Raw genomic sequence first — 108794 nt, 5'->3', positions numbered from 1 at the left:
AGCGCCGGCGGAGCAGCTGTTTGAAGAGTTTGGCTTCACCGTGGACAACGTGGTCGCGAAAGCGAAAGCGCTGCTGTAGTTCTTTTACCGCCTCCGGGTTACGGGCCAGCACGGTCGGGTAGCCCGGACAGGTGCGCAGCACCGCCTCCGGGTAAAAACTCTGGCTGCCACCGTAAAAAACGGGTCGCTCTGGCGGCCCGTTTCTTTTTCAGACCATCCTCAGCACCCTGCCTTTTTCCAGAAGCACCCGGCGGGAAAAGTGCCGCTGTGTAAAAGCCGCGTCATGGCTGATAGCCACTACGCTGGTTCCTCTTTTGCGGCAAACCGTCAGCCACGCTTCAAATATTGCCAGCCAGTGCCGATCAAAATCGCGGCTGGGTTCGTCGAGCAGCAGGATCTCTGGCGCCATGGCTTCCAGACAGGCGACGGCGACCATACGGCGCTGGGCGGTATGCAAATCCAGCGGATGCGCATCAGCTACGCTCTCCAGCCTGCATAAACGCAGCGCCGCCGCGGTGCGTTGCGCAACTTCCGCTGCCGGTAATTTCTGTAACCGCAGCCCATAGGCGACCTCTTCAGAGACTTTGCTGTGGAAGAGCTGGTTTTCGGCCTCCTGAAACAGGACGCCGATAATTTTGGCGCGCTGACGATTTTTATACTGCGCCATCGGCTTATTCAACAGATTGACGCTACCGGACTTTGCCGACAGCAGCCCGGCCATTACCCGCAGCAGGGTGGATTTTCCCGCGCCGTTATCGCCGGTAAGCGCCAGCCATTCGCCCTGGCCGAGCGTCAGGGAGATATTTTGCAAACAATCATCCGCCGCGCCGGGCCAGCGCCAGGTTACCTGATTCAACGTCAACATAGCGGGGAAAGCGCTCCATCATGTAGTCGCCATCCCTGCTGACACCAGGCAAGAAAAGGCGAAGGGGTGCGTTCAAAAAGGATGATCAGTGAATGCTGCGCCAGCGCCCAGTCCCGCAGACGTGTCAGAAGCATGGCGGTAGCTTGCGCCGTCAGGCGGCTAAAGGCTTCATCAAGGATCAGTAGCGTTGGCTGCATAGCCAGCGCGCAGGCGATCGCCACGCGCTGGGTTTCTCCACCGGAGAGCGTGGACGGATGGCGGTGACGTAACTCCTGGCACTCCATCAGCGAGAGCGCCGCGTCAACACGACGCATAATCTCGTCTTCGTGAAGGCAAAGATTTTCAGGGCCAAAAGCGACCTCTTCTTCGACGCTGAAGGTACAACCGGAAAGCTGGAGATAGGGGGATTGCTGGACCAGCTGGATGGTCTGCGCCCGTTCGACCAGCGATTGCTGTCCAATAGGGATGCCAAGCAGAGTACCATGACCTTCGATATCGCCGGGCAGAAAATCCGGATACCAGCCCGCCATGATCTGCGCCAGAGTGCTTTTCCCGCTGCCGTTATCGCCAAAAATCGCCACCATGCCGGGCTGCGAATAATGGAAATCAAAGCATGATGAAGGACCCGTTGCCCGGGTCGGGTGATAACGGAACTGTTCTAACGTAACCATAGCCAGGCTCCCGCTTCAGCGCCCATCGCCAGCAGCATGCCGTAACGCGCCAGACGTTGTAAGGTGCTGTCTTTCGGCGCCCAAAGCGTAGTGCGCCGACGATGTAAACGAAATGCCCGCATATCCAGCGCCGCCCCGCGTATCGCCAGATCGTTAAGCGCGTTATGGGTCAGAGGGATAATGAGCGCAGGCATTGCGCGCAGCCGCTGATATCCATTCTCGTCCAGCGGTACGCCGCGGGCGCGTTGGGCTTCGTGGATAATCGTCAACTGGCGCTTTAGCTGTTCGACAACCAGCAGCGGGCCAGCGAACAGATAAGCGACGCCCGGCGGCAGGCGTGAGGCAAACAGGGCGCGAATAAAGCGCTGTACCGGTACGTACTCCATCCAGAGCTGTGACGTGGAAACAATCGCCAGAATTCTCAGCCACAGCGTGATGGCGTTCGCCCAGCGCTGCGGGTCGCGGGGCTGGCCGCTCAGCCACTGGGTAAACCAGCCGCCGTGGACCAGCCACAGGCCAACGCCCAGCGAGAGTAGTAGCCAGGCGACATATTTTGCCCGCCGTCGCGTTGCTTTTAGCAGCACTAAACTGAGAAAAGCCGCGGCGCTATACACCGGCAGCACCGTATCCGTCGGTAGCAGCAGCGTGGTCACTGCCGCCAGCGCCCAGAGCGTTAAGGAGGTAAAAGGGTGCATTTAGCGTACGGCGGACATAGCAGGAAAATGGCGCAACGTACGCAGCGGCAGCTGGCGCAACAGGGTCCAGACGATAATCGCGGTAAGAATTTTATCCACCAGATTGGCGCCTAAGACGGTAATTGCCACCGACTCCAGCAGATTCTGACCTACCGAATGCATCCAGGCGACGAACAGATCCGCACCGCTTCCCGTCACGCCGCCAAACAGCGCCGTCCGCAGCGGCACGGCAACCGCGGTCACGGCGAGGGTAATGACAACCCCGCTAATGATCACCTTAGGTAAAGTGCGGAACCATCCCGCTCTCGCCAGCCATCCGGCAACCAGGCCAATCACCATAGCCACTGGCGCAAAGGCGGCGGCAATCGGATCGGTCAGCAGACCCCACAGAAGATTGGTCAGTAAACCGGTCAACATGCCAATGACCGGTCCGAGTAGAACCGCGCTGATCAAGGTGCCGATTGAATCGAGAAAAATGGGAAGTTTTAACATACTGATGAGCTGTCCGCCGATCATGTTGATGGCGACGGCGATCGCAATCAGCACCAGGGACTGGCTGGTAAATTGGCGACGAGCCATAGAAACCTCTTTAAGGGAAAAGTTATCGGGATGAGATGACCAGTTCGTCATAGCCGGAAAGCGCGCACGGCTGACGGCTAAATGCCAGGGAGGTCAGTTCGCCTATCACCAGCTCAAGGGTGGTGCGGACGGTACAGCCGGGCATCATATGGCCGCCGAGCATCGCGCCTTGCGGATCGGATATCGCTAAATGAAGATGTTCTCCTTTCAATTCCAGCGTGCCATTCAGCGAGATAACCTCGTAGGTTCCGTTCAGTAAGGTGGTCTCATCCTGGCCGGCAAAACGTAGTGCCGCATTGCTTAAGCTACCGGTACAGCCGGCGATCCAGGCTGCCTGAATATGGTGCAGTTGCAGGAAGGCGCGCAGGCGTGAAAAAACCTCCTCGCCCGGAAGTAAGCGAAGCGCATAGTAACGTGCCGCAGAGGGCTGCAAGTGGGGAATGGTCATCTTTTTCGAGGGACTCCGAGACTCGGACGTAGCGGCAATAATATCGCCGCTGTTCAGTATGGTTTCTGATATAAATCAGTAATTGCGGCACGACAACGAAAAGATCTTGCTACGCTTATTCGTAATTCTGGAATATGGAATAAATGCCGCCCCAGAAGGGGTAAAAGTGTGATGTAAGTCAGATAAATGGTTTCTCCAGCTGGACAATCATTCCTTTTATTCCTCGTTTGGCTTATTCTAGCTGAAGCGTTTCAGTCGTCTAAATGTTCGACAATTAATCAATCAGTCGCAGTTTGCGACAGGTAAGGTTTCCCTTAGAGCGTTGCTGCATTACTCTGTCAGCCACCTCATATCATGGATAGCCTTGCAGGAGACCTATGACCATACGCATTGCGATTAATGGCTTCGGTCGCATCGGGCGTAACGTGGTTCGTGCTTTGTATGAATCCGGACGTCGTGCGGAAATCACCGTGGTGGCAATCAATGAACTGGCGGATGCTGCCGGCATCGCGCATTTATTGAAATATGACACCAGCCATGGACGCTTTGCCTGGGATGTGCGCCAGGAGAGAGAGCAGCTGTTTGTCGGCGATGACGCCATCCGTCTGCTGCATGAATCTTCCCTTGAGGCGTTGCCCTGGCGGGAACTGGCGGTTGATGTGGTGCTTGACTGCACCGGCGCTTATGGCAGCCGCGAGCATGGCGAAGCCCATCTGCGGGCCGGCGCGAAGAAAGTGCTCTTTTCACATCCTGGCGGCAACGATCTCGACGCGACGATCGTGTTTGGCGTCAACCATGATGAGCTGCGCGCTGAGCACCGTATCGTCTCCAACGCCTCCTGCACCACCAACTGCATTATTCCGGTCATTAAGCTGTTAGATGATGCTTACGGCATCGAGTCTGGTACGGTAACCACGATTCACTCCGCGATGCACGATCAGCAGGTTATCGATGCTTACCATCCGGATTTGCGCCGGACGCGAGCGGCCAGTCAGTCGATCATCCCGGTTGATACTAAGCTTGCTGCGGGGATCACGCGTATTTTCCCTCAGTTTAACGATCGCTTTGAAGCTATCGCGGTCCGTGTTCCGACGATTAATGTGACGGCGATCGACCTTAGCGTCACGGTGAAAAAACCGGTAAAAGCGAGTGAAGTCAACCAGTTGCTGCAAAAAGCAGCACAGGGTGCATTTCATGGTATAGTTGACTATACGGAATTGCCGTTAGTCTCGATAGATTTCAACCACGATCCGCATAGCGCCATCGTCGATGGCACGCAAACGCGGGTAAGTGGCGCGCATTTGATCAAAACGCTGGTCTGGTGCGATAACGAATGGGGCTTTGCTAACCGGATGCTCGACACCACGTTAGCGATGGCCGCACAAGGTTTCAGGTAAGGCGCTCAGGCGCCTGCAAAACTTTATCAAGAATCAACGAGAGGATTCACCATGTCTGTAATTAAGATGACCGATCTGGATCTGGCTGGTAAACGCGTTTTTATCCGTGCGGATCTGAACGTACCGGTTAAAGAAGGGAAAGTAACCAGCGATGCGCGTATCCGTGCTTCTCTGCCGACCATCGAACTGGCCCTGAAACAGGGTGCGAAAGTGATGGTCACTTCCCACCTGGGTCGTCCTACCGAAGGCGAGTACAACGAAGAATTCTCTCTGCTGCCGGTTGTTAACTATCTGAAAGACAAACTGTCTAACCCGGTACGTCTGGTTAAAGATTACCTGGACGGCGTTGAAGTCGCTGCCGGCGAGCTGGTGGTTCTGGAAAACGTTCGCTTTAACAAAGGCGAGAAAAAAGATGACGAAGCGCTGTCGAAAAAATACGCTGCGCTGTGCGATGTCTTCGTTATGGATGCGTTCGGTACTGCTCACCGCGCGCAGGCTTCTACTCACGGTATCGGCAAATTCGCTGACGTCGCTTGTGCAGGTCCGCTGCTGGCCGCTGAGCTGGACGCCCTGGGTAAAGCACTGAAAGAACCGGCTCGTCCGATGGTAGCTATCGTCGGTGGTTCTAAAGTTTCCACTAAACTGACCGTTCTGGACTCCCTGTCTAAAATCGCTGACCAGCTGATCGTCGGCGGCGGCATCGCCAACACCTTCGTTGCCGCTCAGGGCCACAACGTGGGTAAATCCCTGTACGAAGCCGATCTGGTTGACGAAGCTAAACGCCTCCTGACGACCTGCGATATCCCGGTTCCGACTGACGTTCGCGTAGCGACCGAGTTCTCTGAAACCGCAACCGCTACCCTGAAATCTGTCAACGACATTAAAGATGACGAGCAGATTCTGGACCTGGGCGATGCTTCCGCAGAGAAACTGGCTGAAATCCTGAAAAACGCCAAAACCATCCTGTGGAACGGCCCGGTCGGCGTGTTCGAATTCCCGAACTTCCGCAAAGGGACTGAAATCGTAGCTAACGCCATCGCAGATAGCGAAGCGTTCTCCATCGCAGGCGGCGGCGACACCCTGGCAGCAATCGACCTGTTCGGCATTGCTGACAAAATCTCCTACATCTCCACCGGCGGCGGCGCATTTCTCGAATTCGTGGAAGGTAAAGTTCTGCCGGCAGTAGCCATGCTCGAAGAGCGCGCTAAGCAGTAATTCAGTTCAGGCGGGGAGACCCGCCTGTTTTTCAGCGCGCGTAAAAGCTCGCGAACCTTCTTCAACGGTCGAAGATACAGATACAGGACTACGTAACATGTCTAAAATTTTTGATTTCGTAAAACCGGGCGTCATCACTGGCGACGACGTTCAGAAAGTGTTCCAGGTAGCTAAAGAAAACAACTTTGCTCTGCCAGCGGTAAACTGCGTGGGTACTGATTCCATCAACGCCGTTCTGGAAGCAGCTGCAAAAGTTCGTTCTCCGGTTATCGTTCAGTTCTCTAACGGCGGCGCAGCGTTCATCGCGGGCAAAGGCGTGAAAACTGACGTTCCTCAGGGCGCAGCCATCCTGGGCGCTATCTCTGGCGCGCATCACGTTCATCAGATGGCTGAACATTACGGTGTTCCGGTTATCCTGCACACTGACCACTGCGCTAAGAAACTGCTGCCGTGGATCGACGGTCTGCTGGACGCGGGTGAAAAACACTTCGCCGCGACCGGTAAACCGCTGTTCTCTTCTCACATGATTGACTTGTCTGAAGAGTCCCTGCACGAAAACATCGAGATCTGTTCTAAGTATCTGGCGCGTATGGCCAAAATGGACATGACTCTGGAAATCGAACTGGGCTGCACCGGCGGCGAAGAAGACGGCGTGGACAACAGCCACATGGACGCTTCCGCTCTGTATACCCAGCCGGAAGACGTTGATTACGCCTACACTGAGCTGAGCAAAATCAGCCCGCGTTTCACCATCGCCGCTTCCTTCGGTAACGTACACGGCGTTTACAAGCCGGGCAACGTGGTGCTGACCCCGACTATCCTGCGCGACTCTCAGGAATACGTTTCTAAGAAACATAACCTGCCGCACAACAGCCTGAACTTCGTCTTCCACGGCGGTTCCGGTTCTTCCGCTCAGGAAATCAAAGACTCCGTAAGCTACGGCGTGATCAAAATGAACATCGATACCGATACCCAATGGGCAACCTGGGACGGTATCCTGCAGTACTACAAAGCTAACGAAGCTTACCTGCAGGGTCAGCTGGGCAACCCGAAAGGCGAAGACCAGCCGAACAAGAAATACTACGATCCGCGCGTATGGCTGCGTGCTGCACAGACGTCCATGGTGACTCGTCTGGAGCAGGCATTTAAAGAGCTGAACGCGATCGACGTTCTGTAAGAAAGTTTCGTTTCTTACCCGGAAGCCCGCAGAAATGCGGGCTTTTTTATTATCTCAACGACATGAAATGTTGCTAAATAAATGTGATCAATTTGGCAAAATGGACTCTTTTTGTTTACCCTTAACCTGTTTGCAATTATCAGGTTTGGTTATTTTATTTCCCGTCCGGGTATCCATAAGGAAAGTTGAATGGAAGATTTGAACGTTGTCGATAGCATAAATAACGCCGGTTCATGGCTGGTGCGCAATCAGGCATTACTGCTGAGCTATGCCGTCAACATTGTCGCGGCCATCGCGATTATTATTGTTGGTTTGATCGTGGCGCGGATTGTTTCCAACACCGTCAATCGCCTGATGCGGGCTCGACATATTGATGCCACCGTTGCCGATTTTCTTTCTGCGCTGGTACGCTACGCCGTCATTGCTTTCACGCTGATCGCCGCCCTCGGCCGCGTGGGTGTGCAAACCGCTTCGGTTATCGCGGTACTTGGCGCCGCGGGCTTAGCCGTCGGTCTGGCGCTGCAGGGGTCGCTGTCTAACCTTGCCGCTGGGGTCCTGCTGGTCGTTTTCCGCCCATTCCGCGCTGGTGAATACGTTGACCTTGGCGGTATCGCGGGTACCGTGCTGAACGTGCAGATTTTCTCCACGACCCTGCGCAGCGCAGATGGCAAAATTGTGGTGGTACCGAACGGTAAAATCATTGCCGGGAATATCATCAACTTCTCTCGCGAGCCGGTACGTCGCAACGAGTTTATTATCGGCGTGGCCTACGATGCGGACATCGACCAAGTGAAGCAGCTGCTCACCAACATCATCGAATCGGATGAACGTATTCTCAAAGATCGTGAAATGACCGTTCGCCTGAATGAACTGGGCGCTTCATCTGTGAACTACGTGGTGCGCGTATGGAGTAAGAGCAGCGATCTGCAAAGCGTGTACTGGGACGTCCTGGAGCGTATTAAGCGCGATTTTGACGCCAACGGCATCAGCTTCCCGTATCCGCAGATGGACGTTCATGTCATTCGTCCGCAGGAAAAAGCAGAATAATTTCCCTTTTAATACAGGCCGGTATATCCGGCCTTTTTTGTACCCAGTATTAGTCGTCCTTATTAGCGATTAAAATTTTCAATTTCCTCTAATGATTTCTGCACGCTATATTCCCCGGCATTGACTCTTTCAGTGGAAATTCCTCTCGATGTTATCGTATTACTTTCAGGGCCTTGCCCTGGGAGCGGCTATGATTTTGCCGCTCGGTCCGCAAAACGCTTTTGTGATGAATCAGGGTATTCGTCGTCAGTACCATCTGATGATTGCTTTGCTATGCGCCATCAGCGATCTGCTGCTTATCTGCGCTGGAATTTTTGGCGGCAGCGCGCTGCTGATGCAGTCCCCGTGGCTGCTGGCGCTGGTGACCTGGGGCGGCGTCGCTTTTTTATTGTGGTACGGTTTTGGCGCGCTGAAAACGGCCTTTAGCAGCAATCTGGAGCTGGCCAGCGCGGAGGTGATGAAGCAGGGGCGCTGGAAAATCATCGTCACCATGCTGGCGGTGACCTGGCTGAATCCTCACGTTTATCTGGATACGTTTGTGGTGCTTGGAAGCCTCGGCGGACAGCTGGAGATGGAGCCAAAGCGCTGGTTTGCCCTGGGCACCATCAGCGCCTCATTCTTATGGTTCTTTGGTCTGGCCCTGCTGGCCGCCTGGCTGGCCCCGCGCCTGCGCACGGCAAAAGCGCAGCGAATTATCAACGTGCTGGTCGGTCTGGTCATGTGGATCATCGCGCTGGAGCTGGCGAAAGACGGCTTCGCTCATGTGCAGGCACTGCTTAACTAAGCCTTGTCCGATGGACTTTCTCCGCGTACGCGCTAAGCTTGCAGGCATGCGTCTGCGTATAGACGACCAATGTAAGATGGAGAAACGACAGTGAAGTTAAAAGTCATGGCCCTGGCGGCGGCACTCGGATTTAGCGCAATGGCAGTTCAGGCCAATGAATTGCCAAACGGCCCACATATTGTTACTTCAGGTACCGCCAGCGTCGCTGCGGTTCCTGATATCGCCACGCTGGCGATTGAAGTTAACGTCTCCGCGAAAGATGCGGCATCCGCTAAAAAACAGGCAGATGAACGCGTGGCCCAGTATCTCTCCTTCCTGGAGAAGAGCGGCATTGCGAAGAAGGATATTAACTCTGCCAACCTGCGTACCCAGCCTGATTATGATTATCAGAACGGCAAAAGCATTCTTAAGGGCTATCGCGCGGTGCGTAGCGTTGAAGTCACGCTGCGCCAGCTGGATAAGCTCAACGGGTTGTTAGATGGGGCATTAAAAGCCGGTCTGAACGAGATCCGTTCGGTTTCTCTGGGCGTGGCGCAGCCGGACGCTTACAAAGATAAGGCGCGAAAAGCGGCGATTGACGATGCGATTCATCAGGCTCAGGAGCTGGCTAGCGGATTCCACGGCAAACTGGGGCCGGTTTATAGCGTTCGCTATCATGTCTCCAACTACCAGCCGAGCCCGATGGTGCGGATGATGAAAGCCGATGCGGCGCCGGTATCTGCTCAGGAAAGCTACGAGCAGGCGACCATTCAGTTTGATGACCAGGTGGACGTGGTGTTTGAGCTGCAGCCGACCCAGCCTGCGTCGCCAGCGAAACCGGCTGAAGAGCCAAAAGCAGCGCAGTAATCCTCCCGCCCGGCCTTCGCGCCGGGCTTTTTCTGTGACTATCTGTAAAAATGAGAGCGCAGCACAAGTCTTTTCCCTGAATGAGGTAAGGATAGATCCCTGTTTTCCTGTGAGGTGAGCATGGATATCTTTATTTCTAAAAAGATGCGCAATTTCATTCTGTTGGCGCAGACCAATAACATCGCCAGAGCGGCGGAGAAAATCCATATGACCGCATCGCCCTTTGGCAAAAGCATTGCTGCGCTTGAGGATCAGATCGGCTATACGTTATTTACCCGCAAAGATAACAGCATCAGTCTCAATAAAGCGGGGCAGGAGCTCTATCAGAAGCTGTTTCCTATTTACCAGCGCCTGTCGGCCATCGATAACGAAATACACTATTCCGCGCGCCGCTCGCGCAACGTTGTTATCGGCATCGACAACACCTATCCGACGATAATTTTCGACCAGCTCATCAGCCTGGGCGACAAATACGATGGCGTGACCACCCAGGCCGTGGAGTTCAGCGAGAATGGCGTGATTGATAATCTTTTCGACCGTCAGCTGGATTTTATTATTTCGCCGCAGCATGTTTCGCCCCGCGTGCAGGAGCTGGAAAATCTGACCATCAGCGAACTGGCGCCGCTGCGTCTGGGGTTTCTTGTTTCCCGCCGTTATGAAGATAAGCCGCCGCAGGATCTGTTACGTGAACTGCCCTGGCTGCAGATGCGTTTCCAGAATCGGGCCAATTTTGAGGCGATGCTGGACGCCTATATGCGCCCCTGCGGAATCAACCCGACGGTTATCTATCGCCCCTATAGCTTTATGGCGAAAATTAGCGCCGTAGAGCGGGGGCAGTTTTTAACGGTTATTCCTTACTTCGCCTGGCGTCTGGTAAATCCGGCGAAGCTGAAGTACTTCGACGCGCCCGGTAGCGCCATGTATATGCAGGAGTATCTCTATTCGCTGAAAAACCATCGCTATACCGCCACGATGCTTCAGCACATAACTGAAGATCGCGACGGTACGGAGGGCTAACCGAGCATTGAACCGTGCTCAAGCAGATTACGATGCAGGTCGAAGGCGTGGGTGAGGTCGTGGTGAATATGCCCGCCGGGAGCGCTCTGCAGATAGCGATGTAAATAGTCCCGGTAGAGCGGATGCGCGCAGTTATCAATGATAGCGCGGGCGCGCTGCAGCGGCGACAGCCCGCGCAGATCGGCGATACCCTGCTCGGTAACGATCGCCTTCACGCTGTGCTCGCTGTGATCGACATGGCTGCACATCGGCACGATAGTGGAGATCTTCCCGTCTTTGGCGATGGACGGCGCCATAAAGATAGAGAGCCAGGCGTTGCGTTCAAAATCGCCGCTACCGCCGATGCCGTTCATCAGATTCACCCCGGCTACGTGCGTGGAATTGGCGTGTCCGTAGATATCAAACTCCAGCCCCACGTTGAGGGCGATAACCCCCAGACGGCGGATAATTTCCGGATGATTGGAGATCTCCTGCGGGCGCAGGACAATGCGGCTGGCGAAGAAATCCATATTGGCGTAAATCTTGCGCAACGAATCGGCGGATATTGTCAGGCTGGAGGCGCTGACGCCGGTGACTTTCCCTGTTTCCAGTAGATGGACTACCGACTCCTGTAAGACCTCGGAGTACATCATAAAAGAGGGAATATCCGGATTCTCACCCAGCCGCGCCATGACCGCGTTATTGATATTACCCACGCCGCTTTGCAGCGGCAAAAATTCAGGCGGGATGCGCCCGCGAGCCATCTCTTCCAGCAGAAAGGTGACCACGTTATCGGCAATTTTCTGACAAACCGGATTATTTTTATCGAGCAGGTTTCCGGCGTCGGGCAGTTCGGTCTCCACGACCGCGACAATTTTTTTCGGATCGATTTGCACGTACCGGCTACCCACGCGATCCATCGCATGAAAGATGGCGATGCTGTTGCGCCGCGGCGGGGCGCCGGGGAGCACGATATCGGCCAGCTCGGCAACCCGAGGGCTGTGATAATGATTGAGTTCGATGATCACTTTCTTCGCCCGTAGCAGCCAGGTGGGCGCGTTGCCGATACCGCTGGTGAGCCAGACCCGCCCGTCCGGCGCGATAGCCGAGGCTTCGATCACCGCGACATCAATCTCACCAAAGAAGCCGTAGTTAACCATTTGCGCCACTTCGCTCAGGTGCAGATCGACAAACTTCACCTTCCCCTGATTGATTTTTTGCCGCAGGCCCGACGCGGTCTGATACGGCGCGCGCCACGAGACGGCATCGGCTGCCGATAATGCATCATCGGCGGCGGCGCTAATTGACGCGCCGGTCAGCAGGCGGATCTGGAAAGGCTTCTGCGCCCGATGTAACTCACCGGCGCGGCGAGCGATAGCCGCGGGCAGCGCTTTGGGCGAACCGGCGGGAGTGAAGCCGCTGAACGCCACCATCTGGTCGTGCTGGATAATCTCCGCCGCTTCATCGGCGCTCATCCGTTTCATTTTGCACTCCTTAACCGGGATGATTAATGGCCGACGAATTCAGGTTTACGCTTTTCCATAAACGCGCTCATGCCTTCCCGATAATCCTCACTGTCGTAGACGGCGCGGCGCATTCCCTGAATACGTTCGAACTCATCGGAATTCATGGTGTGCGCCTCGCCAAGCACGCGCAGTTCTTCCTTAATGACCGCTATCGCCAGCGGCGCTTTCTCGGCAATGTGGTGCGCCATCTGTAAGGTAAAATCTTCCAGTTCGCCAGCGTCCACCACGTGATTGAGAATACCGACCGCCAGCGCGCGCTGGGCGGTAATCGGCAGGGCGGTGAAAATCAGCTCTTTCACGATATGAAAGCCAGCGTCACGGGTCAGATTGTGAATGCCGACCAGGTTGTAGGGCACGCCGAGATTCACCGGCGTCATGGAGAACGTTGACGTACTGGCGGCGATGATCAGATCGGAGCTCATGATCATCTCAAACGCGCCGCCCCAGACGCTCCCTTCGACCATGGAGATCACCGGTTTCGGATATTTTTGGATCATGCGGGTAATCTGGCGCAGCGGATCGTCATACGAAAGCGGATCGCGGCGTCCGCCGGGTAATTCGTGGATGTCATGGCCGGCGGAGAAAACTTTTGATCCGCCAGGCGCGCGTAAAATGACGCAGCGAATTTCCGGCCTGTTGAGGTCGCTCAACGCCTGCATCAGGTCGTCGATAAACACCTTGCTTAAGGCGTTAAGCTTGCGGCTATAGTTGAACTCAATCACCGCAACCTTTTGGATGATTTCGACGTTAACATATTGATAAGACATAACTATCCCTTTATGCAAAGTAATGATTCTGGAGGAATTCGCTAATCTGCCGCAGGCCGGTGCGCGGCGAGAGGCCATTGTTTTTCACCGCCTGTAGCGTTTGCTGGAAGTAGCGATCAAAGTCCGCTCGGGCAAACAGCAGATACAGCGCCTCGGTTTCGGTCTGCTTTTGCAGCCACTCCAGCGCCTGACGCTGGCGCAGCTTTTCAAGATCGCCGCTGTCGGTGAGGGTGGTTTTGAAGTCAAGGATAGCGAGCCAGACGGCTTCGATACCGCGCTGCTCCAGCGCGCTACAGCTCAAAACGCGCGGCTGCCACGCGGCGTGCTTGCGGCGCAGAATATGCAGGGCGGATTCATACATATGGCGGGTGATAGCCACGCTGGCGCGGTTCTCGCCATCATCTTTATTGATAACCACGATATCCGCCATCTCCATGATCCCTTTTTTAATGCCCTGCAGATCGTCACCGCCGCCGGCGATCTGCAGCGAGATGAAGCAGTCCACCAGGCGGGAGACCTCCGTTTCCGACTGGCCGACGCCGACGGTTTCGACAATGACCACGTCATAGCCCGCTGCTTCGCACAGCAGTATCAGCTCCCGCGTGCGCAGGCTGGTGCCGCCCAGATGGCCGCTCGAGGGCACCGGGCGGATAAATGCCGAGTCCGAGCGCGCCAGTTCGATCATGCGCGTCTTGTCGCCAAGAATGCTGCCGCCGCCGATTGGGCTGCTTGGATCGACCGCTATCACCGCGACCCGCAGGCCATGGCGAATCAGCAGCATGCCGAAGGCTTCCAGAAAGGTACTCTTTCCGGCTCCCGGCGTGCCGGTGACGCCGAGGCGCAGGGCGTTGCCGGTGAAGGGCATAATCGCATCGACCAGCTGGGCGCTCAGCGCCTGGTGGCGGGGATGCTGACTCTCTACCAGCGTCATGGCCTGGGCGAGCGTGGCCCGCTCGCCCAAACGTAATCGCCGTATGGCGTCGCTCAGGGTGGATGAGTTAATCATGATGCTGGCTAATCCTCATCAGGACGTCGCGTACGCTCTCCAGCATCGGCGTGCCGGGGCCATAAATAGCGGCCACGCCGCGCGCCTGCAGAAACGCGTAATCCTGCGGCGGAATGACGCCGCCGGCGATGACGCAGATATCTTCCCGTCCCCATTTTTTCAACGCATCGACCAGCTCGGGGATCAGCGTTTTGTGGCCTGCCGCCAGCGATGAGGCGCCAACCACGTGTACGTCGTTCTCCACGGCGAGGCGGGCGATCTCCTCCGGGGTAGAAAACATCGGGCTCAGGTCAACATCGAAGCCAAGATCGGAATAGGCGCTGGCGATCACTTTGGCGCCGCGATCGTGACCGTCCTGACCCATTTTGGCGATCAGAATGCGCGGGCGACGGCCGCGATCCGCGAGGAATTTTTCGGTTTGCGCAACAATGGCGTCAAACTCGCAGGCGGCTTTATCTGACTGATGGTAGCTTTGCGCAATCACGCCGGTGACGCACTGGCTGGGCACCAGATAGCGGTCAAAAGCCACCTCCAGTGCGTCGGAGATTTCGCCCAGCGTGGCGCGCACGCGGGCGGCGTTGATGGCGGCGGCCAGCAGATTTTCATTATGCTGCGCGGCGTGGGTGAGGGCGTTCAGCGCGGCTTTTACCGTCACATCGTCCCGACTGGCCCGTATTTTTTTCAGCGAGGCGATCTGCTCGTTGCGTACCTTGACGTTGTCGATCTCCAGCACTGCCGTTTCATCTTCTTTTTCCAGCTTGTACTTATTGACGCCGACGATGACGCGCTTGCCCTGGTCGATCAGCGATTGCTCGCGGGCGGAGGCCTCTTCGATCATCCGTTTCGGCAGTCCGGCTTCGATCGCCTTCGCCATCCCTCCCGCTTCGTCGATCTGCTGCATAATGGCTCGCGCCTGCTTAACGATTTGATCGGTCAGCGACTCGACGTAATACGATCCCCCCAGCGGATCCACGGTGCGGCAGATCTCCGACTCCTCCTGAATGATGATCTGCGTATTACGCGCGATACGTGCGGAAAAGTCGGTGGGCAGGCCGAGCGCCTCATCAAAGGCGTTAGTATGCAGCGACTGGGTGCCGCCGAGCGTGGCGCCGAGCGCTTCGATGGTGGTGCGGATCACGTTGTTATACGGATCCTGCTCGGTGAGGCTCCAGCCGGAAGTCTGGCAGTGGGTGCGCAGGGCTAACGATTTTGGATTGGTGGCGCCGAAGCCGCTGACCGCTTCGCTCCACAGATAGCGTGCGGCGCGCAGCATCGCGACGTTCATAAACAGATCCATGCCGATGCCGAAGAAGAACGACAGGCGCGGGGCGAAGTCATCGATTTTCAGGCCGGCGGAGAGCGCGGCCTTAATGTATTCGATGCCGTCGGCCAGGGTAAAGGCCACCTGCTGCACGCAGTTGGCTCCGGCTTCGCCCATGTGATAGCCGCTGATGCTGATGGTATTAAAGCGCGGCATATTGCCCGAACACCAGGCGATAATGTCGGCAATAATGCGCATTGAGGGCTTCGGCGGGTAAATATAGGTATTCCGGCACAGATACTCTTTCAGAATATCGTTCTGGATCGTGCCGGTGAGCCGTTCCGGCGCAACGCCTTGCTCTTCCGCCGCGACGATATAAAACGCCATTACCGGCAGCACCGCGCCGTTCATGGTCATCGACACGGACATTTCATCCAGCGGGATGCGATCGAACAGAATCTTCATATCTTCGACGGTATCGATCGCTACCCCCGCTTTCCCCACGTCGCCCGCCACGCGAGGATTGTCGGAGTCATAGCCCCGATGGGTCGCGAGATCGAAGGCGACGGAAAGCCCTTTCTGCCCGGCAGCGAGGTTGCGGCGATAGAAGGCGTTGGACTCTTTCGCGGTTGAGAAACCAGCGTACTGGCGGATGGTCCACGGCTGGGCGGTATACATGGTGGCGCGGGGGCCGCGGACGTAAGGCGGCAGGCCGGGCAGGGTGCCGGTCACTTCCAGATTATCAATATCGGCTTCGGTATACAGCGGTTTAACGGCAATCCCTTCTGCCGTCTGTTTTACCAGAGCATCGACGGTTTTTCCCCGCCGGCTAAGCTCCTTGTTGGCGAGCGTTTGCCACTCTCGTAACTCTGACATTTTGTGCTCCGTATGCGCAATAAAATAGGGTATTGCAAATACGGTGAGCCTTTTAAGACGCTCTGTCGCCAGCAAAAAATAGCCATCAGCGCGTCGTTTTTTGCCGCATGAAATGTTCTATTTTGTGATGAATTTCAAAGATATGAATAGAAGAAGGTGGGTCATGCAGGCCGGACGGCGACGACCTGCCTGGGAGGCTTAATCTTGTCTCAACACTTTATGGCCATAATCGATCAGCGCATCGGTCACCCGGCGCATCATACGGCTTTCCGGCGCAAAACGGTGCCAGTAGAGCATCCGGCGCTGGAACAGGCCCGGCGTGAGATTAATAAGTTCGCCGCTGTTCAGCTCTCGCTCAATTTGCAGATGCGGAATCATACAGCAGGTTGTCCCCTGGCGGGCCAGCTGCACAAAGGCTTCCGAAGAGTTCACGATATGGCAGGGAACGCTGCCCGGCGGCAAATCGAAGTTCTGCTGTAAAAAGGCCTGGTGCATATCATCGAGATGATCGAATGCCACCACCGGCGCTTTGAGCAGCGCCGAGCGGGTCACCCCATTGGGGAAATAGCGCTGGGCAAACTCTTTCGAGGCGACGAACAGATAGTCGAGGGCGCCGAGCTGATCGACCAGGCAGCTTGGCAGCGCCTGCGGCTGGATACTGACCGCGCCGACGACTTCACCGCGGCGCAGGCGTTCCTGGGTTCGGGTCTCGTCCTCCACCTGTAGGTTCAGGCGAATAGGGGAGTCGGAAAGCACGCTGGAGAGCGCGGGCAACAGCCAGGTGGCGAGACTGTCGGCGTTGACCGCCAGCGACAGCAGCAGCGGCGTTGAGCCGGTTTGTTCATCGCCCAGCCACTCCTCTTCCAGCAGTTCAACCTGGCGCAGCAGGGCCAGCAGCTTTTGCCCCTGTTCGGTGGGACGCGGCGGTACGGTGCGTACCAGCAGCGGTTGTCCAAACATGTTTTCCAGCTGTTTGATGCGCTGAGAGACGGCGGACTGCGTAATACAAAGCTTCTGCGCGGCGCGCTCAAACCCTCGTTCCCTGATTACCGCGTCCAGCGCCTGTAGTGTTCTGTAGTCCGGTCGTTTCATTGCTCTGGCGTGCCCCCTAATACTTTTCGTTAACTCGCACTATGACATAAATTTGTTTTTGATGAAGATGAAAAAATGGCGACTGCGTTGTGTGATCGCCGTCGCAGGGACAATGACCCCCCTGATGTTCTATAATGCGCCACAGGAATTCACATCTCGGACCATAATCATGACGCAAGATGAACTGAAAAAAGCAGTAGGCTGGGCGGCATTGCAGTATGTACAACCGGGCACCATCGTTGGGGTCGGCACGGGCTCCACGGCGGCGCATTTTATTGATGCGCTGGGCACCATGAAAGGACAGATTGAAGGCGCGGTTTCCAGCTCTGATGCCTCTACTGAAAAACTGAAAAGCCTCGGTATTACGGTTTTTGATCTTAACAGCGTTGACCGTCTTGGCATCTATGTCGACGGCGCTGATGAAATCAACGGCCATATGCAAATGATTAAAGGCGGCGGCGCGGCGCTGACGCGCGAGAAGATTATCGCTTCGGTCGCTGACAAATTTATCTGTATCGCTGATGCTTCCAAGCAGGTGGACATCCTGGGTAAATTCCCGCTGCCGGTGGAAGTGATCCCGATGGCGCGCAGCGCCGTGGCGCGTCAGCTGGTTAAGCTGGGCGGCCGTCCGGAGTACCGCCAGGGCGTCGTGACCGATAACGGCAACGTGATCCTCGATGTGTATGGTCTGGAAATCCTGGACGCTATTGCGCTGGAAAATACCATTAACGGTATTCCGGGCGTCGTGACCGTCGGCCTGTTTGCGAATCGCGGTGCGGACGTCGCGCTGATTGGCACCGCTGATGGTGTAAAAACTATCACTAAATAGTCTGAACCGAGGGAGCGAATGGCTCCCTCGCAAATATTTTTTCTCCAGGCCTATTTTGGTGACTTCTGTCACATTTATGCGCCTTGTCTTAGTAACAACCTACCTTTCTTTTACTTTCTGGTGTTTTGTCCTGCAATTTCCCGCTGATTGATATTTCTTCAGGTTGTCGACGCAAACGTTCATATTGCCGCAATAGTTTTTTTTGATATGTTGCTGAGAAGAACTTTCGTTCCGCACGACATCAGTTAAGACAAAAACAGGACGGGGAAATGGCTAAGGTATCACTGGAAAAAGACAAAATTAAATTTCTGCTGGTTGAAGGTGTGCATCAAAAAGCGGTGGACAGCCTCCGCGCAGCAGGCTACACCAATATCGAATTTCACAAAGGCGCGCTGGACAGCGAAGAGCTGAAAGCGTCCATTCGTGATGCCCATTTCATCGGCCTGCGTTCCCGTACTCATCTGACTGAAGAGATCTTCGCGGCGGCGGAAAAACTGGTTGCGGTTGGCTGCTTCTGTATCGGTACTAATCAGGTTGACTTAAATGCGGCGGCAAAACGCGGTATTCCGGTATTTAACGCCCCGTTCTCTAATACCCGTTCCGTTGCGGAGCTGGTGATCGGCGAGCTGCTGCTCATGCTACGCGGCGTGCCGGCGGCAAACGCCAAAGCGCACCGCGGCGTATGGAACAAGCTGGCGGTAGGCAGCTTTGAAGCACGCGGCAAAAAGCTGGGTATTATCGGCTATGGCCACATCGGTACGCAGCTGGGCATTCTTGCCGAATCGTTGGGGATGCACGTCTATTTCTACGATATTGAAAGCAAACTGCCGTTGGGTAACGCGACTCAGGTACAGCATCTCTCCGATCTGTTGAACATGAGCGATGTGGTAAGCCTGCACGTGCCGGAAAATGCCTCAACGAAGAATATGATTGGCGCGGAAGAGCTGGCGCTGATGAAACCGGGTGCGCTGCTGATCAACGCCTCCCGCGGTACCGTGGTAGATATTCCGGCACTGTGCGATGCGCTGGCGAGCAAGCACCTGGCGGGCGCGGCGATCGACGTGTTCCCGACCGAACCGGCGACCAACAGCGATCCGTTCAACTCTCCGCTGTGTGAGTTCGACAACGTTATCCTGACCCCGCATATTGGCGGCTCAACTCAGGAAGCGCAGGAAAACATCGGTCTGGAAGTGGCGGGCAAGCTGGCGAAATACTCCGATAACGGTTCTACGCTCTCTGCGGTGAACTTCCCGGAAGTGTCGCTGCCGCTGCACGGCGGGCGCCGTCTGCTGCATATCCATGAAAACCGTCCGGGCGTTCTGACCGCGATTAACCAGATTTTCGCCGCGCAGGGCATTAACATTGCGGCGCAGTATCTGCAGACCACTCCGCAAATGGGCTACGTGGTCATTGATATTGAAGCCGAAGAAGATGTGGCGCAGGCTGCGCTGCAGGCGATGAAGGCTATTCCTGGTACCATCCGCGCCCGTCTGCTGTTCTAACTCCTTTTATGCCAGCGGGCAGGTCATCGACCTGCCCCTTTTCTCCTGCTAGACCCTTCTGCAATTTCCCGTCGCCACCCAAAGCTTGCGAGTCTTGCCGCAAACGGCGATTAAAACCGTCGGATGTCGTTGTGCCTGAAAGAAAGGGATTTACGATAAAGACTCAGCGTGGGGCTGAAACGGGAAAGCCCCTACCGAGGCAGGGGCTCTAAAAGGAAAGGGACGATGATGAGACTCTTCATCATGCTGCTTATCCTGTTAATCATCGCCTGGCCAGCATATTAACAGAGAGAATGCAGGAGGGAGGTTCGCCTCCCTCACCCTTTACCCAGGAATTTAGGTGAAAAAAACAGCAATGTCAATTGTTCGGGCGTTTTACCAGAGCCAGGTTTTTGACGGCGTGATGACCGCTGGCAGCGGGATATCCCACTGCTCCGTCGGCAGCGCGTCGACCTGCTGGCAATCATGCGCGTAGCCGACCGGCTGCAGGCGATGCTGCCGCCAGTTTTGCAGCGTCCGGTCGTAAAATCCGCCGCCCATACCCAGGCGCTGTCCGGCGGCATCAAATGCTACCAGCGGCGTTACCAGCACATCCAGCTGGCTAAGCGGGAGGACATCGCGCACGTCGAGTTTCGGTTCGCGGATTTTCAGACGATTCATCATCAGCTCGCTGCTTGGGTGGTAGTGCAGAAACAGAAGATTGCCCGGACTGAACGGATGAAGCACGGGGAGATAAACCCGTTTGCCTGCCCGCCAGAGCTGGTCAATAAGCGGCAGTGTATCCAGCTCGCCATCAAACGAAAGAAATACCGCGACCGTCTGCGCGAGCAGAACCGGCGGATAAGCCATCATTCTGTCCGCCGCCTGGAGGGCGAACTGCGTTTGCTGCTCCGGCGTTAACGCGCGTCGGCGCTGGCGGATCTGCTGGCGAATTTGCTGTCTGGTATAGGGGGCATCTGGCAATAGGGTCATACCTGAGTCTCATCGGTGAGCAAACGATACAAACAGGCGTAGTCTAATACACGACGGTAAAAGCCGAAAATTAACTTATGGGGGATAAAACGAAAGGAAGGGAATCTCCGAGATGCCGCCGCAGGCTGTAACCCTTGAACCCTTGGTTCAAGGTGAATGTGTCGTCACAGTTTTAAGGCTTCTCGGACGGACCGAGCATGCTCACCAACCGTGGAGCGCCACATTCTTGTGGTATGAAATATCGGCTCAGGGGACTGGCCCGCTTGCAAACATCTCAGAGAAATTTTGTTCTTGCGATTACTCTAACACAGTTAAATGCAAAGTGTTATTCAAACTTCTGCCCGGGTCTTTCGCTTATGCGACCTTGCTCAAGCAATGCTTGCTCGATGGTCTGCTGAAGCATCCGAATACGCTGTTCCATGCTGGCGGCGTAGTCGCGGGTTTTCGCTTTTTCCTGAGTCAACTCATAGCTGATGTTCAACGCGGCGATGAAGACCAGCTGCTCAGTATTTGTGACTCTAGTGCGTTCTTTTAAATCTTGCAACCGCTGATTCAGGTCGTCAGCTGCCTGGTTCAGGGCATCCCTTTGTTCAGGCGGGCAATTCACTCGCAGTGAACGGCCAAAAATTTGGAGATCTACGGGTTGTGCAGACATGCCACCTTCCTGCTGATTGACTGCGCGGCCTTCACGCCCTGGGAGGGTCTGCGAAGGGGCGACACTATAGCTACCCTGGTTCTAAGATACAAGCCCTATTCTGGTTCACCAGGGTCCAAAGTGGTAGCATATCATGAATATTCCTCCCAACGATGACGAATGCGCATGTCTATACAGAACGAAATGCCTGGTTACAACGCTGTAGACCAGTTACTGAACCAACAAGGGGTAGGATTAACCCCTGCCGAAATGCACGGTCTGATCAGCGGGATCCTGTGCGGCGGCAATAAAGACAGCAGCTGGCAGCCGTTGGTGCACGACCTGACCAACGAAGGCCTGGCTTTTGGGCATGAGCTGGCGCAGTCGCTGCGTAACATGCATTCCGCCACCAGTGATTCGCTGGAGGACGACGGCTTCCTATTCCAGCTATACCTCCCGGATGGCGATGAGGTGAGCGTGTTCGATCGCGCCGATGCGCTGGCGGGTTGGGTGAACCATTTTCTGCTTGGGCTGGGCGTAACGCAGCCCAAGTTGGATAAAGTCAAAGACGAAACGGGTGAAGCCATCGACGATCTGCGCAATATTGCTCAGCTCGGGTATGACGAAGACGAGGATCAGGAAGAGCTCGAAATGTCTCTGGAAGAGATTATCGAATACGTACGCGTTGCCGCGTTGCTGTGTCACGACACTTTCTCTCTCCAGAAACCCACTGCGCCGGAAGTGCAAAAACCGACGCTACACTAATTAATCATTAAATCGTTCAGGGGGCGTCATGACTCAGCAGGAATTTCTCTCTCGTCGCCAGGCTCTACTGGCGCAGATGCAGCCAGGCAGCGCCGCGTTAATTTTTGCCGCGCCGGAAGCGGTACGCAGCGCAGATTCGGAATATCCCTACCGCCAGAGCAGCGATTTTTGGTACTTCACCGGCTTTAATGAGCCTGAAGCGCTGCTGGTATTGATTAAAAGCGATGAGACGCATAACCACAGCGTGTTGTTTAACCGCGTGCGCGATCTGACTGCTGAAATCTGGTTTGGCCGACGCCTTGGGCAGGATGCCGCGCCTGAGAAGCTGGGCGTCGATCGCGCGCTGGCATTTAGTGAAATCAATCAGCAGCTGTTCCAGCTCCTTAACGGCCTCGATGCTATCTATTTTGCGCAGGGCGAATATGCCTACGCCGACGAAATCGTATTCAACGCGCTGGAAAAACTGCGCAAAGGCGTGCGGCAGAATCTGCAGGCGCCAAACTCGGTCATTGACTGGCGGCCGATGGTGCATGAGATGCGCCTGTTTAAGTCGGCGGAAGAGCTGGAGGTGATGCGCCGCGCAGGCGAGATCTCCGCCCTTGCGCATACCCGCGCCATGGAAAAATGCCGTCCGGGGATGTTTGAATATCATCTTGAAGGCGAGATCCTCCACGAGTTCAACCGTCACGGCGCGCGCTATCCCTCTTACAACACCATCGTGGGCAGCGGCGAAAATGGCTGCATCCTGCACTACACCGAAAACGAAAGCGAACTGCGCGATGGCGATCTGGTGCTGATTGACGCTGGTTGCGAATATCGCGGCTATGCGGGCGATATCACCCGAACCTTCCCGGTAAACGGCAAGTTTAGCCCGGCGCAGCGCGAGATTTACGATATCGTTCTTGAGTCTCTGGAAACCTCGCTGAAGCTTTATCGCCCCGGCACCTCCATTAACGAGGTTAATCAGCAGGTAGTGCGGATCATGATTACCGGCCTGGTGCGTTTGGGGATCCTGAAAGGTGAAATTGATGAGCTAATTGCTAATAACGCTTATCGTCCTTTCTTTATGCATGGCCTGAGCCACTGGCTGGGGCTCGACGTACATGATGTCGGCAACTATGACGTCGACCGCTCGCGTATTCTCGAACCGGGAATGGTGCTGACCGTGGAACCGGGGCTGTATATCGCGATGGATGCCGACGTCCCGGCCCAGTACCGCGGCATCGGCATTCGTATTGAAGACGACATCGTCATTACTGAAGACGGTAATGAAAACCTCACCGCTGGCGTAGTGAAAAAAGCGGATGATATCGAGGCGCTGATGGCGGCGGCGCGCCAGCTATGAGCGTACTGATCGTTGGCGGCGGAATGACCGGCGCGACGCTGGCGCTGGCAATATCTCGTCTGACCGGCGGTAAGCTGCCGGTGCACCTGATTGAAGCAACAGCGCCGGAATCTGCCCGGCATCCGGGCTTTGACGCCCGGGCAATCGCACTTGCTGCCGGCACCTGTCAGCAGCTGGCTCGCGTTGATATCTGGCAGGAAATTGCCGACCGCGCCACGGCTATTCAGCGCGTTCACGTCAGCGATCGCGGCCACGCGGGGTTTGTGACGCTCGAGGCTAAGGACTATGGGCTGGCGGCGCTGGGTCAGGTGGTTGAGCTGCACGACGTCGGCCAACGCTTGTTTGCCCAGCTGCGTAAAGCGCCGGGCGTGACGCTACACTGTCCGGCAAAAGTGGAAAATGTTAGCCGCAGCGAAGAGAGCGTAAGCCTGGTTCTGGACAACGGCGAAACGCTCAGCGGTAAACTGCTGGTCGCGGCCGATGGCTCGCGCTCAACGCTGGGGACCCGCTGCGGTATCAGCTGGCAGCAAGAGCCCTATGAACAGCTGGCGATTATTGCCAACGTCAGTACGGCTGTGCCGCACAACGGGCGCGCCTTCGAGCGTTTTACCCAACACGGCCCGCTGGCGATGCTGCCCATGTCGCAGGGCCGCTGCTCCCTGGTGTGGTGTCATCCGCAGTCGCGGCAAGAAGAGGTTCTGAGCTGGTCGGACGAACGCTTCTGTCATGAACTTCAGCAGGCATTCGGCTGGCGTCTTGGCCGGATCGTCCAGGCAGGCAAGCGCAGCGCGTATCCGCTCTCGCTCACCCGAGCTACCCGCACCATTGCCCATCGTCTGGCGCTGGTCGGCAATGCGGCGCAAACGCTGCATCCTATTGCCGGACAGGGTTTTAACCTTGGCCTGCGCGACGTGATGAGCCTGGCGGAAATGCTGGCGCAGACGCATGCCGAAGGAGAGGATCCGGGTGGCTATTCGCTACTGAGCCGCTATCAGGCCCGCCGCGCCGCAGATAAAGCCGCCACCGTCGGTGTGACCGATGGGCTGGTGCATCTGTTCGCTAATCGCTGGGCGCCGCTGGTGGCGGGGCGCAACGCAGGCCTGATGGCGATGGAATTATTTACCCCGGCGCGCGATGCGCTGGCGCAGCGTACCCTCGGTTGGGTCCCCCGTTAAGGAGTGAAACGTGCAAAGTGTTGATGTCGCTATTGTTGGCGGTGGAATGGTGGGGCTGGCGGTTGCCTGTGGTTTGCAGGGCAGTGGACTGCGCGTCGCCGTGCTGGAGCAGGCCGCGCCGCAGCCGTTAAGCGCGGATGCGCCGCCGGCGCTGCGGGTGTCGGCAATTAATGCCGCCAGCGAGAAGCTGCTGAACAAACTGGGCGTCTGGGAGGACATAGTCGCCCGGCGCGCCAGCTGCTACCACGGTATGGAAGTGTGGGACAAAGACAGTTTTGGCCGTATCAGCTTTGATGACCAGAGCATGGGCTTTAGCCACCTTGGGCATATTATTGAAAACGCCGTGGTGCATCATGCTCTGTGGCAAAAAGCGCAGCGCTGTGCTGACGTCACGCTACTGGCCCCGGCGCAGCTGCAGCAGGTCGCGTGGGGCGAGAATGAGGCCTTTCTTAGCCTGCAGGACGGCAGCATGTTAACCGCCCGGCTGGTGGTTGGCGCCGATGGCGCCAATTCGTGGTTGCGTAATAAAGCCGATATCCCGCTGACCTTTTGGGATTATCAACATCATGCGCTGGTTGCCACTATTCGCACCGAAGAGCCGCACGAAGCGGTGGCGCGTCAGGTATTTCACGGCGATGGTATTCTGGCGTTCCTGCCGTTAAGCGATCCTCATCTCTGTTCTATTGTCTGGTCGTTGTCTCCTGAAGAGGCGGAACGAATGCGGCAGGCAGACGAGGCCGCTTTTAATCAGGCGCTGAATATTGCCTTCGATAACCGTCTGGGTTTGTGTTCCGTAGAGAGCGAACGTCAGGTTTTTCCGCTCACCGGCCGCTACGCGCGGCAGTTTGCCGCCCACCGTCTGGCGCTGGTTGGCGATGCCGCCCATACCATTCATCCGCTGGCGGGGCAGGGCGTTAATCTTGGCTTTATGGATGCCGCCGAACTGATTGATGAGCTGAAGCGCCTGCATGCGCAGGGCAAGGACATCGGCCAGCATCTCTATCTGCGTCGCTATGAGCGCAGCCGCAAGCACAGCGCTGCGGTGATGCTCGCAGGGATGCAGGGCTTCCGCGACATGTTCTCCGGCAGCCATCCGGCGAAAAAGCTGCTGCGCGATATTGGACTCAAGCTGGCGGATACTCTCCCTGGCGTGAAGCCGCAGCTTATTCGACAAGCAATGGGGCTAAACGATCTCCCGGCCTGGTTACGTTAAGTACGTCACACTTCTCTCTCCCGGCCTGCGCGCCGGGTTTTCCCTCTCATTTGAAATAATCTAATTTCACCTCTTTTTTCGCATTAGTTTTATTAATGTCACCTTTTTTTTGTTATAGAAATTAGGCTCATATTTTCGCAGAAAATATCATCATGTTCTGCTTTTTTAACGCTGTTGTTTGTTTTTGTGCGGGCTTAATCGCTTTTTTATAGGTAAAAATTCTGTAGCCTCTTCGGGTGATTTTGGTCATAAGCTAATGTGATGTCCTGACCGGGCTTATGGTTTAGTGCGGATATCGGTGGTAAGTTCAGGCCAAAGAGAACGTTTGCGTCGGCATCCGTTTGCGATGCTGGCGGCGCGTTTCGTGGCGCAATATTGGCAAAAATAGTGGCTGGTTCCGTTTTATTCGATGAGGAAAAGATGGCTCAACAGACTCCGTTGTTTGAACAACACACGCTATGCGGCGCGCGCATGGTGGATTTCCATGGCTGGATGATGCCGCTGCATTACGGATCCCAGATCGATGAGCACCATGCGGTGCGCGGTGATGCCGGAATGTTCGATGTGTCGCACATGACCATCGTTGATTTTCACGGCAGCCGAATTCGCGAGTTCCTGCGCTATTTGCTGGCTAACGACGTGGCGAAGCTCACCGTCCCGGGCAAAGCGCTCTATAGCGGCATGCTGACCGCCTCTGGCGGCGTCATTGACGACCTGATTGTTTATTTCCTTTCTGAAGATTATTTCCGCCTCGTTGTTAACTCCGCCACCCGTGAAAAAGACCTCGCCTGGATCACTCAGCAGTCTGAATCCTATGGTCTTGAAATGACCGTGCGTGACGATCTTTCCCTGATCGCTGTACAAGGTCCAAAGGCAAAAGAGAAAGCGGCGACGCTGTTTACCGACGCGCAGCGCCAGGCTGTAGAAGGCATGAAGCCTTTCTTTGGCGTGCAGGCGGGCGATCTGTTTATTGCCACCACCGGCTATACCGGCGAAGCGGGTTATGAAATCGCGCTGCCGAACGAGCAGGCGGTGGATTTCTGGCGCGGCCTGCTGGACGCGGGCGTTAAGCCGTGCGGCCTTGGCGCGCGCGATACGCTGCGTCTGGAAGCGGGAATGAATCTTTATGGCCAGGAGATGGACGAAGGCGTCTCTCCGCTGGCGGCTAACATGGGCTGGACCATTGCCTGGGAGCCTGCTGACCGTGACTTTATCGGGCGTGAGGCGCTGGAACTCCAGCGTGAAAAAGGCACCGAACAGCTGGTCGGTCTGGTGATGACCGAGAAAGGCGTTCTGCGCGGCGGCCTGCCGGTACGCTTCAGCGATGCCGAGGGCAATCAGAAAGAAGGCATTATCACCAGCGGGACCTTCTCCCCGACGCTGGGCTACAGTATTGCCCTGGCGCGCGTACCGGAAGGCATCGGTGAAACCGCCGTGGTGCAGATTCGCAACCGCGAAATGCCGGTCAAAGTGACGAAACCCGTTTTTGTACGCAACGGCAAAGCCGTGGTGTGATTTCCCATTTGGAGATGAATTAATGAGCAACGTACCAGCAGAACTGAAATACAGCAAAGAACACGAATGGCTGCGTAAAGAAGCGGACGGTACCTATACCGTCGGAATCACCGAGCACGCGCAGGAGCTGCTTGGCGATATGGTTTTCGTTGACCTGCCTGAAGTGGGCGCCGCCGTTGAAGCGGGCGCCGACTGCGCGGTGGCCGAATCCGTCAAGGCGGCTTCCGATATCTACGCGCCAATTAGCGGCGAAATCGTTGCCGTCAATGAAGAGCTGAACGACTCGCCTGAGCTGGTCAACAGCGAGCCGTACACCGGCGGCTGGATTTTTAAAATTAAAGCCAGCGATGAAGCTCAGGTTGCCGCGCTGCTGGATGCGACCGCATACGAAGCTCTGTTAGAAGACGAATAAATACGCATCTTCCTTCACGTAGCAGTGGCGTTGGCTTCCTGCAACGCGAATGATTTTGCATATTCTGGCCCGGTAAGCATCAGTGCTCGCCGGGCAAACCAGTCAGACAATCACGATTCACCGCACGTTCAGGAACCATCGCTCATGACCCAGACTTTAGGCCAGCTTGAAAACCGTGACGCCTTTATTGAACGTCACATCGGCCCGGACGCCCGACAGCAGCAGGAGATGCTGAATACCGTTGGCGCCGATTCGCTTAACGACCTGATTGGCCAGATTGTGCCGCAGGATATTCAGCTGGCGACGCCGCCGCAGGTGGGCGAAGCAACCACGGAATTCGCCGCGCTGGCGGAGCTGAAGGCGATTGCCGGTCGTAACAAGCGCTTCAAGTCATACATTGGCATGGGTTACACCGCCGTGCAGCTGCCTCCGGTTATTCAGCGCAATATGCTGGAGAACCCGGGCTGGTATACCGCCTACACGCCTTATCAGCCGGAGGTTTCCCAGGGTCGCCTGGAATCACTGCTGAACTTTCAGCAGGTGACGCTCGACCTGACCGGTCTGGATATTGCTTCGGCCTCGCTGCTGGACGAAGCCACTGCCGCCGCGGAAGCGATGGCAATGGCCAAACGCGTGAGCAAACTGAAAAACGCTAACCGTTTCTTTGTTGCCGCCGATGTTCATCCGCAGACGCTGGACGTGGTACGTACCCGCGCAGAAACTTTCGGTTTCGATGTGATTGTCGATGATGCCGAGAAAGCCCTCGACCATCAGGACGTCTTCGGCGTGCTGCTGCAGCAGGTAGGGACGACCGGCGAGGTTCATGATTACAGCAAACTGATTGCTGATCTGAAAGCGCGCAAAGTGATTGTCAGCGTCGCAGCCGATTTTATGGCGCTGGTTCTGCTGACGGCTCCGGGCAAGCAGGGCGCGGACATTGTGTTTGGCTCCGCCCAGCGCTTCGGCGTACCTATGGGCTACGGCGGCCCGCACGCGGCGTTTTTTGCCGCAAAAGATGAATTCAAACGTTCCATGCCGGGCCGTATTATCGGCGTATCGAAAGATGCGGCGGGCAATACCGCGCTCCGCATGGCGATGCAGACCCGCGAGCAGCATATCCGCCGCGAGAAAGCGAACTCCAATATCTGTACCTCCCAGGTACTGCTGGCCAATATTGCCAGCCTGTACGCCGTGTTCCACGGCCCGGCCGGCCTGAAGCGTATCGCCAGCCGCATTCATCGCCTGACCGATATTCTGGCCGCAGGTCTGCAGAAAAAAGGCCTCAAGCTCCGCCATGCGCACTACTTTGACACCCTGTGCGTGGAAGTGGCTGATAAAGCGGCTGTGCTGGCGCGGGCGGAAGCGCTGCAGATCAACCTGCGTAGCGATATTCATCACGCCGTCGGGATCACGCTCGACGAAGCCACCACTCGTGAAGACGTTCTGAACCTGTTCCACGCTATCGTTGGCGACGATCGTGGCCTGGATATCGACGCTCTGGATAAAGACGTGGCACTGGACAGCCGTTCAATCCCGGCCAGCATGCTGCGCGACGATGCGATCCTCACTCATCCGGTGTTCAACCGCTATCACAGCGAAACCGAGATGATGCGCTATATGCACGCGCTGGAGCGTAAGGATCTGGCGCTGAACCAGGCGATGATCCCGCTGGGCTCCTGCACGATGAAGCTGAATGCCGCCGCCGAGATGATCCCTATCACCTGGCCGGAATTTGCCGAACTGCATCCGTTCTGCCCGGTCGATCAGGCCGAAGGCTATCACCAGATGATCGCTCAGCTCTCCGACTGGTTAGTTAAGCTGACCGGCTATGATGCGGTATGCATGCAGCCGAACTCCGGCGCGCAGGGTGAATACGCGGGCCTGCTGGCGATTCGTCATTATCACGAAAGCCGCAACGAAGGACATCGCGATATCTGCCTGATCCCAAGCTCCGCACACGGTACCAACCCGGCTTCCGCGCAGATGGCGGGGATGCAGGTGGTGGTGGTCGCCTGCGATAAAAACGGCAATATCGACCTGGCGGATCTGCGGGCCAAAGCCGAGCAGTATGCGGCGAACCTCTCCTGCATCATGGTCACCTATCCTTCCACCCACGGCGTCTACGAAGAGACCATCCGCGAAGTGTGTGAAGTGGTGCATCAGTTTGGCGGCCAGGTTTACCTTGACGGCGCGAACATGAACGCCCAGGTCGGCATTACCTCTCCAGGCTTTATCGGCGCGGACGTCTCGCACCTTAACCTGCATAAAACCTTCTGCATTCCGCACGGCGGCGGCGGTCCCGGGATGGGACCTATCGGCGTCAAATCGCACCTGGCGCCGTTTGTACCGGGCCACAGCGTGGTGCAAATTGAAGGCATGCTGACCCGTCAGGGCGCAGTTTCCGCCGCGCCGTTCGGCAGCGCCTCCATTCTGCCGATCAGCTGGATGTATATCCGGATGATGGGAGCAGAAGGGCTAAAACAGGCAAGCCAGATGGCGATTCTGAACGCCAACTACATTGCTACCCGTCTGAAAAACGCGTTCCCGGTGCTGTATACCGGCCGTGACGGTCGCGTGGCGCACGAATGTATTCTGGATATTCGTCCGCTGAAAGAAGAGACCGGCATCAGCGAGCTGGATATCGCTAAGCGACTGATCGATTATGGTTTCCACGCCCCTACCATGTCCTTCCCGGTCGCCGGCACGCTGATGGTGGAACCGACCGAATCGGAAAGCAAAGTGGAGCTGGACCGCTTTATCGATGCGATGCTGGCGATTCGCGGCGAGATCGACCGCGTGAAAGCCGGCGAGTGGCCGCTGGAGGATAACCCGCTGGTGAATGCGCCGCATACTCAGGGTGAACTGGTGAGCGAGTGGAACCATCCGTACGCTCGTGAACTGGCGGTGTTTCCGGCCGGGCTGAACAATAAATACTGGCCGACCGTTAAGCGTCTGGACGATGTTTACGGCGACCGCAATCTGTTCTGCTCCTGCGTACCGATGAGTGAATATCAGTAATCTGCTGATTAGGCTATTTTTTAAAGGCGCTGCGGCGCCTTTATTTTTTGGGAGAATGGTATGACGATAGCATTGGTGACGGGCGGTAGCCGCGGAATAGGTAAAGCGACGGCGCTGCTGCTGGCGCAGGAAGGCTATACCGTGGTAGTGAATTACCATCAGAATAGCGCTGCCGCGACCGACGTGGTGAATGAGATTCGCGCCTGCGGCGGCAACGCCGTTGCGCTCCGGGCGGACGTCAGCGATGAAGCACAGGTGATGGAGATGTTCGCCGCTATCGACCGCCTCGGTGAACCGCTTTCCGCGCTGGTCAATAACGCCGGGATTTTATTTACCCAGGGGACGATTGAAAGCCTTTGCGCCGAGCGAATTAACCGGGTGCTGGCCACCAATGTTACCGGCTACTTCCTTTGCTGCCGGGAGGCGGTAAAGCGGATGTCGCACAAGCATGGCGGTAAAGGTGGGGCGATTGTGAATGTTTCATCCGCAGCATCGCGCCTCGGGGCGCCGGGAGAGTACGTGGATTATGCCGCTTCAAAAGGCGCGGTTGATTCCCTGACCACCGGATTGTCGCTGGAGGTCGCGGCGCAGGGCATTCGGGTTAACGGCGTGCGCCCCGGATTAATCTATACCGATATGCACGCCAGCGGCGGCGAGCCGGGACGCGTGGATCGCGTCAAGTCGATGCTGCCCATGCAGCGCGGCGGGCAGCCGGAAGAGGTGGCGCAGGCGATCGTCTGGCTACTGAGTGATAAGGCCTCCTACGTTACCGGCAGCTTCCTCGAGCTGGCGGGCGGGAGATAGCAGGCAATCCATTTCCCGGGGCGCGGCTAACGCCTTGCCCAGGGAACAAAATCGGTATATCGCAGCGAACGGGTAGCCCTGCTAAGCGCAGCGCGAGCAGGGAAATACGCTATGACGCCAGCCATAGCCGCAGGCGCATTCCCCAGTTGCTGGTCCAGCCGGTGGTGACTGACTTCACCTCACCGCGCGAGATAACGATAAGGGTCGGCGTGACCTGTACCTCCCACCCTTGGGATAGCTGACCGCTGGCGTCATTGATCGTCGGCAGCGCTATTTTTTTATGCGCCAGCCAGCGCGCCAGGGTGGCGTTATCGCCCGAACGTAACGCTACCGTCATAACATTACCGCCATCGTCGGCTAAAGCAGCCACCGACGGGGTGGTATAGCGGCATACGCTGCACCAGGTTGCCCAGACGTATAGCAATAAGGGACGCTCCTGGCTCATTGCCGCCAGATCGACCGTTCGGCCATCAAGCGTTTGCAGCGGCATGCTGGAGAAATTCTGCGGCAGTGCGGGCCTGCGTAGATAATCCACCGTCAGACTGACGGCGGCAACAATCAGGATCCATGTCAGGAGCTGTCTGAAGACTTTAAGCATCATTTTTCTACATTGTAATGCGCCGTAACGGCCGGCAGCGTGCGGCGTTGATTCACTGAGTAAACGTCAGCAGCTCAACGATTGTTGCGGTTTATCTTATCGGTTGAGGGCGCGTAAGCAACGCTAATGCTGTAAAGAAGTGTCTGTTTTGTGGGAAGTTTTGCCCCTCCCGAGGGGAGGGGCAAGATGATTAAAGTTTCTCGCCGTTGCTGGCGATAACCTCTTTGTACCAGTTAAAGCTCTTTTTGCGCGAGCGGGACATATCCCCGGTGCCGTCGTCATGCTTGTTGACGTAGATGAAGCCGTAGCGCTTGCTGTACTGACCGGTTGTGAAGGAGACGCAGTCGATGCAGCCCCACGGGGTGTAGCCCATGAGTTCAACGCCATCGTAGGTCACCGCTTTGATCATCTCTTCAACGTGAGCGCGAAGATAGTCGATGCGGTAGTCGTCGTTGATGCTGCCGTCTTCTTCTACTTTATCGTACGCGCCAAAGCCGTTTTCGACGATGAACAGCGGTTTCTGATAGCGTTCATACAGTTCGCACAGCGCATAGCGCAGGCCAACCGGGTCAATTTGCCATCCCCAGTCGGAGGCTTTGACATGCGGATTGGGCACGCTGCCTTCAAAGCCGGAAATTGCGTCGCCGGTGCCGCCTTCCGCTCTCACCGCGTTGGTCATGTAGTAGCTGAAACCGAGATACGCACAGGTGCCTTCACGCAGGATTTGCGCATCGCCTTCATCCATTTTGATATTGAAACCGCGGCGTTCCCACTCGTTCAGGACGTAGCTCGGGTAGTAGCCGCGCAGCTGTACGTCGGTAAAGACGTAGCGTTCACGCATCGATTCCTGCGCAAACATCACATCTTCCGGCTTACAGGAGTACGGATAGAGAGGAACCATCGCCAGCATGCAGCCAACCTGCATTTCCGGGTTGATTTGACGCGCCGCTTTCACCGCCAGCGCGCTGGCGACGAATTGATGATGCAGCACCTGGTACATGGTCTCTTCCGGGTTTTCATGTTCGGTATAGACTACGCCGGAGCAGCAGTAGCCAAACAGCGGCGCGCGCCAGTTACGCTGGTTGTTGATCTCGTTGAAGGTCATCCAGTATTTCACTTTGTGCTTATAGCGCTCGAAGACCGTTTCGGCAAAACGCACAAAGAAATCGACCACTTTGCGGTTGGTCCAGCCGCCGTACTGCTGAACAAGATGCAGCGGCATCTCAAAGTGGGAGAGGGTGATAACCGGCTCGATGTTGTACTTCAGCAGTTCATCGAACATGTCATCGTAAAATTTTAACCCTTCTTCATTTGGCTGGGTTTCGTCGCCTTGCGGAAAGATGCGCGTCCAGGCGATGGAAGTACGGAAGCACTTGAAGCCCATCTCGGCGAACAGCTTGATGTCTTCTTTATAGCGGCCGTGGAAGTCGATGGCTTCGTGGTTGGGGTAGTATTTACCCGGCTCGACCTGCTGGGTTATCTCACGCGGTACGCCGTGCGCGCCGCCGGTTAGCACGTCGCAGATGCTCGGGCCTTTGCCGTCTTTATTCCAGCCGCCTTCAACCTGATGTGCGGCGACCGCACCGCCCCATAAAAAGTCTTTTGGTAAAGGGATTTTTTTCATCTTTGCTCATCTCGTCATAATGGCTGTTGGCTGCGAGTCTAACAAAGGGAATATAAATGTCACGATATAACAATTTGCCTGAAATGGAATTTGTTACATCGGAAAAACACCCTGTTATTTTCAGACGAGTTTGCGCGCTAATTTACGGCCCAGCGTTTCCAGAATATAAATAACCGGGATCTGCGTGGTAATATCGTAGACGCCGCCGATGCGCGTTTGCGGAACGTGCCAGGAGAGATTGAAGTCGGCGAGCTTTGCCAGCCGCGAGTGCTCGTGGCTGGTGATGGACATCACTTTACAGCGATGCAGGCTGAACTGGCTGGCAAAGCGCAGGATTTCTTCGGTTTCACCGGAGACCGACAGCACAATAGCCAGAGCATTACGCGCCATATCATTGGTCACCGGAAAATAAGGATCGTCGATATGATTGCTGAATTTTCCGACGTTAGAAAAGAAACGTGCGCCATATTTTGCCAGCGCGCCGGAGGTGCCGGCGCCGACGAAAATAATTCTTTCCGAAGCGAGTATAATATCAACCGCCTGCTCGAGCAGTTGGTCAAATTCATCGTTATTGATGCTTTTAAAAAAGCTCATTATTTCGCTGGCGCCGATATTTGCCTGTTGAGGCTCATTCTGCTCCAGATATAATTTAAAGCGTACGCGAAACTCCGAGTAGCCTTCGCACTGCAGCTTGCGGCAGAAGCGCAGAACGGTAGTCGTGGAGACTCCGGCCGCTTCCGCCAGCTCGCGGATGGTCATGTACATCACTTTGTCGCGATTTTTAATGACGTAGTGATAGACCATCATCTCAAGATTATTGAGACTGGCGATAGCGGCGTGGGAGAAGATACTCACAGTGGCAAACTCACAATTCATAATGACCAGGACGGAATGATATCATGCAGCCAAATGACATAACCTTTTTTCAGCGTTTTCAGGACGACATTCTCGCCGGACGCAAAACGATTACCATCCGCGATGCTGCTGAATCGCACTTTAAAATGGGCGATGTGCTGCGCGTTGGCCGCTATGAAGATGACGGCTATTTTTGCACTATTCGCGTGGTGGCCACCTCAACGGTAACGCTGGATACGCTGACCGAACTGCATGCGCAGCAGGAAAACATGACGCTGGCGCAGCTGCGTGAGGTGATTGCGGAGATCTATCCTGAAGAAAAGCAGTTTTATGTTATTGAATTCGAAAAGCTTTAATAAAATAGTGAACGTCTGTTAGTTGAAATTATTATGTAAGCTTTTGATTTTATACTGTTCATAAACATTCACCTTTTTATTTTAGCGAACAGGTGTTCACTGGAATCATTCTCAGTTAACCTAAGTGTGCATTGAAAGCGTACGGGTTTTCGGAGTCAAATATGGTTCGCAAATCGTTAATCACACAGGGATATTCTCTGGCAGAGGAAGTTGCCAACAGCATCAGTCACGGGATCGGGCTGGTGTTCGGTATCGTTGGTCTGGTGCTGTTGTTGGTGCAGGCGGTAGATAGCAACGCCGGCGCAACGGCTATCACCAGCTACAGTCTGTACGGCGGCAGCATGATTTTGCTGTTCCTCGCCTCGACCCTCTATCACGCGATTCCGCATCAGCGGGCTAAGCTGTGGCTGAAAAAATTCGACCACTGCGCCATCTACCTGCTGATTGCCGGAACCTACACGCCGTTTCTGCTGGTGGGGCTAAATTCGCCGCTCTCGCGCGGGCTGATGATCGTCATCTGGAGCCTGGCGCTGCTGGGGATCCTGTTTAAGCTGACGATTGCGCATCGTTTTAAGATCCTCTCTTTAGTGACCTATCTGACTATGGGCTGGCTGTCGCTGATCGTCGTTTATCAGCTGGCGATTAAGCTGGCGATTGGAGGCGTGACGCTGCTTGCGGCGGGCGGGGTCGTCTATTCGCTGGGGGTTATTTTCTACGTCTGTAAGCGTATTCCGTACAACCACGCTATCTGGCACGGCTTTGTGCTGGGCGGCAGCGTGTGCCACTTCCTGGCGATTTATTTGTACGTCGGGCAGGCTTAAATTTTGAGAAATCTTCCCGGCTCGCGCTACGCTTAGCGGGGCTACAGATTCACCGTCATCAGAGGGCTGGTAGCCGGGACAGGCGCGTTAGCGCCGCCTCCAGGAAGAAGGCGGCGGGGAATATCGCTTTAACTCTCTTCCAGCGAATACGGCAGCGGCTCAATGCTCAGGCTGCCGGCATCGTCGCGCACGCGGAATACGCTGCCCGGCTCCATATCGTTATTCATCACTACCTGCACCAGCAGGCGACCATCATCCAGCTGCACGGCCGCTAAAACGGTACCGGTACGACGCCAGTTGTCACCCATCTTCATTTCCAGGTCTTCCCCGGCTTCAGGCACGCGGCTGGCGGTCCCGGCCAGATACCATAGGGCGCGCTTGTTGGCACCGCGGAATTTAGCGCGGGCAACCATCTCCTGACCGGTATAGCAGCCTTTTTTGAAGCTGATGCCGCCCAGCGCCTGCAGGTTGGTGGCTTGCGGAATAAACTGCGCGCTGTTGGCGCTGTCGATGACCGGCAGGCCAGCTTCAATATTCAGCGCCAGCCACTGCTGGCTATTGTTTAGCTGTGCTTCGCCGCGCAGCGCGTCGGTGATGCGGGTGGCGGTTGTCACATCGGTCACCAGCAGGAAGCGCTCGGCGGGATGCTCAAACCACAGCACGCTGGTGGCACCTTCGCTGACAACCTGTTTATCGGCATTTGGCAGCTCGTTAAACAGCGGCGTCAGCGCAGCGCGTGCCTGGAACCCGGCAACGCCCAGCAGCACGGATTCATCGTCGGCGGCGATGGTCACTTTAGAGAACACCGCATACTTTTTCAGTTCAGTCAGCTGCGCATCGCGCAGGCTGCGGCGCTCAATCCACGCAAAACCCTCGTTGCGACGGAAAACGCGCAGATTGCTCCACATCTTGCCCTTGGCGTCACAATGCGCGGCAAGCAGATGCTGCTCGTCGGTCAGGTGGCTGACGTCAGCGGTGATCTGCCCCTGCAGATATTTCTCGCCATCCGGCCCGGTAATCGTCGCCAGCGCCCAGTCATCCAGCGTCATCAGCGTTAACGGCAGACGAGCGGAAGAGGAGGGCTGACGCGGAGGAAAAGGTGTAAAAGCCATAGTCATATCCTGAATAGCTTAACGCAGAGTGTGTGACTAATGGTAAAAGAGCTATGGTGCAATGCAAGCGCTTTTGCCAGGCCATTCGTGCCCTCAAAACTGGGCGCTAACGCGAACGAAATTATCAATAACCTGATTATTTTAGAGATTTCATGGAATAGCGCTCGTGAATCTTGATATTCCAGTGAAGTCAGCGGCAAAAACGAGTTAAACTAAGCAATATTTATAAGCAGGAAGTAAAACATGGATATTAACAATAAAGCTCGCATCCACTGGGCATGCCGCCGGGGAATGCGTGAACTCGATATCTCCATCATGCCGTTTTTTGAGCATGAGTACGATACGCTCAGTGATGACGATAAGCGGTTGTTCATCCGCCTGCTGGAAAATGACGATCCGGACCTGTTCAACTGGTTGATGAACCATGGCGAACCGGCTGATGCAGAACTGCAGCGGATGGTAAAATTAATTCAGACACGGAATCGGGAACGTGGTCCTGTGGCAATCTGATTTACGCATCTCGTGGCGAGCGCAATGGTTCTCACTGTTGATGCACGGCGTGGTGGCGGCGCTGGTGCTGGTGTTGCCCTGGCCGCTGAGCTATACCCCGCTGTGGCTGATACTGCTGTCGCTGGTGGTGTTCGACTGCGTGCGCAGCCAGCGGCGGATCCATGCCAGACAGGGGGAAATAAAGCTGCTGATTGACTCTCGCCTGCGCTGGCAAAAAGCGGAGTGGGATATCGTCGGCACCCCGTGGGTAATCAATAGCGGAATGCTGCTGCGCCTGCGAAATACGGAAAACCAACGCACTCAGCATCTATGGGTGGCGGCGGATAGCATGGACGCGGGCGAGTGGCGCGATCTGCGTCGGCTGGTGTTACAGAAACCGACGCAAGATTAAGCCTGGACTCAGGCGAACTGCTCAGCCATTTCGCCGAGGATTTGCTCGCACCAGTTCTGAATACGCTCATCGCTCAGGTCATACTGGTTGGTTTCATCGAGCGCCAGACCAACGAACAGCTGGCCGTCGGCGATGACCGGTTTCGGGCTGGTAAATTCATAGCCTTCGGTTGGCCAGTAGCCGATGAACTTAACCCCTTTTGTTGCCAGCTTATCGTGCAGCATGCCGAGCGCGTCAAGGAACCATTCGCCGTAGCCTAGCTGGTCGCCCATGCCATAGAGCGCGACGATTTTACCCTGCAGATCCAGCGTATCAAGCTGCTGCCAGACCGCCTCCCAGTCCTCCTGGATCTCGCCAAAATCCCAGGTTGGAATGCCGAGGATCAGCACATCATATTGCGTCATCAGGGCAGGGGAATCATCTTTCAGGTTATGCAGCGTCACCAGTTCAGGGCCGATGATATCGCGGATTTTTTCCGCCGCCATTTCTGTGTAGCAGGTGCTGGAGCCGTAAAAAAGACCTATGTTCATCGCGGAAACGTCTCAATTCTTGCTGTGACTTTGCGCTTAGTGTACCAGAAAGGCCGCGCCCGCCTGCAACTCGAATTATTTAGGGTATAATGGCGCCGTTTTAATATACAAAGAGGCCGGAGTGGAACAGGATCTCGCACAAATCGAGCAGTTTCTTGATGCCTTGTGGCTGGAGCGGAATCTGGCGGAAAACACGCTGAGCGCCTACCGCCGGGATCTGACGATGGTCGTGGAATGGCTGCATCATCGTGGCCTGTCGCTTGCCAGCGTCAGCGGCGAAGATCTGCAGTCGCTGCTGGCGGAGCGGCAAACCGGCGGTTATAAAGCCACCAGCACCGCGCGCCTGCTAAGCGCCGTGCGTCGCTTCTTCCAGCATCTGTACCGGGAAAAAATTCGCCCCGATGACCCCAGCGCGCTGCTCGCATCGCCAAAGTTGCCGCAGCGGCTGCCGAAGGATCTGAGCGAGGCGCAGGTTGAGCGCCTGCTTCAGGCCCCTTTGGTTGAACAACCGCTGGAACTGCGTGATAAAGCGATGCTGGAAGTGCTGTACGCCACCGGTCTGCGCGTTTCTGAACTGGTGGGCCTGACCATGAGCGATATCAGCCTGCGTCAGGGCGTGCTGCGCGTGATCGGTAAAGGAAATAAAGAACGTCTGGTGCCGTTAGGCGAAGAGGCGGTACTGTGGGTTGAGAATTACCTGGAGTACGGGCGTCCCTGGCTGCTGAACGGCGTGGCTTCCGATGTGCTTTTTCCCAGCCAGCGCGCGCAGCAGATGACGCGCCAGACGTTCTGGCATCGAATTAAGCACTATGCCGTACTGGCGGGAATTGATAGCGAAAAGCTCTCTCCGCACGTGCTGCGCCATGCGTTCGCTACCCATTTACTTAATCACGGCGCCGACTTACGCGTGGTGCAGATGCTGTTAGGACACAGCGATCTCTCCACGACGCAGATCTATACCCACGTGGCGACCGAGCGTCTGCGACAACTCCATCAACAGCATCACCCGCGTGCGTGAGTGCTGAAAAAAAGGACTGAGTATGAAAAAAGGTTTACTGATGTTCACTCTGCTGGCGACCACCTTATCCGGTGCGGCGCATGCCGATAGCGCGGCGATCAAGCAACTGCTGGCGAAGCTGGGCGTGCAGAGCTCGGACGTGCAGCCTTCGCCGGTCAAAGGCATCAGCACCGTGTTGACGGACAGCGGCGTGCTGTACGTCACCGATGATGGTAAACACATTATCCAGGGGCCGATGTACGATGTCAGCGGCGCGCAGCCGGTAAACGTTACCAATGCGCTGCTGGGGGGGAAGCTAAACGCCCTGGAAAAAGAGATGATCGTCTACAAAGCGCCGCAGGAAAAACATGTCATCACCGTCTTCACCGATATTACCTGCGGTTATTGCCACAAGCTGCATGAGCAGATGAGTGACTATAACGCGCTGGGGATTACCGTGCGCTATCTGGCCTTCCCGCGCCAGGGGCTGCAAAGCGAAGCCGAGCAGAATATGAAGGCTATCTGGTGCGCCAAAGATCGCAACAAAGCGCTGGATAACGCGATGAGCGGCAAAGGCGTGCAGCCAGCGAGCTGCGATGTTGATATCGCTAAACACTACACGCTCGGCGTGCAGCTTGGCGTTAACGGCACGCCGGCGATGGTGCTGAGCGACGGTACGCTGATGCCTGGCTATCGCGATCCTAAAGACCTGAAAGCGCTCCTTGATGAGCATCAAAAACAGATAAGCGGTAACTGATTCGCGTGAAACAACAGATACAACTACGCCGCCGCGAGGCGGCTGACGGCGTCGATTTACCTGCCGATCTCCCTCCGCTGCTGCAGCGGCTGTACGCCAGCCGCGGCGTGCGTAGCGCGCAGGAGCTGGAACGCGGTGTAAAAGGTATGCTGCCATGGTCGCAGCTGACCGGCGTCGAAAAAGCGGTAGAGATGCTCTACGGCGCATTTAAGCAGGAGCTGCACATTGTGGTGGTCGGCGATTTTGACGCCGACGGCGCTACCAGCACTGCGCTTAGCGTTCTGGCCCTGCGGGGGCTGGGCTACGGCAACGTCTCGTACCTGGTGCCAAACCGTTTTGAGGATGGCTATGGCCTGAGTCCGGAAGTGGTCGATCAGGCTCACGCCCGCGGCGCGCAGATGATAATGACCGTGGATAACGGCATTTCCTCCCACGCCGGCGTCGAGCGCGCCCATGCGCTGGGTATTCCGGTGCTGGTGACCGATCACCATCTGCCGGGGGATACGCTGCCTGCCGCCGAAGCGATTATTAACCCGAACCTGCGGGACTGCGAGTTCCCGTCAAAATCGCTGGCCGGGGTTGGCGTGGCCTTTTATCTGATGCTGGCGCTGCGCACTTTTCTGCGTGATAAAGGTTGGTTTGATGAGCGCGGCATTGCGCCGCCGAATCTGGCGGATTTACTCGATCTGGTGGCGCTTGGCACCGTGGCGGACGTTGTTCCGCTGGATGCCAACAACCGTATTCTGACCTGGCAGGGGCTGAGCCGCATCCGGGCAGGTAAATGCCGTCCGGGCATCAAGGCGCTGCTGGAAATCGCCAACCGCGATCCGCAAAAGCTGGCGGCAAGCGATCTCGGCTTCGCGCTTGGCCCGCGCCTTAATGCGGCAGGGCGGCTGGACGACATGTCCGTCGGCGTGGCGCTGCTGCTGTGCGACAACACCGGCGAAGCGCGGGTGCTGGCCAATGAGCTGGACGCGTTAAACCAGACGCGTAAAGAGATAGAACAGGGGATGCAGGCGGAAGCGCTGACCCTGTGTGAAAAGCTGGAACGCAGCAGCGAGACGCTGCCCGGCGGCCTGGCGATGTACCACCCGCAGTGGCATCAGGGCGTCGTCGGCATTCTGGCCTCGCGTATTAAAGAGCGCTTCCATCGCCCGGTTATCGCCTTTGCGCCCACCGGCGACGGTACGCTCAAAGGCTCAGGTCGGTCGATTCAGGGGCTGCATATGCGCGATGCGCTGGAGCGTCTGGATACCCTCTATCCCGGGCTGATTCTGAAGTTCGGTGGTCATGCCATGGCGGCGGGTTTGTCGTTAGAAGAGGCGCGTTTTGAGGAGTTTCAGCAGCGTTTCGGCGAACTGGTGACCGAGTGGCTCGATCCTGCGCTACTGCAGGGCGAAGTGGTCTCCGACGGCCCGCTGGCGGCGGCAGAGATGAGCATGGAGGTCGCACAAATGCTGCGCGACGCCGGGCCATGGGGGCAGATGTTCCCTGAGCCGCTGTTCGATGGCCGTTTTCGTCTGCTACAACAGCGTCTGGTCGGCGAGCGTCACCTGAAGGTGATGGTTGAGCCGGTCGGCGGTGGCCCGCTGCTGGACGGTATTGCGTTCAATGTGGATACTTCCATTTGGCCGGATAACGGCGTTCGCGAAGTTCAGCTTGCCTATAAGCTGGATATCAATGAGTTCCGCGGCAACCGCAGCCTGCAGCTGATCATTGACCACCTCTGGCCAAATTGAGAACAGTATATTAATGAGAGCGCGAATCCGGTAGAATTCCGCTCTTATCACCGCATTTTGACGAATCCATTAAAAGAAACCGACCATGTTTGAAATAAATCCGGTAAAAAACCGTATTCAGGACCTCACGGAGCGCTCGGACGTTCTTAGGGGGTATCTTTGACTACGATGCTAAGAAAGAGCGTCTTGAAGAAGTAAACGCCGAGCTCGAGCAGCCTGACGTCTGGAACGAACCAGAACGTGCGCAGGCGCTGGGCAAAGAGCGTTCCTCGCTGGAAGCCATCGTTGATACGCTGGATCAGATGTCTCAGGGACTGGAGGATGTTTCCGGTCTGCTGGAGCTGGCCGTTGAAGCCGACGACGAAGAGACCTTTAACGAAGCCGTTGCTGAGCTTGATGTGCTGGAAGAGAAGCTGGCGCAGCTTGAGTTCCGCCGCATGTTCTCCGGCGAATACGACAGCGCCGATTGCTACCTCGACATCCAGGCCGGTTCCGGCGGTACGGAAGCGCAGGACTGGGCGAGCATGCTGATGCGCATGTATCTGCGCTGGGCCGAAGCGCGCGGCTTCAAGACCGAGATCATCGAAGAGTCTGAAGGCGAAGTGGCGGGCATTAAGTCCGTGACCATCAAGATTATTGGCGACTACGCTTACGGCTGGCTGCGTACCGAAACCGGCGTTCATCGTCTGGTACGTAAGAGCCCGTTCGATTCCGGCGGCCGCCGCCATACCTCTTTCAGCTCCGCATTCGTTTATCCGGAAGTGGATGACGATATTGATATCGAAATCAACCCAGCGGATCTGCGCATTGACGTTTATCGCGCATCCGGCGCGGGCGGTCAGCACGTTAACCGTACGGAATCCGCGGTGCGTATCACCCATATTCCGACCGGCTTAGTGACCCAGTGCCAGAACGACCGTTCGCAGCACAAGAACAAAGACCAGGCCATGAAGCAGATGAAAGCGAAGCTTTATGAGCTGGAAATGCAGAAGAAAAATGCCGAGAAGCAGGCGATGGAAGATACCAAATCCGACATCGGCTGGGGCAGCCAGATCCGTTCTTACGTGCTGGATGACTCCCGCATTAAAGATCTGCGTACCGGGGTGGAAACCCGCAACACTCAGGCGGTGCTGGACGGCAGCCTGGATCAATTTATCGAAGCAAGTTTGAAAGCAGGGTTATGAGGAACCAACATGTCTGAACAACAAGCACAGGGCGCTGACGCGGCAATTGACCTTAATAATGAACTGAAAGCCCGTCGTGAGAAGCTGGCTGCGCTGCGTGAGCAGGGTATCCCGTTCCCGAATGATTTCCGTCGTGACCACACCTCTGACCAACTGCACGCTGAATTCGATGCCAAAGAAAACGAAGAGCTGGAAGCGCTGAACGTTGAAGTCGCCGTTGCTGGCCGCATGATGACCCGCCGTATCATGGGTAAAGCCTCCTTCGTTACGCTGCAGGACGTTGGCGGCCGCATTCAGCTGTACGTCGCCCGCGACGATCTGGCGGAAGGCGTCTACAACGAGCAGTTCAAAAAATGGGACCTCGGGGACATCATCGCGGCGCGCGGTAAGCTGTTCAAAACCAAGACCGGTGAACTCTCCATCCATTGCACCGAGCTGCGCCTGCTGACCAAAGCCCTGCGCCCGCTGCCGGACAAATTCCACGGCCTGCAGGATCAGGAAGCGCGCTATCGTCAGCGCTACCTGGATCTGATCTCCAACGATGAATCGCGCAACACCTTTAAAGTGCGTTCGCAGATCCTGGCCGGCATCCGCCAGTTCATGGTCGGCCGCGGCTTTATGGAAGTGGAAACCCCGATGATGCAGGTGATCCCCGGTGGCGCTTCCGCCCGTCCGTTCATCACCCATCACAACGCGCTGGATCTGGATATGTACCTGCGCATCGCGCCGGAACTGTACCTGAAGCGTCTGGTGGTTGGCGGCTTCGAGCGCGTGTTCGAAATTAACCGTAACTTCCGTAACGAAGGTATCTCCGTTCGTCATAACCCAGAGTTCACCATGATGGAACTCTATATGGCCTATGCGGACTATAAAGACCTGATCGAGCTGACCGAATCCCTGTTCCGCACCCTGGCGCAGGACGTTCTCGGCCATACCGAAGTGCCTTACGGCGATCAGACCTTTGATTTCGGCAAGCCGTTTGAAAAACTGACGATGCGCGAAGCGATCAAGAAGTACCGTCCGGAAACCGAGATGGCCGATCTGGATAACTTCGATTCTGCAAAAGCCATTGCGGAAAGCATCGGCATTCACGTTGAGAAGAGCTGGGGTCTGGGCCGCATCGTGACCGAGATCTTCGAAGAAGTAGCGGAAGCGCATCTGATTCAGCCAACCTTCATCACCGAATATCCGGCAGAAGTCTCTCCGCTGGCGCGTCGTAACGACGAGAACCCGGAAATCACCGATCGTTTTGAATTCTTCATCGGCGGGCGTGAAATCGGTAACGGCTTTAGCGAGCTGAACGATGCGGAAGACCAGGCGCAGCGTTTCCTCGATCAGGTTAACGCGAAAGCTGCCGGTGACGACGAAGCCATGTTCTATGACGAAGACTACGTCACCGCGCTGGAGCACGGCCTGCCGCCGACCGCGGGCCTCGGTATCGGTATCGACCGTATGGTGATGCTGTTTACCAACAGCCATACTATCCGCGACGTGATCCTGTTCCCGGCGATGCGTCCGGTAAAATAAGTTCTGAACCCTGAATCATTCGAGTTGCATGAAAGCCAACGCACATGCAACCTGAAGTATGGCGGGTCGACTGTAATAAACGAAACCCCAGCGCTGCTGGGGTTTTTTATGCCTGGCGGCTAAAGCTTATTAAGGCATTACGCGCATTATCATCCGCAGCCTGCATGACCATCCACGGGCTAAAAGCCCAGGGCGTCGCGCGAATTGCGCTTAAAACATCCTCAAGATGGCTCCACTGAAAATCCATCACTTCGTCAGGATTTATCCGTAACGCGCTGGCTACTCGTGCCGCATAGACCGGACAGACCTCGTTTTCGACAATGCCATTCGGCGCGACGGCCCGGTAACGGAACCCCGGAAAGACCGGGACGATGCGGGTTATCTCGACGCCGAGCTCAAAGCGGCAGCGGCGCTCAACGGCCTGTTCAAAGGTTTCGCCGGTTTGCGGATGCCCGCAGACTGAGTTCGTCCATACGCCTGGCCAGGCTTTTTTGCCCAGCGAGCGGCGCGTGACCAGCAGTTGGCCTTGTTCATTGAACAGCCAGCTGGAAAACGCGAGATGCAGAGGGGTATTGAAGGTGTGGGCGGCATACTTCTCCAGCATACCTGTAGGCTTATCTTGCTCGTCCAGCAAAATGACATGTTCCCCGGCCATGACAACTCCTGAAATAGAAAATGACCCGGCACAAACCCGCCGGGTCATGTACTCAGGCCACTAGGGTAGCCCATAAATGGGACAAAGGCATTACCAAAACAAGCCCTGGCAACATGTTGGCTACCGGAAAGAGCTTAATGTTACAGATACGCAACCCGGTAGCCACCATCAGCAGCCCGCCGGCGCAGGAGAAATCCGCCATCATATCAGGCGAGATCGACGGCAGAATAACCACCGCCAGCATCGCCAGCGCCACCTGAATAATGACCTGCGGGATAGCAATGGTCATCACCGCGTAGCCCAGCAGCGTCGCGAAAATCCCGGCGGTAAATAGATCGAGAATCGTTTTGATATACAGAATTGACGGATCGCCGCTCATGCCTTCGGTCATCGCGCCGAAAATACCGGTGCCGCTGGCGCAAAACAGAACCAGGATGGCGACAAATTTCTCAGTAAACTCTTCATGGCCGAGGCCATTGACCGGCGGCAGCACTTTGTTGATCAAACCGCGGGTGGAACCTGCGGCTTTACCGATGCCCTTTTCCAGATGCAGCAATTCGCCGAGGATGGCGCCAATCACCATTGCCAGCACGACGGCGGGCATATATTTCACTTTGAGCACCAGCGTAATACCAAGACCAACGGAGCACAGGCCGAAGGTCATCGGCAGCGCCGTTTTGACGCGCTCGGGGAGCTTGCCGCCCGCCGCAGCGCCGATGAGTCCGCCGATAATCACGGCGGCTCCGTTTACATATGGGCCGATTAACATTGAATAATTTCCGGTTAATTAAAACATAGCTCGCCTTCACCCCAGCGGGGGATGTTGTTGACCTGCAGGTCAAACAGATCGAGCGCGCGATTGACGCTATGGGTAACGATGTCGTCCGCCGTTTGCGGACGCTGGTAAAGCGCCGGGACCGGCGGAAAGATAATTCCGCCCATTTCGGTTACGGCGGCCATATTGCGGATGTGGCCGAGGTTCAGCGGCGTTTCCCGGGCCAGCAGCACCAGGCGGCGACGTTCTTTCAGCACCACGTCTGCCGCGCGGGTGAGCAGGTTGTCGGTCAGGCAGTGGGCGATGGCGCCTAAAGAACGCATTGAACACGGCGCGACCAGCATCCCCAGCGTTTTAAATGAACCGCTGGAGATAGCTGCGCCAAGATTGGCGATGGGATGCACCACGTCGGCCAGCGCCATCACCTCGTCCAGGCGGTAATCCGTCTCCAGCTCGCAGGTTTTTTCCGCGCCTTTAGAGACGACCAGGTGGACTTCAACGGGATGCGGGCGCAGTAGCTCCAGCGCCTTAACGCCGTACTGAAACCCGGATGCGCCGCTGATACCAATGATGATGCGTGCCGTCATGAGGTTCTCCTTTTATTCGAAATCCGGCAGGAAGCGCTTCACGTCCACTTCTTTAAATCTGGAGCGCTGGAAGTTGTGCTTCAGATGGAACGGCACCGTGCAGTCGAATATCGTTTTGCAGGACATTCCCTGCTGCAGGATGCTCGGGCTGTATTCCGGTACCTGCGACGGATCGAGCGGATGGCAGCGAACGCCGGGAATAGTGATTGTATCGACATCGCCCTGGTAGCGGGTTTGCATGGCCCAAAGCACGTCGTCGCTGTCGAAAATATCGACGTCTTCATCGACCAGAATGACGTGCTTCAGTTCCGGGAAGGCTGAGAACGCCAGCAGAGCAGCCTGACGCTGGCGCCCTTCGTCCGCCGGGGAGGATTTTTTGAACTGCAGCACCGCCAGCAGCTTGCCGCCGCCAGCCGAATGGGCAAAGACGTTCAGCAGCTTGCCAGGCATCGCGCGTTCGACCATATCCAGAATGCTGGCTTCGGTCGGGATACCGGCCATATTGACGTGTTCTTCGCCTGGTCCTACGGTGGTGCGCCAGATAGGATTGATACGGTGAGTGACGGCTTTCACTTTGATGACCGGGATCGCCTCTTTAGCTTCGCCGGTATAGCCCGGAAACTCAGGCATCGCGCGGCCGGTATGGGTGTTCTGATCTTCTCGTACGCGCGCGTTGGGCAGCAGTTCGCCTTCAATCACGATCTCAGCGTGGGCGATCGCTTTCTCGTTAATGGTTTTACACTGCGTCATCTCCACCGCTTTGCCGCGCAGCGCGCCGGCGATGCTTAACTCGTTGAAGCCCAGCGGGGTGGTCGGCGGCTCGAAACAGGCGGCAATTTCAATGGCCGGATCGACGCCGATGCTGATTGAAATCGGCAGCGGCTGGCCTGCCGCTTCCGCTTTCATGCGAAAAGCATCGATATGGCGGCCGGGCGTTAGCCACATGGAGAGTTCGTCGCGGCTCTGGACGCACAGGCGATGAATGGTGATATCGGACTCATGCGTTTCTGGATCGGAGGCGTAGCACAGGCCCATCGTAATATAGGGGCCGGCGTCTTCTTCGGTATTCGTCGGCGCCGGCAGCAGCTTGCGCAGATCGAAATCGGCATCGCTTGCCAGATGGACCACTTGCTGGCATACCGCTGCGCCCTGGGTCATCACCGGGGCTATTGCGTTTTCTACTGAATCCTTCAGCAGATGCCCCAGTTTAGCCGGTTCACACTGGAGAAAATGGCTGACGCGCTGGCGGGAGCCATTCAGGCCAATCGCCACGCTGATATTTTCAAAACCTTTGATTTTATTGAAGACCATGACCGGGCCATTCTTGCGGGTCGGACGCTGGCAGGTCCCGCCGGCGCCTACGTAACGATAGACGCCGGAGAGTTCGGCGTGCGGGTCGACTTCGGTATTGGTTTCAACATACTCGCCGGGAAGCGTTTTCAGCAGATCCAGCGCGGAGCGTAAATCATGTACCGATAAGGGTGTTTTGTTATCACTATTTGCCATGGGATGTTCCTTCGGAAAAAAAGCTTTGCTCCCGGCACAATATTTTCCCTGGCGCGGATAAACAAATACCGTTTACCGGATGGTCAGTAGATCAAAAAAGTTTATTTTAACAAGGTGTTAAATAATGATTAATTAATATGAGGAGCAACGCTGCGGCTTTTTATTTCTCCGGCTAAGTGTGATACTGGTGATAAATTACACTGCGGATAATGATGATGGATTTAAAGCGCTTACGCTATTTTTGTCGGGTGGTGGAACAAGGTTCGGTGAGCCAGGCGGCGAAGTCGCTGAACATGGCGCAGCCGCCGCTCAGCAAGCGAATTCAGGAGCTGGAAGAGGAGCTTCAGGTATCGCTTTTTGTTCGCCGGGGAAACCGCATTGAGCCTACGGAAGCCGGTTTTTTTCTCTATCGAAAAGCGTGTGAAATATTACGCCAGGTAGAGGATACGGCACGGGAAACGACGGATATTGCGCACAAAAACAGAACTGAATTGAGAATCGGCTTAACTCATCTCTATCAGAATTATTTTAAAGCATTGCTGATGGAGGTATATCGACGTCATCCCGACACTTCCATAAATATTTCCGTTACTGACTCCAGCCATCTCGAAACGTTATTAACCGAGGGCGCAATTGATTTAGCCTTAATCCAGCGCCCCTACCGTAGCGAAGGCTTTGATTATGTCTCTTTTGACCCGATTAAGCTGGTCGCGGTGATCAATAAAAGCTGCCTGCCGGAGCCGCCGTCTAATCCGTATAGCTACACATCGCTGGCGGCGCTGCCGCTGGTATTACTTCATAGAGCAAAAGATTCAGGAACTTACGAGATGCTAATGGAGCTGTTTCGTAAGTCCGGGGTCAATGCGAAGGTGATTATGCACATTACGCAGCCGGGCGTAATCCTCGACTGGCTGGAGTCCGGACTGCAGGCAGCGACGCTGCTACCTTCTTCTGAAGTGGATGCTGATAAGCTTAACCAGTGCTACGTGGTCGATGTTTTCCCCTCGCCGCAAATATTCTACCCGGCGCTGGTAAAATTGCCGTCTATGCCTTATCTGCCCGCGTTGATGGATATTATTACGCATGGCTATCCGTTTAATACTTCTGTATGAAGGGTAGCGATTGGGGATTGCCTTAGGGACTGGTATGATAATCGCCCCTGGTTGAGAGGTGAATGTACGTGTTAAGCGCAGGACGCCTGATGAGAAAACGCTTTGTTATTGCAATAATGTTGCTGAGCAGCCTGATCGTCGCGGGGTGTTCCAGCTCATCCGATTCCGGTTCCACCTACACCGTGAAGCGCGGCGACACGCTGTACGCTATTTCACGTTCCACTGGCACCAGCGTCAGGGATCTCGCCCGTCTCAATAATATTTCACCTCCCTATACCATCGAGGTTGGGCAAAAGCTGAAGCTGAACAGTGGTTCAGGGGCCACGGCGAAGGCGGGGGCATCCGGCAAGAAATCCTCCGCGAAGCGCACCGCTGCCGTGACGCCATCTTCGGCGGTGCCGCAATCCTCCTGGCCGCCGGTCGGGCAACGCTGCTGGCGCTGGCCGACCAGCGGCAAAGTTATACTGCCGTACTCCACCAGCGATGGCGGCAATAAAGGTATCGATATTGCCGGTAAGCGCGGCCAGCCGGTGTATGCGGCAGGGGCGGGCAAAGTGGTGTACGTGGGTAACCAGCTGCGCGGCTACGGCAACCTGATTATGATTAAACATAATGAGGACTATATCAGCGCCTATGCACACAACGACAAGCTGATGGTGAATAACGGCCAGAGCGTGAAGATCGGCCAGCAGATTGCCACCATGGGCAGCTCGGATGCGGATTCCGTGCGCCTGCACTTCCAGATTCGCTACCGGGCGACGGCGATCGACCCGCTGCGCTATTTGCCGCCGCAGGGCAGTAAGCCTAAGTGCTAAAAGGTTATTTTATCGACAGTTAGCCTGTTATGGGCTTGTCAGCGGGTGCGTAAGGTCTATAATGACCCTCGCACCTCCTCGCGGGCGTAGTTCAATGGTAGAACGAGAGCTTCCCAAGCTCTATACGAGGGTTCGATTCCCTTCGCCCGCTCCAGACTCAAGTCTCCTGAAGTCCACTCCACTCAACTCAATTTTCCCTTGATAAATCAGCAGTTATAGCATTCTATTAGTCTATTGAACTCAATTGTACTCCCCCAGGGTCAAGCTCAATGTGGGGGTATGGATGGGGTATAATTGTACCCCCTGCTGAGAGGTACCCCAATGATGCTGACTGCTCGTCAGGTTGAAACTGCTAAACCCAAAGAGAATCCCTGGAAACTGGCCGATAGCGTTGGTTTTTAAGGAAATTGCCGATGCTCAAAGAAAATTTCAACGAACTGCAAATCTTTCTTGTGGTGGCGAGGGAACGAAGTTTTACCAAAGCGGCGGGCAAACTGGGCGTTTCTCAGTCTGCTCTCAGCCACGCGATGAAGGCCCTGGAGGAAAGGCTGAATATCCGCCTTCTGACCCGCACGACCCGAAGCGTTGCCCCCACGGAAGCCGGTGAGAGAATTATTGCCTGCCTTGAACCGCGTATTGCCGATCTTGAGCAGGAGCTGGAATCGCTGGTTCAACTGAACGGCACCGCCTCCGGCAATATTCGTTTATCTGCCGGGGAGCATGCCGCGCGAAGTCTGGTATGGCCGAAGTTAAAACCCTTCCTCAGGGAATATCCGGAAATCAATCTCGAACTGGTGGTGGATAACGGCTTTGTCGATATTGTTGAGGGGCGTTTTGATGCCGGGATCCGCCTGGGCGAAAGCGTGGATAAGGATATGATTGCGGTAAGAATTGGCCCGGACATGAGAATGGCAGTGGTGGGAGCGCCGTCTTATTTCGCTGCAAATCCTGCACCTGAAACGCCGCACGAGCTACAAAATCACCGGTGTATCAATATGCGCCTGCCGACAGCCGGTGGTCTTTACCACTGGGAGTTTGAGAAGGATGGAAAACCGTTACGGGTCAGAGTAGAAGGGCAGGTCACGTTTAATCTGCAAGCGGAACGAATTGATGCGGCGTTATCCGGTTTTGGCATTGCCTGTATACCCGAAGACAGGGTGCAGGATTATATCAAGTCAGGAGAACTTATTCAGGTTCTGCAGGACTGGTGCCCGTCTTTCCCCGGATATTATCTTTACTACCCGAGCCGTAAGCAGCATCCGCCCGCTTTTGCGCTGATGATCGATGCACTTCGTTACCAGGAATAACGGGTCCGTAGACCCGTCCGGGTATTAACGGCCCACGCGAGCCTGATGTTCAGGGGAGTAACGTTCGCCGACGATTTTAATCGTTTCAAGCGCCTGGGTTATCTGCCGTGAGTCATCCTGAGAAAGGATGATGTCGGCGGCCCCCAGGTTTTCCTCCAGCCGGTGCAGTTTCGTGGTGCCAGGGATAGGCACAATCCACGGCTTTTGTGCCAGCAGCCACGCCAGCGCGATTTGTGCAGACGTCACACCTTTCTCTGCCGCCAGTTCACCCAGCAATGAGACCAGCTTTTCATTGGCTTCTATCGCCTGCCCGGCGAAACGCGGTACGGTACTGCGGTAATCATCCTTGCCAAAAGTGGTTCCTGGCTTAATCGATCCCGTCAGGAAGCCTTTGCCTAATGGGCTGAAGGGCACAAAACCAATACCCAGTTCCTCCAGCAACGGCAGGATCTCCTGCTCAGGCTCGCGCCACCACATTGAGTATTCGCTTTGCAGCGCGGTGACCGGTTGTACGGCATGTGCACGACGAATGGTTTGCGCACCCGCCTCGGACAGGCCGAAATGTTTAACTTTGCCTTCAGCGATCAGGTCTTTCACGGTTCCCGCAACATCTTCAATCGGGACATCCGGATCGACACGGTGTTGATACAGCAGATCAATGACATCAGTCTTTAGACGGCGTAATGATCCTTCCACAGCTTCTCGGATATGCTCCGGACGGCTGTTTAAAATCTGCTGCTTGTTGTCCGTACCGAAGGTAAAACCAAATTTGGTGGCGATGACCACGCGGTCACGAAACGGTTTTAGGGCTTCGCCGACCACCTCTTCATTAAGAAAGGGGCCATACACTTCAGCGGTATCGAAGAAGGTGACGCCACGTTCAACCGCTGCGCGAATGAGCTCGATAGCCTGATGAGTATCGGTCGCCGGGCCGTAGCCGTGGCTTAATCCCATGCAACCGAGCCCAAGCGCGGAGACTTCGAGTCGGGATTGACCCAGATAACGTTTTTGCATTGAATGAATACCTCTTTTATCGCGACTTAAACGTCCAGTTTGCGGCTGGCCAACCATTCAACTCTGGCAGGATCGCGGTGGGAGAAGAAAGCGCTGGTGGCGGTATCGATAGCGGTAATCTGCAGCATATCTTCAGCGCTGAGTTCAAAATCGAGAATGTTGATGTTCTCTGCCATACGTTCTTTTCGCACCGACTTCGCCAGTGAAACGATGCCTCGCTGGAAAATCCAACGCAGCACAACCTGGCCCACGCTTTTACCGTATTTCTGGCCAATCGCCGTTAACATGGGATGCTCAAACAGACCATTTTTTCCTTCTGCAAACGGAGCCCAGGCTTCTGGCTGAATGCCACGGCTTTGCATCCATGGCACGGCATGCAGCTGCTGGTTGAAGGGGTTAACTTCAACCTGGTTTACCGCCGGGGAAACGTTGTTGAAGGCGATAAGATCGGCCAGTCGGTCAGGATGGAAGTTGCTGACGCCAATGGCGCGAATTTTGCCTGCCTGCTGCAATTCTTCCATAGCACGCCATGCCCCATGGACATCGCCATAAGGCTGGTGAATCAGATACAGGTCGACGTAATCAAGTTGCAGCCGATTCAGGGAGCGTTCGAACTGGGCTTTAGCGCCTTCGTAATTCGTATCCTGCAGCCACAGTTTGGTCGTCACAAAGAGCTCGTTACGGGCGATACCGCTCTGTTTCAGCGCGTTCCCGACCTGGGTTTCATTCTGGTAAGACGCGGCGGTATCGATCAGGCGGTATCCCGTATCGATGGCATCAATAACGGCTCTTTCGCATTCAGCAGCATCCGTCATCTGGAAGACACCAAAGCCCAGCAGGGGCATTTCAATACCATTGTTCAGTTTTACAGTTGGCATGACGTTATCCTTCAGCTGTTGTGTTGGAAAAGCATAACGCAAAGTGATTTATTCGATTAGATGGGGTAATTAGCTAGGGCTTATTAGATGTGTTCATTAATTTTGTGAAGGGCAGGCGCTCAGCTGCGTGCCATGCGCGGACGCTGCAGAATATTGCGCTTTCGGCTCGAAGCTGACTGAGGTAACGTAGCAGAAATATTTATCCGGACTCAACCAAAATGCCTGCCATCGAAACGTTTATTACTTTCCTTTTCGCGCTGACGCTTCTGGAGATTTCTCCGGGGCCAGACATGATGCTGACTATCGCCAGAGGAGTCGGGCAGGGAAGACGTATCGCGCTGCTTACGGTTGTGGGCAATGTATTTGTAGCAGGATTTGTGCAAGTTTCTTTTCTTGTTCTGGGGCTGGTAACCGTTGTACATGCCTGGCCGGTTGCGCTGGATCTGCTAAGGTGGGTTGGTGCGGCTTATCTGATGTGGCTGGGCATAAAAATGATTGCGACTTCAGGTACTGATACGCGGCTGCGAAAAACGGCAAAAATTTCTGACTGGAATGCCGTAAAGGAAGGCGCTCTGAACAGCCTGACTAATCCAAAATCCCTGCTGTTCATGTTTGCTTTTCTTCCTCAGTTTGTCGATCCCACCGCGGGTCCTGTCTGGCTGCAATTGCTTGTTCTGGGCAGTATCCAAAAGCTGGCAGGAATTGTTTCCCTGGGCTCAGTCGCGATGGCATCGGGAACATTTGGAAACTGGCTGGGTAAACACCCAGGCTTTATCAAATGGCAGGAACGATTTACAGGAGTTGTCATGATAGGCCTCGGTATCCGCATGTTGTTTAGTGGGTCTGGCGTAGTATCGAAATCTGCCAGTTAAGTTTTACCGCAACGGTTAACCCAGTGAACTCACAGCACAACGCAGACATTCACGCTCATTAGCTTTGCGCCAACATGAGACAATTTTAATTTTGATGAAGCTGACGTTTATATTGAGCCTCCGTCCGATCCTGATTACCCGTCCTGTCGTTGTGATAATCCCCAAGGAACCAACCTATACCCTCCTTCTACAGCTGTTATAGAGTTCCTTCCTGACGCTCAGAAAGGGGGCTTACGCTCAGAAAGACGGAGAGAAAGTTATTGATGATGCAGGCCAAAGAGTGAATTAAGCATCACGAGGCGAATATCCCCCAGTTTAATTGACGACCAAAAACAATGGCTGATTTATACGAAATGAACTCTCCCAACACGAACTGGCATGAGCAAAAACTTGCAATAAAAACGCTTTGGGCAGCCATGTTACATTGTTTGCGCTGAGTCTTTTTCGTGATCCTATTCGTACTTTGGCGGGGCGCTTTACATCACAAAATTCAAAATCCACTCCTGTACAGGTATCTGATGAGCGAGTAAAAGTGTACTCTTTTGAGTATTGCATCTGAGCGTGTCGCTCGAATGACTTATGATGCCTCTTGTTATATATGGATAACCGCTATGCCAAAAGAGAACAAAAATCCGAAGCTACGTAACTACGATCCTCGTTTTATCTACTCTCTTGTTGTTAAGCGTTACTTCTCTGAAATGAAGACAAAAATAGAAATTGCTGAGGAGCTCGGTCTGTCTCGCTTCAAAGTTGCACGCCTGATTGATGAAGCCATTGCGCAAGAGTATGTAAAATTTACTTTTCCTAAACAGCAGGCTCTGGACGAGGAAATAGCGCAAAATTTGTGTAAAAAATACGGATTGCAGGATGCCGTTGTGCTCTCTGTTTCTGAATCCTGGTCTTCGCAGGAACAATTAAACGTCAAACTGGGAGGGATAACGGCGACCTACTTGAGTGAAATTCTCAAAGAGGGAATGAAGTTTGGTCTCGCCTGGGGGCGCGTACTCTCAAGTACGGTGAGTCAACTGACGACATTACCTGTTCTGGATGTGGTTCAGCTTTCTGGCGTTCATCCAGGCATTGAATTTAGTCAGGGGCCCATTGATTTGATTCACAAAGTTGCTGCTATTTCCCACGGAAGAGCGCACCCAATGTATGTCCCTATGTGGGTGGATGACGAAAGTTTAGCCCAGAAACTCGCAGACGATCAGGCTGTTCAGGATACGCAAAAGTTTTACTCAAGTATGGATGTCGTTATTACGGGCATTGGGGCCTGGAAAACCGGTTCTTCCAGTCTGTGCGATATATTCCCTGAAGCATGGCGTGAGACTTTAATGAGCCAGGACATTACCGCTGATGTATGCGTAACCCTGGTAAATAGTAAAGGGGAAATACTCGATAGCCCGCTAAACCGCCTGGGGTTCGGCATTACGACAGAACAATTGCGGGCCACAAAGAAACTGATTGGGGTTGCTGGAGGGGACGAAAAATATGAAGGCATTGTTGCCTCTCTCAAATCAGGCCTTCTGAATGTGCTGATCACTGATTTTGATACGGCTATCAAACTGCTGGATTAATAGCCGCTAGCGCTTTACGCCACGCCAGTATTATTCAATATCGGCGTGGCGTTCCTTCATCGTCTGGCTTGTTTCATTAAGATTGGCCATTAATGACTGCACAATAGTGTCATAGGTCAGTAGGGAAGCCTGTTCGAACAGAGAACCCATCGGTTGGGCGCTGTGACCTGCCGGGATAGTGAGTATGTAATCTGCCAGAGTTGCCAAAGTTGAATCTGGTGCGGTAGTGATGAGAGCGATATACACGCCATTATTCTTTGCTATTTTCACCTGGTTGATCAGGCGTTGGGTCTCTCCGGAGCCTGAACCAACGATCATCAAGTCGTTTTTGCGAGAATGTGGAGAGCTAATTTCTCCTACCACGCTGACGGACAGACCAAGGTGCATCAGTCGGTTAGCAAAAGCATTTATCATTTGCCCTGAGCGACCAGCACCGGCAAGAAATACATGTCCGGCAGTGATAATAGAATCAACCAGTGTGTTAAATTTTTGCTCATCGATTTTATCCACAAGCGAAGATAACTCGTTTAAAACGAGGGCGTACTTTTTCATGATGGTCATTCTTTTATTGAAAAAAGGCAGATAGGGGATATCTGCCTTTTGTTTATCAGGATGCTACAAGCATCTCTTCAACATATTTCCCGACTTCGTGCGTTTTAAGGTTACGGCACGACTCGATGAACGAAATATCCTGGAAGAGCGTAAAGAGGCGGCGCAGCACAGACATATGCTGATCGCTGGTGGCGAATGCGAGATTAAACATAATGCCGCATTCCACGGTGAGGTCAGCATCTTCCATCTGACCAAACACGACTCCTTTATCAAAACGCACGATGCTTATGCTGTTGGTTTTTACCAGCGTATAGTCTGCATGCGGGATGGCAATGCCCTGACCGTTCGCCATCAATAAACCAGTTGGATAAGTCTTCTCACGCTCCAGGCAGGCCTGAATATATTCGGGAGTGATATAGCCTTTTTCCAACAGCTTCTGGCCGGCAAACTCAATTGCTGCATGCCAGTCAGCGATCGTACCCTCGACGTCATTTACCAGAATCTCAAGTTTCATTATTCACCTACTTAAGCATTTCTTCTTTAACAGCATCAAAAATTTCATCTTCGCCCAGGCCCGTTAACAGGCCTGCACCCACAATCACACGAGTGGTGATCCCTGGGTTATCCAGCTTGGTTGAAGAAACAATCAGGTCATAGCTGTTAAACGTGTCCGTGGTGCAGGCCATTAAAGAGGATTTATCGACCTGCGCTTCGATATTCTGTTCTTTCAGGTAGTCCTGTAGGACAGAAACCATAATGGAAGAGGAGGCAATACCGTTCCCACATACAACTAAAATCTTTTTCATTTTCAATTACCTTATGAAGTTTTAAGCCGTTTTTTCTGCCTCAGTTTTTAACTGACGGCGCGCTTTCTGTTTGAGTAAATAGCCTACGGACAGTAGCAACACAGCGGCGAGAGCATAACCTGCGATGCCAACATGGCTGAGTCCAGCAAAGAGACCGGTGAACGGGTTAGCTGAAGGGTTTAGCGATGAGTACATTACGCTGGCATCAGGATTAGTACCGAATTTCTGGAACACTTCATTTGTTGCTGGAGCCATCCAGGATGCGATGTATAAGCCGCCGCCAAACAGGATGATGGAAGTCACCCAGGTACGAATAATGTTGCCATTAAAAACCGGCACCATGCACGCAATAAAGAATACGAACTGCGAGAGGTCCCCCAGCGGCATCACTCGGTTGCCGGGAAGGACAACGGCGAGGATAACAATGACCGGGATCAGCAGCAGTGCAGGCGCGATAACTGAAGGATGACCAACAATCAGCGCGGTATCCATCCCGACAGTGATCTCACGGTCCGGGAAACGTTTAACCAGCTTCTTACGTGCTACGTTGGACAGCGGAACCAGACCTTCCATCATGATGGAGGTCATGCGCGGCAGCAGGAGCATCACGGCGGCAAGGTACATACCCAGTTGCAGGCTGGCAATAATGGTGTGATACGGCGATTCCCAACCATAACCACAGAAGCCAAGAAGAATACCAATAATGAAACCAACCATGGTCGGATCGCCAAGGATACCAAATCGTTTCTGAATACTTTCCGCCGTAACGTTCAGATTACGGAACCCAGGGATGCGATCGTAAATCCAGTTAAACGGATAAGCGAACAGCAAATAGGTGTTTGCAACCGGGTGGGAGATGGCAACGCCTTTTGGCAGGTTGAAGAATTTTTCGTTGTTTTTGGCACCCAGGTCAGCCGCAATAAGTGCCCAGACATGGAACAATGCAGCAGTAAGAACACCGTAGAGGAAGCTGCCGGAGTAAGCGCCAACAATTGCCCCCATAGAGGCATTCTGATGAAGGTTAAACACGTCAACGTTTACGCAGTCCGTGAGACGCGCCACCAGCATGGCAATATTCACCGCGACGCACAGAGGGATAATAATTGCCCCCATACTTGAGCCAAAACCCATTACGGCTGTGGCTGCGCCGCCAACATCAATGGCGCTCAGCGAGGAGCCGGTGGCCTCAGCAAGCCCCGTCACCGCTGGCTGCATTTTTTCAAGCATCAGCTTGATGGTCATGGTTAATGCGATAAAACCAATGCCGACTTTAATGGCTGATGAAATACACTCCGACAGGGGACGCCCCAAAAGTTTCATCAGTATAAGGAAGATGACCGGTATAAAAATAAAGTTACCCAGGTCATTGATAAACTGTGTGATCAGTTCCATTTATTAGCCCTCAGATTTCTCATCATCTGGTCTGAAACCCATATTCCATCGAACATCTTCAGGTTTCGTCAGCAATGCGTTGTCACTGCGTTCTGCTTCCAGTAGATTCTTTTTGGAATTTTCCCTTGCAGTGGCAAAGTCGAACGCGTTGTCATACCAGGCATCAACGATCATTTTTGTGTATTCAAGATCATTAACTCTGCAGCCAAGTCCAATCACCTGCGCATTGTTACTGAGTCTTGCTCGCTTGGCCGAGTAAGGATTAGTGACGGCGACAGCACGAATCCCCCAGTGCTTATTTATCTGGCAAGTAAAGCCAATACCGGTTCCGCAAATGTAGATACCGAGGCGGCATTCGTCCCGCTGAATAACACCTGCCATTTCATCCGCAAGACGAGCGAAGTTGTTGAAACCATCTTCTTTTCGTTTAACGGGATCGTACACGACCTCGGCATTTTTCTCTTCTTCAAGGTACTTTTTAATCTCCTCCTTACGATCAAATCCCACATCATCACATGCGATTGCAATTTTCGTTTTCATCTTATCCAACCTGTCATAAAGAACTTAAGCCAAGTATGGGGTTGGTAAATGTTGGTTTTCAACTGAGATCAATGTCACAAAATTAGTATGTCGTTGATTTTAAAGATATTAAAAACCAACAAAAACAAATAAAAGCTAATTCATGCCAATTTTTTAATGATGGAAAGAGGAGAGAGTATTAGTAAACTGAAGTGGATAATCTGTATTATATGTATTTAATATATTGATTATTAATGAATTATTACTATTTGGCCTTTGTTCTTATAGTTGAGCGTTACCAGGGACGTACTCTTCTGACTTCTCTTTGGGTTTGTTTTAGTTTGCATCTTCTGTGCTATGATTCGCTTCATTGCAATATGAAGAATGTTGATAGGGGGAAGGATGTACCTGGTTGAAGAGAGGAGAAAATTGATCCTGGAAGAGATTATCTCGGCTGGTACCGTTTACGTTAGTGACCTTGCGAAAAAGTACGAGGTCACTTATGAAACTATCCGCAAAGATCTCACTCATCTGGAAAAAAAAGGACTGTTGGTTAAAAGCCATGGAGGGGCAACCTTAAAGCAGGGGGCTGTCGAACATCCTTTCCAGGTCAGGGAAAAAGAAAATAGTACCTTCAAACAAGCTATCGCCAGAAAAGCGCTGGACTTTATCCCCCCCAACAGCTCAATGATCATTGGCACTGGGAGTTCTAACTATGAACTGGCTAATCTGTTGTGCATGAAATCTGGCTTTAAAATTTTTACCGATTCTTTGCCGGTGGCCAGTGTGCTGATCGAATCTGATAACCAGGTCTTTTTGTTCGGCGGAGAACTGAGGAAGAAAAGCTCTTCTGTCTTTGGCGGGTGGGCTGTGTCAATGATTAATGATATTAACGTTGATCTCTGCTTTATCGGTACCGATGGCTTCAACAATATGACAGGTCCCTCCACGCCGTCCTCCTCGGATGCCTTTCTGGATCGAACGATCATTGCCCATTCCGAGAAGAAATATATCCTGGGCGATTACACTAAGTTCCAGCGAAGCAGCTTATTTAAGATCTGCGACTGGTCTGAGATTACCGCGCTGATCACTAATGATATTGCGGATAAAGACGGTATTGCCGAAGTTTCGAAATATACAACAGTGGTAACTTGTTGATTTTAAAATCAATAATTTCAATAACGGTACTTCTCATGTGCCGTTGTCCTGTAGAAACAATTGCAATCAAAACACTCCGCTCATAAGAGCGTTTGAAGTATTGCCATTGTAAAAGTCCCCAGAATAAGCCAATTTAATTCAATTTATTAAAAATCAATAAGTTAATCATTCGTGGCGCATTACTTAATCGTCAGTTTTGCTCATATGAGTATTTTTCGTAATGCGCTTATGTGATTTTGTGTGATCAAGATATAACTTTTGCAAGCTTCCCATTTCAGCAAATCACTGATGTGCTATAACTGCTCATGTGATTACATAGATGCTCACATGAGCATCTAACGGAATGAGGAGAAGCCAGTGGGCACAATTTCTATCAATGTCGCGGATGGTGCGGCATACAAAAATTATGATGAAGTGCTGGAGCATATTCACCAGAAACATCTGGCTGATGGGATAGTAAGAGACACTTACCTCCAGGCGCTGCGTGAACGTGAAGCCGACTACCCAACCGGAATTTTACTTGATGGCTATGCTGTCGCTATCCCACATTGCGATAGCCAGCATGCCGTCAGCCCGGCGATTTACATCATCCGTTTGCCACAGGAAATTGAAGTTAATCAGGCAGATGGTGACGAGAAATTGTGGGTTCGCCTGGTTGTTAACCTGGTTGTTACTCAACCAGCAGATCAATTGCAGTTGTTGAAGGCGTTGTTTAACCATCTTCAGCTAGCTGATTTTTACCACCAGATGCTGGAACTTCCTGCTGAAGAAGCAAGAGCATTGTTTATTAACACGATAATTAAATAACAATTACCCGGAGATTTTACCATGATTACTATCCTCGTAGCCTGCGGAAGCGGTGTAGCAACCTCCACACTTGCCGCTGATGAAGTTAAATCGGTTTGTGCTGAATACGGCATTGCCAACGTAAAAATTAATAAATGTAGTATGTCCGAACTGGCCTCCGAAATGCAAAGTGCTGATGTGGTTCTGACAACGAATAATTATAAAGGTGATATTGGTAAGCCGCACATGAGCGTCGCAGGTTTTATTACCGGTATTAACGAAGCCGCGCTGCGTAAAAAATTAGGTGAACTGTTAAGCGAAATTTCCAAAGGCTAAAGTCTAAAAAAGACGGGGGATGGTTAAATGGAAATGTTAAAAAACATCATGTTTACTATTACAAGCATGGGCGCTACAGCAATATTGCCGCTTGTTATTTTCCTTTTAGGTCTGGTTTTTCGAATGAAAGTTGGTGCTGCCATTAAATCTGGCATCACCGTAGGTATCGGTTTCATCGGCCTGGGACTGGTTGTTGGGCTGCTAAACACAGCCCTGCAGCCAGCAATTGCGTATTACTCAAAAATTGGCAGCGGGTTCACCGTGGCTGATATTGGATGGCCTGCCGTTGGCGCAGCTGCGTGGGTTGCACCGTTTGCGGCAATGGTTATCCCAATTGGTATCATTCTGAACCTGATCCTGGTTCGCCTGAAACTGACCAAAACGCTGAACGTTGACATCTGGAACTATATGCATTTCCTGGTTCCTGGTGCTCTTGCGTACTTCGTCTTTGACAGCTTTTTCCTCGGGTTGGGTGTTGCCGTGGCTCTGAGCGTAGCCGCACTGTTTATTGGCGATCTTATTGCGCCAAGATGGCAGAAATACTACGGCCTGGAGGGAACGACCTGTACCACAATGATCCACATCGGATGGACACTTCCATTTGCATGGGTGGTTAACAAAATTATCGATTTCATTCCGGGTTTAAACAAGCTGGATGTGGATTTAGAGAGCGTTCAGAAGCGACTGGGTGTATTCGGTGAACCCGCCATCATCGGCGTGATCGTCGGTTGTCTCCTGGGATTGTTAACCAAACAACCCATTACAACCATCGTGCCAATGGCGATGGGCGTGGCAGGCGTCATGGTGCTGTTGCCAAAAGTGGTTGGGGTCCTTATGGAAGGGCTTAACCCGATAGGTAAGAGTGCTAAAGAAATCATGCAAAAGCAGATGGGTAAAGATGCTGAACTGAATATCGGGATGGACTGCGCCCTGGCGCTTGGCGATCCAGCAACGGTGACTGTCACCGTTATTACTATCCCTCTGACGATGCTTTGCGCGCTGGTTTTACCGGGTATTCAGATATTCCCAATCGGCGTGCTGATGTCAATCATCTACATGACGACCATGACGGTTATGGTCAGTAACGGCAACGTTATTCGATCGATTATCTCAACCTTACTGTTCTGTGTGGTGGTTATGTACCTGGGGGGATATGTCGCGCCCGGTGCAACTCAGTTCCTCAACGGTGCTGGCGTCGGCCTGAATGGCCAGGGCACGGACTTCGTATTAACCGGCCCATGGGAACTTCTGACCTACTGGTTGAGCACAGTTACTCATTAATTTACGGAGTTGACTAAAATGGCACAAATTTTACCATCAGTATTTGGTGCAAACATATTACGTTTGCAGGAAGAGATTCAGTTTCTGGAAACAGAAAAAACAGAAATTCTGCATGTTGATTTAATGGATGGTACTTATGTAAGTAATATCGCATTCGGTCCGAACCAAATCGCGGCAATGAAAAAAGCCAGCTCAATGACATTTGACGTGCATATGATGCTGGCAAACCCGGAAAGACATATTGATGATGTTATTAAAACCGGTGCGGAAATGATCTCGGTTCATTATGAATCAACGCCGCACGTGCATTATATTATCCAGAAGATCAAGAAAGCCGGGCGCAAAGCTGGCGTAGTGCTTAATCCGGGGACGCCAGAAAACGTAATTGAGTATCTTCTGGATGATATTGATTACATTTTAATTATGACCATCAATCCAGGTCAGCCAGGCCAGACTTTTATTGAAAAAAGTCTGGAGAAAATCAGGAATACTAAAAAAATGGTTGCCGGTCGTAATATTCAGATCGAGGTCGATGGCGGCGTCAACGTTGAAATAGCGAAAAAGGTAAAGGATGCGGGTGCTGATTTAATTGTCGTTGGTGGTGCGCTATTTAACGGTTCTCCGAAAGAAAGCTATCAGGCATTAAGGGCAGCGATCCAATAACAGTTTGCTACCAAATAAACCCAGTAACCCTACAAGCTATTATTAGCATTAATTAAATTACCAATTACCTGAAAGGGGAGTTGTCCTCCCCTTTGTCATGAGATTTTGAGGAGTATAGTGAAATGAGTAATTTTGAAGGTAAAGTCGCGCTAGTAACCGGTGGGGCACATGGCATCGGTAAAGGTATTGCTAAGCAATTCGCTGACCGTGGGGCTCATACTGTTATTGTCGATTACAACGAAGAAAATGGTAAAAAGACGGCCGAAGAGTTAACTTTCGCTAATGTTAAATCCTTATTCGTTAAAACCGATGTATCCGATCCGAAAGCTCTGGAAAACGTTCGCGAGCAGGTTTTTCAAACCTTTGGACGCATTGATATTCTGGTATTAAACGCAGGCGTGGCGTTTGCTAATAAGGTCAATAACATCACTTTTGAAGAGTGGAATAAAACAATCGCCATTAACCTTACCGGACTGTTCAATACCGTCAAGGCGTTCTACGACGACTTCACCACTAATCATGGATCTATCGTTTATATTTCATCCGGCTCTGCGCTTTCCGGCACCGGCGGCGGTGTGAGTTACCCGGCCAGTAAAGCTGGCGGTGAGGGATTGATTCGCGGCCTGGCAAAAGAATTAGGGCCGAAGGGGGTCAACGTTAATGCTATCGCTCCACGTCTGATTGATACCGGTGAAATGATGCGTGTCAATTACCCAACTCAGGCCGATCTTGATGCTGTTCTGGAAAAAATTCCGGTGCGCCGTCTTGGTACTATTGACGATGTGGCAAACCTGGCAATCTTTTTGGCTGATAAAGACAACTCGTACATCCAGGGGCAAACCATTCTGATGGATGGTGGTCGTACCATCGCTTAAAAGGGAGAGAATCACATGAGCGTTCAACAAAACACTTTAAATATCCTGAGCGAATTGCAGCAAAATGCGATGAAGATTGATGATGCCCAGGCTGCGCAATTCGTCGCACAGATTAAGAATGCTAAACATATCTTTCTGCAGGGCGCGGGCCGTAGCGGCATCGCCATCCGCGGCTTTGCAAACCGTCTGCTCCACCTCGGTTTTTCAGTAAGCGTTGTCGGCGAAATTTCTTCTCCTCATACGAAGCCGGGCGATCTGGTCATTATTGGTTCCGGCAGCGGTGAGACCGGCAGTCTGGTGAGCCTGGCGCAGAAGGCCGTAGCCTGTGGCGTGGATGTGGCGCTTGTCACAATGAAAGCGGAGTCCACAATCGGCAAACTGGCCAAAAGCACTCTTGTGTTGCCTGGAACCGTGAAAGAAGACAACCTGCGTGAAGACGGTGCTTTTTCACAGCCTATGGGATCGGCTTTTGAGCAGCTCTGCTTTATCGCCTATGACGCAATCGTGCTTGAGCTGATGGCCCAGCTCGGCGAAACCAGCGAAACGATGTTTAAGAGACACGCTGACCTTGAGTAATCGGCAGAAAACGTCCCTTGAAGGGACGTTTCCTTTTAAGCATTAATGTCGTTGGTTCTTTTGCGCATGAACAAAGATTCTTCTTTCGTCAATATTGGACATTTAGCCTGGTGCGCTTTGGTGGCTCTCGGCCTTCAGCGGCACGATCGGCTTGTTGTTACCGAGGCGCAGGAAAACCTATTTCTGATCCGCTGGTTGGCCGATGCCAGAAAACAGAAGAGATTCCCCAGAAATTTAACTGGGCATATAGACTGGCTACTTGCTCAGGGGCGTCGACTTGGCGTTCGGGCGCGTCTGAATCAGAAACTGCATTATTTATGGCTTATGAGCAGCGGCGATCTTCACAATATGCCGGATCTACTTCGATTGACCTATGCTATCGAAATGGCAAAAGCCGGCGGTTGGCAGTATGACCTTGTTGATGAGAAGAAGATGGCGGCTGGTATCAGCAAATTCCAGAATATGGATTCGTTTTGCCTGGAAAGAACAGCTGTCGAGGAAGGATTTGATGCTAACGGGAAGCAAATAGCCCCACTTTATGTCCGCGTTTTTGGTCAAGTTGAGAAACTGCTGTCACTTCTGGACTGCTTTGGACTTAAACTTGACGTAATCGAATCGTATTCAAATGAATTCTCTGTAACCAAATCTTCGATTTTTTTGCTACAGCCAGTGATGGCCTGACGGAGATACGCAACACGGTATATTTAGTCAGGCTTTGTTGAAAAACAGATTGTGGGTAAGCATCCCCGTAAACGAGGATGTTGTCAGGCAATACGCCCACTTTCTGGCATTCCTGCCTTCGTCATTTTGTTCAGCGCACGTACTATGGCCAGAGCCTCTGCAACCTGACTTCAGCGCACCACCGAACAGTTGTTTTACTCTCTACATCACCGATTCCGCTATCGAATGGCGGTTAAAATCTGTTGCGTATTTTCAACGGGCATTGCTCCCGCTTAGCCGCTGATTTGCAACCGTATGGTTCCGGTCTGCATACTCCCCCGGCCAGTAACCCGCTCCCTTTCGGGAAGGTATAGGGTGCTGATTTTCTTTCGGCGCAGTTCATCACGATATAACCGCGTATAATCAGCGCCGTCCGCTGCGGCTGATCTGATTTTTCGGTGTGTCTGCCAGATTAAGCCCAGAGAAGGCTGCTGCGTCCGTGATGTTGTTCAGTGACGTTCGGTGCAGATAATTTCATGTGTTTTTGCATCTACAGCAATGTGCAACTTTCGTCAGATGCGACGGTATTCTTTGCCGTGTTTTTTGACTTTACACTCACCTTCACCGGAGACCTTCCATCCTGTGGAATCAATCACGAGATGGGCTATTTCTGCCATCTGCCTTATTGTCCCGTCAGGCCCGAGGGATGGGTAACCCGTACATAAAACAATATGAAGCGCAGAATCTGTAGTTTGGCAGGAGTGCAATTATAAGAGAAAATCCCTTTTCTGCTATGGGGTTAGGCGTATTCTTCAGCCAGGCTGGATTAAGATGCGTTCTTCAATGCGAGAATCGCAGTTGAGATGCTCACGGGTCGATGAGCATCTCAACTGCGTTAGGGATATCTTTGGCAGGGCCGCCGGATGATGAGCCAGAATGGCGTATTTTATCGTGGGCAGCGGTAAACGGTTCCGCTCAATGTCACATTGGTTTGCTGGCTTGAGCCTGTGCCATGATAGGCGCTTCCGGTTTGGCCAGCCCTTTGGGTTAACAGTACCACTACGTTCCCCCCCATTTTCCACGCTTTATTTTTTAGATCGTTACGGGCACCCGTCTCCAGATTGCTGTTTGACGTCCAGCCTCCCGTGAAAAAATTCCCCTGGCTACCGGTGACATCGCCTAAATAGGTGCACGAAGTGTCCGGTTCATTATGCGTTACACGCACGCCTTCAGCACCGTGCTGGAGGGAATTAGCGCTGCAAGCTGTGAGCATAAGAGCGGAGAGAAAGACTAATTTTTTGTTCATGTAAAATCCTTAATCAAAATCGCTAAAATAATCAAATAGGGTGCGAAGCCAGTCGGATGTTGAGGCGCATCGTGCTGGCAATAAAATGTTCTACCCGGAGGATTTAAGGGGTGTATAGCTTATAAGAATAATTTTATATAAATACTTAAAAGGGCTATAACGTCTCTTACCGTATTGATGATATTCTTTTTTTTGTCAGAGATGATGAATTCCTTGCCATAAACAGAGGCGTCTTTATTTATTAAAAACGATAACCTACGCTCACGCCAAATGTGTTTGTATCAACGTAAAGTAATTTAGCTGTTTCCCATGACACATCCAGGGAAAGGTTAGTGAATGGATTAAAAATAAGACCTGCACCATAGGCAAAAGCATCTTCTGAGGAAGATTGATTGTCACGGTTTTTGACCTTCATACCAGCCATACCTACATTACCATATAAACTAACATAGTCATTAATCCGGTAGGTCGGTCCTACCATTAACGAACTATAGCTAGTGGTATTATCGCCATCTTTATGTAGTTTTCCTGCGTCCCAACGGTAATGTTGTACTTCATGACGAGTTGCCGTGAGAGAGGTCAATACACCCCAGTCAGAATTGAACTCATAGCGATATTTTAGATTGAGCCCGCGAAGATCCTTACTTGCAGATTTCTTTAACGCGCTAAGATGCGTTTGTGCATAGCCAAGGGAGAGGGTATGGTTTTCCATCGCCAACGCTAATGAGGGCGAAAATAATAGTGCTGCCATAATCCATGGTGAAAAAGCACGCTGCATGTAAAGCTCCTTGTTGGTGAAAAGAACAATGCTTATGTATAAGCAATAACCGTAGAAGGATGATTGCGGCAGCCATATAACCAGAAAAAGCGAGTAAAAGTTATGAAATTAGTCTTACATGAATTTTACCGACGTTTTCAGAAAAAGTAAGATTTTATAACTCATTGATATTACTGATTTTATGTCAATTATTTCACGGCGGCGTTGGTTTATTGCGCGGTACATACGTTATATATCTGCCGATTGATTGAGTACAAATAAGTGCTGTTACCGACCCTGGTGATGCGAATTTCATTGGCGGCATCGGGGTGCAATACGCGAAAATGTGCTAAAAAATCACCGGCGGTGTCGGTAGAAAAAACTTTTACCGAATCGACATCAAATGTATAAATGCCGGGGCCAGGCATTTGCAGATTCTTCATATACACATCGCGATACAACACTTTTTTGATTTGCTCTTTAGTGGTGATGTCATACTGCAATGTAATGCGTTTGTTTTTGAAATCGAGGACGATATTGCCATTAGCGAGAAAATTGCCAGGCAGGACTGAAGTTACCGTTTTAGTGGTGCATAGAAATGAATCTGCATCTGACAGAGGATAGCGCTGCTGGCGTGCCTGTAAAATCAGCAGCACAAAAGATGCTGCCAGAATAAGTAGCGTAATGCCTCTTAATACCGTTCTTTGATAGTGATGCATTTGGGCTCCGAAACATTCAGTTGATTCAGACACTGAACAAAAATATTGGTGTCAGGAACGCGAATATAATAAATGAAATTGCCGTTTTGCTTATAGACTTGCTGACTCAGTTCGGAAAAAGCCCCCACCGCATCCTCGAGAGACCGATTATCTTCAGTGACACCATAAAAGGTATATCCGTTATAGGTTCCCAGCTCAGAAAAGTAGTCTGGATGGCGTTTGCTGTAGAGATAAATGACCATCAGCAGGAACAGCGTTGCGCAGATTAAAAATAGCCACTCTTTTCGGTTTGAAACTGCCTGCGAAGACTGCGTTGGTTCAGGCAACGATTCTGCAACTGGCGCAACGGTGTCGCTGGCTCTATTTTGCGTTGCGGGTGTTGATTCATCTGGCAGTGGTTCGATAGTTACCGAGAGCGTCACACCAACCTTAGGGCGCGTTAATACCGCAGAACTGGAAAGGCCGATTTTTTCAAACGAACCGCGTAATTGATTGATTAATTTGTAATAGCTGGCACTGGAAACCACCACACCTTTTCGTCCCCACACCCAGGCGATTAAATCATCTTTTTTAAAGAGTCCCTGATGAAAAGCAAGGAGCAAATTGCATTCAGATTCAGAAATTTTTAAGCTTTCGCGATCGCGTGATAAGGTCATCCGCTCGCAATCAAGAATGACTTTCTTATCAATTAGGTACTTATTCTTACTCATAGGGCCTTCTGCTAAGAATGAGTCGTTCTGGTTTAACCATTATGTTACCTCAGTGCCTACCGATCTATTGAAAGGTTTTTACTTTTAATCCTTTCATTTTGCTCATTGCCCCGTGTATCAAGCCAGACCGTAAAATCATCTGAATTCATCGGCTTTGCGTAAAGATAGCCCTGTATAAAACCTACGTTATGATCGAGGATATAGCGTAGCTGATGCTCTGAACTGACGCCTTCCGCAACGATATTAAGTCCCAGCCTTTGACTAAGCATAATAATGGTATCCAGAATGGGCACGTCGCTGCCGCTGGTATCAATCGTATCGACAAAAGTACGATCGATTTTCAGATAATCAGCCGGAAGCTGCTGAAGGTAAGAAAGCGAGCAGTAGCCGGTACCAAAATCGTCAATCGCTATCAGTACGCCTTTCTCACGCAGCTGCATGAGCTTATCTGACACTAAAGCCGGTTGAACAATGAGGCTGCGTTCGGTGAGCTCCAGCATGAGGCGCAGTTTCCCTAAGCTTGCCAGTAGCGATTCAACATCGGCAATAAAACTCTCATGCACCAGATGTTCAGGTGAAATATTTACGCTGATATAAAAATCCCCGGCAACCTGCCACCGTTCGACATCCTGGGCGATGAGCTTAAATAAGTGACGCGAAAGCGGAACGATCATCCCTTCGTTTTCTGCCGCGGTGATGAAAATGTCGGGAGTAATAAAACTCCCATCCGGAAGGGGCCAGCGCATTAATGCCTCCACGCCGCCGCAATGAGCGCGGCTGACGTTAAATACAGGTTGATAATGCACCGTGAACTGCCCGTTTTTCATACCGCGGGTGATTTCTCGGGCCATGGATAGCCGTTTCTGGGCCCAATGCCGGTAAAGAAAAAGGGTCATAAATGAGAAGCAAAGCGAGAGAGGGATAAAGATAAGCAGAGATTTCATCCACAGAGCCATCAATGTCGCGAGAGGCGCGCCGACGGTAAGCGAAATCTTACCGTCGGCGGTGACGAAATGTTGGGTCATCACTATTCTGTCACGCTGCGCTGGTTGGCTGATAATCCTATCGCCCTCGCCAAACCGCAGGCTGAATACGGCGGCTCTTTCCTCTGCGAGGACATCCATCAGTTCCTGAATATAGCGAGAATCGACGATGACAAACGCTGATTTTTGTGCCGTCACCTGCTCCGTGTAAACCACCGCAGGTCTGCCTGGTCCTCCGGCCATCAAGTCAAATGAACGGACCCATCTGGCAGGTAACGGCGTCGGGAGCGTTTTACCCGGCGGCAAAGGAAAAGGGTGCGCCTGCTCCCTGGTAACAAAGGAACAGAGCAGGTTGCCGTTTTCCAGCAGACCGATATCGCGGATATAAGGGGTAAAGGCGCGGGTTCGGTTAAGCTCCGACAGCATTTCAGCGCAGGGTCTGTCCGCTATTTTTACGGTTTTTGCGGTGACCCGCCATGAGGCGGTTGATACATCGTTACTGAAACGTAATAAGGTATTCGCGCTCAGGGCCACGTCCTGTTTAAACTGTAGTACGCTGACCAGCAGCGCTAATATAATCATCACGACCAGCGGCACAAGCACTGAACAAATCACAAAAGATAGCTTTAGTTTCACTGGCTTTGTCTCTCATTCACGAAGGGATGCGCGGCTGTCTCGATGGTCGCAATACTCATTATGCTTTAGCGCTGCCGCTGGTGGTGCAGAAATTATAGATCTGCCGGTTCAGTGAAAAAAGATAGGCCCTCGGACCGATTTTATTTATCGTCAGCTCATTCTCGGTTGCCGGCTGCAGGAGACGCAGCCAGGAAAACATCTCACCCGTCGTATCAGAATTAAATTTGTGCACGGCTTTAACCCGAAAGGTGTAGGTTTTCATGCCGGTGCGGTTAAGCGGGGTGATTGCAACATCCTGAAAGAATAACCGCTGCTCTCGCCGTTGATCCTGCACGGAATAATGAATAGCAATGCGGTTCGACTTAAGATCCAGCACCAAAGTTCCGTTCAGTATGAGCTCTCTCGGCTTTATATAAATAGTTGATTTGGCAGTGCAAATAAGATTATGTATTTCGTCTGCATCGCGCCTGGCTCCTTGATATACCAGCGTTGCCAGCATGATACATCCGCAGAGCAGACCGCACAGGATGACTAGTAGCGTTCTTTGATGGTAATGCATTTAGGTACCGCCGTTTCAACAGGGTTCAGACACTGCAAAAAAAGATTCATATTCGGTTCGCGGAGATAATAAAGATAATGTCCGTTCTGGCGAGATAGCGGCAGCGTCAGGGTGTGATAAGCCGAAAACACCTCCTTAAATGTCACTTTATCGGTAGCCATCTTAAAGAAGATATAGTCATCCTCATTACCGAGCATCCTGAAGCTACTGTTGTGTTTATTTTGCGCTGGCGCATGCTGAAATAGCATCGCAACACCCGTTAACAACAACAGTGTAATGGTCAGGACGAGAGGGTGTATTTTGGCTGAAATCTTTTTAACGTCCGGCGTGAGAGCCCGTTGGCTATCTTTTTCGCACCCGGCATCCCTGACGTTTTCGCATCGTGGCGTAGGTTCTTTTTTGATGGGTTCTAACGCCAATGATAACGAGACGCCAATTCGTGGTCGCGTAACAATATCGGCCGCATTCAGGCCAACAAGAACAAAGTTATTCCGCATCTGGTTAATCAGCTTGTAATAACTCGATTCGGAAACACAACCCGCACGGTTCTTCCAGACAAAATTAATAATATCTTCCTTTTTATATATTCCGCGATAGAAGGCAAGGAGTAAATTTGTCTCCGATTCTGAAATTTTAATGATTTTATCACCGTTGGTTAATGTCATTTTAGCGCTGTCAAATATCACCTTTTTAGCTATTAGTAACGATTTCTCATCCATGGTAAACCCGATCTTTAATACGTTTTGCTGTCGCTTGCTATATTAACATGGGGCAGGAGGATTTCATCCCTCTTTGCATCAGTAGTCTTCTGTGACGACATTCATACTGATGCTAAAAATGTTTTTTATTTAGTTTACTTCCTTTTAAATCATGTGGTTATTTGGTTTTTGTGAATTTTTCTTACCGGTATTTGAATTTATGAATTTCCGCATGCCAGGTAAGTAAGGAAAATTTAAGGGTTATTCAGCACGTCAGGAAGCTCTTTTCCGAAAATTATTTCTAAGATTGGCCTTAAACATGATAGCGCCGCGGGGCTATAACGCCAGTTGCTATACGCCCTGTTTCAGAGGGGCGCACAATAAAACTTGCCCGGCGACAAGCTATTTTGTTTGGCCTCAACCAAAGGACGTTTGCTTTATCTGCTTTATTAGCAGAGCGAGTAGCGTTAGTTGAAAACAAACAGCAATAAAGGAATAAACGACCATGTTCAAGAAAACGACACTGGCTTTGCTTACAGCCTCATTTTTTATTTCTACCAGTACATTTGCGATGTCCAATAATACCATTACCTTTCGTGGTGAAGTTTCCGATGAAACCTGTTCTGTAGCCATTAACGGTAATCAGGCAAAACCGGTAGTTATTCTGCCGACGGTGAGTGCCAAAGAACTGGCGAAAGGCGGAGATACCGCGGGTCAGGTGACATTCGATATTGGTCTCACCGGCTGTACGGGTAATGCCGATAAACCGACCAAAATCTCTACCGTTTTTGTCGGTAACCAGGTGACCAGCAACGGTAATCTTGGAAATACCGGGGACGCCGCCAACGTAGAAGTCCAGATTCTCGATACGGCTGAGAAAGTTATCAATCTGACCAACGGTTTCAAAGGTGAAGGCGATCTGCAGCTGAAGCCGGGAGAGACGGAAGCCAGCGCCACTTATACCGCGCAGTATTACGCCAACGGCGCGGCATCGGCTGGTACGGTCGAAGCCACTCTCCAGTACGCCGTTTCCTACCTGTAAAAACGCTTCCTGGTCCGGTGCTTGTCGTCGGACCCTTTTGATAGCAATGGAGTTGTTGCAATGAAAAAGGATGCTACCCGTTCAGGGCTGCGCTATCTGATGGCGCTGCTACTCCTGTTTCTTCCCGCTGCCGCGGCATGGGCCAGCGTCACCATTGTAGGCAGTCGGATTATCTACCCGTCGACCGTACCCTCTGTCGATGTACAGCTAAAAAATAACGATGACTTTCCCTATGTCGTACAAACCTGGTTTGACGATGGCGATATGCGTATTGGGCCAGAGAACGCGAGTGGCATTCCTTTTATCTCGACGCCGCCGGTATTTCGTATCCAGCCAAAAGCAGGCCAGGTGGTGCGCGTGGTGTATAGCCAGCGTAAAGCGCTGCCGCCCGATCGTGAATCTGTCTTCTGGTTCAATGCATTGCAGGTACCGCCGGCCAATATCGGCGGCCGTCAGCAGAATAAAGTGCTGGTAATGTTACGGACGCGGATCAAACTTTTTTACAGGCCGGAAGGGATTGGTTCACCGGGCAATCTGGCTAAAAAGCTGCACGTTACCGTAGTGCGTAATGCCCGAAAAGGTGCCGGTATTGTTATCAGCAACCCGCAGCCCTGGTATGCATCCCTCAGCAACCTGAGCGTGACGGCAAGCGGCGTATCACGTCAGCTTAATGTCGAAATGGTTCCACCTTTCTCCAGCCGTACTTTCTGGATACCTGGAACATTCAGCGCCAACTCGCTTAACGGTACCGTCACCGTGACGTTGGTTAACGACCAGGGTGCAAGGATAAGCGAGCGTTATCATGTCGCCGAAGGTTAAATTCTGTCGCAAAAACATCTTCGTTTTCTTAGCCGTAGCCTGCTCCGGTCAGGCTTTTGGCGAAGAATACTATTTTGATCCTTCTCTGCTGCAGGGGACGGCTTACGGGCAAGGTATGGCGAGCGTTAACGGACCCGGTACGCCCGCCGGAGAGTATCTGGTTGACGTTATGGTCAATGGCTCGCTGCTAAAATCCGGCGTAAAGATCCGCTTTACTCCAGCTAATGGCGAACAACGCACGGAGCCCTGCCTTCCGTTATCGCTGATGCAGGCCGCTCGGGTAAAATCGCTCCCGGACAAAGCGCCTCAAAATAGCTGTCGTCCGCTCAGGGAATGGGTATCCCAGGGCGAATGGCAATTTGATAACGCGATGCTACAGCTCCGGCTTACGCTGCCGATGAGCGAGCTGATACACAGGCCGCGCGGCTATCTTCCGCCTTCGCAGTGGGACAGCGGCGCGCTGGCTCTGTTTTTACGCCATAACACCAACTGGACCCACACGGACAACACCCGCCAGCACTTCCGCTACCAGTATTTGTGGAGCGGGATCAACGCTGGCAGCAACATTGGACTGTGGCAGCTCCGCCATCAGGGTAACCTGCGCTATGCCGACAGCAACCTGAGCGGTAGCGACTGGCATTACAATCGCGTACGCAGTTGGGTGCAGCGACCACTCGCCGCAATCGACAGCATCCTGACGTTTGGTGATAACTACACTGACTCCAGTTTATTCGGCAGCCTGTCGTTTAATGGTATGAAACTCGCCACGGATGAGCGCATGTGGCCGCAGGGCAAACGCGGCTATGCGCCAGAGGTACGCGGCGTGGCGGCAAGCAGCGCGCGGGTGGTCGTCAAACAGCTGGGCAAAGTTATCTATGAAACCCATGTTCCGCCCGGACCGTTCGCTATTGACGATCTTTACAACACCCGCTATCAGGGTGATTTGCAGGTTGAAGTGATTGAGGCTAACGGAAAAGTATCGCGCTTTACCGTGCCCTATTCTGCGGTTCCCGACTCGGTGCGACCAGGCAACTGGCACTACTCTTTTGCTGTTGGCAAGGTCCGCCAGTACTACCGCATCGACAACCGCTTCCTTGAGGGGACGCTGCAGCACGGGGTAAATAATAATCTCACTCTTAACCTCGGATCGCGGTTGGCGCATGATTATCAGGCCTGGCTGATCGGCGGCGTATGGGCGACCCGCCTTGGCGCATTCGGCATGAACGCCACCTGGTCTGGCGCGCGAGTGGAGCATAATGACCGTCAGCAGGGCTGGCGAGCGGAGCTGAGCTATAGCAAGACCTTTTCCACAGGCACGAATCTGGTGCTGGCGGCCTATCGCTACTCAACCGGTGGATTCCGCGATTTGGAGGATGTATTTGGCGTACGCCGACAGGCGCAAAACGGCATTGATTACTACTCCGACACGCTGCATCAACGTCAACGCCTTTCGGCGACCGTCAGCCAGCCCTTAGGCCATTCAGGTACGCTCAATCTCAGCGCCAGTACCGCCGATTACTACAATAATCAGTCGCGGATCACGCAGCTGCAGCTAGGCTACAGCAACCAGTGGCGAAAAGTGAGTTATGGATTTAACCTCGCCAGGCAGCGTTCCACCTGGGACTATGGCCGCTTCTACCGCAGCGTTAACGAACCGCAGGATCTGAGCCAGCGGCAAAAATATACCGAGACGACGCTGTCTTTTACTCTCTCCATTCCATTTGACTGGGGCGATAGCCCGATATCCGTAGCGATGAACTATAACCAGTCGCGCGTGAATCACTCTTCAACCCTGTCGATGACCGGGACCCGTGGCGAGCAGAGCGAACTCTCCTGGTCTGTTTATGGCGGCTATGAGCGCTATCGCAATGGGGACGAAGGGGCATCGACGACTTTCGGCGGTAATCTCCAGCAAAACACCCGTTTTGGCGCGCTGCGTGCGGGCTACGACCAGGGAAAGGACTATCGGCAGGTGGCGCTGGGCTCCTCCGGGACCCTGGTGCTGCATTCCGGTGGCGTGACGCTCGGTCCTTACGCCAGCGACACCTTTGCATTAATTCACGCCGATGGCGCGCAGGGCGCAGTCGTCCAGAACGGTCAGGGGGCGGTAATCGACAGTTTCGGTTACGCCATTTTACCTGCGCTATCTCCGTATCGTCGCAACAACGTCTCACTCGATACTCGCCAGATGCGCAGCGATGCTGAACTGACGGGGGGAAGCCAACAAGTTGTTCCCTATGCCGGTGCGATCGCGCGGGTGAACTTCTCCACGATTACCGGCAAAGCGGTGCTTATCGCGGTGAAAATGGCGGATGGCGGCATTCCGCCGATGGGGGCCGAGGTCATTAACAGCGAAGGGGCCGTCATTGGGATGGTCGGGCAGGGTGGGCAGGTTTATGCCCGTATCAGCACTCCCTCAGGCTCATTGCTGGTGCGTTGGGGAAAAGGGACCGATCGACGTTGCCATGTGCCCTACCAGTTCGATCTACATTCGCCTGAAAACGTGATTTATCTTACAACGACCTGCGAGAGGGAATAGTCTCATGTGTTATCTTCGCCAAACGCTGCTACTTGCTGCTACCCTGCTTTTCAGCACCGCGTCCTGGGCTAACTGCGTTAAAGTGACGGATAATAGTTTCCTTTCGGAGGCGGCGATTAAAGCAGGCTATACCGCGCGCTTCTGGCGCGGCGCCTTTGATGACAATATCGGTCATCTTGGTCTGCCGTCAGTCATTAGCGTTAGCGCGAATAATAAGTTCCAGCCTTCCGGCACCGTGCTTGCCAGTACGGTGGGTAATTTCCTCACTGCAGGCGTTCAGACGCCCTATACGGCAAAGCAGGTGCTTTACCGCTGTGATTTGCAGGACGCCGGGAAGCTGTATGAATTGTATTCAACCAACGGCGATAACTACTTTGTTGGTGGAAGTCGGGCGAAAGAAGTGGAGGGAGCCTACTATGACGCGGAACGTAACGTCGCGGTACGCATGACGAATCTGAGTACCGGCGAATACTATAGCCGCTTCTGGAAGCAGCGCCAGCTTACTGCGGATAGTTGGTTTCAGGACGATCGCGCAATTTATATTCCCGCAGGCGCATTTAGTAATGTCCTGTATGAGATGCTTAAAATCGCCGCCTCGGATCAATATATTTTTAACGACAGAATTAACAAAGACACCTATAACCAGCCGCGCGGTTATATCGCATTCAAGGGGCCTGGCTTACTGACCTCCGCTATTCAACCCGGTATGGATCATGCTTCAAGTTATTATGGTTGGCCCGAATCCTGGCCCGGTGCGTGGAGTAGCTACAATCAGGTCACCTATATTCGCGGCGCGGCCTGCTCCATTGAAGATTATCCCGCGACGGTGCTGCTTCCTACCATTACAGCGGAGGCGCTCTCTTCTGGCGAAAGCAGCGAAGCGCCTTTCAGCATAACGCTGGAGTGCGAAGCTGGCGCGATGTCCTCGACTCATCCCACCACTAGTGTCGCTAACGTAGCCATGGGTTTTTTAGTCAATCAGCCCGGCGCCGTGGCCGCCGCGCGCCGCCTTGGCCTGACTACCACCGGCGGTGGATTAACCTGGTTACTGGACACGCATTATGGCGGAAAGGGCGTGGCTTCCGGAGTAGGAATACGGATTTACGATCAGGGCGGTGCGCCGCTTAACCTTTTGCCGGACAAAGTGAGTACCGGGACGGGCAACGCCCGTGGCTGGTATGGATATAAAGAGCTCACCGTACTAACGAGCAAAAAAGACCGCGGTTCGGTAGAGGTCTGGCACGGTGATTTTACCGCCTCCCTTGAGGCGCTCGGTGGACAACCGGTAACGGTAGGGAGCGTGAATGCGCAGTTACAGGCAGTGGTTAGTTTTCAGTAAGGCGGTGTTAGCGCTGCTGTTGCTGGCAGGCGTCAATTCCGCGCCGTTTGCTGCGGTTAACGTTGACCGAACCCGGCTCGTATTCGCCGCTAACGATATTGCCCAGTCGCTGACGCTCGCAAACGACAGCGTAACGCCAATGCTGTTACAAGTCTGGACCGATGCCGGAGAGACCGCCTCTTCACCCGATAATAGTCGTACGCCGCTGGTGGTATTGCCGCCCGTCTTTAAAATGCAGCCGGATGAGTTGAGAACGCTTCGCGTGATGCTGAGCTCGCGGCGCAGTCTGCCAGAGGATCGGGAGAGCCTGTTCTGGCTCAACATTTACCAGATACCGCCCGAACTGAGCGCGACGAAAAGCGCTACCCGCAAGCTAGTGTTACCCCTACGGCTGCGGTTGAAGGTATTTATTCGTCCGACCGGCTTAAAGGCGCCCACCGCCAATGATGAACAGAAACTGCGCTTCAGCATCGCTTCGCAGGGCATCACGATAACCAACCCAACGCCGTGGTATATGAGCCTGACAGTAACGGCAACAAAAGGAATCAGGATCGGTTCCATCATGCTCGCGCCGTATGAGCGGCGGGATGTGGTGCTCTCTCAGGCACCGGCCGTGGGAACGACGGTAAACTATGCGGTGATCAATGACTCCGGAAACTGGCGAACCTATACCGCAACCATTATGGCGAAAGAGAGTTGAACCCTGTTTTTTTACCCCATCCCTCCCCGCGCCGCAGTAACGGATGTTTCCGTCGCGCATCCCTTCCTCACGCCGGGCTGCATAAGCGTGACGGCTGTGGTTTAATATTGACCAGGATTGACCCGGGCATCACTTGAGTTGATTCATCCGCCAGGCGTAGCGGTTCCTTTTTTAAACATATATGATTTTTCATATTCAATATTGATATTGCGTTTCCGTGGAGTATCCTGTCCGTCAACAATCGGGAGGAATGATGTCATTAACATCCTTACAGCTTTTCAAAAATCTGTCCGATGAAACCCGTCTGGGTATTGTGCTGATACTTAAGGAGATGGGGGAACTGTGCGTGTGCGATCTCTGCACGGCGCTGGATCAGTCGCAGCCCAAGATCTCCCGCCATCTGGCAATGCTTCGGGCAAGCGGACTGTTGTTGGATCGCAAGCAGGGTAAGTGGGTGCACTATCGTTTATCACCGCATATGCCTGTATGGGCAGCACAGATCATTGAACAGGCCTGGTTAAGCCAGCGAGAGATCGTACAGGTCATCGCTCGCAAGCTGGCATCAGCAAACTGTTCGGGAAGCGGTAAAGCGGTTTGTCTTTAAAATTTGCCGTAACATATATGTTTTTTCAAATGTGATTTTCAGGGAGGGGGTATGCTACTGGCAGGTGCTATTTTTATCCTGACCATTATTCTGGTTATCTGGCAGCCGAAGGGGCTGGGCATCGGCTGGAGCGCGACGCTTGGCGCAGTACTGGCTTTGATATCTGGCGTTGTGCATGTGGGGGATATTCCGGTGGTGTGGAATATCGTCTGGAACGCGACGGCGACCTTTATTGCGGTGATTATTATCAGCCTGTTGCTCGACGAGTCCGGCTTTTTTGAATGGGCGGCGCTGCATGTCTCTCGTTGGGGAAACGGTCGTGGCCGTTTGCTGTTTACCTGGATCGTTCTACTCGGCGCTGCGGTGGCGGCGCTGTTTGCTAACGATGGTGCGGCACTGATTCTGACTCCCATTGTCATCGCCATGCTGCTGGCATTAGGGTTCAGCAAGGGGACGACGCTGGCCTTCGTGATGGCTGCCGGTTTTATTGCCGATACGGCCAGCCTGCCGCTTATCGTGTCGAACCTGGTGAATATAGTCTCGGCGGACTTCTTTGGACTGGGCTTCACTGAGTATGCGTCGGTAATGGTGCCGGTGGATATTGCTGCTATTATCGCCACGCTGGTGATGCTGCATCTGTTCTTCCGCAAAGATATCCCGCCGACTTACGATCTGGCTCTCCTGAAGGCACCTGAAAAAGCAGTAAAAGATCCGGCTACGTTCCGCACCGGCTGGATTGTTTTGATTCTTCTGCTGGTAGGTTTTTTCGTCCTCGAGCCTCTCGGGATTCCCGTTAGCGCAATTGCGGCAGTTGGGGCGGTAATACTGTTTACCGTGGCGAAACGAGGTCATGCCATTAACACCGGTAAAGTGCTGCGTGGCGCACCCTGGCAGATCGTTATCTTCTCATTGGGGATGTACCTGGTGGTCTACGGTCTGCGTAACGCCGGGCTAACCGAATACCTTTCAGGGGGGCTAAACGTACTGGCGGATAAAGGACTCTGGGCCGCGACGCTGGGTACTGGCTTCCTGATGGCTTTCCTGTCTTCGATCATGAACAACATGCCTTCCGTGCTGGTTGGTGCGCTCTCTATCGATGGAAGCACCGCAACCGGCGTTATTAAAGAGGCGATGATCTACGCCAACGTGATTGGCTGCGATCTGGGTCCGAAAATTACGCCGATCGGTAGCCTGGCAACGCTGCTCTGGCTGCACGTCCTTTCACAGAAGAATATGACCATCACCTGGGGCTACTATTTCCGCACCGGGATCGTTATGACTCTGCCTGTGCTGTTTGTCACCCTGGCCGCGCTGGCGCTACGTCTCTCTTTCACTTTGTCATGAGATACTGCTATCTATGAGCAACATCACCATTTATCACAACCCGGCCTGCGGCACCTCGCGTAATACGCTGGAGATGATCCGCAATAGCGGTACTGAACCCACCGTTATTCATTACCTTGAAAATCCACCGTCACGCGATGAGCTGGTCAAACTCATTGCCGACATGGGGATCGCGGTGCGGGCGCTGCTGCGTAAAAATGTTGAGCCTTATGAAGAACTGGGCCTCGCAGAAGATAGATTTACTGACGATCGGTTAATCGACTTTATGCTGCAGCATCCGATCCTGATTAACCGCCCGATTGTGGTGACACCGTTGGGAACGCGTCTGTGCCGTCCTTCTGAAGTTGTTCTGGATATTCTTCCCGATGCCCAGCAAGGCGCTTTCGCTAAGGAAGATGGCGAGAAAGTCGTTGATGACGCGGGTAAACGGGTGAAATAAATATCAAGTGGGTGAATGCCCCCTTATTCCTGCCTCAGAGCGTAAGGTCTGAATCTTCTGGCTGAGTACTGTTCCCTTCACCCAGAATGCGCTGCAGGAAAACCGTGTCCAGCCAGCGGCCATGTTTGAAACCAATATCTTTCAGAGTGCCTATTTCAGTAAATCCTGCGCGGACATGCAGCGCAATGGAAGCCACATTAGCGCTGTCACCCACAACCGCAATCATCTGACGATATCCCTGGGACTGTGCCCAGGTGACGGCTCGATCGAGCAGCGCTTTTCCGATGCCCTGTCGCTGATAACGCGGATCAATGTATATCGAGTTTTCAACCGTAAACCGGTAGGCATGGCGTTCGCGGTAACGAGAAAGATAACAGTAGCCGATGACCGTATCGCCCTTGAGGGCGATATACCATGGAAACCCATGAGACTGAACGCGACTCAGTCGGTTCAGCATCTCCTGCGTATCCGGAGGTTCGGTTTCAAAGCTACCTGTACCTTGCAGAACATGGTGAGCATAAATATTGCGTATCGCGGTAATGTGCTGTTCTTCAGCATGAATAATGTGCATCGTATCGCTCCGTTAACTCTGGTTGACAGTGTACCGGAGTGAGTCATGAGCGGATCGAGACTTAATTTATAGATTGTATAAGAGAAACTTAGAGGAGCGAAGTTGCACCGCCGCCCTGCGGGGTCTTCGTTGCTCTGGACATGAATGCCACCACCACTGATGAGAGAGGGCTATCTCTAAACGTTGTCATGGAGGTGACGATTATCTGTTGATGCCTCCTGATGCCGCTTACGCAGTTTCAGCAGCCGGGAAACCAGTATTACCACGGCGAGACCGGCCATCAGCGCCGCGCAGTGGAAGGCGATTCTGCCACCGGCATGGAAGTAGATCCAACGGGTTGCCTCAATGGAAGCGGCAAACGCGCTCAGGGCCAGAATATTCAGCGTAGCGGACACGGTGCCTTTTGGCAGATGATGGGAAAAGAGCGTGAAGCGGAACAGCACCGGGTAGAGTAGCCCAATCCCCAGCGCATAAACGCTGGTACCCAGCACCGACCAGAACCAGACATGCGGCCACATAAGATTACCGACCAGCAGGATCATCAGGCCGGTCAGCTGTATCGGAACGGTACGCCAGATAAAGCGCGGCGAAGTGGGGTCTTTTACCACGTTCGCCACGATCGCGCTGGCGATAATCAGCCCACTGAACACCGGCACCTGAGTCCAGGCATATGCCGCGGGAGACATGCCGCCGTGCTCAATCAGAATCACCGGAGAGAGCGCCACCCAGGTAATCATCGGCACGTTGCCAAAGGCCACCGCCAGCGAACCGGTCAGCACCACGGGATGACGAAACGCCGCGATGAAATCAGCCAGCACTTCCCCCGGTTTAAATCCCCGCCCCTGAGAGATAACGGTTTCCGGCATCTTAAAAAGCAGCAGGGCCCAGGCCACCAGGCCCAGAGCGCCAATAATGGCGAACAGCAGTTTCCAGTGCATCACCGTCATTAGCGTCGCGCCGGCCAGCGGTCCGATAACCGGCGCAAGCAGGACGATAGAGGTCAGCGCAGCCATGATTCTGATTGAATCGGTTTCCCCAAACGCTTCCTGAATCGACACATAGCCCACGGTCGAGATAAAGCAGATGCTGGTTCCCTGGATAAAGCGGGCGACGAAGTATTGCGCGATCGAAGCGACAAACAGCATGCTCAGGCAGGAGAGAGCAAAAACCAGGGCGCCGGTGAGCAGAACGGGGCGGCGGCCGATACGATCTGACAGAGGGCCCAGCAGCCACTGCAGCGCCAGGCCGCCAGCCATATACAGGCTGACCGATGCCGGAGCAAGGGTGACATCAGCCTGAAGCTCGTTGATGATATGAATAATGCCTGGCTGAATAAGATCCGTGGTCAGGTAAGCCGAAAAATCATAAATAATCATCGCCAGCGGAAACAACATGACGCTGCCGTACTGGATTAAACGCCGTGGCGGGGTATTCATGCGGGCTCCGGGAAATCTGCCATCCTGCATCTTAGTATCTGTAAACCAACTCAACCGACCCTAAACGGAGATAAAATAAGCCTGTTTTTTGTGTGGTTTTTTGGCCTTATACCACGTGCGCACATCAGCGCTGGACGTGAGGCAATCGGCGCTCTATTGTCATCAACGTCCGGAAATTGTCATCCATTAAAGGCTCTTGAATAACGGGATATCTATGTTACTGATCTTTGGCGGCCTGCCCGGTACCGGGAAATCAACCATTGCTCGCCTGCTGGCCGCCAGGCTGGGGGCCGTCTGGTTACGAATCGATTCGATTGAGCAGGCGCTGATCCGCGCCGAAACCGTCACCCGGCACGATATAGGACCGGCCGGATATCTGGCGGCGTACGCCATTGCTGCGGATAACCTCAGGCTGGGCAACGTGGTGATTGCCGATGCGGTAAATCCCATCGCCATTACCCGCCAGGCCTGGAGAGAGGTCGCGACCGAGAATGCCGCGCCTTATCTGGAGATAGAAGTGACCTGCTCCGACCAAACGCAGCATCGGTATCGCGTGGAAAACCGCGCAGCGGACATTCGCGGACATATCCTGCCGGACTGGCAACAGGTCATCACCCGTGATTACGAACCCTGGCATTCTGCCAGCCTGGTGCTGGATACCTCAGTACTGAGCGCCGAAGAGGCGGTAGAGCGGATCGTTGCGCATATTGAGTCGCACCGCCGGTAAGCCTATGAACACTCCCCGGGCGAGGGAAAAAAGCGGTCGCTCAGACGACCGCGTGGTATCAGAAAACGTCGCCGGTAAAGATATTCTTTTTCAGTTGAGTAAAGTCGTAAGTCGCCAGCTCTTCAGCGCTTTGGGTATAGTAAGTCAGACTTTCTGAAATCATCAGGTTTAGCTTATTCCCTTTTTCCTGAACGATAATCAACGGCTTTTTAAACGCGTGGGCATAGCCGATTTCGTATGCCGTACCGCTATCGACGTGATCGTCAAAGAAATCAACAACGGCAACCACCACCGTGGCTTCGTCGAGATGCTTGATATCGTTCTTAAAGATGAAATCGCGCCAGGGTAAAGTGCCGTATTCCAGATTCTCCGCATCGGCCAGGCGTGGTGAGAAAAATTTATCTACCGTTTTATTGGCGGTCAGCGCCTGTTCGACGCGCTGGACGCGATCAACCTGGTCGTCGCTGAAAAAAGGACTCGCAATATAAATATTTACCATCAATCGATTCTCCTGAAGATTCATTGAAGGCTGCAGTCGACCGGTAAAAGTTCGACGGACAGTCTTCTTCCCTGATAGGCAGTTAGTCTATTCACCTGAGTCGTTAGAATAACTTTATCGATGGATGCTGACTATGTTACGTGCTGCAAAGTGCGCTTTCTCTCGTCTGGCCGATGCCGCCCGGCATCGGCGGCAAGACTTTACATAAAGAACTTCACGGCCTGCTGGAGGGTGGTGCCGACGCCCCATAAAAGCGGCACGCTCACCGCTAACCAGCTTACGGTTAACAGCAGCGTGGACGGGCGGGCCTCCCACGTGAGCTGAGCATCCTTATTGATGGTATACAGACCTTTCGCCTGCTGCTGCTGTTCCGCGGTCATCGCATGCTCTTCCGTCAGCGGACGCACCAGCTGATTACAGATAAAACCCATCACCAGCAGGCCGGTCAGGACCATCAGCGTTATATCGTAGACGCGCTCGGGCGGGACTCCGTGCGTCAGCTGATACTCGCGCAGATAGTTCACCAGAACCGGGCCGCTGATCCCGGCCGCCGACCAGGCGGTTAACAAGCGTCCATGAATCGCGCCCACCATTTGTGAGCCAAAGACATCAGCCAGATAGGCGGGAATACTGGCAAAGCCTCCGCCGTACATCGAAATGATAATGCACATCGCGCAGACATAAAGCGCGATATAGCCGCCGTGATTCACCAGCGGCAACGTCCCGTACAGCACGGCGCCCAGGCAGAAAATGATCGCAAAGGTCATTTTTCGCCCGCACAGATCGGATACCGATGCCCAGAAAAACCGTCCCAGGATGTTAAACAGGCTGAGCAGGCCGGTAAATCCTGCGGCCATGGTAGCAATGCGTTTCAGCTGCTCGCCGTTCAGCTCATGCCAGCTGAGATCGAGCGACAGCAGTTTGCCGGCAAAGATCTCCTGCAGCATCGGCGAAGCCATACCGAGAATACCGATCCCCGCGGTGACGTTGAGCCATAGCACCATCCACAGCAGCCAGAACTGTGGGGTACGGCAGGCGACGCGGACGTGCACCTGGATCGTGGGATTATTGCGGATCGTTTTTTGCGCCTTCTCGCCCGAAGGGTGCCAGCCCATGGGCGGCAGGCGATAGCCAAAGGTACCGGCAAGCATAAATAGCGCATAAATCGCCGCCAGCGCCAGAATGCTTTGCCATACCCCGTTGCCGGTCGGACCGGCGAAGTAATTCATCAGACCATTTGCCAGCGGCGCCCCCACCAGCGCTCCCCCGCCAAAACCCATGATCGCCATCCCGGCCGCCATTCCGCGCTTGTCAGGGAACCAGCGCAACAGCGTCGAAACCGGTGAAATATAGCCCAGTCCGAGACCGATTCCGCCGATGACCCCGGCCCCCAGCCACAGCAACCATAGCTGATGGAAATAGATGGCGACGCTGGATAGCAGCAGGCCGCCGCACCAGCATAAGGTGGCAATAAAGCTCACCAGCCGCGGTCCAACCTTCTCAAGCCAGCTGCCCCACAGCGCCGCCGAACAGCCGAGAAAAACAAAAAACAGCGTGTAGGTCCAGCCGAGCATGGAGATTTTCCAGTCGCAATCGCGGGTAAACAGCTGCTGCCAGAACGACATATTGACGGGGCATTGAAGGGACTCGCTTCCTCCTATGAGCTGCGACATAGGCAGCCAGTAAACGGAAAACCCATAGGCCATACCTATGCAGAGATGAACGGCCAGTGCGGCCGGTGGCACCAGCCAGCGGTTAAAACCGGGCCTGGCGATGATACGTGGTTTCGCGAAAAAATCGCGTAGGGGAGAGACCGGTGCGGTCGCGATGTTTTCATTCATTTGCGCCATTTTCCTGTCCTTTTTATCTACATTGGCCGACGAATGCTGCGGTCGGGGAACGTAGATAAAAGGCAAGAAAGGTGCCATTTGATTAATTTGTGTACAAAAATGGCGACTGAAGCGAGCAAGCTTCGCCGAAGGGATGAGGCGAAAAGCCAGCCCTCGGCAACGAAGGCGCCTGTCGGGATAAAATCGCCGGGCGCGCTATTATTTTGATAAACGTCTATCTCAGAGTGATACGCGGTGCGAGGTGGCGATGGCGCGCGGCGCTGAGCGTTTTTGACGTCAGCGCTCTCCTCTGCTGGCCAGCAGAACGCGACCGGCACGGTGTTTGCTGTGAAGGGCGGGCGAGGGCGCGTACCGGCCTGCTCGCCCGGCGCACGTTAGCTTAAGGTATCAATCCATTCGCTCTGGCGCGGGTTCTGCCGACGATAGCAGTGTACCGACACCGCCAGCTGCGTCAGGTCGGTGAAGACCATCGGATCGAGCTGAATATGCTTTTTAATCTGCTGCAGCCGGTAGGTGAGCGTATTGCGATGAATCCCCAACAGCAGCGACGTTTTGCCCGGCTCGGCGTTATTGGCAATAAAGCTGCTGAGGGTATCCAGCAGCACTTCGCCGGAATCATGCTCAAGCAGCTGGCGTACGTTATTGATAAAAAAATTGACCATATAGCTGTCTTCCAGCACCCGGAACAGGCAGAGCATCGCCATTTCGCGAAAGTAGTAGATCTGCCGCTGCGGCTGTACTTTGCTCCCGACCTCAATCACCGAACGGGCGAATCGGATGGCCTCGCGAATATCCGGAGCGCTGTCCGCCTGCACGCCAATGCCGATATGGTAATGGCTGATCTGATTGCTGAGGACAAACTCGATGCCCCGCAGCAGCGTTTCCTGGGATTCGCTCAGCGTATTGAGGATCAGGATCTCATTGCTGCCCAGCAAAATGACGTCTCTTACCCCGGCCAACTGCGAGAATTCTCGCAGCAGCGTACTCAGTATTTCGCTTAGCTGATGCTGTTCAACCTGCACGGTCACCACGACCGGCACCAGCGGAGCATCAAAAGCGAAGCCAAGCTCAACCAGGCGATGAAGCGCTTCCTGTCCGGCGGGCGAAGCGCCTTGATCAAGATATTGACCAAACAGGGTATCGCGCAGACGCTGTCGCCAGTTGGTTTCCCGCATCTCTATGGCCTGGCGGACCAGCAGCTCGGCGGTGAGTACCGCCAGTTCAGCATAGCGGCTGATCGCTGCGGGATCGCCGCTGATGCCCACCACCATCACCACGCGATCGTCATAGATAATGGGATGATTAATACCGGGATGCACATTCTGGAAACGCGCGGCTTCCGCGGTGTTGTTAATACAAATGCGTTTACCGGTACGTATCACCTCACGGGCGATCTCATGCTGCTCGCCGATACGATGCCGTTCACCTGAGGCAATGATCTGTCCATGATGGTCAATCACGTTCACGTTATGATGAATTATCGCCATTGCCCGGGCGACAATTTCATTAGCCAGCGCCGTCGTAATAATCATACAGTTATCCGCTTATGTGCCTCTCCGCGCCGCCCGCTCAGAAAGGTTCGTAGAACATTCTCCGCTGCGTCGGCGAGGAGCTGTTCGCATGTGTTCATCGACTCCGCCAGCGGCATAGGGCGCTGGCAAATAGACCACATCGCGTCAATATGGTGTTGATACAATTGCCGACTGCTCTCATCGCGTCCGCCGCAAAGGGCCACAACCGGTACGCCGTGGCGCGCCGCTTTGCCCGCCACGCCCACCGGGGCTTTACCAAAGGCGCTCTGACGATCGAGCCAGCCTTCCCCGACGATGGTCAGCGCGGCATCGCTAAGATGGCGGTCGGCGTTAAGCAGTTCCAGCACCAGGTCAATGCCCGGGCGCAGCGTGGCGCCCGCATAAGCGATCAGCGCGGCCCCCATACCGCCCGCGGCCCCGGCGCCGGGCCGTTCGCTGATGTCGTAGCCGAGCGTTTGCGTAAGCTGCCGACTGTAGTGCGCCATACCCGCCTCCAGTTCCCTGAGCGCGGCCTCGTCCGCGCCTTTCTGCGCGCCATACACCCAGGTGGCGCCATTTTCCCCAAGCAGAGGATTCGTGACGTCGCAGGAGGCCTGTATTTCGGCCTGTCGTAAGCGCGGATCCATGGCGCTTAAATCGATGCGCTGAATATGCGCAAGATCCTGACCCGCCGCGGGAACCGGCAGCAGCGTGCCGTCCTCGCGCCAGAAGCGAGCGCCAAGCGCCTGGGCAAAACCGATACCGCCATCGTTGGTCGCGCTGCCGCCCAGCCCGATAATCAAATGCCGACATCCGGCATCCAGCGCCGCTTTTACCTGCTCACCCAGCCCAAAGCTGCTGGCCAGACGCACATCCCGCTGCGCTTTCGGCGTGAGCTCCAGCCCACAGCTTTGCGCCATCTCGATAATGGCCCGTTCGCCGGGCAGGATCAGAAACGCGGCCTCTATGGAGAGACCGTAAGGCGAGGAGCAACGCTGCTGCTGCCACCTTGCGCCCTTCAGCTGCGGACTTTCCGCAAGGGCCGAGAGCAGCCCCTCTCCGCCGTCTGACACGGGCATTTCGACCAGCTCCAGCCCCTCGTCAACCCGGCGCAACCCCTGTGCTACCGCTGCGCAAGCGGCCTGCGCGCTACAGCTACCCTTAAACGAATCCAGCGCGATAACAATCTTCATGCGTTCTCCTGCGTTAATGCGCTTTGCGCGGCGTTTTATCGGTGGTCATGAGCTGCAATAACATCCCCAGCAGCGCGCATCCCGCCATGGTAAAGAAGGCGTAGATATAACCCGCCGGATTTTCCCATCCCCCACCGAACTGGATGAGCCAGCCCATAAGCAATGGCGAAATGCCGCCGCCGATAAACATCGCCGTGGTGATAATGCCGTTGGCGGTAGAGGTGGCGCGTTCTTCGGCGGAGTCCGAAGCCATTGCGTAGTAAATAGGCCACACGGCGTTGGCCACCAGGCCAAAAAATAGCTGAATGGCGATAAGACGCGGCATATTGGTGGCGAAATAGAACAGCGCAATGCCGATACTCATCCACAGACCGCAGACGATCAGAGTACGTTTACGGCCAAAGCTATCGGACAGCCAGGGCCAAATTATCTGGCCCAGGGTACCGGTAAGCGTGAAGATAATACTTAGCCCGGCGGATGCTGCCAGCGACAGGCCGGAGACGTGATAAAGATACGGCGGCAGCACAACGTTAATGCCCATATAGACAATTTGCGTCAGCAGGGTATTGCCCGCCGTTAGCGAAATATTGCGGTTGCGCAGGGTGCGTAAAAAGGTCTTCATCCCTTCGCCTTTGGCAACATGGCTGCTTTCCTGGGTCGCCGGGCGCGTCATCCCCTGGCTATCGATATGCAGATAAAGCGTGTTGATGCGATCGGCGGTGGAATATTTCGCCCAGAAAATCATTAGCGGGATGGCGACGATCAGCGCCAGCAGGAAGCAGTAGCGCCAGCTGCCTTCGCCAAATGCGGAAAGCACCAGACTTGCCACCACGCCGCTCAGCAGCGCGCCAATCGGATAGCCGGTATGATGCACCCCCAGCGCGAAGCCGCGTTTCTCTTTCGGCCACCACTCTGCGGTGTTGCTGACGCCGACGGGCTCGCCCCAGCCGGCCCCGAGGTTGACGCCAACGCGCAGCAGCACAAAGGCCGTCAGCCCGTGGCTGATCGCTTTAATACCGGAAAGAAAAGAGAGGGCGGTATAGCCCAGCACCAGCGGTACCTGAAAGCGCGCTCGCTTCCAGCCTGAACCGTAGCGATCGCTCCAGATGGAGCCGGGGATATCCAGCACCGCGAGGGCAACCATAATCAGGGCGACGACGTTGCCCCACTGTTCCGGCGAAAGCGAAAACTCTTTAGAGATGACCGGGCCAAGGCGCAGGATCATCTCGCGATCGTAGGCGTTAAGCACCCAGATTAGCCAGCAAACCAGCAGCGAAACCCAGGAGAAACGATGTATCAGCCGCTTTTTTCCACCTTGTTCGCCGGCAGGTGTGTGATTGATTGTTGTCATAGTCGTGTTTACTCCGCGGCGTCGCGACAGCATGATGCGCGCCGCCTGGTGTCAGGGTCAGAGTCAGTTCGCCGGGTATTATTGTTATCGCGGCGAGCCGGAGGTTCGCTTAGCCGGCAAAACGCCGTTCCGCTACGCCGGTCACGCCCAGGTCGTACAGGGCGAACAGGCTGCCGCGCAGCTGATTATCTTCCGGGAAGCGCGGGAGGGGCGGCTGCGCCATTGAGGTGACGTACAGCACGTCGAGGTTTTCGCCGCCGAACATAACGCTGGTCACTTTTTTCACCGGCATCTCAATGATGCGATCGACCTTGCCCTCCGGCGTGTAGCGCACCAGCTTGCCCGCGTAGACCAGCGCGTTCCACAGATAGCCTTCGCTGTCCACGGTGGCGCCATCCGCCGCGCCGCCTTCGCTGCTATCGACACGGCAAAAGACTCGTTCTCCGGAGAGATCGCCGGTCGCGGTGTTGTAGTCCCAGGCGCAGATTTCGCCCGTCCAGGTATCGGCAAAATAGAACGTCTCGCCGGAGGGGCTCCAGCAGGGGGCGTTAGAGACGATGATATTTTTCTTCAGCACGTGTAGTGACAGATCGGCGTCCAGGCGATATAGCGCGCCGCTCGGCTCCTCTTCACGCATATCCATCGATCCGAACAGAAAACGTCCCTGACGATCGACTTTGCCGTCGTTGAGCCGGTTAAAGGGCCGGTCCGCTTCCGGATGGTGCAGCAGCGTCAGCTCGCCGCTGGCGAAGTCGAGCAGATGCACGCCATTCTGTAGCGCCACCACCGCGCCTTCGCCGTTCTGGCGCAGAGCGAACGAGCCAATTTTCTGCCGCACGTCCCAGCTCTTAATCGCGCCGCCCTGCGCGTTACAGGCGAACAGGCGCCCGTCGAGGCTGTCCACCCACCAAAGACGCTGCTGTTCGACATCCCAGACCGGGCTTTCGCCGAGTCGAGTTTTTAAATCCAGTAAGACTTCGATGCGCATAAGGACCTCCTGATTACGCTTTTTCGCCGCCGGCTTGTTTTGCCGATGCTCTGCCAGGGGATGACGAACTTTTGATGAACAGAGACACCAGCGCGCCGATGATCAGTAGCGCGACGGCGAACCATAAGCCGGACGTTGCCGCGCCGGTGCGATCCTCAAACGCGCCGAGAATAAACGGCCCGAGAAAGCCCCCGCACAGCCCGAGGCAGTTAAGCAGGCCGAAGCTGCCCGCCAGCATATGCCCGCTCATGATCGAGGGGAGCCAGTTAAAAATGATGGATTGCATGGCGAAGAACATGAAGGCGGCCAGCGAGAAGCCAAGCAGCGCCACGCCGTGGCCGGCAATCGCGCCAATCGCCATGCCGGTCGTCATGACCAGATATCCGGCCATCAGCATGCTGCGCGAACGCTGTTCCGTCCGGGCGAAACGCGGCAGCAGGATCCCGCCAGCGGCGGCTGCGATCCACGGGATGGCGGTCAGCAGACCGATCTGCAGCGGAGTCAGCTGGCCCCAGCTACCGATGATCCCCGGCAGGAAATAACTCAGGCCGTAAACCGAAAACTGATGGGTAAAGTAAATCAGCACCAGTAACAAAAACACCCGGGTGGTGAGCGCGGTTTTCAGGGAAAAACGGCTTGGCGTATGGCGCGTCTCCTCGGCTTCTTTCTCCAGTACCGCGTTGATAGCCTGCACGTCGTCGCTGTCCAGCCAGCGGGCGTCGGCCGGTTTATCCGGCAGTCTGCGCCAGACGACGAAAGCCAGCGCTATCGCGGGCAGCCCTTCGATAAAGAACATCCACTGCCAGCCGTGCCAGCCGGACATTCCATCAAGGCTTAATAACAAACCGCCCAGCGGCGCGCCGATAATGTTGGCCAGGCAGACCCCCAGCAGGAACAGACCGGTGGCTTTAGCGCGCTCTTCGCGGCCAAACCAGAGGGTCAGGTAGTAAATAATGCCTGGATAGAGCCCCGCTTCGGCGGCGCCGAGCAAAAGGCGCATCACGTAAAAGGACGTAGGCCCGGTGACAAACGCCATACCGCAGGAGATGATCCCCCAGGTGATCATGATGCGGGCGATCCAGCGCCGCGCGCCAATCCGGGTTAAAAACAGGTTGCTGGGGATCTCCAGCACCGCGTAGGTGAGAAAAAACAACCCGGCCCCGAGGCCGAATGCGGTTGCGGAAAGGCCGATATCCACCGACATGGTCGCTTTCGCCATGCCAATATTGGTACGATCAATAAAGCTGATGATGTACGCCACGATAAGCAGCGGCATCAAATGGCGGTAGATCTTTTTATGGGTGCGCTGTAGCGGCGTCCCGTTTACCGCCTTTTCATTTATTGCGGACATGGTTATTATTTCCCCGTATTCGTGGTCAGAAGCCTTGCCGGGATCGAGACGATCCCGTTCGTCAGCTCACAGGTTGTCGCCGGGTGCTGACCCGAACGACGCCCGGCCCGAAGCCCCACTTCGGGCCGTCTTTTCCTAAGCGCCTTCGCGCTCGAACAGCATAGAAATCCCCTGGCCGCCGCCGATGCACATGGTGACCAGACCGGTGCGCGCGCCGCTGCGCGCCATTTCATACATCAGTTTGACCGGCAGGATCGCACCGCTGGCGCCCACCGGGTGGCCGAGGGCGATCGCGCCGCCGTTGACGTTAACGCGGGCTGGATCGAGACGCAGATCGTTCATCACCGCCAGCGCTTGGGCGGCGAAGGCCTCATTGAGTTCAATTAAATCGATGGCGTGAACATCCATATTGAGACGATCCATCAGGCGTCGGGTGGCGGGAGAGGGACCAAACCCCATAATCTCCGCGCCGCAGCCGGCGACCGCCCAGCCGCGAATGCGCATGCGCGGAGTTAAGCCGCGCTGTTCCGCCTGCTGGCGGGTCATCATCACCAGCGCGGCCGCGCCGTCGTTAATGCCGGAGGAGTTGGCCGCCGTCACCACGCCGTCGGCTTTAAATGCCGGACGCAGCGCGGCGAGCTTTTCGCGCGGGGTGTCGCGCGGGTGTTCATCGGTCGCGAACAGGCGGGTCGCTTTTTTGCCGTCCGGCACCTCAAGGGCCAGAATCTGCTCGCGGAAGCGATCCTCAGCGATCGCCTTCAGCGCCTTCTGCTGGCTCGACCAGGCGAAATCGTCCATCGCTTCACGGGTAATACCGAAGCGTTGCGCAACGTTTTCCGCCGTGATGCCGTTGTGATAAGGCCCTTCCGGCCAGGTGAGGATGGAGATCAGTCCATCTTCCAGCTCGCCGTGGCCCATGCGATAGCCATCGCGCGCTTTGCGCAGGTAGTAGGGCAGCTGGGTCATATTTTCCGTTCCGCAGGCGACGACCACCTCGGCCTGGCCGCTTTGCAACTGCATCATGCCGTCCGCCAGGGCCTGAAGTCCGGAGCCGCACTGGCGGTTAACCGAATACGCGGTGCTCTCCTGCGGGATCCCCGCCCGCAGCTGGCAGATGCGGGCGATAAAACCGCTTTCGGCGATTTGCCCGACGTTGCCGACGATCGTTTCGTCGATATCCTGCGGCGCAAGTCCGGCGCGGGCGATCGCTTCGCGAATGACCGCTGCTCCGAGGTCATGCTGGTGGGTATGCTTAAGACTGCCGTTAAACGTGCCAATAGCGGTACGGACGCCGCTGACAACCACAATATCATTAGCCTGTGTCATCGTTTTTCTCCTTACAGCACCATGCCGCCGCCGACGTTAATCACTTCACCGTTGATATAGCGCGCGCCGTCAGACGCCAGAAACGCCACGCACTCGCCAACGTCTTTCGCCTCCCCGGCGTAGCCCGCAGGGATTTTGTTGATCATGATTTGCCAGACGTTTTCCGGGACGCCGCGCGTCATATCGGTATCGATAAAGCCCGGGCAGATGGCATTAACCGTGACGCCTTTTTTCGCCAGTTCGCGGCAGGCGGTTTTGGTCATTCCCACCACGCCGGCTTTTGACGCCGAATAGTTGGTTTGTCCGACGTTGCCAAGCCAGCTGGCGGAAGCGATATTGATAATGCGGCCCGCGCCGCGCTCGCGCATGCGGATGGCGGCCTGCTGCATACAGAGAAAAGTGCCCTTCAGATTGACATCGATCACCGTGTCCCAGTCCGCTTCGGAGAGTTTGTGCAGCATGGCGTCGCGGTTGATTCCGGCGTTATTCACCACAATATCCACCGGGCCAAACGCCTCTTCGGCCAGGGAAAACAGCGCTTCGACCTGCGCTTTTTCACCGATATTGCAGCTGATAAACAGCGCCTGTGCGCCCGATTCGCGCAGGGACGCGGCGGCGGCTTCGCCGTGCGCGTCGCGATCGGCGATGATCACTCGCGCGCCTTCCCGCGCAAGCACCTGAGCAATGCCAAAGCCGATACCGCGCGCGGCGCCGGTAACAATGGCGGTTTTACTGGCAAGTTTCATAGCTAATTTCCTTGTAAGTCAGAGGATGAATTCCGGGACAGATGTTCCGCGAGGCCGCAGGGCTGCGGGGTGAACAAGCGACTGTCCATAACCTGAAGATCCGCGGCGATCGCCGGACGAAAATCCATATGCGCCAGGATGTCGCGCTCAAGATCGATACCGGGGGCGATTTCCGTCAGCACCGGCCCCTCCGGGCGTAGTTCGAAAACTGCCCGCTCAGTGACGTAATGCATGGTTTGTCCTTTGGCGCGGGCCAGCTCGCCGTTGTAAGAAATCTGATTAACCCCGGCGACGAATTTACGTACCTCGCCTTCGTGCCGGATATGCAGGGCCCCTTGTTCACAGGCGATCTCCAGCCCTTTGGCGGTAAAAGAGGAGCAGAACACGACGTGGCGGGCATTCTGGGTGATATCGATAAAACCGCCCGCGCCGGGGCAGGATGCGCCGAGCCGCGTGGCGTTGACGTGGCCGTGCGGGTCCATCTCGCCGGCGCCCATAAAGGTGATATCGACCCCCGCGCCGTTGTAATAAAGCATTTGATCCTGGTGGCTTATCATCGCGCTCAGGTTACGACCAATGCCGAAATCAACGCCGCCCGCCTGCTGCCCGCCGTAGATCCCTGATTCCACGGTGATGGTGACCTGCTCGCCGAGCCGTTCTTCGTGAATGATGGCGCCAATAACATCGTTGGGAATGCCGGTGCCGAGATTGATGACGCAGCCTGGCGTCAGGTAGCGGCAGGCAATTCGCCCGATAAGCTTGCGCAGGTCGAGCGGCAGCGGCGCGTTCTGCGCGGCGGGTAGCTGGATATCGCCGCACAGCGCCGGATCGAAGTCCCAGCTGGAGGTCTGGCGATGATCCGCTTGCGGCTCTTCGCACACCACAATGGCGTCGATCAGGTTGCCGGGAACGGTGATGCTTTTCGGATGCAGCGAGCCTTTCGCCACGCGATATTTCACCTGCGCCAGCACCTTCGCCCCATAGCGTCTGGCGGCGAGAACCGCGTGCAGAACTTCCAGCTTCATCACCTCTTCATCGGTCGTCAGGTTGCCGTCTTCATCAGCATGGGTGCCGCGCACAATAACCACGTCCAGCGGAATGGCCGGGTAGAACAGATATTCGTCGCCGCGAAACGTCACGTGCTCGATCAGATCGGACCGTTCGCGGGTGCGGGCGTTCATCCGCCCGCCTTCCATGCGCGGATCGACAAAGGTACCGAGCCCGACGGGGGAAAGCCGCCCGGTAAGCCCGGCGGCCATCGCGCTATAGAGATGGACGATCTGCCCCTGCGGCAGGCACCAGGCTTCCACTTCGTTGTTGTTGATCATCGCCATCCAGCGCGGCGCCAGGCCCCAGTGCGAGCCGATAAGCCGCGTCACCATACCCGGATGGGCGAAGTGCTGGATGCCGCGCTGGCGATCGCTTTGCCCAGCGGCATGCAGCAGCGTCAGGTCGCGCGGTTCGCCCGCGGTCAGAAAGCGCGCTTCGATAGCGCTTAAAATGGACTCCGCCGCGCCGATAAGCGTCATCCCGACGGTACAGACGGTATCGCCGCTGGCGACCCACTGCGCCGCTTGATGGGCGTCGATAAATTTGCTGCTCACTTTTTATCCTCCGTTGATAGCGTGATGATGGATTCCGCGAGGCGCGTTTTGAGCTGTTGTTTGCTCACTTTTCCGTTATGGGTACGCGGTAAAACGCGGGTGAAAATAATGCGCGCCGGCAGCTTAAAGCGGGCGATTTTGATCTTTAGCCAGCCGAGGATCTCTTCGCTGGTCAGGTGGTGCTGGCCGTCCGGCACGATAAACGCCACCGGCTCTTCGCCATAGACCGGGCTGGGGGTCGGGATCACGGCAACTTCCCGCACTCCCCGATAGGTAGAGAGGATGTTCTCCAGCTCCAGCGAGTAGATCTTCTCTCCGCCGCGATTGATCATGTCCTTGCTGCGGTCTTTGATGTACAGCCAGCCTTCGTCGTCGAGATAGCCCAGATCGCCGGTACAAAACCAGCCCTGCGCATCGCAGCTCGGGCGTCGTTCGCTGTGCTGCCAGTACTCGCGGATCACCACATCGCCTTTTAGCCAGATATGCCCGATTTGCCCGGCGGGGAGGGGCTGCTGGCGATCGTTGCGGATCGTAATGGCGAGGCCGGGGATCGCCTGGCCCGAACTGCCGCATTTATCGCTGCCCCAGACGTCGCCCGGAAAAATCGTCGCGGGCGAGGTCGTTTCGGTGAGACCGTAGATCGGCTGAATCGCCGTATGCGGAAACAGGGTTTTTAACTCGTTGATCAGTCCGTCGCTCAGGTGGCCCGCGCCGCAGGCAATCGTGCGTAGCGCGGGAAAATCGCCCGGATGGCTGGCGCTCTGCTCGCGCGCGGCCTGGCACAGCAGGATAAAAATGGTTGGCGAGCCGTGCAGAAAGGTAATGTTCTTCTCGCGCAGGGTGTTGATCACCTGCGGGGCGTTGAACCGGTGCTGAAGCCAGATGCTCGCGCCGAGGCTAATAAACAGCGCCAGCAGCGCCGACAGGCCGGTGATGTGATAGATAGGTACCGCCAGAATGGTGCTATCCGCGGCGGTGAGATTCAGTTTTTGCGTATAGGCGTCAATCGCGCAGAGCAGGTTATTGTGCGTGATAATCGCCCCTTTCGGCTCTCCGGTGGTACCGGAGGTGAACATCATCACCGCCGTATCGTCGCGGTTAACCGGGACCGGCTGGCGGGTCAGCGGTTCGGGAAGTGAGAGCGCCTGCCATTCGCTGAGTGAAACCGCGCGCGCGTCGGGGGTGTGTTTCAGCCAGTCCTGTACGGTCGCATCGAACAGCACGACCCGCGGGGCGATATGGCCCACCAGCTCCTCGCTCTCGGCCTGCTTAAGCTTAGTGCTGAAAGGCACCACTTCGATGCCCAGACCAAGCGCGGCAAAAAGGACTTCGCAAAAAGCGGGATGATTCCCCCAGGCCAGCAGGATTCGGTCGCCTTTGCGCAGCGACCAGACCTGGTCAAGCTGCGCCATCGCTCGCTGTACCCGCAGGTGAAAATCGCGGTACAGATAGCGCCGATCCTCAAACGCCAGCGCCAGGGCATCCGGGCTACGGGCGGCGCTGTGGCTCAGGGCCTGGTACAGATTCTGGAAGTCGGCGGAGGTGCTGCTCATTTGTCTCTCCTGATATTACGTATTGACTGGAAGTAGTCTGGGGAAATTCAGGAGAGGAAATTGCCGAATGGCTCACAATAGAAAATCAACAAAACAGAAGCAATTTTGTAACATTGCACAATAGGCAGGAGAGGCCGGGTGGGGGGGAGAAAATCTGGAATCAGGCAGGCTTTTGTAAAGCCTGAGGAAGCCCGCTTTTAGACCCGTATTAACCGGGCCTAAAAGGGAGAAGGGGATCAGGCCGGCCGCTTAGCGCTTAAAGGCATCGAACTCGAGCCGTTCGCCATCGGGGCCGCGAATAAGCAGGAAGCGCACGTTGTCTTCTTCTATCGGCCCTTCATCGAGCGGATAACCGAGCGCCGCCAGCCGCTGCTGCACCGCATCCAGGTCGCGGACTTCCAGCGCCAGATGATCGATACCGCAGCGAGGAGCGTCAAAGGGCGTTCCTGCGGGAAGCTGATACAGCTCGAGGACGGCGCCCGCCATTTCCAGGAACGCGACTTCAATAGTGCCCTGCGGCGACGGCTTGCTAAACCGCTGCTGGCGCTGAAAGCCCAGCGGTTCATAGAAGGCAAGCGAACGCGTTAAGTCACTGACCTGATAGCCAATATGAGCAATCGTGTTGATAAGTTCGCGCATGTTATACCCCCTTACGCACGCACCAGAAACCGTAGAAAGCGACATACACAAAGCACAGGAGCGGAGCGATAAAGGCGATTTGCATATTGCCGCCGTTCATATCCGAGATAATGCCCATCACCAGCGGAATAACGGCCCCGCCGATAATCGACATCACCACGATCGAGCCTGCGGTCTGGGTATCTTTCCCCATCCCTTTGATGACCAGACCAAAGTTCGTCGGCCAGCATGGCGCCATACAGAAGCTGACCAGAATGAGCGCATAGACCGCCAGCATTGAACTGCTGAATACGGCAACCAATAAAAGGACAGTGGCGGCCAGGGCAAAGCTACCGAGCAGCAGCGCCGGGTTCAGGCGGTTCATCAACCAGGTGGCCACGGTTTTACCCACAGCGTAAATCACCAGAGAAGCCAGCAGCCAGTAAGTCGCGGAGTGCTCGCTGGTGCCCTGCTGCACGAGCTGCACAAAGCGAATCGTGAAGCTCCATACGCCAACCTGGGCGCCGACGTACAAAAACTGCGACAGGATCCCGAGGCGAAAGCGCGGGATAGCAAACAGGCGTTTCAGCGTAGGTCCCATGCTTTCCGTCGGGAGTTGCTGCTGCTGAGAGGGCGTGCCCTTGCACGACGGGAATTTAATAAACACGAACACCAGCGCCAGCACCACCAGCACGGAGCCGATAATCAGATAGGGTCCGACCACCTGGCCGACCATTTGATGGCGCGCAGCGTCCGCGGCGGCGGCGGGCATCGCCAGCAGCTGTTCATGGCTCGGATCGTTCTCGCCAAACACCATCACCTGGCCAATCAGCACGCCGGAAATCACGCCCAGCGAGTTGAAGATCTGCGAAAAGTTAATGCGCTGGGTGGACGATTGAATCGGGCCCAGCAGGCTTGAATAGGTGTTTGCCGATGTTTCCAGAAAAGAGAGTCCGCAGGCGATCACCCCCAGGCAGGCGAGGAACGCGCCGTAGGTCATGATCTGCGCGGCCGGAACGAACAGGAAGCAGCCGAGGGCGTACAGGCACAGCCCAATAATGATCGCCGCTTTATAGGAATAACGCTTTATCAGCGCCGCCGCAGGCAGGGCGACAAAAAAGTAGCCGAGGAAAAAAATCGACTGCACCAGCGCCGTCTGGGTATCCGTTAAATCGAAGCCCTTTTTAAACTGGGCGATCAAAATATCATTCAGGTTGCCCGCCATCCCCCATAGCGCAAACAGGCAACAGACCAGTAAAAATTGCAGCCAGGGGGTATGCGGTAAATACGCGCTGGTGTCCAGTTTTTCATTGTGGACCGCCGCTTTATCGACCTTATCCGTGATTAGCGTACTCATTGAGCTATCCTCTTAATGGTTTTTATACAGTAGGGTTTATGCCATTTCATAATCAGAGGCGGCACGCAAAAGCCGTTCTCGTGCCTCCTGGTACTCAGGTAAAGATGATGCTCCCTGCTTTTCGACGCTGACGGCGGCGTAGGCCGCCGCAAATCGGGCTGCGGCATGCAGCGGCTCGCCGCAGGCTAGTCGCGCCGCCAGCGCGCCGTTGAAGGCATCGCCCGCGCCGGTGGTATCGCGGGGATGAGAAGGAAAGCACGGAATAGGGGATTTCACGCCCTGCTCGCTCAGCAGGGCGCCCTTTGCGCCGAGGGTGATAATGACGTTGCGCGCGCCCTGAGCATGCAGCGCATCGGCGGCCTCGGCCGCGGCCGCCAGAGAGTCAACCCGGCGCCCGGTCATTAACCCGGCCTCCGTGGCGTTCGGCGTGAGCAGATCCACTTTGCTTAGAAAGGCGTGCTCAACGGGCTGCCAGGGCGCAGGATTGAGCACCACGAAGGCCCCGGCCTCTTTGCCGGCGTCAACGACCTGCTCAATGGCGGAAAGATTGTTCTCCAGCTGAACCAGCACCACATCCGCGCAGCCGATAGCGGGAATGCAGCCGGCGATTTCATCATCGGTCACCGTCATATTCGCGCCGGGGTCGACGGCAATCATGTTTTCGGCATCATTGCCGGCCACATAAATCAGCGCGTTGCCGGTGGGGACGTCTTCGGCGACCAGCAGCGTCACGGCATTGAAGCCCACGCCTTTCAGATGACGGCGGGCAAAATGGCCGAAGGTATCATTGCCAATCTTGCCGATATAGTGGACATTCGCCCCCGCTTTTAGCGCGGCAGTGGCCTGGTTCGCCCCTTTCCCCCCGGCGCTGGTCATACTCCCACAGGCCACTAATGACTCGCCCGGTACCGGAAAGCGCTCCACCCTGGCAACCATGTCGAAATTGAATGAACCAAAAACACAGACTTTTCCTGACATCATTCGCTCCTTTATACGAGCTCGGGGGAGTGCAGCGCGGCGGACAGATCGCGGGACATTTTTTCCCAGGCCTGCTCAAGCGGCATATCCGGGCGGAATAAACCGCTGCTGCCCATGATCAATATCTGCGCCCCGGCTCCCAGCAGCTCGCGGTAGGTGTTGCGATTGCATGAGCCGTCGACTTCCAGCAAGAAGCTGAGGTTGCCGCTCTCTTTTAGCTGATGAAGCTGCGCGATTTTGGCGAGCATTTCGGGAATAAAAGGCTGACCGGCATAGCCTGGATCGACGGTCATCACCGTCACCTTATCGAGCAGATGCAGATAGTGCTGGATGCTCTCAACCGGCGTGGCGGGATTGAGCACCACGCCCACCTCTTTCCCCGCCTGGCGAAGCATATTGATGAGCCGGAAGGCTTCGCGGCAGATGGTTTCCGGATGCAGTGAAATAGCGTCAGCGCCGGCTTCTATCAGCGACGGGATAAACGAGGCGGGCTCTTCGACCATCAGGTGGACATCGATGGGAAGCGATGTGTAGGGACGAATTTGCGCCACAAAGCTGGCCGATAGCGCCAGATTTTTGACATAGTGGCCGTCCATTATGTCGACATGCAGCCTGTCGGCTTTGCCGTTTAAAAAGTGCAGCTGTTCCGTCAGCTTCATCATGTCCATACACATGAGCGAGGGAGAAAGGTAATAACGCATAAGGCCTCATTTATTCCGGTAGTGGCTGATTTCAGGCAAAGTCTGGCCCTGCCGCGGGAAGCAGCGTTTCGACATTGCGCGTATTAACCGTCACGTCATGACGGCGTACTCAGGCGATTTGTAGGCCGACGTTATGCCAGGTCATCTCTTTTTCCAGCAGCGGATCGACAAACTTTTCGGTCACCAGACAGTCCAGCTCGCCCAATCCGCCGATGCGCGCGACGCCTGTTCGCCCCAGCTTGCTGCCGTCGACCAATGCCACGGTCTGACGGGCCGCCAGCATCATCTGTTTCAGCAGCGCAGCGTGGGCTTCCGTACCCGCATATAAGCCGCTATCGCGCTCCAGACCCTGGCAGGAGAAAAAGAGGGTATCGATGGCATACTCGCGCAGCGTTCGTGAGGCAGTTTCACCGAAGAACGACTCTTCGGTCGGGGAGAAGTCGCCCCCCAGCCCCACGAGATGCAACGAGCGTCGGCTCATCAGGGTTTGTAAGATGCGGATGGAGGGCGTAATAACCGTTAACGCCATCTCCGGCATCTGCCGGGCCAAAAACCAGCTGGTGCTGCTGCCGTCCAGGACGATGGTCTTTCCCGGCTGGAGAAACTGCAGCGCTTTACGGGCAACGCGCATTTTGCCTTCGCTGTGCAGCAGCGTTCTTTGCTGAAAGCTTCCCTGGCTATCTTCGACCGGCAGGGCGGACGCTGCCGCTCGGGTCGTCGGCAGCGGGTTTTCCGCCGCCAGCGCTCCGCCGTGGCTCCGATTTAAGATCCCTTTCCGTTCCAGCTCGCTCAGATCGCGGCGAATTGTTTCCCTTGAGACCCGAGTCGCTTGCGCAATCTCATTCACCCGCATCACGCCGCGTTGGCCCAGCAGTTCAACAATCAAACGATGACGTTCCAGCGGCAACATAGCTCTCTCCTGAAGTACATAATCAGATTACCTTTCCCTTGCGCAGGGCGTTGAGACCTCGGGAATGTCCGGCGAAGGCGAGCTTTTCGCTGCCGGACAGTGTGATAGCGCACGCATTTCGGCTGCACTGCCGCCAGCGTTTTTGCTATCTCGCCCGCTATTCAGGCATAAACAAAAACAAACAAAAATAAATGCAATATTGCCTTTGCGCCCGTTTATGACCGTTTGCGCCCGCTCTGCGAGGGTACTGTTCATTTCTTGCCTGCTAATTAAAAACAAATGAAAATAAAAAAATGCTAAATCGATCACGTTATTTTCATTTTATGCGTTTTTAAATGGATTTAAGCCGAATAACAGCATTAAATGAAAGCAATTGAAAGCAAAGAGCAGGATAAGACCATGAATGAAACAACCCGTCGTTTTGCACGTTTAGTTGACCTGAGCGCAGTCCAGGCCACCAGTACCGAAGCGGACGTTCGCGCCTGCGCCGAGCTGGCTGCCCGATACAACATTATTTCCGTCCACGTTCTGCCCTGCTGGACGCGTTTTCTCAGTACGTTGCTGCCGCAGCAGGGCACGGGAGAGGTGATGATTGGCGGGCCGGTCGGTTTTCCCGGCGGCGGGCATGCCACCGACACCAAGGTTCAGGAGGTGCGCCAGCTGATTGCCGACGGCGCCCGCGAAGTGGATATGGTGGTGAATATCGGCAAAGTGTTATCCGGTGATTATGACTATGTGCGCGAAGATTTGCGCCGCGTGGTGGAAGCCGCCGCCCCGGTACCGGCTAAAGTGATCCTCGAAACGCACTATCTCAATGAGGAGCAGATTCGCCGCGTGTGCGATATCGCCGTAGAGGTGGGGATGAAGTGGGTCAAAACCTCTACCGGCTGGGCGCCCACCGGCGCCACGGTGGAAAAAGTCAGCATCATTGCCGACCAGCTTAAAGGCCGAATCGATATCAAAGGGGCCGGAGGCATTCGCGATCTGGCCACGGTGCGCGCGCTCTACCAGCTTGGCGTCCGCCGCTTTGGCATGAGCCATGGCGCAGTAACAAAGGTGCTGGCTGAACTGGAGCAGCATCCGGAACGTTTTCCCGAGCTGAACGCCGATTAAACTGAGAGACCGCGGGCCTGATGGCCCGCTTTAAGACGTCACCGGAGTCAGTGATGAAAGATAAAATACTCACGATTGATGTTGGCACTGGCAGCACCCGCGCCGCTATTTTGCGCATTGACGGCGCGATGATCGGCTTTGCGCAAAGAGAGTATGAGCAAACCACGCCGCGTGCGGGTTGGTCAGAACAGGCCCCGTCTTTATGGTGGCAGGCCGCCTGTGACTGCATACGCGAGGTGCTTTACCGCTATCCTGAAACGGCTGCGCAGATTGCGGTTATTGGCGCCTGCGGGCAAATGCACGGTACCGTTCTACTGGACGATCGCGGCGAGCTGGTGGAGGACAGGGCGCTGCTGTGGAATGATAAGCGCAGCCAGCCGCAGGTGGATGCCTTTAGCGCGCGCGAAGGGCGGGAGAAGTGGCTGGCGCATTTAAATAATCCACCCGCGGCGGCGTGGCCCGCTTTCAAATTAGCCTGGTGGCGTGAACATCACCCGGAGCGCTGGCCGCAGCTCGCCAAAGTGTTAATGCCGAAGGACTATATTAATTTCATGCTGACCGGCGCCCTGGCGACCGACTATAGCGAGGCGTCCTGCTATTTCCTGATGGACAGCGAAACCCGCGCCTGGTCTTCGCAAGCCTGCGAAACGTTTGGTCTGCGGGTCGATCAGCTACCGGATCTTAAACTTTCCAGCGACATAATCGGCCAGGTGACCCCACGCGCAGCCGGCCTGACGGGCCTGCCGGCGGGTATCCCGGTGGTTGCCGGTACGTCGGATATGGCGGCCTCTTTACTGGGTTCGGGAGTGTATGAACCGGGGATGGCGTCCGACTCTACCGGCACGTCGACGCTGATTACGGTGGTATCGCCGCGGCCGTTGCGCCATCCGTTGGTCAATAACCTTCATCTGGCTAACGCGGCCTGGGGCGGATTTACGATTCTCGACGCCGGCGGCGATGCCGTCCGCTGGGCGCGGCTGGCGCTGGCCGATAACCAGATTACGCATCCGCAGCTTTTGCAGGAAGCGGCAGCGGTGCCGGCGGGCGCGGAAGGGCTGCTCTTTCTTCCCTATCTGACCGGAGAACGCCTGGCCGAACACACGAACTCGCGGGCGCAGTTTTTCGGCCTGCAGCGTAAGCATCGCCGCGGTCATTTATTCCGCGCGGTCCTGGAAGGGGTGGCCTTTGCGTCCTGGCGCAATCTTCGCCAGCTGCAGGCGTGCGGGCAATATCCGCAACAAATGATCGCTTCCGGCGGCGGCGCGCGCAGCCCGCTGTGGCTTGAAATCAAAGCCGCGGCGTACAATCTTCCGATATTATCTACGCGCAATCAGGAGAATGGCGTCACCGGATGCGGTATTATCGCCGGGGTTGGCGCGGGGCTGTACGCCGATTTTGCCAGCGGCGTGCGCCAGACGGTGCAGTTCGACACACTGATTTCGCCAGATCCCCGTCTGCGGGATTATTACCACGCCTGCAGCGAGCTTTTTGATACGCTGTACCGGCAATCCGCCGCCTTATACGACAGGCTGGATGCGCTCAGCGTGGGACCCGACTGATACGCAAAGGTAAGCCAGCGCCGCATCGCGCGTAACGTGCCGTAAATAAGAGAGAGGCAGAATGTTTGCAGAAGAAAGACAGGAGAAGTTGCTCAGTATTCTCAGGGAAAAACGCAAAGTGGCTGTTTCTGAGATGTGTGACGTCTTTAATGTATCTGGCGCCACCATTCGTGCCGATCTCCGCCAGCTGGAAGATGAGGGGCTGCTGACCCGTACCCACGGCGGCGCCGTTCTTCGGACGCGGGCGAGCTTTGAACAGGCCTCGGACGCGCGCGAAATTGTTAACCTCAGCGCGAAAGAGCGGATCGGCCAGCGCGCGGCGGCGCTGGTTGAGGATGGCGACATTATCGTGCTGGATACCGGTACCACGACTTTGCATATCGCGCGCAATATTCGTGACCGACAGAACGTTACGGTGGTCACCAATGATTACCAAATCGCCCGCGAGCTGGAAGCCAGCCCCTCTATTCAAACCATTCTGCTGGGTGGGATCGTCAAGAAGGGATACCACTGCGTGGTGGCGATCAACGGACGTTCCATACTTGATACCCTGAACGTCGATAAAGCGTTTATGGGCGCCAATTCGCTGTCGCTGAAACACGGCGCCTGCGTGGCCGATATCATGCTGGCAGAAACGAAACGCGGCATGGTTGAACACGCCAGTCAGGTGATTATCGTCTGCGACTACAGCAAGCTGAATAATACCTCGCTTGCCCAGTTTACCGCCGCGGATCGTATTGATACCGTGGTGGTGGATCGTCTGCCTGATGACGTTCAGGCGTATCGTCATGCCGGCATTCAGGTGATCTCTCTGGATGAAGAGGCGCATCTCTAGCGTGCGGTTCCGGCGGCGCTAATTTAGCGGGAGAAGACGTTTTATTTTACGCGTTGCCTCTGTGGTAAAACTTTTCTCTTTATTAAATGCGTAACGACCTGTCTGGGTTGGGGGCAGCGCCTCCTCTCTGGCATATTCTGCTGTGATGCCTGCGGTAACCCACGGATATGATTAACGAATTTCCTCCGAAAAGCCGGGGGTAATCTACAGAACCCGCGCCACTTCATGTATGATTTTTCTCCCCGTTCGGGCGGCTGCGCTGATTTTCACCGGCCGCGCGCCGAGCGGTCGATCATTGCGGATAATGATTCAGGCGAAGAATATGATTCATCGCCAACGATAAATAACAATCCCGACCATCTTTCAGAACGCTGAATTATCGTGAGGGCATCACAGGGAGCATGACTATGAAAGGCGCTTATCTCGCACTTGCGCTCGGTTTATTTACCGGTTCGGCGCTGGCGGCCGAGCGGGTGATCCATTTTGGCACCAGCGCAACCTATCCGCCGTTTGAATTCGTCGACGGCAATAATCAGGTGGCGGGTTTTGATATTGATATCGCCAGAGCGGTATGTAAGGAGCTACAGGCTACCTGCAGCTTCACCAATCAGAGTTTTGATAGCCTTATTCCGGCACTGCGTTTTAAGAAAATGGATGCGGCGATCGCCGGGATGGATATCACGCCGCTGCGTGAGAAGCAGGTGGATTTTTCGACGCCGTACTTCAACGAACTGTCGGCGGTGGCGGTCGTGCGCAAAGATACCTTCCACACCTTTGCCGATTTAAAAGGCAAGAAGCTTGGTCTGGAGAACGGCACTTCCCATCAGCGCTACCTTCAGGATCGCCATCGTGAGATTGCGTCGCAGGCCTATGACAGCTATCTGAACGCGCTTGTCGATCTGCGTAACGGGCGGCTGGACGGCGTGTTTGGCGACGTATCGGCGATGAAAAACTGGTTAAAGGAAAACCCGGATTTCGTCATCATGGATGAGCGCGCCACCGACCCGGAGTATTACGGCAAAGGGCTGGGCATTGCGCTGCGCAAGGGCAATCCGCTGCTGGCGGAGATCAACCAGGCGCTGGAGAAAGTGATGGCTTCCCCTGAATACAGCGAAATTAAAGATCGCTGGATTAAATAATCCAGCCGATAGCGACCGGGAGTCTTAACTATTCTGCGTCACGCCCGCTCCGCCAGGACCGGGAACGATCCGTGACGCATTTGTTTTATATGCCAGTAAAACCTCTTCCTGTCGCTTAAAACGTCGTAATCCCTTCTTCGCCTCTCTGGCGCCCGGAATAGCGACTTTATAGCCGAATTTATTCTTCTCTTCGCCACGCGGGGACGGGCGGTGCGCCACCTTCGCTTGCTGGCAGCGGATAGCGGATTATTCGTTCTTGCGGGTAACGTTTTCTTCACAATGACAATTGTGCATTTTATCGCTCTTTCCCCTCGCTGAGCATCTCAGGCATGTATTTATTAAGGTTATTGGTAGACAACAGCGTCGGCTGAACGGCACGGATAGCTATAAAAATAATTATATTTAACTGTTTGTTTTATAAATAAAAAGATATCTAAGATGCTCTGTTTTATGATGTCAATCACATTTCATCTCTCGCCAACTTTAAATCTGTAAAAGTAGACGTTTGTCGACTTTTCATCTAAAAAGTTGGGGGAAGGGACTAGACAGGACCATTATTAGGTTATCAAATGGTTAAATAACGTCACATTAAATGTGAATGATTGGCCTTGTGTATAAAAGGCCAACACGCTTTCCGCTGCGCTAAAGCGCTGCGGACATCTTTGGGAGAAGTTATGCATTCCTCTGTTAATAAAAATGAATCTCGGACCTTTTTCGGTCATCCTTACCCGCTCGGTTCGCTGTTTTTCACCGAAATGTGGGAACGGTTCTCGTTTTACGGCATTCGTCCATTACTGATCCTGTTTATGGCGGCCACCGTCTATGACGGCGGGATGGGGCTGGCGCGTGAGAACGCTTCGGCCATCGTCGGGATTTTTGCCGGGACCATGTATCTTGCCGCGCTGCCCGGCGGCTGGCTGGCGGACAACTGGCTCGGGCAACAAAAAGCGGTCTGGTATGGTTCGATACTGATCGCGCTGGGCCATCTCTCCATCGCGCTGTCGGCGGTGATGGGCGATAGCCTGTTCTTTATCGGCCTGATGTTTATCGTGCTCGGTTCCGGCCTGTTCAAAACCTGTATTTCGGTGATGGTTGGTACGCTGTACAAGAAAGGCGATGCGCGCCGCGATGGCGGCTTCTCGCTGTTCTACATGGGCATCAACATGGGCTCGTTTATCGCCCCGCTGATCTCCGGCTGGCTGATCAAATCCCACGGCTGGCACTGGGGCTTTGGCATCGGCGGCATCGGGATGCTGGTCGCGCTGATAATCTTCCGCGTCTTTGCCGTCCCGGCGATGAAACGCTATGACAGCGAAGTCGGCCTCGATTCCACCTGGAATAGCCCGGTAGTGAAACGAAACGGCGTCGGCGCATGGCTACTGGCGCTGACGGTAGGCGTAGCGGTTATTGTCGCGTTGATTGCCCAGGGCGTTATCGTGATTAACCCGGTGGCGGTGGCCAGCGTGCTGGTCTACGTGATTGCGGCGTCGGTGGTGCTCTATTTTATCTACCTGTTCGTCTTCGCCGGGCTGAGCCGTAAAGAGCGCGCCCGCCTGCTGGTATGCTTTATCCTGCTGATTTCGGCGGCCTTTTTCTGGTCAGCGTTTGAGCAGAAACCGACCTCGTTTAACCTGTTCGCTAACGACTATACCAACCGTACGATCGGCTCGTTCGAGATCCCGGCGGTGTGGTTCCAGTCGATTAACGCCCTGTTTATCATTCTGCTGGCGCCGGTATTTAGCTGGGCCTGGCCTGCGCTGGCGCGCAAAAACGTACGTCCGAGCAGCATCACCAAGTTTGTTATCGGTATTTTGTGCGCGGCGGCGGGCTTTGGCCTGATGATGCTGGCGGCGCAAAATGTCCTGAGCAACAACGGCGCGGGCGTTTCGCCGATGTGGCTGGTGGGCAGCATTCTGATGCTGACGCTGGGCGAGCTGTGCCTCAGTCCGATTGGTCTCGCGACCATGACTCTGCTGGCGCCGGAAAGAATGCGCGGCCAGATGATGGGGCTGTGGTTCTGCGCCAGCGCCCTGGGGAACCTGGCTGCGGGTCTGATTGGCGGTCACGTGAAAGCCGATCAGCTGGATATGCTGCCTGACCTGTTTGCACGCTGCTCCATTGCGCTGCTGATCTGCGCCGCGGTGCTGTGCCTGCTGATTGTTCCGGTGCGCCGGATGCTGGAAAACACCAAATCCAGCGAGCAAAAACCGGCGGCGAATGCCTGACGGCGAAAGCGGTAAATAAAAAGCCGGCGCTCTGCGCCGGCTTTTTATTGGTCAAACCCCGGATTGCGGCGCGAAGCGCCTTATCCGGGCTACCAGACCTGCAGGCGGCGATGAATCGTGTGGGCTACCGGTCCGCAGACGGTGGTGAATCGTGGGGGTTACCGGCTTACAGACGGCGGTGAACCTGTAGCCCGGGCAAGGCGCCTTAAGCGCCGCCCCCGGGAGCGGGGCGCAGTGCGGCAGAATTTCCCGGAGGCGATGCTGCGCATCTGTCCGGGCAAGGCGCGTTAAGCGCCGCCCCCGGGAGCAGGGCGCAGTGCGGCA

108 protein-coding genes, 1 tRNA gene, 1 other RNA gene and 1 pseudogene are annotated in these 108794 nt (G+C 54.6%); 55 read left to right on the top strand and 56 right to left on the bottom strand.

Annotated elements, in window-relative coordinates:
* On the top strand, nt 1-79 hold a 79-nt coding region (locus IAE27_RS29995), incomplete at its 5' end, for a hypothetical protein (RefSeq protein ID WP_369821847.1).
* A 129-nt stretch (nt 80-208) separates the two neighbouring features.
* Here IAE27_RS29995 and IAE27_RS22870 read toward each other — a convergent pair.
* Genes IAE27_RS22870 through IAE27_RS22850 form a run of 5 tightly spaced genes read right to left on the bottom strand, consistent with a single transcriptional unit; the run spans nt 209 to nt 3258 of the window.
* Nucleotides 209-865: an ABC transporter ATP-binding protein gene (locus IAE27_RS22870; RefSeq protein WP_154022875.1), complete on the bottom strand. Its 657-nt coding sequence runs from the start codon at nt 863-865 to the stop codon at nt 209-211.
* Nucleotides 859-1536, bottom strand: coding sequence for an ABC transporter ATP-binding protein (locus tag IAE27_RS22865; RefSeq protein ID WP_154022874.1), 678 nt, complete (start codon nt 1534-1536; stop codon nt 859-861). Before IAE27_RS22865 ends, IAE27_RS22870 begins: the two co-directional genes overlap by 7 nt.
* On the bottom strand, nt 1524-2231 hold the full coding sequence (locus tag IAE27_RS22860; protein ID WP_108704552.1) for an energy-coupling factor transporter transmembrane component T: 708 nt from the start codon (nt 2229-2231) through the stop codon (nt 1524-1526). The genes IAE27_RS22865 and IAE27_RS22860 overlap by 13 nt, the downstream gene beginning before the upstream one ends.
* On the bottom strand, nt 2232-2810 hold the full coding sequence (locus IAE27_RS22855) for an ECF transporter S component (RefSeq protein WP_023321620.1): 579 nt from the start codon (nt 2808-2810) through the stop codon (nt 2232-2234).
* 22 nt (nt 2811-2832) lie between these two features.
* On the bottom strand, nt 2833-3258 hold the full coding sequence (locus IAE27_RS22850; RefSeq protein ID WP_004105632.1) for a PPC domain-containing DNA-binding protein: 426 nt from the start codon (nt 3256-3258) through the stop codon (nt 2833-2835).
* Nucleotides 3259-3635: 377 nt separating this feature from the next.
* Here IAE27_RS22850 and epd point away from each other — a divergent pair, with 377 nt between their 5' ends.
* The 7 genes from epd (at nt 3636) to srsR (ending at nt 10741) form a co-directional block, all read left to right on the top strand.
* A complete protein-coding gene (gene epd / locus IAE27_RS22845; protein ID WP_016809857.1) occupies nt 3636-4655 on the top strand; it encodes an erythrose-4-phosphate dehydrogenase in 1020 nt (339 codons plus the stop codon).
* Between the two features lie 51 nt (nt 4656-4706).
* Nucleotides 4707-5870 carry a phosphoglycerate kinase gene (gene pgk / locus IAE27_RS22840; protein ID WP_004105627.1) on the top strand — a complete coding sequence of 388 codons (1164 nt, stop codon included), beginning with the start codon at nt 4707-4709 and terminating at the stop codon, nt 5868-5870.
* Between the two features lie 97 nt (nt 5871-5967).
* A complete protein-coding gene (gene fbaA, locus IAE27_RS22835) occupies nt 5968-7047 on the top strand; it encodes a class II fructose-bisphosphate aldolase (protein ID WP_004105626.1) in 1080 nt (359 codons plus the stop codon).
* A 189-nt stretch (nt 7048-7236) separates the two neighbouring features.
* Entirely contained in the window at nt 7237-8094 is an 858-nt protein-coding gene (locus IAE27_RS22830) for a small-conductance mechanosensitive channel MscS (RefSeq protein WP_004115311.1), read from the top strand.
* A gap of 148 nt (nt 8095-8242) precedes the next feature.
* Nucleotides 8243-8878 (top strand): arginine exporter ArgO, encoded by a 636-nt coding sequence (gene argO, locus IAE27_RS22825; protein ID WP_016809856.1) that lies wholly within the window; start codon nt 8243-8245, stop codon nt 8876-8878.
* A 90-nt stretch (nt 8879-8968) separates the two neighbouring features.
* Nucleotides 8969-9724 (top strand): oxidative stress defense protein, encoded by a 756-nt coding sequence (locus IAE27_RS22820; protein WP_004105619.1) that lies wholly within the window; start codon nt 8969-8971, stop codon nt 9722-9724.
* 120 nt (nt 9725-9844) lie between these two features.
* Nucleotides 9845-10741, top strand: coding sequence for a LysR family transcriptional regulator SrsR (gene srsR, locus IAE27_RS22815; RefSeq protein WP_004105617.1), 897 nt, complete (start codon nt 9845-9847; stop codon nt 10739-10741).
* Here srsR and IAE27_RS22810 read toward each other — a convergent pair.
* From IAE27_RS22810 to argP, 5 genes are all read right to left on the bottom strand, one after another.
* Nucleotides 10738-12204: an acetyl-CoA hydrolase/transferase family protein gene (locus tag IAE27_RS22810; protein WP_004105615.1), complete on the bottom strand. Its 1467-nt coding sequence runs from the start codon at nt 12202-12204 to the stop codon at nt 10738-10740. The genes srsR and IAE27_RS22810 overlap by 4 nt on opposite strands.
* Before the next feature lie 23 nt (nt 12205-12227).
* On the bottom strand, nt 12228-13013 hold the full coding sequence (gene scpB, locus IAE27_RS22805) for a methylmalonyl-CoA decarboxylase (RefSeq protein ID WP_004105613.1): 786 nt from the start codon (nt 13011-13013) through the stop codon (nt 12228-12230).
* 10 nt (nt 13014-13023) lie between these two features.
* Nucleotides 13024-14019: a methylmalonyl Co-A mutase-associated GTPase MeaB gene (meaB, locus tag IAE27_RS22800; RefSeq protein ID WP_070556769.1), complete on the bottom strand. Its 996-nt coding sequence runs from the start codon at nt 14017-14019 to the stop codon at nt 13024-13026.
* Nucleotides 14012-16156 carry a methylmalonyl-CoA mutase gene (gene scpA, locus IAE27_RS22795; RefSeq protein WP_016809853.1) on the bottom strand — a complete coding sequence of 715 codons (2145 nt, stop codon included), beginning with the start codon at nt 16154-16156 and terminating at the stop codon, nt 14012-14014. Before scpA ends, meaB begins: the two co-directional genes overlap by 8 nt.
* 198 nt (nt 16157-16354) lie before the next feature.
* On the bottom strand, nt 16355-17248 hold the full coding sequence (gene argP, locus IAE27_RS22790; RefSeq protein ID WP_004105608.1) for a DNA-binding transcriptional regulator ArgP: 894 nt from the start codon (nt 17246-17248) through the stop codon (nt 16355-16357).
* Nucleotides 17249-17417: 169 nt separating this feature from the next.
* Here argP and rpiA point away from each other — a divergent pair, with 169 nt between their 5' ends.
* Together rpiA and serA are read left to right on the top strand one after the other, a co-directional pair.
* The gene (gene rpiA, locus IAE27_RS22785) at nt 17418-18077 is read left to right on the top strand and encodes a ribose-5-phosphate isomerase RpiA (protein ID WP_004105606.1); all 660 of its coding nucleotides are present in this window, start codon (nt 17418-17420) and stop codon (nt 18075-18077) included.
* A 269-nt stretch (nt 18078-18346) separates the two neighbouring features.
* Nucleotides 18347-19579: a phosphoglycerate dehydrogenase gene (serA, locus tag IAE27_RS22780; protein WP_004105602.1), complete on the top strand. Its 1233-nt coding sequence runs from the start codon at nt 18347-18349 to the stop codon at nt 19577-19579.
* 375 nt (nt 19580-19954) lie between these two features.
* Here serA and IAE27_RS22775 read toward each other — a convergent pair whose 3' ends face one another.
* The 3 genes from IAE27_RS22775 to zapA form a co-directional block, all read right to left on the bottom strand.
* Nucleotides 19955-20551, bottom strand: coding sequence for a 5-formyltetrahydrofolate cyclo-ligase (locus IAE27_RS22775; RefSeq protein WP_070556765.1), 597 nt, complete (start codon nt 20549-20551; stop codon nt 19955-19957).
* A gap of 100 nt (nt 20552-20651) precedes the next feature.
* Nucleotides 20652-20835: non-coding RNA, 6S RNA (gene ssrS / locus IAE27_RS22770), on the bottom strand.
* A 41-nt stretch (nt 20836-20876) separates the two neighbouring features.
* The gene (gene zapA / locus IAE27_RS22765; protein WP_004105598.1) at nt 20877-21206 is read right to left on the bottom strand and encodes a cell division protein ZapA; all 330 of its coding nucleotides are present in this window, start codon (nt 21204-21206) and stop codon (nt 20877-20879) included.
* Nucleotides 21207-21371: 165 nt separating this feature from the next.
* Between zapA and IAE27_RS22760 the strand changes: the two genes are divergently transcribed.
* From IAE27_RS22760 to IAE27_RS22725, 8 genes are all read left to right on the top strand, one after another.
* Nucleotides 21372-21950 (top strand): YecA family protein, encoded by a 579-nt coding sequence (locus IAE27_RS22760; RefSeq protein WP_016809851.1) that lies wholly within the window; start codon nt 21372-21374, stop codon nt 21948-21950.
* Between the two features lie 28 nt (nt 21951-21978).
* The gene (gene pepP, locus IAE27_RS22755) at nt 21979-23295 is read left to right on the top strand and encodes a Xaa-Pro aminopeptidase (protein WP_105889164.1); all 1317 of its coding nucleotides are present in this window, start codon (nt 21979-21981) and stop codon (nt 23293-23295) included.
* Complete coding sequence (gene ubiH / locus IAE27_RS22750; protein WP_004115293.1) at nt 23292-24470, top strand: 2-octaprenyl-6-methoxyphenyl hydroxylase; 1179 nt, start codon at nt 23292-23294, stop codon at nt 24468-24470. The genes pepP and ubiH overlap by 4 nt, the downstream gene beginning before the upstream one ends.
* Nucleotides 24471-24480: 10 nt before the next feature.
* Nucleotides 24481-25683, top strand: coding sequence for an FAD-dependent 2-octaprenylphenol hydroxylase (ubiI, locus tag IAE27_RS22745; protein WP_064372035.1), 1203 nt, complete (start codon nt 24481-24483; stop codon nt 25681-25683).
* A 420-nt stretch (nt 25684-26103) separates the two neighbouring features.
* Nucleotides 26104-27198: a glycine cleavage system aminomethyltransferase GcvT gene (gene gcvT / locus IAE27_RS22740; RefSeq protein WP_004105587.1), complete on the top strand. Its 1095-nt coding sequence runs from the start codon at nt 26104-26106 to the stop codon at nt 27196-27198.
* Between the two features lie 22 nt (nt 27199-27220).
* Nucleotides 27221-27610, top strand: a complete 390-nt coding sequence (gcvH, locus tag IAE27_RS22735; RefSeq protein WP_004105585.1) for a glycine cleavage system protein GcvH — start codon at nt 27221-27223, stop codon at nt 27608-27610.
* A gap of 144 nt (nt 27611-27754) precedes the next feature.
* Nucleotides 27755-30628, top strand: a complete 2874-nt coding sequence (gene gcvP / locus IAE27_RS22730) for an aminomethyl-transferring glycine dehydrogenase (RefSeq protein WP_023321616.1) — start codon at nt 27755-27757, stop codon at nt 30626-30628.
* Nucleotides 30629-30688: 60 nt separating this feature from the next.
* Nucleotides 30689-31432, top strand: a complete 744-nt coding sequence (locus IAE27_RS22725; RefSeq protein ID WP_004105581.1) for an SDR family oxidoreductase — start codon at nt 30689-30691, stop codon at nt 31430-31432.
* Nucleotides 31433-31541: 109 nt separating this feature from the next.
* On the opposite strand, the gene IAE27_RS22720 is transcribed toward IAE27_RS22725, so the two are convergent.
* The 3 genes from IAE27_RS22720 to IAE27_RS22710 all read right to left on the bottom strand — a co-directional run bounded on the left by IAE27_RS22720 (nt 31542) and on the right by IAE27_RS22710 (nt 34503).
* Complete coding sequence (locus IAE27_RS22720; protein ID WP_004105578.1) at nt 31542-32033, bottom strand: protein disulfide oxidoreductase; 492 nt, start codon at nt 32031-32033, stop codon at nt 31542-31544.
* A gap of 187 nt (nt 32034-32220) precedes the next feature.
* The gene (locus tag IAE27_RS22715) at nt 32221-33654 is read right to left on the bottom strand and encodes a 6-phospho-beta-glucosidase (RefSeq protein ID WP_004105576.1); all 1434 of its coding nucleotides are present in this window, start codon (nt 33652-33654) and stop codon (nt 32221-32223) included.
* A 120-nt stretch (nt 33655-33774) separates the two neighbouring features.
* The gene (locus tag IAE27_RS22710) at nt 33775-34503 is read right to left on the bottom strand and encodes a MurR/RpiR family transcriptional regulator (protein WP_064352017.1); all 729 of its coding nucleotides are present in this window, start codon (nt 34501-34503) and stop codon (nt 33775-33777) included.
* Between the two features lie 50 nt (nt 34504-34553).
* On the opposite strand from IAE27_RS22710, the gene yqfB reads away from it, so the two are divergent.
* The gene (yqfB, locus tag IAE27_RS22705) at nt 34554-34865 is read left to right on the top strand and encodes a N(4)-acetylcytidine aminohydrolase (protein WP_004105571.1); all 312 of its coding nucleotides are present in this window, start codon (nt 34554-34556) and stop codon (nt 34863-34865) included.
* Nucleotides 34866-35026: 161 nt separating this feature from the next.
* Nucleotides 35027-35686 (top strand): PAQR family membrane homeostasis protein TrhA, encoded by a 660-nt coding sequence (gene trhA, locus IAE27_RS22700; RefSeq protein WP_064344096.1) that lies wholly within the window; start codon nt 35027-35029, stop codon nt 35684-35686.
* Nucleotides 35687-35814: 128 nt separating this feature from the next.
* Here the strand turns inward: trhA and ygfZ are convergent, their stop codons facing one another.
* The gene (gene ygfZ, locus IAE27_RS22695; protein ID WP_064397252.1) at nt 35815-36798 is read right to left on the bottom strand and encodes a tRNA-modifying protein YgfZ; all 984 of its coding nucleotides are present in this window, start codon (nt 36796-36798) and stop codon (nt 35815-35817) included.
* 243 nt (nt 36799-37041) lie between these two features.
* Here ygfZ and sdhE point away from each other — a divergent pair, with 243 nt between their 5' ends.
* Complete coding sequence (gene sdhE / locus IAE27_RS22690) at nt 37042-37308, top strand: FAD assembly factor SdhE (protein ID WP_004105561.1); 267 nt, start codon at nt 37042-37044, stop codon at nt 37306-37308.
* Nucleotides 37289-37699, top strand: coding sequence for a protein YgfX (locus IAE27_RS22685; protein ID WP_004105559.1), 411 nt, complete (start codon nt 37289-37291; stop codon nt 37697-37699). Before sdhE ends, IAE27_RS22685 begins: the two co-directional genes overlap by 20 nt.
* A gap of 8 nt (nt 37700-37707) precedes the next feature.
* Here IAE27_RS22685 and fldB read toward each other — a convergent pair whose 3' ends face one another.
* Complete coding sequence (gene fldB, locus IAE27_RS22680) at nt 37708-38229, bottom strand: flavodoxin FldB (protein WP_004105557.1); 522 nt, start codon at nt 38227-38229, stop codon at nt 37708-37710.
* Between the two features lie 121 nt (nt 38230-38350).
* Between fldB and xerD the strand changes: the two genes are divergently transcribed.
* From xerD to lysS, 5 genes are all read left to right on the top strand, one after another.
* Nucleotides 38351-39247 (top strand): site-specific tyrosine recombinase XerD, encoded by an 897-nt coding sequence (xerD, locus tag IAE27_RS22675; protein ID WP_004105555.1) that lies wholly within the window; start codon nt 38351-38353, stop codon nt 39245-39247.
* A 22-nt stretch (nt 39248-39269) separates the two neighbouring features.
* Nucleotides 39270-39983 carry a bifunctional protein-disulfide isomerase/oxidoreductase DsbC gene (dsbC, locus tag IAE27_RS22670; RefSeq protein ID WP_004105554.1) on the top strand — a complete coding sequence of 238 codons (714 nt, stop codon included), beginning with the start codon at nt 39270-39272 and terminating at the stop codon, nt 39981-39983.
* 5 nt (nt 39984-39988) lie between these two features.
* Nucleotides 39989-41722 (top strand): single-stranded-DNA-specific exonuclease RecJ, encoded by a 1734-nt coding sequence (gene recJ, locus IAE27_RS22665; protein ID WP_024274698.1) that lies wholly within the window; start codon nt 39989-39991, stop codon nt 41720-41722.
* An 85-nt stretch (nt 41723-41807) separates the two neighbouring features.
* Nucleotides 41808-42906 (top strand): peptide chain release factor 2 gene (gene prfB, locus IAE27_RS22660; protein ID WP_097365639.1). Its coding sequence is split into 2 segments (ribosomal slippage): nt 41808-41882 and nt 41884-42906, totalling 1098 coding nucleotides; the frame shifts between segments, so codons are not numbered across the junction.
* 9 nt (nt 42907-42915) lie between these two features.
* On the top strand, nt 42916-44433 hold the full coding sequence (gene lysS, locus IAE27_RS22655; protein ID WP_004105551.1) for a lysine--tRNA ligase: 1518 nt from the start codon (nt 42916-42918) through the stop codon (nt 44431-44433).
* A gap of 106 nt (nt 44434-44539) precedes the next feature.
* Here lysS and idi read toward each other — a convergent pair whose 3' ends face one another.
* The 4 genes from idi to IAE27_RS22635 are packed head-to-tail and all read right to left on the bottom strand — an operon-like array spanning nt 44540 to nt 47956.
* Nucleotides 44540-45088, bottom strand: coding sequence for an isopentenyl-diphosphate Delta-isomerase (idi, locus tag IAE27_RS22650; protein WP_064343804.1), 549 nt, complete (start codon nt 45086-45088; stop codon nt 44540-44542).
* Between the two features lie 52 nt (nt 45089-45140).
* On the bottom strand, nt 45141-45857 hold the full coding sequence (locus IAE27_RS22645) for a DUF554 domain-containing protein (RefSeq protein ID WP_004105549.1): 717 nt from the start codon (nt 45855-45857) through the stop codon (nt 45141-45143).
* A 14-nt stretch (nt 45858-45871) separates the two neighbouring features.
* Complete coding sequence (locus IAE27_RS22640; protein WP_004105547.1) at nt 45872-46450, bottom strand: UbiX family flavin prenyltransferase; 579 nt, start codon at nt 46448-46450, stop codon at nt 45872-45874.
* 12 nt (nt 46451-46462) lie between these two features.
* Complete coding sequence (locus IAE27_RS22635; RefSeq protein ID WP_032729067.1) at nt 46463-47956, bottom strand: UbiD family decarboxylase; 1494 nt, start codon at nt 47954-47956, stop codon at nt 46463-46465.
* A 215-nt stretch (nt 47957-48171) separates the two neighbouring features.
* Here IAE27_RS22635 and IAE27_RS22630 point away from each other — a divergent pair, with 215 nt between their 5' ends.
* The 4 genes from IAE27_RS22630 to IAE27_RS22615 all read left to right on the top strand — a co-directional run bounded on the left by IAE27_RS22630 (nt 48172) and on the right by IAE27_RS22615 (nt 51190).
* Nucleotides 48172-49068 (top strand): LysR family transcriptional regulator, encoded by an 897-nt coding sequence (locus IAE27_RS22630; protein ID WP_016809684.1) that lies wholly within the window; start codon nt 48172-48174, stop codon nt 49066-49068.
* Nucleotides 49069-49157: 89 nt separating this feature from the next.
* Nucleotides 49158-49883 carry an amidase activator ActS gene (actS, locus tag IAE27_RS22625; RefSeq protein ID WP_004105542.1) on the top strand — a complete coding sequence of 242 codons (726 nt, stop codon included), beginning with the start codon at nt 49158-49160 and terminating at the stop codon, nt 49881-49883.
* An 80-nt stretch (nt 49884-49963) separates the two neighbouring features.
* Nucleotides 49964-50037: transfer RNA gene (locus tag IAE27_RS22620), tRNA-Gly, on the top strand.
* 259 nt (nt 50038-50296) lie between these two features.
* Nucleotides 50297-51190, top strand: coding sequence for a LysR family transcriptional regulator (locus IAE27_RS22615; RefSeq protein ID WP_070556750.1), 894 nt, complete (start codon nt 50297-50299; stop codon nt 51188-51190).
* Nucleotides 51191-51214: 24 nt separating this feature from the next.
* Here the strand turns inward: IAE27_RS22615 and IAE27_RS22610 are convergent, their stop codons facing one another.
* Nucleotides 51215-52204, bottom strand: a complete 990-nt coding sequence (locus IAE27_RS22610; RefSeq protein WP_070556748.1) for an aldo/keto reductase — start codon at nt 52202-52204, stop codon at nt 51215-51217.
* Nucleotides 52205-52230: 26 nt separating this feature from the next.
* Nucleotides 52231-53082 carry an aldo/keto reductase gene (locus IAE27_RS22605; protein WP_004105518.1) on the bottom strand — a complete coding sequence of 284 codons (852 nt, stop codon included), beginning with the start codon at nt 53080-53082 and terminating at the stop codon, nt 52231-52233.
* Between the two features lie 218 nt (nt 53083-53300).
* Here IAE27_RS22605 and IAE27_RS22600 point away from each other — a divergent pair, with 218 nt between their 5' ends.
* Both IAE27_RS22600 and IAE27_RS22595 read left to right on the top strand, forming a co-directional pair.
* Entirely contained in the window at nt 53301-53954 is a 654-nt protein-coding gene (locus tag IAE27_RS22600) for a LysE family translocator (RefSeq protein ID WP_004105516.1), read from the top strand.
* A gap of 611 nt (nt 53955-54565) precedes the next feature.
* Nucleotides 54566-55531: a sugar-binding transcriptional regulator gene (locus IAE27_RS22595; RefSeq protein ID WP_004105514.1), complete on the top strand. Its 966-nt coding sequence runs from the start codon at nt 54566-54568 to the stop codon at nt 55529-55531.
* 30 nt (nt 55532-55561) lie between these two features.
* Here IAE27_RS22595 and hxlB (IAE27_RS22590) read toward each other — a convergent pair whose 3' ends face one another.
* From hxlB (IAE27_RS22590) to IAE27_RS22570, 5 genes are read right to left on the bottom strand one after another with little or no spacing between them, the layout of a single operon-like run.
* Complete coding sequence (gene hxlB, locus IAE27_RS22590) at nt 55562-56083, bottom strand: 6-phospho-3-hexuloisomerase (protein ID WP_154022708.1); 522 nt, start codon at nt 56081-56083, stop codon at nt 55562-55564.
* A gap of 55 nt (nt 56084-56138) precedes the next feature.
* Nucleotides 56139-56597: a PTS sugar transporter subunit IIA gene (locus tag IAE27_RS22585; protein ID WP_004105511.1), complete on the bottom strand. Its 459-nt coding sequence runs from the start codon at nt 56595-56597 to the stop codon at nt 56139-56141.
* 7 nt (nt 56598-56604) lie between these two features.
* Entirely contained in the window at nt 56605-56889 is a 285-nt protein-coding gene (locus tag IAE27_RS22580) for a PTS sugar transporter subunit IIB (RefSeq protein ID WP_000723161.1), read from the bottom strand.
* Nucleotides 56890-56910: 21 nt separating this feature from the next.
* Entirely contained in the window at nt 56911-58281 is a 1371-nt protein-coding gene (locus IAE27_RS22575; RefSeq protein ID WP_004105509.1) for a PTS galactitol transporter subunit IIC, read from the bottom strand.
* 3 nt (nt 58282-58284) lie between these two features.
* On the bottom strand, nt 58285-58821 hold the full coding sequence (locus IAE27_RS22570) for an RpiB/LacA/LacB family sugar-phosphate isomerase (protein WP_004105507.1): 537 nt from the start codon (nt 58819-58821) through the stop codon (nt 58285-58287).
* A gap of 381 nt (nt 58822-59202) precedes the next feature.
* On the opposite strand from IAE27_RS22570, the gene IAE27_RS22565 reads away from it, so the two are divergent.
* From IAE27_RS22565 to IAE27_RS22530, 8 genes are all read left to right on the top strand, one after another.
* The gene (locus IAE27_RS22565) at nt 59203-59958 is read left to right on the top strand and encodes a DeoR/GlpR family DNA-binding transcription regulator (protein ID WP_004105505.1); all 756 of its coding nucleotides are present in this window, start codon (nt 59203-59205) and stop codon (nt 59956-59958) included.
* Between the two features lie 357 nt (nt 59959-60315).
* The gene (gene gatA, locus IAE27_RS22560; RefSeq protein ID WP_047720692.1) at nt 60316-60765 is read left to right on the top strand and encodes a PTS galactitol transporter subunit IIA; all 450 of its coding nucleotides are present in this window, start codon (nt 60316-60318) and stop codon (nt 60763-60765) included.
* Between the two features lie 21 nt (nt 60766-60786).
* On the top strand, nt 60787-61080 hold the full coding sequence (locus IAE27_RS22555) for a PTS sugar transporter subunit IIB (RefSeq protein ID WP_004105500.1): 294 nt from the start codon (nt 60787-60789) through the stop codon (nt 61078-61080).
* Nucleotides 61081-61107: 27 nt separating this feature from the next.
* The gene (locus IAE27_RS22550) at nt 61108-62361 is read left to right on the top strand and encodes a PTS transporter subunit IIC (protein ID WP_070556744.1); all 1254 of its coding nucleotides are present in this window, start codon (nt 61108-61110) and stop codon (nt 62359-62361) included.
* 18 nt (nt 62362-62379) lie between these two features.
* Complete coding sequence (rpe, locus tag IAE27_RS22545) at nt 62380-63024, top strand: ribulose-phosphate 3-epimerase (RefSeq protein WP_024274689.1); 645 nt, start codon at nt 62380-62382, stop codon at nt 63022-63024.
* Between the two features lie 122 nt (nt 63025-63146).
* Nucleotides 63147-63899: an SDR family NAD(P)-dependent oxidoreductase gene (locus tag IAE27_RS22540; protein ID WP_108704569.1), complete on the top strand. Its 753-nt coding sequence runs from the start codon at nt 63147-63149 to the stop codon at nt 63897-63899.
* A 15-nt stretch (nt 63900-63914) separates the two neighbouring features.
* Complete coding sequence (gene hxlB / locus IAE27_RS22535) at nt 63915-64475, top strand: 6-phospho-3-hexuloisomerase (protein WP_070556740.1); 561 nt, start codon at nt 63915-63917, stop codon at nt 64473-64475.
* Between the two features lie 66 nt (nt 64476-64541).
* Nucleotides 64542-65156, top strand: a complete 615-nt coding sequence (locus IAE27_RS22530) for a DUF2913 family protein (RefSeq protein ID WP_070556778.1) — start codon at nt 64542-64544, stop codon at nt 65154-65156.
* Between the two features lie 83 nt (nt 65157-65239).
* On the opposite strand, the pseudogene IAE27_RS29690 reads toward IAE27_RS22530, so the two are convergent.
* The 8 genes and pseudogenes from IAE27_RS29690 to IAE27_RS22495 all read right to left on the bottom strand — a co-directional run.
* Nucleotides 65240-65806: pseudogene (locus IAE27_RS29690) on the bottom strand (transposase); the annotation flags it as partial.
* Nucleotides 65807-66081: 275 nt separating this feature from the next.
* Nucleotides 66082-66441 carry a DUF4156 domain-containing protein gene (locus IAE27_RS22525; RefSeq protein WP_004105483.1) on the bottom strand — a complete coding sequence of 120 codons (360 nt, stop codon included), beginning with the start codon at nt 66439-66441 and terminating at the stop codon, nt 66082-66084.
* Between the two features lie 241 nt (nt 66442-66682).
* On the bottom strand, nt 66683-67219 hold the full coding sequence (locus IAE27_RS22520; protein ID WP_004105482.1) for an Ail/Lom family outer membrane beta-barrel protein: 537 nt from the start codon (nt 67217-67219) through the stop codon (nt 66683-66685).
* Between the two features lie 209 nt (nt 67220-67428).
* Nucleotides 67429-67917 carry a hypothetical protein gene (locus IAE27_RS22515; protein ID WP_004105480.1) on the bottom strand — a complete coding sequence of 163 codons (489 nt, stop codon included), beginning with the start codon at nt 67915-67917 and terminating at the stop codon, nt 67429-67431.
* Nucleotides 67890-68627, bottom strand: a complete 738-nt coding sequence (locus tag IAE27_RS22510) for a winged helix-turn-helix domain-containing protein (RefSeq protein ID WP_047720695.1) — start codon at nt 68625-68627, stop codon at nt 67890-67892. Before IAE27_RS22510 ends, IAE27_RS22515 begins: the two co-directional genes overlap by 28 nt.
* 56 nt (nt 68628-68683) lie before the next feature.
* Entirely contained in the window at nt 68684-70246 is a 1563-nt protein-coding gene (locus tag IAE27_RS22505) for an EAL domain-containing protein (protein ID WP_126489538.1), read from the bottom strand.
* 58 nt (nt 70247-70304) lie between these two features.
* Nucleotides 70305-70745 (bottom strand): hypothetical protein, encoded by a 441-nt coding sequence (locus tag IAE27_RS22500; protein ID WP_023330024.1) that lies wholly within the window; start codon nt 70743-70745, stop codon nt 70305-70307.
* Nucleotides 70746-70777: 32 nt separating this feature from the next.
* Nucleotides 70778-71524: a winged helix-turn-helix domain-containing protein gene (locus IAE27_RS22495; RefSeq protein WP_154022705.1), complete on the bottom strand. Its 747-nt coding sequence runs from the start codon at nt 71522-71524 to the stop codon at nt 70778-70780.
* Between the two features lie 484 nt (nt 71525-72008).
* Between IAE27_RS22495 and IAE27_RS22490 the strand changes: the two genes are divergently transcribed.
* From IAE27_RS22490 to arsC, 8 genes are all read left to right on the top strand, one after another.
* Nucleotides 72009-72545 (top strand): fimbrial protein, encoded by a 537-nt coding sequence (locus IAE27_RS22490; protein ID WP_154022704.1) that lies wholly within the window; start codon nt 72009-72011, stop codon nt 72543-72545.
* 60 nt (nt 72546-72605) lie between these two features.
* Nucleotides 72606-73364 carry a fimbria/pilus periplasmic chaperone gene (locus tag IAE27_RS22485; RefSeq protein ID WP_200092880.1) on the top strand — a complete coding sequence of 253 codons (759 nt, stop codon included), beginning with the start codon at nt 72606-72608 and terminating at the stop codon, nt 73362-73364.
* The gene (locus IAE27_RS22480) at nt 73348-75903 is read left to right on the top strand and encodes a fimbrial outer membrane usher protein (RefSeq protein ID WP_108704572.1); all 2556 of its coding nucleotides are present in this window, start codon (nt 73348-73350) and stop codon (nt 75901-75903) included. The genes IAE27_RS22485 and IAE27_RS22480 overlap by 17 nt, the downstream gene beginning before the upstream one ends.
* A 4-nt stretch (nt 75904-75907) precedes the next feature.
* Nucleotides 75908-77242, top strand: a complete 1335-nt coding sequence (gene stbD / locus IAE27_RS22475) for a fimbrial usher protein StbD (RefSeq protein ID WP_070556732.1) — start codon at nt 75908-75910, stop codon at nt 77240-77242.
* The gene (locus tag IAE27_RS22470; protein WP_070556730.1) at nt 77208-77942 is read left to right on the top strand and encodes a fimbrial assembly chaperone; all 735 of its coding nucleotides are present in this window, start codon (nt 77208-77210) and stop codon (nt 77940-77942) included. The genes stbD and IAE27_RS22470 overlap by 35 nt, the downstream gene beginning before the upstream one ends.
* Nucleotides 77943-78195: 253 nt before the next feature.
* Nucleotides 78196-78546: a transcriptional regulator gene (locus IAE27_RS22465; RefSeq protein ID WP_070556728.1), complete on the top strand. Its 351-nt coding sequence runs from the start codon at nt 78196-78198 to the stop codon at nt 78544-78546.
* Nucleotides 78547-78597: 51 nt separating this feature from the next.
* Nucleotides 78598-79890, top strand: a complete 1293-nt coding sequence (gene arsB, locus IAE27_RS22460) for an arsenite efflux transporter membrane subunit ArsB (protein ID WP_070556726.1) — start codon at nt 78598-78600, stop codon at nt 79888-79890.
* 13 nt (nt 79891-79903) lie between these two features.
* Nucleotides 79904-80329, top strand: coding sequence for a glutaredoxin-dependent arsenate reductase (gene arsC / locus IAE27_RS22455; RefSeq protein WP_004105466.1), 426 nt, complete (start codon nt 79904-79906; stop codon nt 80327-80329).
* A 34-nt stretch (nt 80330-80363) separates the two neighbouring features.
* Here arsC and IAE27_RS22450 read toward each other — a convergent pair whose 3' ends face one another.
* Both IAE27_RS22450 and IAE27_RS22445 read right to left on the bottom strand, forming a co-directional pair.
* Nucleotides 80364-80900, bottom strand: a complete 537-nt coding sequence (locus tag IAE27_RS22450; RefSeq protein ID WP_049593597.1) for a GNAT family N-acetyltransferase — start codon at nt 80898-80900, stop codon at nt 80364-80366.
* 176 nt (nt 80901-81076) lie between these two features.
* On the bottom strand, nt 81077-82336 hold the full coding sequence (locus IAE27_RS22445) for an MFS transporter (RefSeq protein WP_200092879.1): 1260 nt from the start codon (nt 82334-82336) through the stop codon (nt 81077-81079).
* A 214-nt stretch (nt 82337-82550) separates the two neighbouring features.
* Here IAE27_RS22445 and IAE27_RS22440 point away from each other — a divergent pair, with 214 nt between their 5' ends.
* The gene (locus tag IAE27_RS22440) at nt 82551-83063 is read left to right on the top strand and encodes an AAA family ATPase (protein ID WP_004115234.1); all 513 of its coding nucleotides are present in this window, start codon (nt 82551-82553) and stop codon (nt 83061-83063) included.
* Nucleotides 83064-83121: 58 nt separating this feature from the next.
* Here the strand turns inward: IAE27_RS22440 and IAE27_RS22435 are convergent, their stop codons facing one another.
* The 17 genes from IAE27_RS22435 to IAE27_RS22355 all read right to left on the bottom strand — a co-directional run bounded on the left by IAE27_RS22435 (nt 83122) and on the right by IAE27_RS22355 (nt 101908).
* Entirely contained in the window at nt 83122-83562 is a 441-nt protein-coding gene (locus tag IAE27_RS22435) for a nucleoside 2-deoxyribosyltransferase (protein ID WP_004115232.1), read from the bottom strand.
* A gap of 200 nt (nt 83563-83762) precedes the next feature.
* Nucleotides 83763-85412 (bottom strand): OFA family MFS transporter, encoded by a 1650-nt coding sequence (locus tag IAE27_RS22430; protein ID WP_016809697.1) that lies wholly within the window; start codon nt 85410-85412, stop codon nt 83763-83765.
* Between the two features lie 374 nt (nt 85413-85786).
* Nucleotides 85787-86944: a CdaR family transcriptional regulator gene (locus IAE27_RS22425; RefSeq protein ID WP_004105443.1), complete on the bottom strand. Its 1158-nt coding sequence runs from the start codon at nt 86942-86944 to the stop codon at nt 85787-85789.
* Nucleotides 86941-88116: a glycerate kinase gene (locus IAE27_RS22420; protein WP_108704574.1), complete on the bottom strand. Its 1176-nt coding sequence runs from the start codon at nt 88114-88116 to the stop codon at nt 86941-86943. The genes IAE27_RS22425 and IAE27_RS22420 overlap by 4 nt, the downstream gene beginning before the upstream one ends.
* A 13-nt stretch (nt 88117-88129) precedes the next feature.
* Complete coding sequence (locus IAE27_RS22415) at nt 88130-89500, bottom strand: MFS transporter (RefSeq protein WP_023321586.1); 1371 nt, start codon at nt 89498-89500, stop codon at nt 88130-88132.
* Nucleotides 89501-89576: 76 nt separating this feature from the next.
* Nucleotides 89577-90455: an SMP-30/gluconolactonase/LRE family protein gene (locus tag IAE27_RS22410; protein WP_004115225.1), complete on the bottom strand. Its 879-nt coding sequence runs from the start codon at nt 90453-90455 to the stop codon at nt 89577-89579.
* Between the two features lie 13 nt (nt 90456-90468).
* Entirely contained in the window at nt 90469-91806 is a 1338-nt protein-coding gene (locus tag IAE27_RS22405; protein ID WP_200092878.1) for an MFS transporter, read from the bottom strand.
* A gap of 135 nt (nt 91807-91941) precedes the next feature.
* On the bottom strand, nt 91942-93132 hold the full coding sequence (locus IAE27_RS22400; RefSeq protein WP_004105426.1) for a thiolase family protein: 1191 nt from the start codon (nt 93130-93132) through the stop codon (nt 91942-91944).
* Between the two features lie 11 nt (nt 93133-93143).
* On the bottom strand, nt 93144-93878 hold the full coding sequence (gene fabG, locus IAE27_RS22395) for a 3-oxoacyl-ACP reductase FabG (RefSeq protein ID WP_050534237.1): 735 nt from the start codon (nt 93876-93878) through the stop codon (nt 93144-93146).
* 2 nt (nt 93879-93880) lie between these two features.
* A complete protein-coding gene (locus IAE27_RS22390) occupies nt 93881-95482 on the bottom strand; it encodes an acyl CoA:acetate/3-ketoacid CoA transferase (protein ID WP_200092876.1) in 1602 nt (533 codons plus the stop codon).
* Nucleotides 95479-97035, bottom strand: a complete 1557-nt coding sequence (locus IAE27_RS22385; protein WP_004105421.1) for a class I adenylate-forming enzyme family protein — start codon at nt 97033-97035, stop codon at nt 95479-95481. The genes IAE27_RS22390 and IAE27_RS22385 overlap by 4 nt, the downstream gene beginning before the upstream one ends.
* A gap of 249 nt (nt 97036-97284) precedes the next feature.
* Nucleotides 97285-97674 (bottom strand): VOC family protein, encoded by a 390-nt coding sequence (locus IAE27_RS22380; RefSeq protein WP_004105420.1) that lies wholly within the window; start codon nt 97672-97674, stop codon nt 97285-97287.
* A 1-nt stretch (nt 97675) separates the two neighbouring features.
* Nucleotides 97676-99010, bottom strand: a complete 1335-nt coding sequence (gene fucP, locus IAE27_RS22375; RefSeq protein ID WP_004105419.1) for an L-fucose:H+ symporter permease — start codon at nt 99008-99010, stop codon at nt 97676-97678.
* Nucleotides 99011-99046: 36 nt separating this feature from the next.
* Entirely contained in the window at nt 99047-99988 is a 942-nt protein-coding gene (locus tag IAE27_RS22370) for a ribokinase (RefSeq protein WP_016809705.1), read from the bottom strand.
* An 11-nt stretch (nt 99989-99999) separates the two neighbouring features.
* Nucleotides 100000-100689 carry a D-allulose 6-phosphate 3-epimerase gene (gene alsE, locus IAE27_RS22365; protein WP_049128271.1) on the bottom strand — a complete coding sequence of 230 codons (690 nt, stop codon included), beginning with the start codon at nt 100687-100689 and terminating at the stop codon, nt 100000-100002.
* A gap of 109 nt (nt 100690-100798) precedes the next feature.
* A complete protein-coding gene (locus IAE27_RS22360; RefSeq protein WP_004105414.1) occupies nt 100799-101599 on the bottom strand; it encodes a DeoR/GlpR family DNA-binding transcription regulator in 801 nt (266 codons plus the stop codon).
* A gap of 27 nt (nt 101600-101626) precedes the next feature.
* Entirely contained in the window at nt 101627-101908 is a 282-nt protein-coding gene (locus IAE27_RS22355; protein WP_166643866.1) for a hypothetical protein, read from the bottom strand.
* Nucleotides 101909-101962: 54 nt separating this feature from the next.
* Between IAE27_RS22355 and deoC the strand changes: the two genes are divergently transcribed.
* The 5 genes from deoC (at nt 101963) to IAE27_RS22330 (ending at nt 108470) form a co-directional block, all read left to right on the top strand.
* The gene (deoC, locus tag IAE27_RS22350; protein WP_200092874.1) at nt 101963-102712 is read left to right on the top strand and encodes a deoxyribose-phosphate aldolase; all 750 of its coding nucleotides are present in this window, start codon (nt 101963-101965) and stop codon (nt 102710-102712) included.
* Between the two features lie 53 nt (nt 102713-102765).
* Nucleotides 102766-104271 carry a xylulokinase gene (locus IAE27_RS22345; RefSeq protein ID WP_115239242.1) on the top strand — a complete coding sequence of 502 codons (1506 nt, stop codon included), beginning with the start codon at nt 102766-102768 and terminating at the stop codon, nt 104269-104271.
* Nucleotides 104272-104332: 61 nt separating this feature from the next.
* On the top strand, nt 104333-105106 hold the full coding sequence (locus tag IAE27_RS22340) for a DeoR/GlpR family DNA-binding transcription regulator (RefSeq protein ID WP_016809708.1): 774 nt from the start codon (nt 104333-104335) through the stop codon (nt 105104-105106).
* Between the two features lie 407 nt (nt 105107-105513).
* Nucleotides 105514-106245 carry an arginine ABC transporter substrate-binding protein gene (locus tag IAE27_RS22335; protein ID WP_016809709.1) on the top strand — a complete coding sequence of 244 codons (732 nt, stop codon included), beginning with the start codon at nt 105514-105516 and terminating at the stop codon, nt 106243-106245.
* Nucleotides 106246-106919: 674 nt separating this feature from the next.
* Nucleotides 106920-108470: a peptide MFS transporter gene (locus IAE27_RS22330; RefSeq protein ID WP_004115211.1), complete on the top strand. Its 1551-nt coding sequence runs from the start codon at nt 106920-106922 to the stop codon at nt 108468-108470.
* Nucleotides 108471-108794 lie beyond the last annotated feature (324 nt).

Source organism: Klebsiella sp. S69 (assembly GCF_016516145.1).
GTDB classification, from domain to species: Bacteria; Pseudomonadota; Gammaproteobacteria; order Enterobacterales; family Enterobacteriaceae; genus Klebsiella; species Klebsiella oxytoca.
The sequence above is the reverse complement of the archived record's forward strand: the minus strand, read 5'-3'. Positions and strand labels throughout refer to the sequence as shown.

Bases quoted from the DNA above. Each gene is read 5' to 3' on its own strand.
- IAE27_RS22850 (WP_004105632.1), bottom strand. From the start codon at position 3,258: ATGACCATTCCCCACTTGCAGCCCTCTGCGGCACGTTACTATGCGCTT.
- idi (WP_064343804.1), bottom strand. From the start codon at position 45,088: ATGGCCGGGGAACATGTCATTTTGCTGGACGAGCAAGATAAGCCTACA.
- IAE27_RS22465 (WP_070556728.1), top strand. From the start codon at position 78,196: ATGTCATTAACATCCTTACAGCTTTTCAAAAATCTGTCCGATGAAACC.
- IAE27_RS22870 (WP_154022875.1), bottom strand. From the start codon at position 865: ATGTTGACGTTGAATCAGGTAACCTGGCGCTGGCCCGGCGCGGCGGAT.
- dsbC (WP_004105554.1), top strand. From the start codon at position 39,270: ATGAAAAAAGGTTTACTGATGTTCACTCTGCTGGCGACCACCTTATCC.
- meaB (WP_070556769.1), bottom strand. From the start codon at position 14,019: ATGATTAACTCATCCACCCTGAGCGACGCCATACGGCGATTACGTTTG.
- rpe (WP_024274689.1), top strand. From the start codon at position 62,380: ATGGCACAAATTTTACCATCAGTATTTGGTGCAAACATATTACGTTTG.
- pepP (WP_105889164.1), top strand. From the start codon at position 21,979: ATGACTCAGCAGGAATTTCTCTCTCGTCGCCAGGCTCTACTGGCGCAG.
- IAE27_RS22865 (WP_154022874.1), bottom strand. From the start codon at position 1,536: ATGGTTACGTTAGAACAGTTCCGTTATCACCCGACCCGGGCAACGGGT.
- IAE27_RS22595 (WP_004105514.1), top strand. From the start codon at position 54,566: ATGCCAAAAGAGAACAAAAATCCGAAGCTACGTAACTACGATCCTCGT.
- IAE27_RS22725 (WP_004105581.1), top strand. From the start codon at position 30,689: ATGACGATAGCATTGGTGACGGGCGGTAGCCGCGGAATAGGTAAAGCG.
- IAE27_RS22410 (WP_004115225.1), bottom strand. From the start codon at position 90,455: ATGCGCATCGAAGTCTTACTGGATTTAAAAACTCGACTCGGCGAAAGC.
- IAE27_RS22610 (WP_070556748.1), bottom strand. From the start codon at position 52,204: ATGCAAAAACGTTATCTGGGTCAATCCCGACTCGAAGTCTCCGCGCTT.
- IAE27_RS22550 (WP_070556744.1), top strand. From the start codon at position 61,108: ATGGAAATGTTAAAAAACATCATGTTTACTATTACAAGCATGGGCGCT.
- IAE27_RS22530 (WP_070556778.1), top strand. From the start codon at position 64,542: ATGAACAAAGATTCTTCTTTCGTCAATATTGGACATTTAGCCTGGTGC.
- deoC (WP_200092874.1), top strand. From the start codon at position 101,963: ATGAAAGCAATTGAAAGCAAAGAGCAGGATAAGACCATGAATGAAACA.
- IAE27_RS22635 (WP_032729067.1), bottom strand. From the start codon at position 47,956: ATGGCAAATAGTGATAACAAAACACCCTTATCGGTACATGATTTACGC.
- IAE27_RS22480 (WP_108704572.1), top strand. From the start codon at position 73,348: ATGTCGCCGAAGGTTAAATTCTGTCGCAAAAACATCTTCGTTTTCTTA.
- zapA (WP_004105598.1), bottom strand. From the start codon at position 21,206: ATGTCTGCACAACCCGTAGATCTCCAAATTTTTGGCCGTTCACTGCGA.
- IAE27_RS22415 (WP_023321586.1), bottom strand. From the start codon at position 89,500: ATGCTGTCGCGACGCCGCGGAGTAAACACGACTATGACAACAATCAAT.
- alsE (WP_049128271.1), bottom strand. From the start codon at position 100,689: ATGCGTTATTACCTTTCTCCCTCGCTCATGTGTATGGACATGATGAAG.
- IAE27_RS22520 (WP_004105482.1), bottom strand. From the start codon at position 67,219: ATGCAGCGTGCTTTTTCACCATGGATTATGGCAGCACTATTATTTTCG.
- serA (WP_004105602.1), top strand. From the start codon at position 18,347: ATGGCTAAGGTATCACTGGAAAAAGACAAAATTAAATTTCTGCTGGTT.
- IAE27_RS22860 (WP_108704552.1), bottom strand. From the start codon at position 2,231: ATGCACCCTTTTACCTCCTTAACGCTCTGGGCGCTGGCGGCAGTGACC.
- IAE27_RS22605 (WP_004105518.1), bottom strand. From the start codon at position 53,082: ATGCCAACTGTAAAACTGAACAATGGTATTGAAATGCCCCTGCTGGGC.
- IAE27_RS22515 (WP_004105480.1), bottom strand. From the start codon at position 67,917: ATGCATCACTATCAAAGAACGGTATTAAGAGGCATTACGCTACTTATT.
- gcvT (WP_004105587.1), top strand. From the start codon at position 26,104: ATGGCTCAACAGACTCCGTTGTTTGAACAACACACGCTATGCGGCGCG.
- argP (WP_004105608.1), bottom strand. From the start codon at position 17,248: ATGAAACGACCGGACTACAGAACACTACAGGCGCTGGACGCGGTAATC.
- hxlB (WP_154022708.1), bottom strand. From the start codon at position 56,083: ATGAAAAAGTACGCCCTCGTTTTAAACGAGTTATCTTCGCTTGTGGAT.
- IAE27_RS22855 (WP_023321620.1), bottom strand. From the start codon at position 2,810: ATGGCTCGTCGCCAATTTACCAGCCAGTCCCTGGTGCTGATTGCGATC.
- trhA (WP_064344096.1), top strand. From the start codon at position 35,027: ATGGTTCGCAAATCGTTAATCACACAGGGATATTCTCTGGCAGAGGAA.
- gcvP (WP_023321616.1), top strand. From the start codon at position 27,755: ATGACCCAGACTTTAGGCCAGCTTGAAAACCGTGACGCCTTTATTGAA.
- IAE27_RS22720 (WP_004105578.1), bottom strand. From the start codon at position 32,033: ATGATGCTTAAAGTCTTCAGACAGCTCCTGACATGGATCCTGATTGTT.
- IAE27_RS22405 (WP_200092878.1), bottom strand. From the start codon at position 91,806: ATGTCCGCAATAAATGAAAAGGCGGTAAACGGGACGCCGCTACAGCGC.
- stbD (WP_070556732.1), top strand. From the start codon at position 75,908: ATGTGTTATCTTCGCCAAACGCTGCTACTTGCTGCTACCCTGCTTTTC.
- hxlB (WP_070556740.1), top strand. From the start codon at position 63,915: ATGAGCGTTCAACAAAACACTTTAAATATCCTGAGCGAATTGCAGCAA.
- fbaA (WP_004105626.1), top strand. From the start codon at position 5,968: ATGTCTAAAATTTTTGATTTCGTAAAACCGGGCGTCATCACTGGCGAC.
- IAE27_RS22485 (WP_200092880.1), top strand. From the start codon at position 72,606: ATGAAAAAGGATGCTACCCGTTCAGGGCTGCGCTATCTGATGGCGCTG.
- srsR (WP_004105617.1), top strand. From the start codon at position 9,845: ATGGATATCTTTATTTCTAAAAAGATGCGCAATTTCATTCTGTTGGCG.
- gcvH (WP_004105585.1), top strand. From the start codon at position 27,221: ATGAGCAACGTACCAGCAGAACTGAAATACAGCAAAGAACACGAATGG.
- ygfZ (WP_064397252.1), bottom strand. From the start codon at position 36,798: ATGGCTTTTACACCTTTTCCTCCGCGTCAGCCCTCCTCTTCCGCTCGT.
- IAE27_RS22360 (WP_004105414.1), bottom strand. From the start codon at position 101,599: ATGTTGCCGCTGGAACGTCATCGTTTGATTGTTGAACTGCTGGGCCAA.
- IAE27_RS22430 (WP_016809697.1), bottom strand. From the start codon at position 85,412: ATGGCGCAAATGAATGAAAACATCGCGACCGCACCGGTCTCTCCCCTA.
- IAE27_RS22760 (WP_016809851.1), top strand. From the start codon at position 21,372: ATGTCTATACAGAACGAAATGCCTGGTTACAACGCTGTAGACCAGTTA.
- IAE27_RS22440 (WP_004115234.1), top strand. From the start codon at position 82,551: ATGTTACTGATCTTTGGCGGCCTGCCCGGTACCGGGAAATCAACCATT.
- IAE27_RS22420 (WP_108704574.1), bottom strand. From the start codon at position 88,116: ATGAAGATTGTTATCGCGCTGGATTCGTTTAAGGGTAGCTGTAGCGCG.
- IAE27_RS22830 (WP_004115311.1), top strand. From the start codon at position 7,237: ATGGAAGATTTGAACGTTGTCGATAGCATAAATAACGCCGGTTCATGG.
- IAE27_RS22810 (WP_004105615.1), bottom strand. From the start codon at position 12,204: ATGAAACGGATGAGCGCCGATGAAGCGGCGGAGATTATCCAGCACGAC.
- IAE27_RS22640 (WP_004105547.1), bottom strand. From the start codon at position 46,450: ATGACGGCACGCATCATCATTGGTATCAGCGGCGCATCCGGGTTTCAG.
- yqfB (WP_004105571.1), top strand. From the start codon at position 34,554: ATGCAGCCAAATGACATAACCTTTTTTCAGCGTTTTCAGGACGACATT.
- IAE27_RS22400 (WP_004105426.1), bottom strand. From the start codon at position 93,132: ATGACACAGGCTAATGATATTGTGGTTGTCAGCGGCGTCCGTACCGCT.
- IAE27_RS22435 (WP_004115232.1), bottom strand. From the start codon at position 83,562: ATGGTAAATATTTATATTGCGAGTCCTTTTTTCAGCGACGACCAGGTT.
- fabG (WP_050534237.1), bottom strand. From the start codon at position 93,878: ATGAAACTTGCCAGTAAAACCGCCATTGTTACCGGCGCCGCGCGCGGT.
- IAE27_RS22580 (WP_000723161.1), bottom strand. From the start codon at position 56,889: ATGAAAAAGATTTTAGTTGTATGTGGGAACGGTATTGCCTCCTCTTCC.
- IAE27_RS22370 (WP_016809705.1), bottom strand. From the start codon at position 99,988: ATGTCAGGAAAAGTCTGTGTTTTTGGTTCATTCAATTTCGACATGGTT.
- IAE27_RS22510 (WP_047720695.1), bottom strand. From the start codon at position 68,627: ATGAGTAAGAATAAGTACCTAATTGATAAGAAAGTCATTCTTGATTGC.
- IAE27_RS22490 (WP_154022704.1), top strand. From the start codon at position 72,009: ATGTTCAAGAAAACGACACTGGCTTTGCTTACAGCCTCATTTTTTATT.
- fucP (WP_004105419.1), bottom strand. From the start codon at position 99,010: ATGAGTACGCTAATCACGGATAAGGTCGATAAAGCGGCGGTCCACAAT.
- IAE27_RS22585 (WP_004105511.1), bottom strand. From the start codon at position 56,597: ATGAAACTTGAGATTCTGGTAAATGACGTCGAGGGTACGATCGCTGAC.
- IAE27_RS22445 (WP_200092879.1), bottom strand. From the start codon at position 82,336: ATGAATACCCCGCCACGGCGTTTAATCCAGTACGGCAGCGTCATGTTG.
- arsC (WP_004105466.1), top strand. From the start codon at position 79,904: ATGAGCAACATCACCATTTATCACAACCCGGCCTGCGGCACCTCGCGT.
- epd (WP_016809857.1), top strand. From the start codon at position 3,636: ATGACCATACGCATTGCGATTAATGGCTTCGGTCGCATCGGGCGTAAC.
- IAE27_RS22615 (WP_070556750.1), top strand. From the start codon at position 50,297: ATGCTCAAAGAAAATTTCAACGAACTGCAAATCTTTCTTGTGGTGGCG.
- argO (WP_016809856.1), top strand. From the start codon at position 8,243: ATGTTATCGTATTACTTTCAGGGCCTTGCCCTGGGAGCGGCTATGATT.
- IAE27_RS22425 (WP_004105443.1), bottom strand. From the start codon at position 86,944: ATGATTATTACGACGGCGCTGGCTAATGAAATTGTCGCCCGGGCAATG.
- IAE27_RS22540 (WP_108704569.1), top strand. From the start codon at position 63,147: ATGAGTAATTTTGAAGGTAAAGTCGCGCTAGTAACCGGTGGGGCACAT.
- scpA (WP_016809853.1), bottom strand. From the start codon at position 16,156: ATGTCAGAGTTACGAGAGTGGCAAACGCTCGCCAACAAGGAGCTTAGC.
- IAE27_RS22450 (WP_049593597.1), bottom strand. From the start codon at position 80,900: ATGCACATTATTCATGCTGAAGAACAGCACATTACCGCGATACGCAAT.
- IAE27_RS22345 (WP_115239242.1), top strand. From the start codon at position 102,766: ATGAAAGATAAAATACTCACGATTGATGTTGGCACTGGCAGCACCCGC.
- IAE27_RS22555 (WP_004105500.1), top strand. From the start codon at position 60,787: ATGATTACTATCCTCGTAGCCTGCGGAAGCGGTGTAGCAACCTCCACA.
- IAE27_RS22525 (WP_004105483.1), bottom strand. From the start codon at position 66,441: ATGAACAAAAAATTAGTCTTTCTCTCCGCTCTTATGCTCACAGCTTGC.
- IAE27_RS22600 (WP_004105516.1), top strand. From the start codon at position 53,301: ATGCCTGCCATCGAAACGTTTATTACTTTCCTTTTCGCGCTGACGCTT.
- IAE27_RS22575 (WP_004105509.1), bottom strand. From the start codon at position 58,281: ATGGAACTGATCACACAGTTTATCAATGACCTGGGTAACTTTATTTTT.
- rpiA (WP_004105606.1), top strand. From the start codon at position 17,418: ATGACGCAAGATGAACTGAAAAAAGCAGTAGGCTGGGCGGCATTGCAG.
- scpB (WP_004105613.1), bottom strand. From the start codon at position 13,013: ATGTCTTATCAATATGTTAACGTCGAAATCATCCAAAAGGTTGCGGTG.
- sdhE (WP_004105561.1), top strand. From the start codon at position 37,042: ATGGATATTAACAATAAAGCTCGCATCCACTGGGCATGCCGCCGGGGA.
- IAE27_RS22385 (WP_004105421.1), bottom strand. From the start codon at position 97,035: ATGAGCAGCACCTCCGCCGACTTCCAGAATCTGTACCAGGCCCTGAGC.
- IAE27_RS22340 (WP_016809708.1), top strand. From the start codon at position 104,333: ATGTTTGCAGAAGAAAGACAGGAGAAGTTGCTCAGTATTCTCAGGGAA.
- IAE27_RS22645 (WP_004105549.1), bottom strand. From the start codon at position 45,857: ATGTTAATCGGCCCATATGTAAACGGAGCCGCCGTGATTATCGGCGGA.
- lysS (WP_004105551.1), top strand. From the start codon at position 42,916: ATGTCTGAACAACAAGCACAGGGCGCTGACGCGGCAATTGACCTTAAT.
- actS (WP_004105542.1), top strand. From the start codon at position 49,158: ATGAGAAAACGCTTTGTTATTGCAATAATGTTGCTGAGCAGCCTGATC.
- fldB (WP_004105557.1), bottom strand. From the start codon at position 38,229: ATGAACATAGGTCTTTTTTACGGCTCCAGCACCTGCTACACAGAAATG.
- pgk (WP_004105627.1), top strand. From the start codon at position 4,707: ATGTCTGTAATTAAGATGACCGATCTGGATCTGGCTGGTAAACGCGTT.
- IAE27_RS22380 (WP_004105420.1), bottom strand. From the start codon at position 97,674: ATGCGCGAACTTATCAACACGATTGCTCATATTGGCTATCAGGTCAGT.
- IAE27_RS22330 (WP_004115211.1), top strand. From the start codon at position 106,920: ATGCATTCCTCTGTTAATAAAAATGAATCTCGGACCTTTTTCGGTCAT.
- IAE27_RS22715 (WP_004105576.1), bottom strand. From the start codon at position 33,654: ATGAAAAAAATCCCTTTACCAAAAGACTTTTTATGGGGCGGTGCGGTC.
- IAE27_RS22630 (WP_016809684.1), top strand. From the start codon at position 48,172: ATGGATTTAAAGCGCTTACGCTATTTTTGTCGGGTGGTGGAACAAGGT.
- ubiH (WP_004115293.1), top strand. From the start codon at position 23,292: ATGAGCGTACTGATCGTTGGCGGCGGAATGACCGGCGCGACGCTGGCG.
- IAE27_RS22565 (WP_004105505.1), top strand. From the start codon at position 59,203: ATGTACCTGGTTGAAGAGAGGAGAAAATTGATCCTGGAAGAGATTATC.
- IAE27_RS22775 (WP_070556765.1), bottom strand. From the start codon at position 20,551: ATGACCCTATTGCCAGATGCCCCCTATACCAGACAGCAAATTCGCCAG.
- IAE27_RS22335 (WP_016809709.1), top strand. From the start codon at position 105,514: ATGAAAGGCGCTTATCTCGCACTTGCGCTCGGTTTATTTACCGGTTCG.
- arsB (WP_070556726.1), top strand. From the start codon at position 78,598: ATGCTACTGGCAGGTGCTATTTTTATCCTGACCATTATTCTGGTTATC.
- IAE27_RS22470 (WP_070556730.1), top strand. From the start codon at position 77,208: ATGCGCAGTTACAGGCAGTGGTTAGTTTTCAGTAAGGCGGTGTTAGCG.
- IAE27_RS22495 (WP_154022705.1), bottom strand. From the start codon at position 71,524: ATGGATGAGAAATCGTTACTAATAGCTAAAAAGGTGATATTTGACAGC.
- IAE27_RS22570 (WP_004105507.1), bottom strand. From the start codon at position 58,821: ATGAAAACGAAAATTGCAATCGCATGTGATGATGTGGGATTTGATCGT.
- IAE27_RS22500 (WP_023330024.1), bottom strand. From the start codon at position 70,745: ATGCTGGCAACGCTGGTATATCAAGGAGCCAGGCGCGATGCAGACGAA.